This window comes from Changchengzhania lutea (assembly GCF_006974145.1).
Taxonomy (GTDB): domain Bacteria; phylum Bacteroidota; class Bacteroidia; order Flavobacteriales; family Flavobacteriaceae; genus Changchengzhania; species Changchengzhania lutea.
Map to the genome: position 1 here is coordinate 960,001 of NZ_CP039456.1, position 115,343 is coordinate 1,075,343.

104 protein-coding genes and 4 pseudogenes (2 of these 108 only partly in view) are annotated in these 115,343 nt (G+C 34.8%); 51 read left to right on the forward strand and 57 right to left on the reverse strand.

Annotated features, from left to right (window positions below):
* Positions 1–1,380: the 5' portion of a putative porin gene (locus FAF07_RS04495; protein ID WP_142783979.1), read on the reverse strand. It extends 591 nt beyond the left edge of the window; only the first 1,380 of its 1,971 coding nucleotides appear in the window; it begins with the start codon at positions 1,378–1,380; its stop codon lies off the left edge, out of view.
* A gap of 500 nt (positions 1,381–1,880) precedes the next feature.
* Here FAF07_RS04495 and FAF07_RS04500 point away from each other — a divergent pair, with 500 nt between their 5' ends.
* The 7 genes from FAF07_RS04500 to FAF07_RS04530 all read left to right on the forward strand — a co-directional run bounded on the left by FAF07_RS04500 (position 1,881) and on the right by FAF07_RS04530 (position 11,275).
* On the forward strand, positions 1,881–2,480 hold the full coding sequence (locus tag FAF07_RS04500) for a ribonuclease HII (protein ID WP_142783980.1): 600 nt from the start codon (positions 1,881–1,883) through the stop codon (positions 2,478–2,480).
* A gap of 31 nt (positions 2,481–2,511) precedes the next feature.
* Positions 2,512–4,944 (forward strand): ribonuclease HII, encoded by a 2,433-nt coding sequence (locus FAF07_RS04505; protein ID WP_142783981.1) that lies wholly within the window; start codon positions 2,512–2,514, stop codon positions 4,942–4,944.
* A 96-nt stretch (positions 4,945–5,040) separates the two neighbouring features.
* Positions 5,041–6,579 (forward strand): OmpA family protein, encoded by a 1,539-nt coding sequence (locus tag FAF07_RS04510; protein WP_142783982.1) that lies wholly within the window; start codon positions 5,041–5,043, stop codon positions 6,577–6,579.
* Positions 6,580–6,583: 4 nt separating this feature from the next.
* The gene (locus FAF07_RS04515; protein WP_142783983.1) at positions 6,584–7,264 is read left to right on the forward strand and encodes a TapB family protein; all 681 of its coding nucleotides are present in this window, start codon (positions 6,584–6,586) and stop codon (positions 7,262–7,264) included.
* A gap of 231 nt (positions 7,265–7,495) precedes the next feature.
* The gene (locus tag FAF07_RS04520) at positions 7,496–8,545 is read left to right on the forward strand and encodes a nucleoid-associated protein (protein WP_142783984.1); all 1,050 of its coding nucleotides are present in this window, start codon (positions 7,496–7,498) and stop codon (positions 8,543–8,545) included.
* A gap of 108 nt (positions 8,546–8,653) precedes the next feature.
* Entirely contained in the window at positions 8,654–9,427 is a 774-nt protein-coding gene (gene ppk2 / locus FAF07_RS04525) for a polyphosphate kinase 2 (protein ID WP_142783985.1), read from the forward strand.
* A 102-nt stretch (positions 9,428–9,529) separates the two neighbouring features.
* Positions 9,530–11,275 carry an FAD/NAD(P)-binding protein gene (locus tag FAF07_RS04530; protein ID WP_142783986.1) on the forward strand — a complete coding sequence of 582 codons (1,746 nt, stop codon included), beginning with the start codon at positions 9,530–9,532 and terminating at the stop codon, positions 11,273–11,275.
* A 19-nt stretch (positions 11,276–11,294) separates the two neighbouring features.
* On the opposite strand, the gene lipB is transcribed toward FAF07_RS04530, so the two are convergent.
* The 3 genes from lipB to FAF07_RS04545 form a co-directional block, all read right to left on the reverse strand.
* A complete protein-coding gene (gene lipB, locus FAF07_RS04535; RefSeq protein WP_142783987.1) occupies positions 11,295–11,993 on the reverse strand; it encodes a lipoyl(octanoyl) transferase LipB in 699 nt (232 codons plus the stop codon).
* Between the two features lie 140 nt (positions 11,994–12,133).
* Positions 12,134–12,292 (reverse strand): YqaE/Pmp3 family membrane protein, encoded by a 159-nt coding sequence (locus FAF07_RS04540; protein ID WP_142783988.1) that lies wholly within the window; start codon positions 12,290–12,292, stop codon positions 12,134–12,136.
* A gap of 319 nt (positions 12,293–12,611) precedes the next feature.
* On the reverse strand, positions 12,612–13,499 hold the full coding sequence (locus FAF07_RS04545) for a hypothetical protein (RefSeq protein ID WP_142783989.1): 888 nt from the start codon (positions 13,497–13,499) through the stop codon (positions 12,612–12,614).
* A gap of 222 nt (positions 13,500–13,721) precedes the next feature.
* On the opposite strand from FAF07_RS04545, the gene lysS reads away from it, so the two are divergent.
* Positions 13,722–15,413 (forward strand): lysine--tRNA ligase, encoded by a 1,692-nt coding sequence (lysS, locus tag FAF07_RS04550; protein WP_142783990.1) that lies wholly within the window; start codon positions 13,722–13,724, stop codon positions 15,411–15,413.
* 166 nt (positions 15,414–15,579) lie between these two features.
* On the opposite strand, the gene FAF07_RS04555 is transcribed toward lysS, so the two are convergent.
* From FAF07_RS04555 to FAF07_RS04570, 4 genes and pseudogenes are all read right to left on the reverse strand, one after another.
* A complete protein-coding gene (locus FAF07_RS04555) occupies positions 15,580–15,966 on the reverse strand; it encodes a hypothetical protein (RefSeq protein ID WP_142783991.1) in 387 nt (128 codons plus the stop codon).
* A gap of 146 nt (positions 15,967–16,112) precedes the next feature.
* Positions 16,113–16,862, reverse strand: coding sequence for an alpha/beta hydrolase (locus FAF07_RS04560; protein WP_246067770.1), 750 nt, complete (start codon positions 16,860–16,862; stop codon positions 16,113–16,115).
* 34 nt (positions 16,863–16,896) lie between these two features.
* Complete coding sequence (locus tag FAF07_RS04565) at positions 16,897–17,775, reverse strand: alpha/beta hydrolase (protein ID WP_142783993.1); 879 nt, start codon at positions 17,773–17,775, stop codon at positions 16,897–16,899.
* 97 nt (positions 17,776–17,872) lie between these two features.
* Positions 17,873–17,992: pseudogene (locus FAF07_RS04570) on the reverse strand (YiaA/YiaB family inner membrane protein); the annotation flags it as partial.
* 97 nt (positions 17,993–18,089) lie between these two features.
* On the opposite strand from FAF07_RS04570, the gene FAF07_RS04575 reads away from it, so the two are divergent.
* The 4 genes from FAF07_RS04575 to FAF07_RS04590 all read left to right on the forward strand — a co-directional run bounded on the left by FAF07_RS04575 (position 18,090) and on the right by FAF07_RS04590 (position 21,487).
* Complete coding sequence (locus FAF07_RS04575) at positions 18,090–19,397, forward strand: metal-dependent hydrolase family protein (protein ID WP_142783994.1); 1,308 nt, start codon at positions 18,090–18,092, stop codon at positions 19,395–19,397.
* A 61-nt stretch (positions 19,398–19,458) separates the two neighbouring features.
* The gene (locus FAF07_RS04580; protein WP_142783995.1) at positions 19,459–19,995 is read left to right on the forward strand and encodes a sigma-70 family RNA polymerase sigma factor; all 537 of its coding nucleotides are present in this window, start codon (positions 19,459–19,461) and stop codon (positions 19,993–19,995) included.
* 57 nt (positions 19,996–20,052) lie between these two features.
* Entirely contained in the window at positions 20,053–20,940 is an 888-nt protein-coding gene (locus FAF07_RS04585; RefSeq protein ID WP_142783996.1) for a PhzF family phenazine biosynthesis protein, read from the forward strand.
* Positions 20,941–21,034: 94 nt separating this feature from the next.
* Complete coding sequence (locus FAF07_RS04590; RefSeq protein ID WP_142783997.1) at positions 21,035–21,487, forward strand: hypothetical protein; 453 nt, start codon at positions 21,035–21,037, stop codon at positions 21,485–21,487.
* A 79-nt stretch (positions 21,488–21,566) separates the two neighbouring features.
* Here FAF07_RS04590 and hemL read toward each other — a convergent pair whose 3' ends face one another.
* Genes hemL through FAF07_RS04610 form a run of 4 tightly spaced genes read right to left on the reverse strand, consistent with a single transcriptional unit; the run spans position 21,567 to position 24,915 of the window.
* Positions 21,567–22,853, reverse strand: a complete 1,287-nt coding sequence (gene hemL, locus FAF07_RS04595) for a glutamate-1-semialdehyde 2,1-aminomutase (RefSeq protein WP_142783998.1) — start codon at positions 22,851–22,853, stop codon at positions 21,567–21,569.
* A 10-nt stretch (positions 22,854–22,863) separates the two neighbouring features.
* Entirely contained in the window at positions 22,864–23,670 is an 807-nt protein-coding gene (locus FAF07_RS04600) for a glucosaminidase domain-containing protein (RefSeq protein ID WP_142783999.1), read from the reverse strand.
* A 2-nt stretch (positions 23,671–23,672) separates the two neighbouring features.
* The gene (locus FAF07_RS04605; RefSeq protein ID WP_142784000.1) at positions 23,673–24,587 is read right to left on the reverse strand and encodes a 1-aminocyclopropane-1-carboxylate deaminase/D-cysteine desulfhydrase; all 915 of its coding nucleotides are present in this window, start codon (positions 24,585–24,587) and stop codon (positions 23,673–23,675) included.
* On the reverse strand, positions 24,577–24,915 hold the full coding sequence (locus FAF07_RS04610) for a hypothetical protein (RefSeq protein ID WP_142784001.1): 339 nt from the start codon (positions 24,913–24,915) through the stop codon (positions 24,577–24,579). The genes FAF07_RS04605 and FAF07_RS04610 overlap by 11 nt, the downstream gene beginning before the upstream one ends.
* A 50-nt stretch (positions 24,916–24,965) precedes the next feature.
* Between FAF07_RS04610 and FAF07_RS18465 the strand changes: the two genes are divergently transcribed.
* Together FAF07_RS18465 and FAF07_RS04615 are read left to right on the forward strand one after the other, a co-directional pair.
* Complete coding sequence (locus FAF07_RS18465; protein WP_185956517.1) at positions 24,966–25,130, forward strand: DUF5522 domain-containing protein; 165 nt, start codon at positions 24,966–24,968, stop codon at positions 25,128–25,130.
* 242 nt (positions 25,131–25,372) lie between these two features.
* Positions 25,373–25,936, forward strand: coding sequence for a DUF4136 domain-containing protein (locus tag FAF07_RS04615; protein ID WP_142784002.1), 564 nt, complete (start codon positions 25,373–25,375; stop codon positions 25,934–25,936).
* A 56-nt stretch (positions 25,937–25,992) separates the two neighbouring features.
* Here FAF07_RS04615 and FAF07_RS04620 read toward each other — a convergent pair whose 3' ends face one another.
* Entirely contained in the window at positions 25,993–27,054 is a 1,062-nt protein-coding gene (locus FAF07_RS04620) for a bestrophin family protein (protein WP_142784003.1), read from the reverse strand.
* Between the two features lie 309 nt (positions 27,055–27,363).
* On the opposite strand from FAF07_RS04620, the gene FAF07_RS04625 reads away from it, so the two are divergent.
* On the forward strand, positions 27,364–29,124 hold the full coding sequence (locus tag FAF07_RS04625; RefSeq protein WP_142784004.1) for an aromatic amino acid hydroxylase: 1,761 nt from the start codon (positions 27,364–27,366) through the stop codon (positions 29,122–29,124).
* Between the two features lies 1 nt (position 29,125).
* Here the strand turns inward: FAF07_RS04625 and FAF07_RS04630 are convergent, their stop codons facing one another.
* The gene (locus tag FAF07_RS04630) at positions 29,126–29,875 is read right to left on the reverse strand and encodes an enoyl-CoA hydratase/isomerase family protein (protein ID WP_142784005.1); all 750 of its coding nucleotides are present in this window, start codon (positions 29,873–29,875) and stop codon (positions 29,126–29,128) included.
* Positions 29,876–29,992: 117 nt separating this feature from the next.
* Here FAF07_RS04630 and FAF07_RS04635 point away from each other — a divergent pair, with 117 nt between their 5' ends.
* A complete protein-coding gene (locus FAF07_RS04635) occupies positions 29,993–30,298 on the forward strand; it encodes a rhodanese-like domain-containing protein (RefSeq protein WP_142784006.1) in 306 nt (101 codons plus the stop codon).
* Here FAF07_RS04635 and FAF07_RS04640 read toward each other — a convergent pair.
* From FAF07_RS04640 to alaS, 7 genes are all read right to left on the reverse strand, one after another.
* Complete coding sequence (locus tag FAF07_RS04640; protein ID WP_142784007.1) at positions 30,293–30,907, reverse strand: DUF4230 domain-containing protein; 615 nt, start codon at positions 30,905–30,907, stop codon at positions 30,293–30,295. The two genes, FAF07_RS04635 and FAF07_RS04640, sit on opposite strands and share 6 nt — an antisense overlap.
* 127 nt (positions 30,908–31,034) lie before the next feature.
* Positions 31,035–31,685 (reverse strand): response regulator, encoded by a 651-nt coding sequence (locus tag FAF07_RS04645; RefSeq protein ID WP_142784008.1) that lies wholly within the window; start codon positions 31,683–31,685, stop codon positions 31,035–31,037.
* Positions 31,682–33,616, reverse strand: a complete 1,935-nt coding sequence (locus FAF07_RS04650; RefSeq protein WP_246067771.1) for a tetratricopeptide repeat-containing sensor histidine kinase — start codon at positions 33,614–33,616, stop codon at positions 31,682–31,684. Before FAF07_RS04650 ends, FAF07_RS04645 begins: the two co-directional genes overlap by 4 nt.
* A gap of 510 nt (positions 33,617–34,126) precedes the next feature.
* Complete coding sequence (locus tag FAF07_RS04655) at positions 34,127–35,953, reverse strand: outer membrane protein assembly factor BamB family protein (RefSeq protein ID WP_246067772.1); 1,827 nt, start codon at positions 35,951–35,953, stop codon at positions 34,127–34,129.
* Between the two features lie 108 nt (positions 35,954–36,061).
* Entirely contained in the window at positions 36,062–36,583 is a 522-nt protein-coding gene (locus FAF07_RS04660) for a DUF6252 family protein (RefSeq protein ID WP_142784011.1), read from the reverse strand.
* 80 nt (positions 36,584–36,663) lie between these two features.
* Positions 36,664–37,620: a GSCFA domain-containing protein gene (locus FAF07_RS04665; RefSeq protein ID WP_142784012.1), complete on the reverse strand. Its 957-nt coding sequence runs from the start codon at positions 37,618–37,620 to the stop codon at positions 36,664–36,666.
* A 168-nt stretch (positions 37,621–37,788) separates the two neighbouring features.
* Positions 37,789–40,404, reverse strand: coding sequence for an alanine--tRNA ligase (gene alaS, locus FAF07_RS04670; RefSeq protein ID WP_142784013.1), 2,616 nt, complete (start codon positions 40,402–40,404; stop codon positions 37,789–37,791).
* A gap of 233 nt (positions 40,405–40,637) precedes the next feature.
* Between alaS and FAF07_RS04675 the strand changes: the two genes are divergently transcribed.
* The 5 genes from FAF07_RS04675 to FAF07_RS04695 are packed head-to-tail and all read left to right on the forward strand — an operon-like array spanning position 40,638 to position 43,857.
* On the forward strand, positions 40,638–41,609 hold the full coding sequence (locus tag FAF07_RS04675) for a M23 family metallopeptidase (RefSeq protein WP_142784014.1): 972 nt from the start codon (positions 40,638–40,640) through the stop codon (positions 41,607–41,609).
* A complete protein-coding gene (locus tag FAF07_RS04680) occupies positions 41,610–41,939 on the forward strand; it encodes a MerR family transcriptional regulator (RefSeq protein ID WP_142784015.1) in 330 nt (109 codons plus the stop codon). It begins immediately after the preceding gene.
* A gap of 11 nt (positions 41,940–41,950) precedes the next feature.
* Positions 41,951–42,550: a LemA family protein gene (locus FAF07_RS04685; protein ID WP_142784016.1), complete on the forward strand. Its 600-nt coding sequence runs from the start codon at positions 41,951–41,953 to the stop codon at positions 42,548–42,550.
* Positions 42,551–42,555: 5 nt separating this feature from the next.
* Entirely contained in the window at positions 42,556–42,993 is a 438-nt protein-coding gene (locus FAF07_RS04690) for a TPM domain-containing protein (RefSeq protein WP_142784017.1), read from the forward strand.
* Between the two features lie 54 nt (positions 42,994–43,047).
* A complete protein-coding gene (locus FAF07_RS04695) occupies positions 43,048–43,857 on the forward strand; it encodes a TPM domain-containing protein (RefSeq protein WP_142784018.1) in 810 nt (269 codons plus the stop codon).
* 1 nt (position 43,858) lies between these two features.
* On the opposite strand, the gene FAF07_RS04700 is transcribed toward FAF07_RS04695, so the two are convergent.
* Positions 43,859–46,504 (reverse strand): outer membrane beta-barrel protein, encoded by a 2,646-nt coding sequence (locus tag FAF07_RS04700; protein WP_317130333.1) that lies wholly within the window; start codon positions 46,502–46,504, stop codon positions 43,859–43,861.
* 253 nt (positions 46,505–46,757) lie between these two features.
* A complete protein-coding gene (gene der / locus FAF07_RS04705) occupies positions 46,758–48,062 on the reverse strand; it encodes a ribosome biogenesis GTPase Der (RefSeq protein WP_142784019.1) in 1,305 nt (434 codons plus the stop codon).
* Between the two features lie 174 nt (positions 48,063–48,236).
* Between der and FAF07_RS04710 the strand changes: the two genes are divergently transcribed.
* On the forward strand, positions 48,237–48,740 hold the full coding sequence (locus tag FAF07_RS04710) for an ABC transporter ATP-binding protein (RefSeq protein ID WP_142784020.1): 504 nt from the start codon (positions 48,237–48,239) through the stop codon (positions 48,738–48,740).
* Between the two features lie 40 nt (positions 48,741–48,780).
* On the opposite strand, the gene era is transcribed toward FAF07_RS04710, so the two are convergent.
* Positions 48,781–49,659: a GTPase Era gene (gene era, locus FAF07_RS04715; RefSeq protein WP_142784021.1), complete on the reverse strand. Its 879-nt coding sequence runs from the start codon at positions 49,657–49,659 to the stop codon at positions 48,781–48,783.
* Positions 49,660–49,831: 172 nt separating this feature from the next.
* Between era and FAF07_RS04720 the strand changes: the two genes are divergently transcribed.
* Positions 49,832–53,122 carry a S41 family peptidase gene (locus tag FAF07_RS04720; RefSeq protein ID WP_142784022.1) on the forward strand — a complete coding sequence of 1,097 codons (3,291 nt, stop codon included), beginning with the start codon at positions 49,832–49,834 and terminating at the stop codon, positions 53,120–53,122.
* Positions 53,123–53,525: 403 nt separating this feature from the next.
* Here FAF07_RS04720 and FAF07_RS04725 read toward each other — a convergent pair whose 3' ends face one another.
* The 14 genes and pseudogenes from FAF07_RS04725 to FAF07_RS04795 all read right to left on the reverse strand — a co-directional run bounded on the left by FAF07_RS04725 (position 53,526) and on the right by FAF07_RS04795 (position 71,791).
* Positions 53,526–54,254 (reverse strand): FKBP-type peptidyl-prolyl cis-trans isomerase, encoded by a 729-nt coding sequence (locus tag FAF07_RS04725; protein ID WP_142784023.1) that lies wholly within the window; start codon positions 54,252–54,254, stop codon positions 53,526–53,528.
* A 70-nt stretch (positions 54,255–54,324) separates the two neighbouring features.
* Positions 54,325–54,984: a ligase-associated DNA damage response endonuclease PdeM gene (gene pdeM / locus FAF07_RS04730; protein ID WP_142784024.1), complete on the reverse strand. Its 660-nt coding sequence runs from the start codon at positions 54,982–54,984 to the stop codon at positions 54,325–54,327.
* Positions 54,985–54,993: 9 nt separating this feature from the next.
* Positions 54,994–57,456, reverse strand: a complete 2,463-nt coding sequence (locus tag FAF07_RS04735) for a ligase-associated DNA damage response DEXH box helicase (protein ID WP_142784025.1) — start codon at positions 57,454–57,456, stop codon at positions 54,994–54,996.
* A complete protein-coding gene (locus FAF07_RS04740; RefSeq protein WP_142784026.1) occupies positions 57,453–59,060 on the reverse strand; it encodes an ATP-dependent DNA ligase in 1,608 nt (535 codons plus the stop codon). The genes FAF07_RS04735 and FAF07_RS04740 overlap by 4 nt, the downstream gene beginning before the upstream one ends.
* Positions 59,057–60,076 carry a ligase-associated DNA damage response exonuclease gene (locus FAF07_RS04745; RefSeq protein ID WP_142784027.1) on the reverse strand — a complete coding sequence of 340 codons (1,020 nt, stop codon included), beginning with the start codon at positions 60,074–60,076 and terminating at the stop codon, positions 59,057–59,059. The genes FAF07_RS04740 and FAF07_RS04745 overlap by 4 nt, the downstream gene beginning before the upstream one ends.
* Positions 60,077–60,355: 279 nt before the next feature.
* Positions 60,356–61,387 (reverse strand): IS630 family transposase, encoded by a 1,032-nt coding sequence (locus tag FAF07_RS04750; RefSeq protein WP_142784028.1) that lies wholly within the window; start codon positions 61,385–61,387, stop codon positions 60,356–60,358.
* Positions 61,388–61,621: 234 nt separating this feature from the next.
* A pseudogene (locus FAF07_RS04760) lies at positions 61,622–62,224 on the reverse strand (ATP-binding protein); the annotation flags it as partial.
* On the reverse strand, positions 62,202–62,627 hold the full coding sequence (locus FAF07_RS04765) for an HD domain-containing protein (protein WP_142784029.1): 426 nt from the start codon (positions 62,625–62,627) through the stop codon (positions 62,202–62,204). The pseudogene FAF07_RS04760 and the gene FAF07_RS04765, both read right to left, overlap by 23 nt.
* A 117-nt stretch (positions 62,628–62,744) precedes the next feature.
* Complete coding sequence (locus tag FAF07_RS04770; protein ID WP_142784030.1) at positions 62,745–63,233, reverse strand: hypothetical protein; 489 nt, start codon at positions 63,231–63,233, stop codon at positions 62,745–62,747.
* Between the two features lie 15 nt (positions 63,234–63,248).
* Entirely contained in the window at positions 63,249–63,962 is a 714-nt protein-coding gene (locus tag FAF07_RS04775) for a VIT1/CCC1 transporter family protein (protein WP_142784031.1), read from the reverse strand.
* Positions 63,963–65,129, reverse strand: a complete 1,167-nt coding sequence (locus FAF07_RS04780) for an efflux RND transporter periplasmic adaptor subunit (RefSeq protein ID WP_142784032.1) — start codon at positions 65,127–65,129, stop codon at positions 63,963–63,965.
* A 2-nt stretch (positions 65,130–65,131) separates the two neighbouring features.
* Positions 65,132–69,469, reverse strand: coding sequence for a CusA/CzcA family heavy metal efflux RND transporter (locus FAF07_RS04785; RefSeq protein ID WP_142784033.1), 4,338 nt, complete (start codon positions 69,467–69,469; stop codon positions 65,132–65,134).
* A gap of 283 nt (positions 69,470–69,752) precedes the next feature.
* Entirely contained in the window at positions 69,753–71,066 is a 1,314-nt protein-coding gene (locus tag FAF07_RS04790) for a sensor histidine kinase (RefSeq protein WP_246067773.1), read from the reverse strand.
* 56 nt (positions 71,067–71,122) lie between these two features.
* Positions 71,123–71,791, reverse strand: a complete 669-nt coding sequence (locus FAF07_RS04795; protein ID WP_142784035.1) for a response regulator transcription factor — start codon at positions 71,789–71,791, stop codon at positions 71,123–71,125.
* Between the two features lie 205 nt (positions 71,792–71,996).
* Here FAF07_RS04795 and FAF07_RS04800 point away from each other — a divergent pair, with 205 nt between their 5' ends.
* The 3 genes and pseudogenes from FAF07_RS04800 to FAF07_RS04810 all read left to right on the forward strand — a co-directional run bounded on the left by FAF07_RS04800 (position 71,997) and on the right by FAF07_RS04810 (position 73,949).
* Entirely contained in the window at positions 71,997–72,575 is a 579-nt protein-coding gene (locus tag FAF07_RS04800; protein ID WP_142786534.1) for a TetR/AcrR family transcriptional regulator, read from the forward strand.
* 18 nt (positions 72,576–72,593) lie between these two features.
* Positions 72,594–73,226, forward strand: coding sequence for a nitroreductase family protein (locus tag FAF07_RS04805; RefSeq protein WP_142784036.1), 633 nt, complete (start codon positions 72,594–72,596; stop codon positions 73,224–73,226).
* Positions 73,227–73,269: 43 nt separating this feature from the next.
* A pseudogene (locus FAF07_RS04810) lies at positions 73,270–73,949 on the forward strand (type 1 glutamine amidotransferase domain-containing protein).
* Between the two features lie 245 nt (positions 73,950–74,194).
* On the opposite strand, the gene FAF07_RS04815 reads toward FAF07_RS04810, so the two are convergent.
* The 11 genes from FAF07_RS04815 to FAF07_RS18470 form a co-directional block, all read right to left on the reverse strand.
* Positions 74,195–75,187: a phosphatase PAP2 family protein gene (locus FAF07_RS04815; RefSeq protein WP_142784037.1), complete on the reverse strand. Its 993-nt coding sequence runs from the start codon at positions 75,185–75,187 to the stop codon at positions 74,195–74,197.
* A 54-nt stretch (positions 75,188–75,241) separates the two neighbouring features.
* Entirely contained in the window at positions 75,242–75,841 is a 600-nt protein-coding gene (locus FAF07_RS04820; protein WP_142784038.1) for an HD domain-containing protein, read from the reverse strand.
* A gap of 6 nt (positions 75,842–75,847) precedes the next feature.
* Entirely contained in the window at positions 75,848–76,417 is a 570-nt protein-coding gene (locus tag FAF07_RS04825; RefSeq protein WP_142784039.1) for a phosphatase PAP2 family protein, read from the reverse strand.
* A gap of 17 nt (positions 76,418–76,434) precedes the next feature.
* Positions 76,435–77,010, reverse strand: a complete 576-nt coding sequence (locus FAF07_RS04830; protein ID WP_142786535.1) for a phosphatase PAP2 family protein — start codon at positions 77,008–77,010, stop codon at positions 76,435–76,437.
* 114 nt (positions 77,011–77,124) lie between these two features.
* The gene (locus tag FAF07_RS04835; RefSeq protein WP_142784040.1) at positions 77,125–78,006 is read right to left on the reverse strand and encodes a diacylglycerol/lipid kinase family protein; all 882 of its coding nucleotides are present in this window, start codon (positions 78,004–78,006) and stop codon (positions 77,125–77,127) included.
* Between the two features lies 1 nt (position 78,007).
* Entirely contained in the window at positions 78,008–79,984 is a 1,977-nt protein-coding gene (locus tag FAF07_RS04840) for an LTA synthase family protein (protein ID WP_142784041.1), read from the reverse strand.
* Positions 79,985–80,158: 174 nt separating this feature from the next.
* Positions 80,159–80,596 (reverse strand): PepSY-like domain-containing protein, encoded by a 438-nt coding sequence (locus FAF07_RS04845; RefSeq protein WP_246067774.1) that lies wholly within the window; start codon positions 80,594–80,596, stop codon positions 80,159–80,161.
* Between the two features lie 43 nt (positions 80,597–80,639).
* Positions 80,640–81,203, reverse strand: coding sequence for a carboxypeptidase-like regulatory domain-containing protein (locus FAF07_RS04850; protein WP_142784043.1), 564 nt, complete (start codon positions 81,201–81,203; stop codon positions 80,640–80,642).
* A 90-nt stretch (positions 81,204–81,293) separates the two neighbouring features.
* Positions 81,294–82,544, reverse strand: a complete 1,251-nt coding sequence (locus FAF07_RS04855) for a sensor histidine kinase (RefSeq protein WP_142784044.1) — start codon at positions 82,542–82,544, stop codon at positions 81,294–81,296.
* A 3-nt stretch (positions 82,545–82,547) separates the two neighbouring features.
* Positions 82,548–83,222 carry a response regulator transcription factor gene (locus FAF07_RS04860; RefSeq protein WP_142784045.1) on the reverse strand — a complete coding sequence of 225 codons (675 nt, stop codon included), beginning with the start codon at positions 83,220–83,222 and terminating at the stop codon, positions 82,548–82,550.
* A 69-nt stretch (positions 83,223–83,291) separates the two neighbouring features.
* A complete protein-coding gene (locus FAF07_RS18470) occupies positions 83,292–83,465 on the reverse strand; it encodes a hypothetical protein (protein WP_185956518.1) in 174 nt (57 codons plus the stop codon).
* A 468-nt stretch (positions 83,466–83,933) separates the two neighbouring features.
* Between FAF07_RS18470 and FAF07_RS04865 the strand changes: the two genes are divergently transcribed.
* The 3 genes from FAF07_RS04865 to FAF07_RS04875 all read left to right on the forward strand — a co-directional run bounded on the left by FAF07_RS04865 (position 83,934) and on the right by FAF07_RS04875 (position 87,076).
* The gene (locus FAF07_RS04865) at positions 83,934–84,344 is read left to right on the forward strand and encodes a hypothetical protein (RefSeq protein ID WP_142784046.1); all 411 of its coding nucleotides are present in this window, start codon (positions 83,934–83,936) and stop codon (positions 84,342–84,344) included.
* 92 nt (positions 84,345–84,436) lie between these two features.
* On the forward strand, positions 84,437–84,973 hold the full coding sequence (locus tag FAF07_RS04870; protein ID WP_142784047.1) for a hypothetical protein: 537 nt from the start codon (positions 84,437–84,439) through the stop codon (positions 84,971–84,973).
* Positions 84,974–85,345: 372 nt separating this feature from the next.
* Complete coding sequence (locus FAF07_RS04875; protein ID WP_142784048.1) at positions 85,346–87,076, forward strand: APC family permease; 1,731 nt, start codon at positions 85,346–85,348, stop codon at positions 87,074–87,076.
* Here the strand turns inward: FAF07_RS04875 and FAF07_RS04880 are convergent.
* From FAF07_RS04880 to FAF07_RS04900, 6 genes are all read right to left on the reverse strand, one after another.
* Positions 87,069–87,599 (reverse strand): patatin-like phospholipase family protein, encoded by a 531-nt coding sequence (locus tag FAF07_RS04880; protein ID WP_142784049.1) that lies wholly within the window; start codon positions 87,597–87,599, stop codon positions 87,069–87,071. The two genes, FAF07_RS04875 and FAF07_RS04880, sit on opposite strands and share 8 nt — an antisense overlap.
* Positions 87,600–87,665: 66 nt before the next feature.
* Positions 87,666–88,862, reverse strand: coding sequence for an IS4 family transposase (locus tag FAF07_RS04885; RefSeq protein WP_246067818.1), 1,197 nt, complete (start codon positions 88,860–88,862; stop codon positions 87,666–87,668).
* Between the two features lie 384 nt (positions 88,863–89,246).
* Complete coding sequence (locus FAF07_RS04890) at positions 89,247–89,921, reverse strand: response regulator (RefSeq protein WP_142784050.1); 675 nt, start codon at positions 89,919–89,921, stop codon at positions 89,247–89,249.
* 10 nt (positions 89,922–89,931) lie between these two features.
* Positions 89,932–91,953, reverse strand: a complete 2,022-nt coding sequence (locus FAF07_RS04895) for a tetratricopeptide repeat-containing sensor histidine kinase (protein ID WP_142784051.1) — start codon at positions 91,951–91,953, stop codon at positions 89,932–89,934.
* 122 nt (positions 91,954–92,075) lie between these two features.
* Entirely contained in the window at positions 92,076–92,225 is a 150-nt protein-coding gene (locus FAF07_RS18475) for a hypothetical protein (RefSeq protein ID WP_185956519.1), read from the reverse strand.
* A 335-nt stretch (positions 92,226–92,560) separates the two neighbouring features.
* The gene (locus tag FAF07_RS04900; RefSeq protein ID WP_142784052.1) at positions 92,561–93,565 is read right to left on the reverse strand and encodes a LacI family DNA-binding transcriptional regulator; all 1,005 of its coding nucleotides are present in this window, start codon (positions 93,563–93,565) and stop codon (positions 92,561–92,563) included.
* A 498-nt stretch (positions 93,566–94,063) separates the two neighbouring features.
* Here FAF07_RS04900 and FAF07_RS04905 point away from each other — a divergent pair, with 498 nt between their 5' ends.
* The 10 genes from FAF07_RS04905 (at position 94,064) to FAF07_RS04950 (ending at position 101,827) form a co-directional block, all read left to right on the forward strand.
* Positions 94,064–94,267: a CsbD family protein gene (locus FAF07_RS04905; RefSeq protein WP_142784053.1), complete on the forward strand. Its 204-nt coding sequence runs from the start codon at positions 94,064–94,066 to the stop codon at positions 94,265–94,267.
* A 738-nt stretch (positions 94,268–95,005) separates the two neighbouring features.
* A complete protein-coding gene (locus tag FAF07_RS04910; RefSeq protein WP_142784054.1) occupies positions 95,006–95,254 on the forward strand; it encodes a hypothetical protein in 249 nt (82 codons plus the stop codon).
* Between the two features lie 308 nt (positions 95,255–95,562).
* Entirely contained in the window at positions 95,563–96,366 is an 804-nt protein-coding gene (locus FAF07_RS04915; RefSeq protein WP_142784055.1) for a hypothetical protein, read from the forward strand.
* Between the two features lie 159 nt (positions 96,367–96,525).
* On the forward strand, positions 96,526–97,161 hold the full coding sequence (locus FAF07_RS04920; protein ID WP_142784056.1) for a hypothetical protein: 636 nt from the start codon (positions 96,526–96,528) through the stop codon (positions 97,159–97,161).
* Positions 97,162–97,323: 162 nt separating this feature from the next.
* On the forward strand, positions 97,324–97,728 hold the full coding sequence (locus FAF07_RS04925; RefSeq protein WP_142784057.1) for a hypothetical protein: 405 nt from the start codon (positions 97,324–97,326) through the stop codon (positions 97,726–97,728).
* A 2-nt stretch (positions 97,729–97,730) separates the two neighbouring features.
* The gene (locus FAF07_RS04930; protein WP_142784058.1) at positions 97,731–98,105 is read left to right on the forward strand and encodes a hypothetical protein; all 375 of its coding nucleotides are present in this window, start codon (positions 97,731–97,733) and stop codon (positions 98,103–98,105) included.
* A 136-nt stretch (positions 98,106–98,241) separates the two neighbouring features.
* On the forward strand, positions 98,242–99,438 hold the full coding sequence (locus FAF07_RS04935) for an alpha/beta fold hydrolase (protein ID WP_142784059.1): 1,197 nt from the start codon (positions 98,242–98,244) through the stop codon (positions 99,436–99,438).
* A 103-nt stretch (positions 99,439–99,541) separates the two neighbouring features.
* Positions 99,542–100,021 carry a nuclear transport factor 2 family protein gene (locus tag FAF07_RS04940; RefSeq protein ID WP_142784060.1) on the forward strand — a complete coding sequence of 160 codons (480 nt, stop codon included), beginning with the start codon at positions 99,542–99,544 and terminating at the stop codon, positions 100,019–100,021.
* A 115-nt stretch (positions 100,022–100,136) separates the two neighbouring features.
* Complete coding sequence (locus FAF07_RS04945) at positions 100,137–100,349, forward strand: hypothetical protein (RefSeq protein WP_142784061.1); 213 nt, start codon at positions 100,137–100,139, stop codon at positions 100,347–100,349.
* A 65-nt stretch (positions 100,350–100,414) separates the two neighbouring features.
* Positions 100,415–101,827: a T9SS type A sorting domain-containing protein gene (locus tag FAF07_RS04950; RefSeq protein ID WP_185956520.1), complete on the forward strand. Its 1,413-nt coding sequence runs from the start codon at positions 100,415–100,417 to the stop codon at positions 101,825–101,827.
* A gap of 172 nt (positions 101,828–101,999) precedes the next feature.
* On the opposite strand, the pseudogene FAF07_RS19140 reads toward FAF07_RS04950, so the two are convergent.
* Positions 102,000–102,336: pseudogene (locus FAF07_RS19140) on the reverse strand (transposase); the annotation flags it as partial.
* A 356-nt stretch (positions 102,337–102,692) separates the two neighbouring features.
* Between FAF07_RS19140 and FAF07_RS04960 the strand changes: the two are divergent.
* The 11 genes from FAF07_RS04960 to FAF07_RS05010 all read left to right on the forward strand — a co-directional run bounded on the left by FAF07_RS04960 (position 102,693) and on the right by FAF07_RS05010 (position 113,001).
* Positions 102,693–104,477 carry a glycoside hydrolase family 9 protein gene (locus FAF07_RS04960; protein WP_142784062.1) on the forward strand — a complete coding sequence of 595 codons (1,785 nt, stop codon included), beginning with the start codon at positions 102,693–102,695 and terminating at the stop codon, positions 104,475–104,477.
* Positions 104,464–105,189 carry a polysaccharide deacetylase family protein gene (locus tag FAF07_RS04965; protein ID WP_142784063.1) on the forward strand — a complete coding sequence of 242 codons (726 nt, stop codon included), beginning with the start codon at positions 104,464–104,466 and terminating at the stop codon, positions 105,187–105,189. The genes FAF07_RS04960 and FAF07_RS04965 overlap by 14 nt, the downstream gene beginning before the upstream one ends.
* A gap of 218 nt (positions 105,190–105,407) precedes the next feature.
* On the forward strand, positions 105,408–105,920 hold the full coding sequence (locus FAF07_RS04970; protein ID WP_142784064.1) for a GNAT family N-acetyltransferase: 513 nt from the start codon (positions 105,408–105,410) through the stop codon (positions 105,918–105,920).
* Positions 105,921–105,965: 45 nt separating this feature from the next.
* The gene (locus FAF07_RS04975) at positions 105,966–106,520 is read left to right on the forward strand and encodes a dihydrofolate reductase family protein (protein ID WP_142784065.1); all 555 of its coding nucleotides are present in this window, start codon (positions 105,966–105,968) and stop codon (positions 106,518–106,520) included.
* Between the two features lie 367 nt (positions 106,521–106,887).
* The gene (locus tag FAF07_RS04980; protein WP_142784059.1) at positions 106,888–108,084 is read left to right on the forward strand and encodes an alpha/beta fold hydrolase; all 1,197 of its coding nucleotides are present in this window, start codon (positions 106,888–106,890) and stop codon (positions 108,082–108,084) included.
* 103 nt (positions 108,085–108,187) lie between these two features.
* Positions 108,188–108,667 (forward strand): nuclear transport factor 2 family protein, encoded by a 480-nt coding sequence (locus FAF07_RS04985; protein ID WP_142784060.1) that lies wholly within the window; start codon positions 108,188–108,190, stop codon positions 108,665–108,667.
* 115 nt (positions 108,668–108,782) lie between these two features.
* Positions 108,783–109,802 carry an alpha/beta hydrolase gene (locus FAF07_RS04990; RefSeq protein ID WP_142784066.1) on the forward strand — a complete coding sequence of 340 codons (1,020 nt, stop codon included), beginning with the start codon at positions 108,783–108,785 and terminating at the stop codon, positions 109,800–109,802.
* A gap of 323 nt (positions 109,803–110,125) precedes the next feature.
* Positions 110,126–110,848 (forward strand): hypothetical protein, encoded by a 723-nt coding sequence (locus tag FAF07_RS04995; protein ID WP_142784067.1) that lies wholly within the window; start codon positions 110,126–110,128, stop codon positions 110,846–110,848.
* A gap of 39 nt (positions 110,849–110,887) precedes the next feature.
* Positions 110,888–111,919 (forward strand): IS630 family transposase, encoded by a 1,032-nt coding sequence (locus FAF07_RS05000; protein ID WP_142784028.1) that lies wholly within the window; start codon positions 110,888–110,890, stop codon positions 111,917–111,919.
* Between the two features lie 380 nt (positions 111,920–112,299).
* Entirely contained in the window at positions 112,300–112,518 is a 219-nt protein-coding gene (locus tag FAF07_RS05005) for a hypothetical protein (protein WP_142784068.1), read from the forward strand.
* Between the two features lie 246 nt (positions 112,519–112,764).
* The gene (locus tag FAF07_RS05010) at positions 112,765–113,001 is read left to right on the forward strand and encodes a hypothetical protein (RefSeq protein WP_142784069.1); all 237 of its coding nucleotides are present in this window, start codon (positions 112,765–112,767) and stop codon (positions 112,999–113,001) included.
* Here the strand turns inward: FAF07_RS05010 and FAF07_RS05015 are convergent.
* The gene (locus tag FAF07_RS05015; RefSeq protein ID WP_142784070.1) at positions 112,998–113,315 is read right to left on the reverse strand and encodes a hypothetical protein; all 318 of its coding nucleotides are present in this window, start codon (positions 113,313–113,315) and stop codon (positions 112,998–113,000) included. The genes FAF07_RS05010 and FAF07_RS05015 overlap by 4 nt on opposite strands.
* An 867-nt stretch (positions 113,316–114,182) precedes the next feature.
* Here FAF07_RS05015 and FAF07_RS05020 point away from each other — a divergent pair.
* Positions 114,183–115,343: the 5' portion of a SusC/RagA family TonB-linked outer membrane protein gene (locus FAF07_RS05020; RefSeq protein WP_142784071.1), read on the forward strand. Its footprint extends 1,884 nt past the window's final position; 1,161 of the gene's 3,045 nt are visible here — the first part of the coding sequence; it begins with the start codon at positions 114,183–114,185; its stop codon lies off the right edge, out of view.

The window sequence follows — 115,343 nt, forward strand, 5'->3', positions numbered from 1 at the left end:
TGTATTATTAAAATTCGTTCTCCAGTTATAATTAATATAATCACTTTGATAAAGTTGCACATTGTAATTGGGAACGGTTGAACTGTGGTTTAATGAGGCCGAGGCTGCAATATCATCATTTAAATTAAATGAAGCTTCTGCTTTTATAAAGTTGCCATCAAACTCTCCAGAGATGTTAATACCTAATTCTCCTTCTAACTCAAAGCCTTTATACTGCTTATGGTATTTACCTCCCGCCGCATAGACATCGCCTTTTAATCTATTGGTTATAGTTTCACCATTTAACACCACCAACTTATTATACCCGTAGTTATAATTGGTATTGCTGATATTAAACTGTACATCCCCTAATATATTATTACTATAATTTAATTGAAGTTGATTATATAAATTCTCAAGCGTAACGCGGTCCCTTAAGTTTGAGGTTTTAAATGACTCGCCAAAAAAAGTGGTTTCCGAAGCGGTTTGATTATATTGATAATACTTATCTTCAAAGGATATGACATGACCAAAGCTCAGTTTGTTTCGCCAAAGCGAATCTTTCTTCTTTATTATTTTATAATTGTGTTCTAAATGAAAACGCTTTCCCCTTAGGATATTTTCGGCATTATCAAAATTCACTTCAAGGATGGAGCGATCTAGAAACTCCTCGACGCCTGATTTAAAAAATTCGACATCATCCTCTGTAAGTCCTCCATTTTCTTCATTCCAAAGATCTTGCATCACGATATGTCCACGCATATTATACCGGTCATTCTTGGTTCGGTAATTGGTTGTAAATCTGAAATTCCCTGTACTGGTAATCAAATGCTGGTATTTACCTATAGAGCGCATCCCTTTATAAGCAATCGAAAAATTGAACTGTGGTGAGGTGTTTACCGTAAAAAAAGAATCGGCTAATTGCCCTTGCTCAAAAGCTGTTTTATAAAACAACTCTGTAAGTGGGGTTGGTACTCTGTAATAGTTAATGTCTTCAATTTCCATATAATTGAAGTGTCTTGCGGTTGCCCCAAAACGTGGTATTAGCTTCGTGTTTTCAAAATCGTATGTTAATCTGTTATAAGTTTGCCCTAGATTAGAAAACGGGATTAAACCGAAATTATCTCTTCTTAAGTAATTGAATTTATATTCCTTTTGAATGGTTAAAGTGGTGTCTACGAAGGTCGTATCGTTGGCATGGGAAATTATAAGATAGTCTTGAATTTTGGCCTTAGGATTTTTGAGGTTTTTAATACTAGTACTTTTTCTTGATGTCCTACTGAGGGTATCCTTTTCAGACCTAGACACCGATGGTAATTCCTTTCTAGGAATAGGTCGGTCTTGGGCGTTTAAAACAGTACAAAAACACAAAAGAAAACAACCTAATATAAATCTCTTCATCCTAATATTCTTATTTGCTCGATTGTGTTTAAAGCGTTTTTGGTATCAAAATTATCATGCACAGAAAATTTAATCTACAAATTGTCCGATTCCATCTTCTCGGAAACAAAAGTAATTATTTGAACGTTACTAGTTCGAAAATATTTTAAATAAACAAAGCCAGCAATATCTGCTGGCTTTGTTTTAAATATTTAATCATCTTTTCTCAAAAACGATCTGTGAATATTTATTTTGAGTTAGTCAATGGCAAACATCTACATATTATCTTAATTAAACAAAAAATAAGCGTTAAAAATAGTTTTGACTAAAAAATAAGCCGTTACACAATTACGAGATGTTTAAAAAAAGTACTTATTTAATGAAATAAGGACTTAGGAATTGTATTATTTTTGAATATTCAATAATGTATAGTAAATTTTTCTTATAAAATGACATAAATCTATTATGTATGCATAATAATAACGGCTTTAAATTTTAAATTTCGCAATATTTGCATACATATGCTACTAATAAATCATTCCAATGCAAACTTTGAATGTGGTACAGACGAGGCTGGACGCGGTTGTTTGGCAGGACCTGTTACTGCCGCGGCTGTTATTTTATCTGAAAATTTTACAAACACGCTTTTGAATGATTCCAAGCAACTGAGCGAAAAAAAACGTGATATTTTACAGCCTATTATTATCGAACAGGCCCTAACATTTGGTATTGCTCATGTTTTTCAAGACACCATAGACAAGATAAACATCTTAAACGCTTCCATATTGGCAATGCATAAATCGGTTAAACAATTGAAACCTCAACCCGAATTTATTATTGTAGATGGCAATAGGTTTAAGCCTTATGGCAATATTCCTTTTGAAACCATTATTAAAGGAGATGGCAAGTATCTAAGTATAGCTGCTGCTTCGGTGCTAGCCAAGACCTATAGGGATGCTTATATGAATACCATTCACGAAGAGTACCCCATGTACAATTGGAAACAAAACAAAGGCTATCCCACCAAGGAACATCGTGCAGCTATTAAAGAATTTGGCATTACAAAATATCATAGAAAATCTTTTAGATTATTACCCGAACAACTCAAGTTAGACATTTAAGTTTTTATATTTGTAAAAACGAATTCCTTACATGAGATTTTTCTGGGTTACCCTCATATTTTTTACAGTTCTAAGCTGCTCAAACACGAAAATAAATCATTCTAATCTTATTGACTTTGTGCCCAAAGACGCGACTGTTGTATTGCGAACTTCAAATCTTGAGGGCTTAAAAAGTGCGATATCTACAAATGAATTTTTACAGAACCTTTCTAAAACAGAGACTTACAAATCTTTAGAAAGCAGCCTTTTTAGCACCTCTTATTTTAAACCGTCACATGAAGCCTTAATCTGTATCTCAGGAACTACAAATGATAGTCTACATGTCACTTTTATTTCAAAAAATGAACACCAATTATTTAATACCGATTCATTAACCAATTACCAGGAAGAAACCCTTAAGTACAAAACAAAAAAAATTACAAAATCCATTCTTAACAGTAATATATTTTATAGTACAATTATTGACAGCACCTTTATTAGTTCCTCCTCAAAAACCATTATAGATAATATGTTCGAGGGCATTTCTGAGAATTCAGAATTAGAAAAACTGTACCATACAACCAGCTTAAACAAAGGGGTATCATTCATTATTTCCAATGAAAACCCATTACTAAACTCATTTTTTATTGAGGATTCCTTAAGTTGTAAAACCCTTGCTAAATATCTAGCTGTAGATGTAGACATACAACAGAATAACATTATCGTAAACGGTATTGCGACGGCTAACGATACCACTAAATATGTTATTAGTCTTTTTAAAGGTACTGTGCCTCAAGAAAATCAAATGCATCATATTACACCATCTAATAGTGATGGTTTTATGAGTTTTACATTTGATGATTTTAAAATTTTAAAAACTAATTTGAGTGCAAATAAAACTATTGATTCGTTAGGTATAACTACATCACTTTTTGATGATGTTAATGAAATTGGTGTTATTTATGAAGACGACAATTCTGCTATTGTTTTAAATTCCATTGATATTATTGCGACGAAAGATGCACTTATTGCTGAACAAACTGTTGTAGATAGCTATAGACAAGTAGACATTTATAGTTTCAGTAATAAGGTTTTATTTAAAACTACTTTTTCACCATTAATACAATTCACAAAAGCCACCAAGTATTGTGTTTTAGATGATTTTTTTGTTTTTGCAGACTCTGTCGAAATCCTTCAAAACATCATTGCAAGCTACCAAAACAAGACCACACTAAGTGTACAGCCGTATTATCAATCGATCATGGAACAGTTAAGCAATGCCTCGTCTTTATTGGTAGTTGCAAAACCTAATATGCTTCAGGGGATCTTTAAAAAAAATGGAATAGAAAGCTCAGGTTCGAACTTAAAAAATTACAATGCTTCTGCCATTCAATTTATTTATGATACCCATTTTGCTCATGTAAATGCCGTCATTAAAAAGAACAAAAGTAGAATTAGCAGAAATTCAGTTTCTGAAACATTCAACATACAACTGGAGAATGATTTACTTAGCGATCCACAGTTTGTTACGAATCACGTCACTAAACTAAAAGATATTGTTGTTCAAGACATTAACAATACCCTATATTTAATCTCGAATACTGGGAAAATCCGTTGGAAAAAACAATTGCACGGGCCTGTTTTGGGTGACGTCTTTCAAATTGACATGTATAAAAATGGTCGATTGCAAATGGCATTTGCGACACCTAACAGGGTTTATGTCCTCGATAGAAATGGTAATTCCGTAGCACCATTTCCTAAAAAATTTAATGATGATATTACCCAACCCTTAGCTGTTTTTGATTATGACAAAAAGAGAAACTATAGGTTTTTAGTTACTCAAGGTAGAAACCTAATCATGTATAATACCCAAGCCAAAGTGGTCAGTGGTTTTACATTTAAAAAGGCTAACAAAACTATTATAAGCCAGCCAAAGCATTTTAGAATTGGTAGCAAAGACTATATCACTATTAAAACAAGTAATAAACTTTATATTTTAGATAGGCTAGGAAGAACACGAGTAAGCCCAAATAAAACAGCTTTATTTTCAACTGAGGCAGTGTTTCTCTATAGGAATAAATTCACCACAACATCTAAGGACGGGAATCTTTTCTCTGTTGACACTAAAGGGAATGTTGCTGTGCAAAATTTAAATATTTCTGAGAACCATCATCTTAAAACCACAAGCAAAACGCTAGTGATTCTCAGTGATAATACTTTAAATATTAGAGCAAAGAACGTGGAGTTAGATTATGGCAACTATGCCGAACCAAAATTATTTTATATTAAGAACAAAATATATGTTTCTATAACCGACTTACAAACTCACAAAGTCTTTCTGTACGATAGTCAAGGGCAACTACTTTCAAATTTCCCTGTATATGGTAATTCACCAATAAGTCTTGATAATATTGATAAGGATAATGCTTTGGAATTTGTTACAAAAGGAGAGCGTAATTCTATTATTCTTTATCAAGTCAACTAATTACTCCTAAATTTTTGTAAGTTGATTTTCGCAATACGCTTTTATAAGTAAAAACTAATTATTATATTTAGGCTGTTGTTAATCAAACATTTATCAATGGAATTTCCTAGAAACACCCCTAGCATACTTTTCTTTTGTGTGGTTGCATTCATGGTAATACCATCTCTTCAAGCGCAAACCAAACAACTAAAGAGACCAAAAAACAAGGTAGGCATATCTAGTGTAGACCGTTTCGTGACTGAAACTTTTGATTTATATGATAAAGTATATAGATATGATGGTTACGCAGCTGCTGGAAAACCCTTAGAAGATGAGGATATTGATGTGTTGGAAGACGCTCTAGAAGATTTATCTGGTTTAAGTGAAAGCGCTCCAGATATATTAGGCGACATAGATGGTGCTGGTGTTTTAAAACAAGGTAAAGCGACTTTACAAATTAATCGCGCCAAAAAAGCATTAAATTATAGCATAAAAACGGCTAAACAGTTGTTGCTCGGGCAAAGAGAGCATGATAAGGAAGATGATGACAAAGATGACAGTTCAACTAATGAAAACGACAATACTTCGAACAACAATAGTGAAACTGATGACATAGAAGACGATTCAAATGTTTCAGATAACCTTGAGGTGTACAGCAAATTTGATTATGTTCCTGGAGATAAGCTGTTATTTTTTGACGATTTTTCGCAAGATTTTATAGGCGATTTTCCATCTAAATGGAATACAAATGCCTCTGGAGAAGTAGTGAAAATTGGAGATAAAGGCAATTGGTTTGAACTAAAATCTGGTTATGGCGTTTATTTCATTCCCGATGTAAAAGACCTTCCAGAAGATTACACCATAGAATTTGATATCTTAACAAAAGGGATTGGAAAACAAACCTCATCAACCGCTAGACTCCACATTATTTTAAGTGATGATGCTAAATTTAAGGACGGCACTGCGCATTATGCGTTTGTTTCAATCCCAGTTGGTCAATATGGTGCATTCTCTTTAAGAGCCAAAAATTTCTTTAACCGCGGAGGGGGCGATATTAATACAGATATAAAAGCAGATATTAGAGATGAAGTGCTCAACCAGCCACATATATCAATTTCTGTAACAAAAAACAGATATCGCTTATGGATCAATGAAGTTAAGTATGTGGATATTCCTAGATTTATTGAAGAATTAAATGTGTTAAAATTTCTCAAGTTTCATATTAATAATTTTAAAGATGGCGTGGAGCACCTGTACATTACTAACCTAAAGGTGGCTAAAGGTGGTGTAGATTTAAGACGAAAGCTTTTAACTGAAGGGAAAATATCTACCAATGGTATTTTATTCGATCCAGGATCTGCTACCATAAAGGCGCAATCTTATGGTGTCATTCGCCAAATTTCGCAGGTATTGATGCAAGATGAAAGTATTAAATTAAACATTATTGGTCATACGGACGCTGATGGGAACGATGATACTAACTTAAAATTATCAAAAAGCAGAGCCCAAGCGGTTAAACAGGCTTTAATAAAAGTCTATAAAATTTCTGCAAACCGTTTACAGACTGATGGTAAAGGTGAAAACGAACCTATTTCAGATAATACTACAACCAATGGAAAAGCACAAAATAGACGTGTCGAATTTATTAAAATATAACCTCATGAAAACAAAAACTGTAATTTTAATTTGTTCCCTTTTAATAAGCTTTTCTGCAATTTCCCAAAATGGGTGTAACACCTATTATCCTTTTAAAGAAGGTGCTCAATTTGAAATAACAAGTTTTAACAAAAAAGGTAAAAAAGAAAGTGTTGTAAATTATGAGGTAACAGAAATTAATGATGGTGTAGCTACTATAAATACTATAATTTCTGATGAGAAGGGTAAAGAAATTACAACGGCCAATTATCAAGTTACTTGTGACGGTAATACGGTGTCTATAGATTTTAAATCTTTAATGAATCCTGATTTATTCAAGCAGTACAAAGATATGGAAATAGACATGTCGGGCACCAATTTAGAATTTCCAAACCATTTAGAAATTAGGCAAGCCTTAAAAGACGCTAGCCTCAAAATGGCTATTAATATGGGTGGCATGAAAATGAATATGAGCATCGATATGATTAACAGAATGGTTAATGCTAAAGAATCTATAACTACTGCCGCAGGAACTTTCGATTGTTTTGCTTTAAGTTATAATACCGAAATGAAAATGGGTTTGAAATCAACATTTAAAATTAAAGAATGGATTGCCGAAGGTGTTGGGCTAGTAAAAAATGAAACCTACAATAAAAATGATAAACTAATAGGCTATTCAGAATTAACACGTATTAGCAATAATTAAAATATAACGACAACCAAATCTCAAGTCCTCGAGTCTTAGGAGCGTCAAAGTGTAATGCTTTGGCGTTCTTTTTTTTAAATTTATGCCTGTTTAAGTCATTCTGATTTTATTTAGAATCGAAAACAAGTGCTTATATTTTTAAAAGCATTCACTTCTCGATGAAATTTTTCCTTAGAAAATCACGCGAAGTGACTTAAGATTTAATAGTATTGCAAACTCAATTATACACTTATGATTTCACGTAAAAACGCTTCCATTTCAAAATTTATAATTCATAAAGTAGGTAACAAATCCAATGATACCAAAAATGTGTTTTCAGAAAAGTTAGTCGATTTTGATGAAGCCAGTTACGATTTAATGCTACCCTTTCTTTTAAGACCATTTGGGAACGTCGTTCAAAGCTATCGGTTTAATCATCATGCTGATATTACTTTGAATGAAATCAACAGCTATTCCGCTCAAATGTTTAACGATGACGATGCCTTTATTGAGGTTTCGAAACATATGGTTACGCACTTATACGAGCAATCCACTTCGGCACAAATAAAAACGGGCGATGTGCTGGTTGTTATGTTCGAAGGCATAGAATTTAGAGATATGAGCACGAACGCCATTGGTATTTTTAAAATTGAAAGTAAAGTTAACTTCTTTCAAACCTATTTAGAAAACAATAGTTATGATGTGTTGGTCCAGAAAGGAATCAGTTCTAAAAAAGTAGATAAAGGCTGTTTAATTTTGAATCAAAGCGATGGCGAAGGCAACATTATTTTGAGTGTGGATAATAATAGTTATGATGCCCAATATTGGATTAATAAATTTCTGAATATTAAATATGCTGATGATGCCAACAATCATACCCAACAGTATATCGAATTATGTAAGGACTTCTCAACCGAAATTTTAAAAACCAGTTATGGTGCCCAAGAGCGGAATACCTTTTTGGCAAAAAGCATTGATTTTTTTAGGGAGAACGAAGTCGTAAATATAGAACGCTTTAAGGAAGACGTTTTTGAAGAAGAAAAGCATAGCCGTTTGTTTGATGATTACAAAAAGGAATTTGAAGGCGAGCAAAATATAGTCATTAGAAATCAATTTGATATTGCCGAAGCGGTTGTTACCAAGGAAAAACGAAAAATCAAGACCGACATTAAACTAGACACCAACATACAAATCAAGCTAGATATTGATGCGCCCGAGGCTTCCAGCGAATATTTAGAACGTGGTTATGATGATGAAAAGAAAATGCACTACTACAAAGTATTCTTTAATGCAGAAAATTAATTAGTCCCGGGCCTTTTCTTTTATAAAGAATCAATCAAAAAAATAAAATTATACGGGTTGTTTTTTTAGTTTTTCTTAACTTGACCTTGTTACTATAAAAGCCCGAGTATGTCTCATAAATACGATTACGATAAGGAACTTGCAAAATTACACACAGAACTCGTTCATCTTCAAGAGCACGTTAAAAAAAATGGTCTAAAAGTGGTTATTGTTTTCGAAGGTAGAGATGCCTCTGGAAAAGGGGGCACCATCAAACGTTTTACAGAGCCTTTAAACCCACGGGTTTGTAAAGTGGTGGCGTTGGGAGTTCCCACCGAAAAAGAAAAAACGCAATGGTATTTCCAAAGGTTTGCATATCATTTACCATCAGCCGGTCATATCGTGCTTTTCGACCGTAGTTGGTATAATAGAGCTGGCGTAGAAAAAGTGATGGGCTTTTGCACCGATGATGAATATCGTGAATTTTTACGCTCCTGTCCAGAATTTGAGCGTATGCTGGTACGCTCAGGTATTATTCTTTTAAAATATTGGTTTTCAGTAAGTGATGAAGAACAAGAAAAACGTTTTAAAAATCGTATTAGTAATCCATTAAAACGCTGGAAATTTAGTCCGATGGATTTAGAATCACGCTCTAGATGGTTAGAATATTCTAAAGCCAAAGATGATATGTTTGCCCATACCGACACGAAGCAAGTACCGTGGTTTGTTGTTAATTCAGATAATAAGAAAAAGGCGCGTTTAAACTGTATTAGCCATGTTCTAAGCCAGATCCCCTATGAAAAAATGGATATTAAACCTGTTGAACTCCCCGATTTACCAGATTACAACAGTTATGTGCGTCCGCCAATGAATTATCAAACCTTTATACCTGAAAAGTATTAAAGCCAATCTCAATTAACCCATATTTCAAAACTATTATTACAGTTCTGGCCTATGAATAACATCATAACTGGGATTATTATTATCATAAAGAATAAAAAATAAATGAAAGATACCAGAACTTTGGCTATTGTTGGCGCTGGACCCCGAGGCCATTATGCCTTAGAATGTTTCTTACTTGAACTGTCAAAACAAAGCATGTCAGTTCCAATGAACATTTTAATGTTCGAAGAGACCCCTCATTTAGGCTATGGCCCCGTTTACAATCTCGATCAACCAGACACCAATTGGGTAAATATTTCAGAACGGATCCTGTTTTTAGAACCACGACAGGAAATGATTTTGGACGATATCACTATCCCTGCATTTCCATCATATCACGACTGGTATCATATTAATCCTAATGAGATTTCAGAGGGTATTCCAGACAACTTCCCTCCTAGATCTAAAATTGGCACCTATTTAAAAACACGGTTCCAATCCATGCTGCAAGTGCTCTTGCAATCTAGATTGCTCACAGTCATTCAAGAAAGTCTGGAGGATATCGATATAAAATCGGGAAAACTATACCTCAGCACGAATACTGACCACACCTATCAAGTGGATGAAGTGCTATTAACCATAGGCCATCAACCCTCCAAATTATCAAAGCAAATTAAAGCGTGGCAACAACATGCTCAGAAGAGTAATAATATTGTTTATAGCTCACCTTATCCTATTCAACAGTTTTTTGAAAATGATACTATAAATAATGAAAGCGTTATTGGCATTCGTGGCTTTGGTTTAGCAATGATAGATGTTGTTAGAGGTATCTCAGAAGAATTAGGCGGAACATTTAAAGTAATAAATAAAAGTACAGCAGCTGTAGAATATCAAGCAAGCACAAAAACACCTAAATGCTTTGTGCCTTTTTCATTAGACGGTTTACCGATGTCTCCAAAACCAATAAACGCATCCATTGATGCCTGGTTTAAACCCACGACAAAGCAGCTAGACACCTTTTCAAAATGTATAAAAGATAAAGAAACGCAGAAGAGTGCTAATAGCAATGCTTTTTTAATTCAAGCTGTATCACCAATCATTGCAGACATCTACATTAATTTGGAGTTATCAATGAAGATGACTCAAAATGAACTAAAAAGTATTGTAGAACACTGGCTGCAGGATGCCAGTTTCGAACATACGTCTATAGTATCAAAAAACAAGACGCCATTAAGTACCATGAAAAATTATGTAGAGATGGCAACGGGCAATGCACCATCCTCTTTAGATTTTTGTATTGGGCAACTGTGGCGCCATTGCCAACCTATCATGTATGATGCCTTGTCTTATAACGCCTGCAAAGATGACGTTATAGCAGATATTATTGATTTGGACGAACGTTTAAAACGCTACTCTTATGGGCCACCCGTTGAAAGCCTGCAACAACTACTCGCATTAATTGAAGCAAAAGCCATGACTTTGGATGTTGTTGACGACCCCAAGATTTCTTCGGTTTCAAATGGTTGGGAATTACGAAAAGATAATAAATCTATTACCGTTAGTATTATGGTTAATTCGGTTTTAGATCCTCCAAAATTAGTAGCGGTTGATACCCCTATAATCACCAATATGCTACAACATAAATTGATTCAGCCTATTCATGATGATTTAGGAATCCTTACGGATGACAATGCTTATGTGATATCTGATAAAACACAAGACCCACTCCCTATTGCGGTATTAGGTCGTCTAGCAAAAGGGACTATTATAGGCGTTGATGCTATATTGGAATGTTTTGGCGACCGACCCAAACAATGGGCAAAAGCAGCTCTAACACGCCATTTGGAATGTGTTTCTGAGAATGAATAAAACAGTCATATTACATATCTCAGAAAAACTCAGCCTCAAAAAGAGAACCAAAATGTCTTAGTAACTTTTCTTTCACCCCCGCTTCATCAACTGTTTTTTGAGCAAGCTCAACATTTAAGGATGTCACGGCTTTGCCACGAATACCGCACGGTATAATATGATCAAAATACCCCAAATTGGCATTCACGTTAAGGGCAAAACCGTGCATGGTCACCCAACGGCTGGCACGGACGCCCATGGCACAGATTTTTCGGGCAAATGGTGTTCCTACATCCAGCCAAACCCCCGTTTCACCGGGACTTCTCTCTGCTTTTAAACCATACTCGCCAAGTGTTAAAATAATCATTTCCTCTAATAAGCGTAAGTATTTATGAATATCAGTAAAAAAAAATTCTAAGTCTAAAATAGGATAACCAACAATTTGTCCTGGACCGTGATACGTAATATCACCGCCTCGGTTAATTTTATAAAACGTCGCTCCTTTTTCGGTGAGCTGTTGTTCGTTTAAAAGCAGATTTGACAAATCGCCACTTTTACCTAAGGTATACACATGTGGATGCTCTACAAACAAAAAATAGTTTTTCGTTTCCAGTCCCGCATCTTCCCGCCTATTTTTAATCTTAGTATCTACAATGCCTTTAAATAATCGCTCTTGATAATCCCAAGTTTGTTTATAGTCTTTACAGCCTAAATCCTGCAGTTCTATTTTTTTATTCATAGGCTACAAAATTACGATATTTTAGGACATGGTTTCATGCAAAAAAATAGGAAAAAAAGTGAATGAATATATTTAGTCGAAAACCGAGACTGGCAACTGTGACCATATACTGTGACTGAGACTGCCAACTGATACTAAAACTAGCTTTTAGGATTATTAAGTATAATTAATGCCGCAATAACCCCTGGTACCCAGCCACAAAGCCATAATAAAAAGACAATAATAATAGAGCCGCAACCTTTGTCTAAAACAGCTAAAGGTGGACAAATAATAGACAGCAAAACTCTCCAGAAACCCATGTTTGATTGATTTTAATTGATGATACTAATTTGACGTAATTTTATGGGTTTTGTTACAAATAAAAAAATTCTTGAAAACAACTATCCTCATAGCAGAGCCATAGAGGTATTTCGCCGTCCCGATAATTATCGGGATCATTTTGCCTTTGAGCCCAAAAATCGAAATTTTGTATTTTACCTCACCAAGAACTGCCGAAAATGTCAGTTCTGACCTTGTACATTCCTCTCGCTACATTCGTCGGATGCAAGAGGAGAGGTAAAAAGGAAACCCCGATCCAAGGGTCGGAGAATCTTTAGATTGAATACTTTATTAAAGCACTTATTGACAAATTACTTCTAAAGTATCTTCAATATCTCCCGGCGTACTCATAATTTTCATAAAAGTACCCATTGTTAAATCTGGCCAATGCAATGCAAGTCTATATTTACCATGAAGCATGGTAGCAACTTTATCTTGCAATATTATTTCATAAGGCAAAGCAGCAACATGATCTTCACCAATAATTGGTAAAAAATAGGATTCGCCATCCTCTTTATTTAGTAATCCAACACCAAAAACGGCTACTTTAGCATTATTATAAACTAGCTTATAAACTAGTTTCGTATTTCCTTCTTTAGAATTTAAAGCATTTTCAATAGTTTTTACTCCTTCAGCAAATGTGGTAAATTCATTTAACACAACAGGATCTGTAAAATAAGGCATCGTAATTTTATAATGGTACTTTTTTAATTTATCAGCTTGTACCGTTCCTCCAAATGACACAAACTCATTTCCAACAGCAGAAAACACAGTCTTCAAATCTGCACTAAATGTTTTAAAAGCGCCACTGTATGTACTATAGCTATCCCTTAAATAGGCTCTTAAAATATAATCCGGATTTGTATAGGACATAATTACTTTATCATTTTTTTTAACTAAACCTACTTTAAAAACTGCGGCCAATGCACCCCTATCTTTAACTTTAATTGAAACATCACTTAAATCTCTTCTTGTAAATGCAATAACCTTTAAAGAACTTTTGTTTGAAGGATTATAAGTTCCTAAAACAGTAAATGAATTATCCTTTAATACAGAAATAATTTTTTCTGATAATTCCTGAATACTTTCTGTTGACTCCCCTATTTTAATATATGGAGACAATTCCTGAGCTAACACGGTAAAACTAACGGTAAAAAAAACAAGCGAACTTAATATTACATTTTTCATCTGAATGAAGTTTAAATTATATGAGTTGTATCAATTCAATAACATACTCATTATAAAAAGTAAAAATAAAAACTACATCACCTATCAACCTATGATTAATGTCATAAACGAAAACTATTTTTGCCAAATTTTTATCAGTAAATCAATAAAAACAAAGAATAATTAAAAAGAAGCTTTTCGTTTTTTTAAATAGTTTAATTTTGCGATTCAAAAAATCATCAGATGCAGCTTTCAGAGCAAGAATTAGTAAGAAGAGAAAAACTAAAAAAATTACGCGAGTTAGGAATTAACCCTTACCCTGCAGATTTATATCCAGTCACCCACAACTCTAAACAGGTGAAAACCGACTTTAAAGAGGGCAAACAGGTGGTTATTGCAGGAAGGTTGATGATGATTAAAGTGCAAGGGAAAGCAAGTTTTGCACAACTACAGGATGCTGAAGGAAAAATTCAAGTGTATTTTAATCGTGATGAAATTTGCCCAGATGAAGACAAAACCAAATACAATGACATCTTTAAGAAGTTATTGGATTTTGGTGACTTTGTAGGGATTGAAGGCGAATTGTTCACTACTCAAGTAGGTGAAAAAACGGTAAAGGTTAAAGATTTCACGCTTTTAAGCAAGGCCTTGAAACCATTACCGCTACCAAAAGAAAAAGACGGTGTCATTTATGATGCTTTCACAGACCCTGAACAACGTTACAGACAGCGTTATGCAGATTTAGTAGTAAACCCTAAGGTAAAAGATGTCTTTGTAAAGCGTACTAAATTATTTAATGCGATGCGTCAGTTTTTTAATGATGCTGGATATTTTGAAGTAGAAACTCCCGTTTTACAACCCATTCCTGGAGGTGCCGCTGCACGCCCATTTGTAACCCATCACAATGCATTAGACATTCCGTTGTATATGCGGATTGCCAACGAACTCTATTTAAAACGCTTAATTGTAGGCGGTTTTGATGGGGTTTATGAATTCTCAAAAAACTTCCGTAACGAAGGGATGGACAGAACCCACAACCCAGAGTTTACGGCTATGGAAATTTATGTAGCTTATAAAGATTACAACTGGATGATGGACTTCTGTGAGCGTCTTTTAGAGCATTGCGCTATGGCTGTAAACGGAACCACAAAAGCTACTTTTGGAATCCATGAAATAGATTTTAAAGCACCTTATGCCCGGGTAACCATGGCAGATTCCATTAAGCATTTTACTGGATTTGATATTAATGGAAAAAGTGAATTGGAAATAAGAGAAGCTGCTAAAAATATGGGTATTGAAGTTGATGATACCATGGGTAAAGGCAAACTTATCGATGAGATATTTGGCGAGAAATGTGAGGGCCATTATATTCAGCCAACCTACATTACAGATTACCCAAAAGAAATGAGTCCGCTATGTAAAGAGCACCGTGAAAATCCAGAGTTAACAGAGCGATTTGAATTGATGGTCTGTGGTAAGGAAATTGCCAATGCGTATTCTGAATTAAACGATCCAATTGATCAACGAGAACGTTTTGAACATCAAATGGAATTGGCTAAAAAAGGTGATGATGAAGCTACCGGCGTTATAGATTACGACTTTTTACGTGCTTTGGAGTATGGGATGCCGCCAACCTCTGGTATGGGGATTGGTATGGACCGATTGATTATGTTTTTAACCAACAATCAATCTATTCAAGAGGTGTTATTCTTTCCGCAAATGCGTCCAGAGAAAAAAGCGATTGCTGTGAGTGATGATGCTAAAGCCGTTTTTGAGATTATAAAAAAAGCAGACAAACTAGAACTTAATGAGTTAAAGACCGCTTCTGGTTTATCGAACAAAAAATGGGATAAGACTATTAAGGAATTGACTAAAAACAACCTTGCTAAAGTTGAAAAAACGGATGATGGTTTATTTGTCCATCTAGTTGAATAGCCATAGTGATGAGGCTGTCTAAAAAGTAATTAATTCTTGTCAAACTGTCACATTGAGCGCAGTCGAAGTTTTAATGTTTTAAAAACTAAAGCATTTCGACTGCGCTCAATGTGACATTTAAACTAAAAACTCACTTTGTTAGACAGCCTCATCATTTTACATCCGCCTATAGACTTTGATGAGAATCAAAATTTTCTGGTAAATAACATTGTGTATTAAAATTGATAGTCACCGGTTCTTCTAGTTCAACCAGTTCAATTTTACTCCAATCTAGATCGTGTTTTCCTTTTAAGGGATTAAAGTTTACGGGAAGATACTTTTTAGTATCAAAATTAATGATAACTGCCTCTTCCAATTCATAGAGTTCAATGGTGTCCCAATCTAAGTCTGTGGGCTCCGTTTGAGGGTTGGTTTCAAATAAAGATGCTCGCAATTGTACTTCTTCGTTAGTGGGTTCTTTGCAATCATTATCCAAACAGGATGATGTGTTGTTACTAAGTGTCGGTGAGCTCAAGCTGAGCAAGGTGCTAAAAATGATTGATGAATAAAGCATGATTTTAAAGTTTTATTGGTTCATATATAAATTGACGTAAATAAAACCAAACTGTTACACACCTTTAGAAATGTTTAACACTACAAATCAGTATTTTACATATATTTTAAGACATCAACATGGCTACTGTTAATTTTTTAAGACCGCTAGAGCAAGATCTCATTAATTCGGGTATGATACAAATCAAATTCTATAAGGTTATTATGATCGCCATTTTGAATGGTTACAAAAGTAGTTTTCGATAAAGATGCTGCCGTAAATAATTTTCTACCCGAAGCATAAGGGACGATGCCATCATCTGTTCCATGAAATATCGTGATGGGGCATTCCACGTCTTTTATAAACTTATACGAAGGAAACTTATATTGCAATAGTTTTTCAATGGGGAGCATTGGAAACCTATGTTTTGCAACATCGAGTATGCTATAATAAGGTGTTTCTAAAATAAGTTGTTTGGGATTGTTTTTACCCGCCACATAGGTTGCGATGCCTGTACCAAGAGAGCGCCCGTACAATGTGATGTCACTTTCATTATAATCACCTTTCAAATACTCGTAAAACAATTGGGCATCACTATAAAAGACCGCTTCACTTAGTTTACCCGAACTCTTCCCATAAGTTCTATAATCCATAATTAATAGATCATAGTTCTTTTCTACAAAATACTCCCCTATTGTACCCCATCGTTGTAAATCTCCTGCATTTCCATGAAAATATAAGATGACTCCTTTTGGGTTTTCAACTTTAAAATGGACGGCATTAAGTTTTGCTCCATCTGAAGCTATTAAATTTAATTCTTCAAAACCATAATTAAATTCATAGACATAATTTTCCTCTAAAACGGTTGGGAAAAAAAATAATTTTTCTTGTAGAAAATATAATGAAGTCCCAATCATAATATATAAACTTAGTAGAATGATACCAATTTTTTTAAGCCTTTGTTTTATTCGGTTTCGAGGTATGTTTAACATGAATACTTGTGGTTGTTAAATCTATAGGATGTGACTTGTTATGGAGTATCTCAAAAATCATTTTATGGTAGGATTCAAAATTGTTTAAATTTTTATGACCTCCACCAATAACCGTGTGCAATGTGGTTCTTTTTGGATTTACCTGAGATAATTTCACACTGGTTTTATAAGGAATCAAATTGTCATGCGTGCCATGAATGATATGAATGGGACATTGCACATATTTTAGCCACTTGTATGTTGGGAGTGGATATTTAATTAAAAGCGACAAGGGCATAAAGGGTGCGTAGCGTGCTGTAACTTTGGTTAAACTATAATATGGCGCATCTAAAACCAGCATTTTAGGATTATTCATGGAAGCCAATTTTGCCGCAAACCCTGATCCTAAAGACCGTCCGTACAAGATGATTCTGTTTTCACTTGTTCTTTCTTTTATTTTATTATAGATTTCCTGCAGATCTCTTTTTATGGCTTTTTGAGAGCGCCTACCTGTACTTTTTCCAAAGCCTCGGTAGTCTACCATTAATACGTTATAGCCATGTCGTGTAAAATCAACTGCAAATTTACCCCAACCTTTGATGCTTTTTGAATTGCCTTTAAGATATAAAACTATCCCTTTTGATTCCACTTTTGGTTTAAAAAGAAGCCCATTGATAACAGCTCCATCTCTAGTCTCTAAATTGTATTCTTTAATGTTTTGATTTTCGTAGTAAAACTGAAAATCCTTTGAAAGTTTTTCAGGCTTAAATAACATATAATCCTGCAAATAATATAGAGCAATACTAGCTGATACGTAAATTACAAGTACTATTATTGAAATATATAACCAATAAGGCATAGGTGAACATCGTTAGAATACTAATATACAATAAAAAGATTAGCGGTTTAAAAGCCAATAAGATAATGCTTTATGCTGTTTTATTAAGTGAACTATTTTATTGTTCCTCGTCCTTTAGCTCTCTATCGATATACTGGACATCCCTTATGTTTTTTTGAACAGCAATGGCAGCAAACAGGCTTAAAGAGAATGACATGCCATAAAATCCTTTTTTACTCTAAAGACAAACCATTACAGCATCCTTAAATTAATTGAATATAAATAAAATAACTATATTAGGAGGTAGTTATTTGTCCATCAATAAATTCACTCATATGATTACACGTCTTATTACTTTCTCTATCCTCATTTTCACATCTTTTACTTCTTTCAGCCAAAACACGACCATAATACATGCCGGAAAATTACTGGCTATTCCTGGTGAACCCTATCTCAATAATAAGAGTATCATTATTCAAAATGGCAAAATTACTGGTGTAAAGGATGGTTTTGTAACTGTCGAGGATATAAAAGACAAGGCTACCGATTCGGTAATTTTTATCGATTTAAAAGATAAATTCGTTATGCCTGGGTTTATCGATTTACACACCCATATTACCCACGAACGCGATCCAGGTGCAAATCCGCATGAATGGACCACATTAAATGATGAAGATTTCGCATTTAATTCTATCAAGTATTTAAACAGAACACTTATGGCTGGATTTACAACCGTTAGAAATCTAGGTTCCGATTACAACTTAATAAATGCCACAAAAAGAGCCATTGCAAAAGGTGATATTCCTGGTCCTCGCATTATTGCTGCTACCGGTGCTGTTTCTGCCACTGGTGGTCATGGCGATTTTCATGGCTACAGAACGGAGGTAATGAATGCCGTTGAAAAAAGAGTGGGTATCTGTGATGGTCCAGATGACTGCAAAAGAGCCGTAAGAGCTTTGGTAAAACAAGGTGCAGATATTATAAAAATCACAGCTACCGGAGGTGTTCTTAGCAATACCAATGCGGGTGTTGGGCAACAATTGTCTGATGCTGAATTAAAGGCCATTGTAGAAACCGCTCACAGTCTGGGACGCAAAGTGGCTGCGCATGCACATGAAGTAGATGGCATTAATGCTGCACTAAGAGCTGGTGTAAACTCTATAGAACACGGATCTTATTTAAACGACGAATCGGTAAGATTATTTAAAGAACACGATGCCTATTTAGTGCCCACATTGTTGGCAGGAGTTTCTGTATCAGAAGAACTTAAAACGAATAAAAATATTCCGCCAGCAATAGCTGAAAAAATCAGTCAAGTAGCGCCTGTAGTGGAAGCTTCTTTTAAAAGAGCTCTAAAAGGCGGTGTAAAAATTGCTTTTGGAACCGATTCTGGAGTTAGTAAACATGGCACTAATGCTAGAGAATTTGAACTGATGGTGAAATACGGCATGAGTGAAAACGAAGCCATAAAATCTGCCACTGTGACAGCGTCTGAAGTTTTAGGAATGCCTGAAACACTAGGAACTATTGAATTGAATAAATTTGCTGATATGGTTGCTGTTGACGGCAATCCACTATCAGACATCAGTATTTTAAATGCTATCCAATTCGTTATGAAAGAGGGTGTTGTTTATAAGCAATAAAAAAATGCTTTGCATCTTAATAGTCATTCAGCTATATAAGGATAAGCTAAAATCAAAAATTATGAAAAACGAGATAAATACAATCTGGATTGATTTAAATGAAGAGCTTTATAAATTCATTTTAGTCAAAATCAAGGATGAACAAATTTCAAAAGACATTCATCAAGAAGTATTCTTAAAAATGCACGCTAAAATCCATCAGTTAAAGCATACTTCGAAGCTTACTTCTTGGACTTATCAAATAACTAGAAATACCATTTTTGACTATTTCAGAAAGGTAAATTCAAAATACAAACCAATTGACAATCTTGATATCCCAGAGATAGAAAGTGAAAGTTTTCATTACTCAAACCTTACCAATTGTATTAACCAAAAAATAGAACAACTTTCTACTCAGCATAAAGAAGCCATTATCCTAACTTCATTTAAAAACTATTCACAAAAAGAACTAGCAGAACATTTAAAAATATCTTATTCTGGCACGAAATCTAGAGTTCAAAAAGCTCGAGAAATTCTGAAAGAAACCATTTTAGATTGCCCTAATGTTGAATCTGATAGCTCAGGAAAATTACTAGACTTCGAAAATAATCAAATTTAATTACGTCTTTTCGCAAACAGTTTCGTCCATTATATATAACAAACAAAAATGATTAAAATGGACAATAAAAAAAATGTTACCGTACAAATTCTTAATGCTTTTGCAGAACATGGCAAAGGGGGCAATCCAGCTGGGGTTGTTTTAAATGCAGATGATTTATCAGACAAAAATAAGCTTGATATCGCTAAAAAAGTAGGTCTATCAGAAACTGCTTTTGTTTCCAAATCTAACACCGAAGACTTTAAATTAGATTTTTTTACGCCTAATAAGCAAATAGCGCATTGCGGTCATGCAACAGTGGCAACGTTTTCATATTTAAAACAAATTGGTGCCTTGAAAAATGATTCCTCTTCTAAAGAAACCATTGATGGAAAACGAAATATAAAGTTAACAGGTGATTTAGCGTTTATGGAACAATTAGCACCAAAATACGAGGACGTAAGCCATCAGGAAGACCTAATTCTAAAATCTCTAGGATTAAATAAAAATGACTTAGCACCAAACACTCCAATACAATTAGTAAATACTGGAAATTCGTTTATTCTAGTTCCAGTTAATAACACAGCAATCTTAAAAAATATAATTCCAGATTTTAAATTGATAAGTGAAGTTAGTGAAGCGTTCGATTTAATTGGTTATTACGTATTTTCTACCGACACAGGTGACACTGAATATGACGCTACGTCAAGAATGTTTGGTCCACGTTACGGCATATTGGAAGAGTCTGGAACAGGAATGGCAGCTGGACCTCTTGCTTGTTATTTATTTGATATTTTAAAATGGAATAAAAAAAGATTTCATATTCAACAAGGCAAGTATATGGCAGAACCTTCACCAAGTGTAATAGTTGTTGATTTGCTAACGGAAAACAACCAAATAAAAGGCCTAATGGCCGGTGGCAAAGGACTACTAAAAGCACAATTAGAAATTGAAATAAACAACTAGTTTGAATGTTAATGTCGCGTTAAAAACATAAAGGACTTTAAACTATTCTAAATTTTTAAAGTCCTACATGCAAATAATCTTAACAATATTACACATGAAAAAATTAATAATGATCGCCATAGCCTTTGTAGGATTACAAACTATAGCACAACAACGACCAGAGCGCCCAAATAGAGAACGGGCTGAAAAAATGAGTAATATGTCTGCCGAAGATGCTGCAACGCTGAAGACAAAGAAGATGACTTTGCATTTGGACCTAAATGAGTCACAGCAGTCTAAAATATATAAACTCAATCTAGAAAACGTAAAAAAGCGGAAGACTTTTATGGCAGCGCGTAAAGCTAGAAAAGAAAGTGACAATGCTACAAAACCAACACAGGAGGAACGTTTGCAAATGATGAATGCTAAGTTGGATCATCAAATTGCCACAAAGCAACAAATGAAAACTATTTTAAATGAAGCTCAATATGAAAAATGGGAACGTGCACAAATGAAAATGTCACAAAAGAAAAAAGGCAAAAGACATGAAGGTCATAAAAAATCTTAATTTCAATAACTTTTTAGTTTGGTTGATTTAGTTTGATTGAAGAAAGCGCATTTCTGAATTTTAGAAATGCGCTTTTAGATTATAATTCCATCGCTACTTTATCAATAGCAGCAATCGTGAAATCTAAATCTTCATATGTCAAAGCGTCTGTAATAAACCAAGTTTCAAAAGCACTTGGAGCGATATAAACGCCTTCATCTAACAAACCGTGAAAGAATTTTTTAAAAATTTCATTATTACCTTTAGCAGCAGTTTCAATATCTACAACAGGTTCCTTATCAAAATGAACGGAAATCATAGAACCCACACGATTAATGGTGTGTGTTACACCATGACTTTCTAATGCTTTAGAAATTCCTTGGTGTAAATATTTAGTTTTATCTTCTAAACGACTAAAAATTTCTGAATTTTCATCTAATGCCTTTAACATAGCTAATCCTGCAGCCATCGCCAAGGGATTACCACTTAAAGTACCTGCCTGATAAACTGGTCCTAAAGGTGCCAAATGATCCATAATGTCATGGCGTGCGGCAAATGCCCCTACAGGCAATCCACCACCAATAACTTTACCAAAACAAACAATGTCCGCATTAACATTATAGAGCTCTTGAACCCCACCTTTTGCCAAGCGAAACCCGGTCATGACTTCATCAAAAATCAACAAAATTTCATTGGCGTAACACAATTTTCTCAGCGCTTGTAGAAATCCTTCTTTTGGTGGAATGCATCCCATATTTCCTGCAACGGGCTCGATGATAATACAAGCGATTTTATTTTTATTGGCTTCTATTAAATCTGCCACTTGATGGATATCATTATATCTTGCTAACAAGGTATCCTTAGCTGTGCCTTTGGTAACCCCGGGACTGTTTGGCGACCCGAAGGTTACTGCACCACTACCCGCTTGAATTAGAAACGAATCGCTATGCCCATGATAGCATCCAGCAAATTTTATAATTTTATCCTTCCCAGTAAAACCTCTTGCCAAACGCACCGCGCTCATACAGGCTTCTGTTCCTGAATTCACAAATCGTATTTTATCAATATTGGGAACCATTGAAACTGCCAATTCTGCAATTTGCGTTTCAATTTCGGTTGGCATTCCGAAAGAAGTGCCTTTTTTAGCTTTCTCTACCACCGCATCAACAACAGGTTGGTAAGCATGGCCCAAAATCATGGGACCCCATGAATTTATATAATCAACAAAACGATTTCCATCTTCATCATATAAATAAGCCCCTTTTGCTTCTTTTACAAAAATAGGCGTTCCACCCACGGCTTTAAACGCTCTTACAGGAGAATTAACGCCGCCAGGAATAACGCGCTCAGCTTGTGCAAATAAGGTACTACTACGTTTATAATTCATATTAAATCTATTAGTTTTTTGATGCTGGTTTTACAATTAAAGTTTGCCCAATACTTAGTGAAGAATCTCTTAAACCATTTATGTTTTGAAGTTCTTTAACGGTCATGTTGTATTTTCTGGAAATAGAATACAAGGTATCCCCCTTAACAACCGCATATGTTTCAGCGTGATTTGTTACTGGCATTTCAAATTTTGTATAGGTATCGCCAAGCACCTCTTCATCTAATTGATATAACTTATAGCGCTCAATTAATCCAATTAATTTTTGAGGATACTTTTTATCTGTAGCATAACCAGCGGCTCTTAGTCCTTTGGCCCATCCTTTATAATCTTCTTTTTTAAGTTTAAAAAGTTTTGCGTAGCGTTTTCTTTCTGATAAGAATAACGAATGATCCCTAAACGAATATTTGGCATCTTTGTATTTTCTGAAACATTCCTGTTTTGCATCATCATCATGATAGATTTTTGCACCAATCCATCCGTGACATTTAATCCCAAAATGATTGTTCGCTTTAACCGATAGCCTTCCTCTACCAGATCCAGATTCTAAAATACCTTGGGCTAAGGTGATGCTTGCCGGAATGTTATATAAAACCATTTCGCTTTGTGCAATGGCCTTATAAGTATCAATGTACTCTTCTGTTTTACTACCGTAGATTTTTTTAAGAGGTATTTTTTCTTCTTCTGAAGCGAGCTGTTTGTCTCTTTCTTCTGCTTGTTCAGTTCGTTCTTTTTCCTGTTTTGCAATCACCGCTTTTTTAGAGCGACAACTAAACAACACACAAGACAAACAAATTATAAATGCTACTCTTTTCATTTTTATATCTTAATTATTGGCAAATTTTTCTTTTTCAATTTTAAATTCATACCGGCAACACCTTGCAATCCTCCCGTATGAATGGCCAAAATGTTCGATCCCTTTGGAAAATAGCCCTTTTTAATCAAATCAAAAATCCCAAACATCATTTTACCGGTATATATAGGATCTAGTAAAATATTTTGACTTGCTTTAAACTGATTAATAAAACTGATTAATTCAGAATTTATTTTTGCATAACCACCAAAATGGTAATCTGTAATTAATTTCCAATTGTCGGTTACTGCAAATTTACTAATATCTTGTTGTAAAAAATCACCTTTTAGAGCAGGAAAACCTAAAACTTGTTGACTGGGTTTTGAACAATTAATAAGTCCCGCAATCGTTCCTCCAGTGCCAACGGCGCAACATATATAATCAAAATGCTTATCTGCTTCATTTAAAATTTCTTCACAGCCCTTTATAGCTAATTTATTTGTGCCCCCTTCTGGAATGAGGTAGAAATTACCATGGCATACTTTTAACTGATTTATAAAGTCAGCTGTCGATTTCTTCCTGTAATCAGCCCGTGATATAAACTGCAATTGCATCCCACAAGCATGAGCAAAATTTAAAGTGGGATTACTACTTATACTGGCATGTAACTCTTCTCCCCGAATATAACCTATAGTATTAAATCCGAGTTGCTTACCAGCAGATGCCACAGCCGCAACATGATTAGAATAGGCGCCACCAAAAGTCACCAGCGTTTTTAACCCCTGTTTTTCAGCTTCAATAAGGTTGTACTTAAGTTTCCTGTATTTGTTTCCTGAGACGAAAAGATGTATAGCATCTTCCCGCTTAATAAATAAATTCAAGCCGTTTGCTTCAACTAATTTTAGTTGTTGATTTATGCTATTTTGAAGACTAAAAATCATGCCTGCGAAGATACTCCAAAAAGTCCCAATTCTGTCGATGCTTTAAATAATCCAAATCATTTTCATGAGTATAAGCTTCCCTTTCAAAAGAAATATTTATGTAAGCCATATGCCAATTTTTGTATAGAGCCCATCGATATAAAAACTCTATACCATAAAAGATATAAAAAGGAAGTACTAGGAGTTCTAATTGTTGCCTTAAATGAATTTTTTCATGATTAATTAAAAATGTATTCGATTTTAAATCTTTAGATCTTAAAACAATAAATGGAAAAAGAGTGAGCCCACGATAGCCTTTTGGAATAAGAAAATTAGAGATTAAAATCATGCTCTTAGTGGTTCAAAAATCAATCCAAATTACATTATCTTTGTGATATAATGAAGAAAATAATCCCCATTGAAGCAGGTGATTTCTACCTAACACCAGAAGGATATCGTTGTTTTACCGAGCAATACCATTTAAAGCGTGGATATTGTTGCGAAAGTGGATGCAGACATTGCCCTTACGGCTATGACAAAAACACCAATTCAATAAAACGATAATTTATTTATAACGGCTTATAATTGACTGGAATACCATAATAAACAGTGAAATTGGTATGATTCTTGATGCTAATAATAACGCCAAAAGGTGTTTAGAATCAATGATATAATTTGGTTTCTAGAAGCTAGTTATAAAAACAGACCTTCTATGATTATTGAATCATTCTTAAATTTATTCACCTATAATAGTATTGACGATTAATTGAATTCAATTTTTAGTATAAAAAAACGCAATGAAAAAGATGAAAAAAATTTTACGCATTATGCCACTGTTTGCCATTCTTATTGTGGCAACCTCATGCAGTTCTGTAAGAGTTGCTGCAGATTACGACAAAAACGCTGATTTTAACACCTACAAGACCTTTGCATTCTTTAAAACAGGAATTGACAAAGCCGAAATTAGCGATCTAGATAAACGCCGTATTTTACGTGCCATTGAAGCTGAACTATTATCGAAAGGTTTCTCCAAATCTGAAGACCCCGATTTACTCATCAGCTTATTTACAAAATCGCAGCAGCGCGTAGACGTGTACAACAATGCTTGGGGCATGGGTGCCTGGGGTTGGGGAGGCTGGGGCTGGGGAGGCTTTGGTCCTGGTTGGGGCTGGGGCTGGAATCAACCTTCTGTTTCAACAAGTACACAAGGTACGCTTTATATAGACCTTATTGATGCCGATAAAAAAGAACTGGTTTGGCAAGGTATGGGCACAGGGTATTTATCTCGGAATATGGAGAAAAAAGAAGCACGGATTAAGGAATTTGTGAATGAAATTATGGCTAAATATCCGCCTGAGATGCAACAATAAAACTAATTCATTGATTTAGAAAAGCAACTTTAAGGGTTGCTTTTTTTTTAAATATGTCACATCTGCGCATGATGGCTCTCCGGAAACTGCTTTGGAATCTCATCATCATTTTCATCTAGCATTTGGCGCAAATCTATTTCAATACCACGCGAAATAGTAGAGATTGGAACATCATTCACAGTGCCTTCAAAAGGGTTTTCCCCTACTCTTGCCATACGTTCCATAATGTGAAATGCCCACGACACAATACCACAAAACGGGATTCCCAACCATATAAAATTTTGTCCTATATAAAAGAAATCATCAACCATCGTTTTACCAATGTCCGCGAATTCTGGTATGATTCCAAAAGGCAATAGAATGGCAAATACGCGTGTTAAATAGAAGGCCAAACTTGCATATTGTCTGGGATAAGGGAAGTTTTTAATCCGTTCCGATTTTCCTTGATGCGTAAATAATTCTTCCAAAACATTTTCTAACTCCAAAAAAGCAAACTCCCATATAAGTCCTTGTTCTTTGAGTGATCGAATATGCTTTGATTGTAAATATAAAATAGCCGTCTGCTTATTATTTTTAGATAACACATACTGCGTTTCATCTTTAGACAAGTATGCAATTAAATTATCTTCTAAATCTGAAACCTTTTCTGGGATATGTATCAGTTTAGACCATTCTCTATTCGTTCTGGCTTTATGTTGTGCTTCCCATGATTTGCGCATTCTCATAGCATATCGCAATGCCGTTAACCAAGCAATGTGTCTATAGACCAAAATACGTTTTTGTGCTTTTATTTCAACATCAGTAGTTTCGCCTATAATATGTTCCGCTGTTACCATATCTTGAACTTTCATGCCCCACGTGCGAGACGTATTCACAATAGCACCCCAAATTTTTCGTGCTTCCCATATTCTCCCATATGCAGAATTGTTTTGAAAACCTACCATAAATGCTACGGCTGTTCCAATAAGGGCCACAGGTGTCCACGGAACGGTTAAAAATGTAAAACCTAATACTTCATAACATATAACTATAATTGTAGCATAGAGCAAATAGACTAATGTTTCCCATCGGGACCATAAAGCAATGTCCTTAACTGTATAGCGTTTTTTAGTTAGCATATATTTTACGTTTTTAAATCCTTATAAATGAACTCGTTTAAACTTTTTGGATTGAGCGAAAATTAGTCATTTTGTGACCAGTTGAAGGTTCTTTTTGAGTTGCATAGCATCGCTACGGAATGAAAGAAAAACAAAACATGGGTGCAAGAGGACAATTTTTTAGCGAATTAAAAAAGTTTAAACGAGTTCAATATACAGAAAATTAATTATCAGCAAATCCCCTTTCAGAAACTATATTATGATTGAAACAAATAAAAATGTAATCGATAATTCGTAATTTTACAAAACCGACAACTCTTGAAATAGACTATGGATAATTCAATTGAATCTAACGAGATTTTAAACCGACTTCCTAAACATTTGAGGCAATTTATCAAACCTCAAAATTACGATGACTACTCAGCCATAAACCAAGCTGTGTGGCGCTATGTGATGCGAAAAAATGTCGATTTTCTTAAAAGCGTCGCGCACAAATCATATTTAGAAGGCTTGAAGCAAACCGGGATTTCTGTGGATAGCATCCCGAATATGTATGGTATGAACCGAATTTTAAAGGATATTGGATGGGCAGCGGTGGCGGTTGACGGTTTTATTCCACCCAATGCGTTTATGGAATTTCAAGCCTATAACGTCCTGGTAATTGCCAGTGATATTAGGCAATTGGAACATATCGAATACACGCCCGCACCAGATATTATCCACGAAGGTGCTGGACATGCGCCCATAATTGCAAATCCTGAATATGCTGAGTATTTAAGGCGTTTTGGCGAAGTTGGATGCAAGGCCATTTCCTCGGCTAAAGATTTTGAACTATACGAAGCGGTGAGGCATTTATCTATAATTAAGGAAGCTCCAAATTCGATTGAGGACGATATCGCTTCCGCAGAAAAACATGTCGCCCATTTACAAAAAAACATGGGAGACCCCAGCGAAATGGCTCTCATTAGGAATTTACACTGGTGGACCGTTGAATATGGATTAATTGGCACTTTAGAGAATCCTAAAATTTATGGTGCCGGCCTATTATCCTCTATTGGAGAAAGTGCCTGGTGCATGACAGATGCTGTAAAAAAATTACCTTACACTATTAGTGCCACTTATCAGGATTTTGATATCACGAAACCACAGCCACAACTGTACGTCACTCCAGATTTTGCACATTTAAGTTTAGTTTTGGAAGAATTTGCAAATACGATGGCCCTAAGAAGAGGTGGCTTAAGCGGCATTAATAAGCTAATTGCCTCTAAGGCTTTGGGTACTATTGAATTAAGCACGGGACTTCAAATCTCGGGAGTATTCACTCATGTTATTGAAAATAACGGACAGCCCATTTATATACAAACTGATGGCGAAACGGCCTTGGCATATCGGGAAAAAGAACTTGTTGGTCACGGCATAGCAACTCATAAAAGGGGGTTTGGTTCTCCCATTGGTAAACTAAAAGGGATCAATCTTGCTATTGAAGACATGAGCCCACGTGATTTAAGTGCCTATGATATTTATGAAGAACAGCAAATTACCTTAGAGTTCGAAGGCGGTGTGAAAGTTTCAGGGGAAATCATTACTGGGAAACGCAATCTGCAAGGAAAAATAATACTTATTAGTTTTAAAAACTGTACCGTCACCCACAAAGACGCCGTACTTTTTAAGCCAGAATGGGGTATTTATGATATGGCTATTGGCAAGGAAGTAGTTTCTGCCTTTGCTGGCCCTGCAGATTTGAATAGTTTTGATCTGATTACACATGTTCCTTCTTCTCAAACCATTCATATGAATAAGTCTGAAAAACAATTAGGATTAGAAGCATTCTATCAACAAGTTAGAGATTATAGAGATGGTAAAAACCGAACTATTTCCAGGACTAAGGTTTTGGAAGAACTTATTGAAAAACATCCCAACGACTGGTTATTGCCTATAGAGCTATATGAATTGGCCTATTTGGGGAATGAACCTAAATTGTGTGATCGTATTTTAAATCATTTAGAAACCATAAAACAAAATAGACCTAAGGTTGGAAAATTAATTGATGATGGATTGGCCATTATTAATCAGAAAAGTGTCATAAACTAATTTATCTGAATCCCTTCAATTTGTTTTTGGTGAATTCACTTAAAACCAATTCACCACTAGTTTTAGCGCGGTTCAGCAATAAGGATTCCCAGTGGTCTGTGTTTTCCCAGAACGTGGCTTTTATTTGCTTCAAAGCTTCGGGATTATAGGTCGCTAAGGTTTCTGCTAAAGTTTTTACTGCGACGTCTAAAGCTGCTGTGGTCTCATAAACATTACTGTACAATCCTTTTTCTTGAGCATATTCTGCCGAATAAAAGACTTCAGCATTTATGGTCATTTGCGACATGGCAGACAGCCCCATTTTTCTGGTTACTGCTGGTTCTATAACAAAAGGGCCAATACCAATGCTCAACTCACTCAATTTTATGGAAGCATATTTTGTAGCCAAACAATAATCTGTAGCTGCCGCTAATCCTACACCACCTCCAACCGCTTTACCCTGTACACGACCAATGATTAACTTAGGATTTATGCGCATGGTATTAATTAAGTTGGCAAAGCCAGAAAAAAAACGCGCTCCGGTTTCAGAATCTTCAATAGCAATGAGTTCCTTAAAACTGGCACCTGCACAAAATGTGCGCTCACCACCACTTTTTAAAACAATCACATGAATAGCGTCATTGTGCCCTGCATCATTAAGCGTTTTATTTAATTGCTCTAGAACATCCGTTGGAAGCGCATTGTGATCTGGATGAAAAAACTCAACATAACCTACCTTATTTTCAATAGTTAATGTGACGTATGACTGCATGATTGGTTTATTTTTAAAGGTTGAATATACGCAAAAAAATAGCTTAGACATTATTTTTTTGAACCCCATCTAGGCTCAATAAAAAAGAAAATAGTAATTTGTGCGAAAATAGATATTATGGGAATTTTAGATATATTTTTTGGTAATAAAAACGACAAGATTAACGATTTTTTGTCGCGCGATGCCATTATTATAGATGTTAGAAGTGAACGGGAATATAAGAGTGGTGCCATAGTCGGTTCCAAAAACGTCCCTTTACATCATTTAAACGATAATATTGATGTTCTTAAAAAATTAAACAAACCAGTAATTACGTGTTGTGCCAGTGGTATGCGCTCTAATAAAGCGGCCAAGGTTTTAATAATTCACAATATTGAAGCTATTAACGGGGGTGGTTGGGCTCGTTTAAAAGAGAAATTATAGCTTAATATTTTGCAACCCATTCACATCTGTTATGGTTTCATCATTGTACTGAAGCGTCCATCCTAAGGAACTGGTGAGAATATAGAATTTGGACAGTTCGCTGATGAGTCTGTTTTTTGCATTCGATTTTAAATCAGAATTTTCTATTTTTTTTGACAAGGATTTATTTACTGTATTTTTAATATCATTATAGTCCTTCGCTTCAAATGGATTTAAATAATCTGCTTGAACATCATAATATTCAAAATCGGGATTGATTTTAATTTCTTCTTTTGGAATGCTTGTAATTTGCAAGGTTTTGTTCTCTTTGTTTATAGTGTATTCAATTTTACTCAAATCATAAGCTACCGTAACCTCAGCATTCACAACCACTAGTGCTTTTTTTTCAAAAGAGAGATAGGCTCCAAAAATCTCTTTTGAGTTTTTATAGCTAAACACTTCACTAAAATATCCTTCGGTCACGATAAGCTTACCAACATTATTAATCTGTTCTTGTATAAGTGCCGAATTTTCCTGAAGCACTATGTTATCATCCCGCTTATCGCCGCAATATTTAAAAGCAAACAGAATAATTAGAGTAATGATGACACCAAATAGAATTTTTCGCATGTACTAATGTAAACAAAAAACATGAGTTCTTTAAGCCAAAAGACATTCATGAAATAGATTTAATAGAATAAAAAAATCACTCAAAGCCAGATCCATTTCAACTTAAATTTTAATCCAGTCTTCACTTTTAAATTAAGTTGTTCCGTTGCGCTTTCTGTACGGCTTCCAACTTATTATGCACCTGAAGTTTTTTGTATATGTTTTCAATATGTTTGCGTACCGTTCCTGTAGATAAGATAAGATTGTCTGCAGTAAGATGATAACTTAGGCCTTTACTTAGCTGTTCCAATACTTCTGTTTCTCTAGGAGTAAGTAGGATAGATTCTTTTTCGGATACATTTTCAATATCTATAGGGTTTCTTAATAATTTAAGCGTCTTCATAGCGATTGACGGCGTCATGGCAGCACCACCATTTACAGTTTCTTGAATCCCATTATATAAGTCTTGCGCATTGACTTCCTTAAGTAAATAACCGTCTGCACCTGCTTTTATCGCATTAAAAATATGTTCATCATTATCAAATACGGTGAGCATGATGATTTTAATATGAGGATATTTCTGTTTTACTTTTTCGGTTGTAACAATACCGTCTAAAATCGGCATTTCTATATCCATTAAAATAAGATCCAAATTATGATTATCATCAAGTTTATCCAATAAATCCTCACCATTCATGGCAATAATTTTGACATTTAAATCTGGAAAAAATGATAGTTTTTCTTGTATCATTCTTATTAAGAATGAATTATCATCGGCTATGGCAATTTTAATTTTCATGTCTCTTCGACTTCTAATTTTAAAATGACAGCTGTTCCTTGATTTGGTACACTTTCAATATGGTAATCTGCATGAATGTCTTGGGCTCGCTTACGCATATTGGATAAGCCATTACCATGTTCCACACTATTGATATCAAACCCTTTACCATTGTCTTTAATAGTGATTTCTATCCCATTAATGATTTGGTTTATTTGTATTTCTAATTGTGATGCCTCAGCATATTTAATGGTATTATTTACAGCTTCTTGAATGATTCTATACATATTCATACCTTTAATAGAACTGAAGGTTACATTGTCTGGAATAGTCTCATCTACATTAAATTCAAATTTCACATTACTAGTAGATTCTTTCGCCTTATCTATAAAATTCGTAATGCGTGCTTGTAAATCTTCCAAAGAAATTTCACTTTTATTCATAGCCCAAATCGTGTCACGCAGGTCGTAAATAGTATCTTTCGCAAAGGCACTAATGTACTTTAGTTTATCATTTAATTCGCTATTTTCAATTTTATATCCAAACTTTAAATTTTCAATGGACGAAATTATAAAAGTGAGTTGCGCCCCTATATTATCATGCAAATCCCTGGAAATTCTAAAGCGCTGTTCTTGCAGTCTATTTTGGGTTTCAATTTTTACTAAGGCCGCTTTTAACTCATTTTCTTTTTGGAGTTGACGATTTTTTAATTTTTGCTGGTTGTACAACAAATAGCCCAAGAGCGCTAGCATAAAAACTAAAACACCTAGACCAATGAGTTGTGTATTCTTTTTAGTTAAGTTCAGTTCCTTTTCAGCCAAATCTGCACGCTGTAACAGAATTTGTTTTTCCTTTTTCTCGGTCTGGTATTTGGTTTCAATCTCACTGGTAATATTTTGCATTTTCTCTTGCAAACTAATATCTCTACTCTTTACATATAAATCGGTGTAATAGGCTACACTATCGGGCTTCGCTTGATAAGCATATGCGGGGATGAGTTGCAAATAAGATGATAATAATTTGTCTGTGATGCCTTCGTTTTTAAAAACTTCAAGATTTTCTAATAGCAATGGCTTCGCCTTATCAAACTCTCCAAGCGCATTATAAATGCCCGCAAGTGTTAACTCTGAACTTGCCAATTCTGTGCTCAAATTCGTTTTTTTTCGAATCTCGATAGATTTTAAAATGTATGTTTTCGCAAGTTTATAATCACCTTTGTCACTATATATAGTTCCTAGGTTATTATACGCAGAACCTAATGTTGGATAAGCATTAATTTTTTCTGAAGTTAGAATTCCTCTTTTTAAAGTTTTAATGGCTTCTATGGTATCTTGTTTATATAAATAGACCGTTGCAAGATTTACCAATGCATTACCCAATAGCTCATGTTCTTTATTTTTTTCAAAATAATTAATGTTACTTTTGAGGTAATCCAGGGCTTTATCATAGTTTTTTAAAGACATGTAAATACTGGCAATGTTACTCTTTAAAGAATTTGCTATGACATCAATATGATGACTTTCATAATATTCCAATGCCCTAACATAATACACCATAGCGCTATCTAAACTCGTGGTTTTATAGAAGATATTTCCTATTTTGAAATTCAAGGAAGCGATACCAGCAGAATCTGAAAGGCTGGTTCTTACTTTTAAGGATTTTTTAAATAATGCTTTGGCAACTTTGTAATCGCCTTTTAAGTAATATACAACAGCATTATCACTTATGGTTTGTGCCAAAAAGGCTGAGTCATTTAGTTTTTGTGCTAGAACCATGGCTTTTTTACCATAGACTAAGGCCGAATCTGTAGAAATTTGACTGTAATACCAAGTAAGGTCGCCGTAGATTTTGGCTCTATGTTCTTCTCTGGAAGTTTTTGATAATTCTGTCTTTAAGCTATCAACGATTTTTAAGTTATTTTGTGCTACACCTGTGTAACTGAGAGCTAACAAAAATCCAAGTAATAGTCTTAAAACCATAAAATATCAAATACGCTTTTCAATTATAAACTTTTGTAATAGGATAAGCTCGTTATTTATTTTAAACAGACTGTCTAAAAGTTTTCTGTTTAGCTTCTCAAACACTATCCCTTTTTTAAGATTTATATTACAGACTTTTTCTGCTGTTATAATATTAGTTCTTAAGTCTGCAAGTATCTGTTCAAACTGTTTTTTGGAATTCAGCGATATAATAAAAACCCGAATAGAAATTATAAAAATGAGTATTGTTGACATAACAATTAGCACATCTAAAACAGAAACGGCATCTAAAAAAAAACACCAATCGTCAACCAGATTACTGATTATAACAATTGATGTTTTTTTATATGAACTGATTAATAGCATTTTAAAGCTAATATATATATTGAAAGGAAGGTTAATTTTTCGATTAACTGTTATTTAAAAAGATTAAGCGCAATAATTACATTATTACGCCCAATCAACAAATGGCAACAACAAGATTTATTTGTTAAGATCATAGGCATAAATATGACTGCCATTAGCTAGGTAATACAAGTAGCCTCCGAACTCGTCTACTTCATAGGTTGGTTTTTTGTCTTTTAACAAAATTTCCTTATCAACTGTTCCAGAATCCTTGTTTACTTTAACCAATCCTACCCCATTATCTAACTTGGTTAAAATAAACTGGGCATCTTTGGTAGCGGCGGTAGCATTAAAACGTTTTGACATTTCGCTAAAAGATGCCGAACCAATATCAGAAAACATATCTTGGGCGCGTTTCATATCAGCGCCATAACTGTTATATTGTCCTAAACTGTTGGAATTTGCACCTGCTCTATAAGCAGCAGAACTCGCCATAGCCGTAGACGCTACCGCCAAAACCGCCATTAAACCTGCACCAAATGCGCTCTTTCCTGGTGAACGATAGTACTCATGAAATTTCTCCGCCCCATCAAAATCTAACATCATAATATTTTGATCTGAAGTTAATAACAAGCCACTATCTCTCACTTCTAATTTTGTTGGGTTTTCCTTTTCGTCAAAATCATATTTTGAAAAACCACTGATTGCTCCAGAATTCTCATCAATAGCAATCATCTCTTCACCCGTACTTATTAAATAGCGCCCGTGAGCTTCATCATAAGTACTGGTAACCGCTTTGGCTTTTTTATACTTAATAGGTTTGTTCCAGATAGATTCTCCCGTTTCAAGGTTTATAATATCTGCATCACTGTCTGTGATATAAATCATGCCTTGTTTGGTTATAGCCATAGTGTGAATATTTTCACCTGTTTTTAAAGGTTTTTTAAACAGTGGCTTTCCATCAAACGAAATTTTATTTATGCCTCCGCTACCAATTCCGAACAAAATACCATCATCCATAATATAGAAATGTTGCACATAACCCTTAGTTTTTGGAGCTTTATCCCATAAATCTTCACCTGTAGCTGCCGATAAAAAACTAATGTTACTCTGTGCTTTTCCAGAACCGAGTGCTGCTAAACCAGATTTACCAGAATCGGCCACATCACTTACAATAGCTAGTCCTTTTTGTGTGATTTGAAAGTTGGACACGATCCCTTTTAATTTATTGCCGTCAGGCCATGCCAAAGCGCCAGAAGCACTCACTTTAAAAACTTCTTGGTTTTTTCCATTATTGGAGGTGATAAAAGCATAGATGGATTTACCATCTTCGGCAGGCTCAACAAAAGCCACGCCCTTTAGTTTGGTTGTCCAACTTTCATTCCCCGTTGCTAAATCTATTCGAGTTAACCCTTTTGCTGTGGGAATAATTAATCCGCCATCTATAATATTAGGCCGTCCAACCATGGCATCAAAGCCTTTTAACGTAAACAATTTTTCTTCTTGTCCTGTGGCCATATCATATATACCAACGGCACTTGCATATTTCTCTTTAGCTGTACGCTGCCCAGATACAATAAGTTTGTTTTCTGGTAGCAGTAGAGTCGGCTGCCCCGCAGCTTTCCAACCATTGGCCTTGGTATCAAATAAACGTTTTCCTGAAACCACATCAATAACACTTTGTTTTGCAGAAATTCCAGCAAAACCTGTTTGACCAACCATAACATATGGTGTATTTGGTATAATGCTTATTTCCTCTTCTTTTACTTTTCCATAATCGTCAAAATTAAACGCTAAACCCTCATGCCCTGGTTTAATACCGGCCAAACCTTTACTGTGAGTTACTAAGAGCACGCCAGAACTAGTTACTGTCATTTTTTCAATTTTGCCACCAACATCATAACTGTAATCTGGCGATTCTGCTTTTTGCGCAAATCCTATTTGTGACATCACAAGGCACGCCATAAAAAATATATTTTTGTATAAAGTTCTCATTGTTGAATTTGTTTGTTTTTATTAGGTAAAAATGATATCATGACAACATTGTTGCTGCACGATATCATCTTAAATATATTAGGAAGTTTTCTTTGTAAGATTGAATGCCCCTTCGGTAACAGCTTTGGTGCTTCCGTCATCATTATTCTTTCCTGTGAAAGAAAAAGTGCCCTTTATATTAGTATCTGTCTCCTCAGAAATTTTAATTTCCCCAATAACACCTGAATTTTGATAAGGCGCACTCCATATTTTAGAATTTAGAGGGTCGTTAGTATTAGGTTCTACATAAGAAGCAACTATAAATACGCTATCATCTGATATCTCATAGGTACCCAATCCATCATATCCATTCATTGTAATACTAATAACCTGAGATGAGGTGTTTCCTTGCAAAGCTAAAGTAGTTTGTCCGCCCCCAGATGTAAGTTGGGCAAAAGATGTTTGATTTAAGGATGTGAATTGAGTCCCATCAATTTTTGCAGTAATTGTTCCAGAGCCTGCTGCTCCTCCACTTCCACCGTCATCATCTTTTGAACATGATGTAAATATTACTAATGATCCCATCATTACTAATAGCATAAATTTTTTTAAATGTCTCATTGTTGATTTGTTTTATTGTTAATAATGAAACAAAGCTGCAACTTATTGACACCGTAATCAATACGATGAATTACGTATATTTAAAATACGATATTTGGAAATTTTGAATGAAGCGCTGCTTTTTTGGCTTCTAAACTCTGAAGAAATTGCTGGTGCGCTTGAGATTGTGCATGGAATGGTTTATGCCGAATACCTTTTTGAATAACATCAACTTCATCCATAGTATTTGATATGCTTTCTGAAATCCAAACGGTTTTAAAGGTTTCCCAAATATAATTGATAGCTGTTTGATTTGGGTGAATCATATCCTCGTTATAAAAACGATAATCACGAAGTTCGTCCATCATGATTTCATAAGAAGGAAAATAATGACAGTTTAAAAACTCTTTTCTTGCCAATAGCCTATGAACAGCTGTAAGTAAATGGGCTTTACTTTGTGTGTTTTCTACAAAGCCATCCTTAATGTGTCTTATTGGTGATACTGTAAATATGATTGAAGCGTTCGAGTTGATTCCTTTAATTGATTGTACAATATTCTGAAGGGATTCATATATATCTTCAACAGATAATAACACTTTTTCAAATTGCTTCTGAGGCACTTTATGACAATTGGCGACAATGGTGTTGCTCTCTAGAAAACGATAAACCCAAGCCGTTCCTAAAGTAATAACGATGTGAGTTGATTTGTTTATTTGTTGATGCGTTAATTTCAAATTTAAATTCAACATATTAATCAAATCGTCTTTTGAAATACTACTTAGTTTCGAGTGTGCATCAAAACAATGCCACTGCTCATTCATCACAAAAATATCATCGCTAGTATACACCTTAGCATTTAGGGCGTGGCTTATCAAAGCTTCTATAGCTTTTGGGTGAAATAAAATTCCAAAAGGGTTTTGAAGATTTTGAAACTTGAAATAATCTAATTTTTCACCAATATTCTCAACAAAACACGAGCCTAACAATAATAAATCAGAGGCATAGTCTATACGACTATCAGCCCTTTTTATTATCGGTAGCTGGGTTCTAAAATTCATTTAGTCAATTATTCTAGTAACATTTTCTTCTTTTCACCGTCTAACTTATTATATAAGCCATCATGAAAGAAAATAACAACACCAAGTTAAGCCGCTTTAAAAGCAAATTTTTAAAATTTTATAAATGTGAATTGAAAACATTTAATAAGATTTTAGGGATCAAATAGTTTAATCTAAATAAGCCTTAGCTTTCTCCAAAGCCTTATCAATACCAGCAGGATTTTTTCCTCCTGCAGTTGCGAAAAATGGTTGTCCGCCGCCGCCACCTTGAATATACTTCCCAAGTTCGCGTACCACTAAACCTGCATTCAAGCCTCTACTGGCTACTAGTTCTTTTGAAATATAGCATGACAAGAGGGCCTTTCCATTTTGCTCGGTACCGAACAGTAAAAACAGATTATCAAATTGACTTCCTAGTTCGAAAGCGACATCTTTAATTCCGCTAGCATCTAAATCAAGTTTCTTAGCTAAAAAATATACACCATTAATTTCGGTGAGTTCATTTTTAAGTTCGCCTTTAATGTTTTTCGCTTTATCTTTCAATAAAGACTCGATTTCTTTTTTAAGATTAGTGTTTTCTTCCTTTAAATTTTGGAGTGCTTTTACAGGCTCTTTAGAATTATTGAGCAACTCCTTCATTTCAAAATACAGGCTATTGTTTTCTTGGTAGAAATCTTTAACAGCATCATTGGTTATCGCTTCAATACGACGAATCCCAGACGCTACAGCGCCTTCAGAAATAATTTTAAAATACCAAATATCTGATGTGTTGTTAACATGGATACCGCCACAAAGCTCTATAGAATTACCAAAACGAATCGTTCTAACCGTATCTCCATATTTTTCGCCAAAAAGCGCCATGGCCCCTTCGTCAATGGCTTGTTGCATTGGGATATTTCTTTTTTCATCCAATGGTAATTTACCCTCTATACGACGGTTTACAAAATGCTCTACATCACGTAATTCCTCTGGAGTAAGTTTTGAAAAATGCGAGAAATCAAATCTTAAATATTTAGAATGTACCGCACTTCCTTTTTGCTCGACATGCGCTCCTAGCACTTCGCGGAGTGCTTGGTGCAATAAGTGGGTTGCTGTATGATTACAGGCTGTTCGATGCCGCTGTTTTGCATCAACTACTGCTTTAAAGCGCTCGTTAATATGCTTTGGTAGATTTTTTGTAAAATGAATAATAACGTTATTCTCTTTTTTGGTATCCAAAATATAAACCACATCGCCATGGGTATCTTCCAAATAGCCTTTATCGCCTACTTGTCCGCCACCTTCTGGATAAAAAGGGGTCAAATTAAATACTAACTGATACATATCCCCATCTTTTTTGGAGACCACTTTTCTGTATCTTGTTAGATTAACAGTGGCTTCTGTAGTGTCGTATCCAATAAATTCTTCTTCTGCATCATCTATTAAAATAGTCCAATCATCTGTAGACATCTCACTTGCTGCTCGCGACCTGTTTTTCTGCTTTTCTAGTTCCTCATTGAAGCCATCTTCATCCAATTTTAAGTTTTTTTCGCTTAAAATAAGTGCGGTCAAATCAATAGGAAAACCATAGGTGTCGAATAATTCAAAAGCTTTTTTGCCAGAAATAGTATCTCCTTTAGATTCTTCAACAATTCTATTTAATAGCAGCAAGCCTTGATCTAAGGTTCGTAAAAAAGATTGCTCTTCTTCCTTAATGACATTTTCTATAAGTTGCTTTTGAGCTTTTAATTCTGGGAATGCACCGCCCATTCCTTTACTTAACACATCAATCAACCTATAAATAAAAGGTTCCTTTTTGTTTAAAAACGTAAACCCATATCGAACAGCACGACGTAAAATACGTCTGATAACATATCCTGCACCTGTGTTGCTAGGCAATTGCCCATCTGCAATTGAAAAGGCCACAGCACGAACATGATCTGAAATGACCCGGATGGCTACATCTGCTTTTTCGTCCTTGCCATAACTTTTATTGGTGATGGTCTCTATTTCTTTAATGATTGGTATAAAAACATCGGTATCATAATTGGACTGAACACCTTGCAATACCATACATAAACGTTCAAAACCCATGCCCGTATCGATATGCTTATCGGGCAAGTTTTCTAAATTACCGCTAGCTTTTCGGTTGTATTGCATGAATACCAAATTCCATATTTCTACAACTTGCGGATGATCTTGATTCACCAATTCTTTACCAGAAACTTTTGCTTTCTCCTCTTTGGAGCGAATATCTACATGTATTTCACTACATGGGCCACAGGGACCTTGATCTCCCATTTCCCAAAAGTTATCTTTCTTATTTCCTTTTAAAATACGATCTTCACTTATAAACTGTTTCCAATAATCGTAAGCCTCCGTATCCATAGGAAGCTTATCTGCATCGTCGCTACCTTCAAAAATTGTAACGTATAAAATATCCTTATCTATCCCGTAAACTTCAGTCAATAATTCCCATGCCCAGGCAATAGCTTCTTTCTTAAAGTAATCACCAAAACTCCAGTTTCCTAACATTTCAAATAAGGTATGGTGATAGGTATCGTAACCTACCTCTTCCAAATCATTGTGCTTCCCTGAAACACGTAAGCATTTTTGGGAATCTGCCAGTCTACTGTTTTTGGGTTGCGCATTGCCTAAAAAGTATTCTTTAAAAGGTGCCATTCCAGAATTTACAAACATAAGTGTTGGGTCATCCTTGACCACCATAGGTGCGGATGGCACAATGCTATGCTGCTTTCCTTCAAAAAAATTTAAAAATGTTGAGCGTATATCTTTTGACTTCATTTAGTACTATTAAAAACGGTATTTATAAAAGGGTTTGCCTAAACCAAACCTTTTTTTATATTTAAACACAAATCTATTTCAAAATTTACATGTACCTGCAAATCCAAACCTTTTTTATCATTTAGTTTTACTAAATTTACAATGAAAATATTTCGTAGGTTTGTTTTTTTTGGTTATAAATTAAAAGGCATAACTTTGTTGATATTTTCAGCAAAAATAGTATAAATTACGCAATGAGTAAGGTAAAATATTATTACGATTCTGAATCGCTTTCTTATAGGAAAATAGAGCGAAAAAAAAGAACCACTTTTAAATATGGATTCATGTTTATTTTGGCGACTTCTCTTTTTGCGTTTATTTTTGTTTTCATAGCTGGTCAATACTTGGAATCTCCTAAAGAAAAAGCCTTAAAGCGTGAACTGCACAATGCTCAACTTCAATTTGAACTACTTAATAAAAAAATGGATGCTGCCGCTGCAGTTTTAGCGAATGTAGCAGAGCGGGACAATAATATCTATCGCCTTTATTTTGAAGCTAACCCCATTCCTGATGAGCAACGTAAAGCAGGTTTTGGAGGTATTAACAGATACAAAAATCTGGAAGGTTTTGATAATTCAAAATTAATTATAGAGAGCCATAAGCGTTTGGATATTTTACAAAAGCAAATAGTCGTTCAATCGAAATCACTCGATGAAATTGCGATACTTGCTAAAGAAAAAGAAAAACTATTAGCGGCTATACCAGCCATTCAACCTGTTAGTAATGAGGAATTATCACGTATGGCTTCGGGTTACGGTATGCGCTCGGATCCCTTCACTAAAGTACGGAAAATGCATTGGGGCATGGATTTTACAGCCCCTAGAGGCACGCCTATATATGCCAGTGGTGATGGTGTGGTAGTTAGAGCAGATGCGGGGTCAACGGGTTATGGCAAACATATTAGAATTGATCACGGTTACGGCTATACAAGCCTATACGCACATTTATACAAATACAATGTGAGAAAAAATCAAAAGGTGAAACGAGGCGACTTAATTGGATTTGTGGGTAGTACAGGACGTTCTCAAGCACCACATTTACATTATGAGATTTTCAAGGATGGTGATCGTATCAACCCTATAAATTTTTACTATGGAAGTTTAACCGCAGAAGAATTTAATGACCTTTTAAAACGTGCTACTCTTGAAAACCAATCGTTAGATTAAATGTATATAGATTTACCAGAAAAAAGATATTACAGTATTGGTGAAGTGGCTAAAGCATTTGGCGTAAACACGTCCCTTATTCGTTTTTGGGAAAAAGAATTCGATGTTTTAAAACCTAAAAAAAACGCCAAAGGCAATCGAAAATTCACACCAGAAGATATAAAAAATCTTAAGTTCATCTATCATTTGGTAAAAGAACGTGGATTTACACTTGAGGGGGCAAAAATTCATTTGAAAGAAGACAAACAAGCAGCCCTCAATAATTTCGAAATTATCAGTAAACTAGAAGACGTTAAAAATCAACTTATTAAAATAAAACAACACCTTTAAACAACACTATTATGAAAAAATGGCTTATTCCAGTTATTGTTATTGCAGTAATCATTTTCGGACTCTATTCATGGGGAAAGAATTTTAATAACACTGCGGTTAATTTAAATGAAAACGTAAAAGAAGCTTGGGGAAATGTTCAAACATCGTATCAAAGGCGAAATGATTTAATTGGTAATTTGGTAAATACAGTAAAAGGTGCTGCCGATTTTGAAAAAAGCACTTTAGAGGCTGTGATAAAAGCAAGAAGTCAAGCCACCCAAACCACTATTGACCCTTCCAATATTACACCAGAACAACTGCAACAATTTAATGAGGCTCAAGGCGGTTTAAGTAGCGCCTTGTCAAGATTATTGGTAACCGTTGAACGGTATCCTGAATTGAAGGCCAATCAGAATTTCCTGAAACTTCAAGATGAATTAACAAGTACTGAGAATACGATTCAAACAGCCAGAACAAGGTATAATGAAGCCATTAAGCCTTACAACGTACATGTTAATACGTTTCCTAATACCATTCTTGCTGGCATTTTAAACTTTGATGAAAAACCTTATTTTGATGCTGAAGCGGGTGCAGAAAAACCTGTAGAAGTTGAGTTTGATTTTAAATAGAACCTATGTCTAAAATAGAAGATTTTCTTTCCGTTGAAGAGGAACAGGAAATTATAGAAGCTATTAGAGTAGCCGAAAAAAACACCTCTGGTGAAATTCGAGTGCATATTGAAAAATCATCGACACTGGATGCTTTTGACCGCGCCATGGAATTATTTCATGTGCTTAAAATGGACAACACAAAACTATCTAACGGTGTTTTAATTTATGTAGCCGTAGAAGATAAGACCTTCGTTATTTATGGCGATAAGGGCATCAATGATGTGGTAAGTCCAGATTTCTGGGATAGCACTAAAGATGTGATGCAAAACCATTTTAAATCCGGTCACTTTAAACAAGGGTTATTAGAAGGCATCTTAAAGGCTGGCGAACAATTACAAAAATACTTTCCTTGGCAGCACGATGATGTGAATGAGCTACCAAATGATATTTCTAAAGGGTAAAGGTTTAATATGAGCTATTCATTTTTTAATATTTCGAATAACAACACCATGAAAATGAAGCCTTTATTTTTGGGTATATTGTTTACGATCTTTTCAGTATCCATAGGATTTGCGCAATACGATATTCCAGAAATCCCCAAAGAACAGACCAGTGTTTATGATTACATCAATCTCCTAACACCATCGCAAGCAACTAGTCTTGAACAAAAACTTATTCGATATTCCGATACCACTTCTACTCAAATAGTTGTTGCCATCATCAGTACTTCTAAAGGTGAAAATATCGGTTTACTCGCCCCAAGATGGGCCCAAAAATGGGGAATAGGACAAGCTAAGGAAGACAACGGTGTTTTTATTTTACTAGCAAAAGAAGATCGAAAAATATGGATTTCTCCAGGCTATGGTGTTGAAGACAGATTAACTGCTGGTATTGTGGGACAGCTTACAAGGGATGTTATTATTCCTGAGTTTAAACGTGATGACTATTATAGTGGCCTTGATAAAGGTTCTGATGCCATATTTGAAGTGCTGACGGGCGCTTATCAGGGGACTAGAAAAGTTTCCAACAACGACGGACCACCTATTGGTTTTGGAGTTTTATTGTTCATCGTATTTATCATCATAATCCTATCAATTTCCAAGAACAGACGTGGTGGTGGAAAGGGTGGCAATAGAGGTAACCGTTCTAAAGGGATCAGTATTTTAGAAGCCATTATACTAAGCAATATGGGCCGAGGCAACTATCGTGGCGGAAGCTCTGGCGGTTTTGGCGGAAGTTCTGGTGGTGGCTTTGGAGGTGGTGGTTTCGGTGGCGGCTTTGGCGGCGGCGGCTTTTCCGGTGGTGGCGCTGGTGGAAGTTGGTAAACTAAAATCTATAGAAATGCCCGCCATCATTAGTTTCACCCTTTTTCCCTAAGCTATTAAATTTCCAGCTAAAACTCAGCATAAAATACTGTTGTAATACTGTACTTTGGGAATCTTGAATATAATTCTCGGTAGCTGTACGTCTCGCATTTGTATTTTGATTTAGTACATCGTATGCTTTTAATGTTAGGGTGGCTTGATCTTTTAATAAAGAGTATGCTAAAGTAGAATTCCAAAACCAGGCACTCTTTTGAAAACCATCTGCAATATTTGGATTGTAATTATATTGAATTTCATTACGCCATTCAAAATGCTTTGGAAAAAATGTAGCTGTACCTAAGTTTAAGGAATGATACAGGAATTCTCTATCTTCAAAAGATGGAATGTCATACGTGTTTTTTGTGAAATTTATGGAGTAGCGTGGTCTAAATTCCATGATATCCTTCCATGTAAACAAAACATTTATGTTTGGTGATAATGACTGCACATTGCTAGCATATTGGACACCATTATTAAAATTCACGTTTCTGTTAATATTCGTATAAATACCAGCACCATATTTAATGGTCCTTAAGGTGTCCATTTTAACACTTTTGGTATAATTCACACCACCGCCAATACGGTAATTGCCATCAACATTCGTATAGGTGGTGCGTCTCACAAAATTCTCATCGATCGTGGTATTTGATACGACTTGATTATCTGTAATCTGGCCATTAAACCAGCTATAAAATCCCGTGCCTTTTTGAAAATCGTAATTATTATACCCAGCATACATCCTGTGATTGTTTACCGGTTTCAAATTTGGATTCCCCACCACAGTATTTAAAGGGTCTGAAACATTTTGAAAGGCCTGCAACTGATTAAGTTGTGGCGGATTGTTATTTAGACGATAACTAGCATAAACAGAAGATTTAGGACTAAAACGATAATTAAACCGTGCCCTAAGTTCCACAGCCTCGAAATCGCGCTTTAAATTAGATTCTGGTCTTAGGAAATCTGTGTTTTCTAAAGTTCTAAAAACATAGCTCGTTTTAAATCGTGCAGACCACTTTTTATTTCTATAATTAATTGATATGGCTGGTTTTTGCACGGCATCAACATATTCAAAATCTGTACTTAAATCGATATTAAAAACATTGTAATCACCGTTAATATCTTTATCAAAAGTACTTTGCTTATCACTACGTTTATCTCTATTATACCTATATTCAAAATTTAAAAACAATTCTTTAGCAATAAGGGGAAGATTATAATTTATTTCGGTTCCGAACGTGTTGGTCTTATTTTCACCGTCTGTATATTGGTCCCTTAATGTATTATTAGGGGTGTCACCGTAAACATTGGTTTCAGAATTTAAAAAATCATCAGTATCCCTACTGTTGATTTCATTCTCTATACTAAACTCTAAATAGGCGCCTTTAGAACCAAACTTTTTAGTAATATCGATATCATTACTAAAATTTCTCCCTGAGGTTTCCACAACAGATTCAGTTTCAGAATCATTATTCAGCACATTATCAGCATCACGTGATGTTTCTGAACGTGAAAATTCATTCCGGTTTTTTGAATAGCGTAAAGACGGCTCAATATTTATTAATAACGTTGAATCAATTTCAATATCAAACTCTAAATTAGCACTATGATTATCGCTACGGTTAAAAGACCTCGACTCTGAAGTTGTAAAATATCTGGCATCCGGTAAGATATTTTCGCGTTCTGTGGTGGTTACATTATCAGAATCGCTGCCAGAATAAAAATAATCTGCTGATACATCAACCCCTTCACTTAGCACATCTGCATAATTAACACCCGAATTCTTAGAAGCGGTAATACCTTGTCCTCCTCCAAAAGAACGCCCATCTATATTAAAAGAGCCATTACTATTGAAGCTTACGGCATTACCGCGACCAAACATTTTACTGATTTCCCCAAAACTAAAACCAGGCGAATTGGTATTATTCCCTCCAACTAATACGCTAATACGTTGATCGTTATCAAATCGATTAAACATGCCCGCAAACTCATAAGTTTCTTCTGTACCGGCACCTGCCGAAACACGCCCAAAAACCCCTTTATTGTTTTCTTCCTTAATGGTTAAATTAATGGTTTTACTCTCATCATCGCCATCCTCTCCAGAAAAAGCCTGTGCCTTGGTTTTAGTATCTACAACCTGAATTTTTTCTATAATTTCTTTGGTTAAATTTCGCGTGGTTATGGTCGGGTCGTTTCCAAAAAAGGGTTTCCCATTCACCAAAATTTTACTAACCTCTTTACCATTAACCGTTATCTTTCCATTTTCATCAACCTCAACTCCAGGGAGCAATTTTAATAAATCCTCAACATTGGCATCCTTTTTTGTTTTAAAGGATTTTACATTGAATTCTAAAGTGTCCTGCTTTATCGTAATAGGCGCCCTACTCTTAATGACAACCTCGTCTAGCGCATTAGCGTCAACCATCATGCGTATGGTTTCAAGTTTAATATCTGAAGTATTTATATCAATAACCTTTGCAAAGGTCTTGTAGCCTACATAGGATACAAATAGTTGCAGCTTCACATCAGACGTTTTGTCTTCTAAAAAAAACACCCCGTTCTTATCTGTAATCGTGTAGCTTACCAAAGAACTATCTTGTAATCGCTCCAAATAAACCGTAGCAGATTCAAGCGGTTTTTAATCATCTTCTGAAATTAATTCGCCTGTAATTGAAAATGATTTAGTTTGTGAAAATGATAGCGATGCCCATAGCAGAGCTATACCTAAAAGAAAGAATCTCATATAGATTTGATGATTGATGATTAGCGTTTTTTGTTGTCACAATTTTCGTACCAAAACGCTAATTTAAATCAAATGCTATAGGAAAGTCTTAAAGAAATCCTAAAATCAATAAAAAAAGATCTTACTTCTTCCGCATATAAACACTAATAGGCACACCATTAAAATCGAAATGATCACGAATTTTATTCTCAAGAAAACGCTTATAGGCATCTTTAACATATTGCGGTAAATTACAGAAAAAAGCAAATTGAGGCTGCGGCGTTGGCAACTGCATCACGTATTTAATCTTAACGTATTTTGCCTTGTATGCTGGTGGTGGATAATTCTCAATGATAGGAAGTAAGATCTCATTTAACTTACTCGTCTTAATTTTTTTGGTACGGTTTTTATAAACCTCTACCGCTGTTTCAATCGCTTTAAAAATACGTTGTTTTGTAAGCGCAGATATAAAGATGATTGGTACATCGGTAAAAGGCTCCATTTGTTGTCTGATGGCTTTTTCAAACTCTTTAACAGACTTATGATCCTTCTCTACTAAATCCCATTTATTCACTAAAACAACAATACCTTTTCGGTTGCGCTCTGCCAACCAAAATATATTTTGAACTTGTCCATCGAACCCACGAGTGGCATCTAAAACAATTAAACACACATCACTATGCTCAATGGCCCGCACACTTCGCATTACGGAGTAAAATTCTAAATCTTCCTTGACCTTAGACTTTCTACGGATACCTGCTGTATCTACTAAATTAAATTCAAATCCGAAGCGATTGTATTTCGTATCAATAGAGTCTCTGGTAGTTCCTGCAATATCCGTTACAATATATCGGTCTTCACCAATTAAGGCATTGATAAAAGATGATTTCCCTGCATTAGGACGACCAACAACCGCAAAACGTGGTAAGGCCTCCTCAACAACATCTTCTTTCTCTGGTAAAGCTTCCACCAGCGCATCCAAAAGCTCCCCTGTACCGCTCCCGTTTATACTGGCAACAGTGTAATATTCACCTAATCCTAAGGAATAAAATTCTACAGCATCTTCTGCACGCTTACCATTATCTACTTTATTAACGACAAGAAATACCGGTTTATTCACTTTTCGAAGCAACTTTGCCACGTCTTCATCCATTCCAGTCACGCCAGATTCAACATCTACCATGAAAATTATCGCATCAGCTTCATCAATAGCCAGTTCCACTTGCTTATCAATTTCAGCTTCAAAAATATCATCACTTCCTTTTACATAACCACCTGTGTCAATAAGCGAAAATTCTTTTCCGTTCCAATCACTTTTGCCATAATGTCTATCTCTAGTTACGCCGCTTACAGCATCAACAATGGCTTCTCGCCTCTGGATTAACCGATTAAAAAACGTTGATTTCCCAACATTGGGACGACCTACTATAGCTACTATATTACTCATAATCCTTAAATTTTCTGTAACAGCCTAAGGCTAATTTATTTATTCAACAGCATCTTCTTAATATTTTGCAAAAATAGTAAATATACACCACGCAAAACCCTTTTTTATTAAAGATTAAATTGAATTCAGTTTTAAAGAAAATTTAGTAATTTACTTTTTCTAAATTGAACTAAAATGCAGCTATCTAATGAGGTCGTTTTGAGACCGCGGTTTCAAATTAAAATCCCCAAAAACAATGCCTCTGTGTTGAAGGATTTTGATAGCGTGAAAATGGATCAATCTGATTTTGTAATTACAAGAATAGATGACCATGTTTTTATAAAATTTCCAAAAAAGAAACAGCACTTTTGGTCCCCGAAATTACATTTAGAAATTAATGAAGTTGATGAAGAAACAAGTTTACTTTATGGTTTATTTGGCCCCAGTCCAACCGTTTGGACACTTTTTATGTTTCTTCATTTTATGGTGGCAGGTTTGTTTATTGCCGCAGGCATTTGGGCATATACCAATTGGAGGTTAGAACATAGTTATGCTATCCAAGTTAGTCTCATGTTATTTATGATTATTATTTGGTTCGCATTATATTTTGGAGGACGCATAGGGAAAGCTTCAAGCAAGCACGAGATGCATGAATTGAATAATTTTATGAATACGGTTTTAAATAAATCCACTCATTAAAGTAACAGGTATGTACCTTTCTTAAGATGAGTTCCATTAATTATTTATTGTAACCAAAACGTTTCAGCTGGTTTTGATTACTTCTCCAATTCTTATTTACTTTTACATACAATTCAAGGTGAATTTGTTTTCCAAAGAATGCCTCTAAATCTTTTCGAGCTTCTACACCTACACGTTTCAAGGCGCTTCCTTTATGCCCAATGATGATCCCTTTTTGAGTTTCGCGTTCTACCATAATTACCGAACGGATTCTGATAATATGCTCTTCTTCAAAAAACTCCTCCGTTTCAATTTCAACGGCATAAGGAATTTCTTTTTTATAATGAATTAGAATTTTTTCCCGGATGGTTTCATTTATAAAGAAACGCTCTGGCTTATCCGTTAACTGATCTTTAGGATAAAATGCGGGCGACTCTGGTAATAACTCTATAATTCTATTAAACACCTCAGTCACATTAAACCCTTCTAAAGCTGAAATAGGGAATATTTCGGCATTTGGAACTTTCTCAGACCATAAGGCTACTTGAGATTCTAACTGTTCTTGATTCGACTTATCAATTTTATTCAACAATAATAAAACGGGGATTTTAGAGGCCTTTATTTTTTTAAAAAATGCTTCGTCTTTTAAGTTTTGCTCACCAATTTCAACCATGTAAAGGAGGATGTCTGCATCTTCAAAAGCAGATTTTACAAAACCCATCATAGATTCCTGCAATTCATAGGCAGGTTTTATAATTCCGGGTGTATCACTAAACAAAACTTGAAAATCTTCACCGTTTACAATACCCAAAATTCTATGGCGAGTCGTTTGCGCTTTAGAGGTAATAATGGATAATTTCTCCCCAATAAAGGCATTCATTAAAGTAGACTTTCCAACGTTTGGATTCCCAATAATATTTACAAAACCAGCTTTGTGCATTCTAAAAGTATTTAACTGCAAAGATACTGTTTCTGTTTGGCAACAAAAAAAGCAATAAAATGAAAAAAAATACGGATATAAAATTTAAACTTTTAACCCTCTAAGAACCAATTATATATTATTAATACTGTAAATTAGTGACTACATTTTTTAATCAATCAAAATCAATCTTATGAAAAGACTACGCTTGTCTCTCTTAGCAACTATTTGTATAACGTTTCTAAATGCACAAATCGATGCCAAACTCATGCAGTTTCCAGACATATCTGGAACCCACATCACATTCACCTACGGCGATGATGTTTGGATCGTAAAAAAATCGGGAGGTATTGCCAACAGATTAAGTTCTCCAGATGGGACTGAAAGTTTTCCTCGCTTTTCTCCAGACGGGAGTATGGTGGCTTATACAGCCAATTATCATGGTAATAGTGATGTTTATGTGATCGATATAAACGGTGGCATCCCAAAAAGATTAACCTATCACGGCATGTTCGATCGCGTTTTAGGATGGGCACCCGATGGGAAATCTGTACTATTTGCTTCTTCTCGCGAAAGCGGAAGACAACGTTACAACCAGTTTTATACCGTATCGCTTGATGGTGGAACGCCTAAAAAATTACCCGTCCCTTATGGAGAATATGGTTCATTCTCACAGGATGGAAAAAAATTCGCTTACACAGATCGGTCCAGAGTGCATCGCAATTGGAAACGATACCGCGGCGGTACCGCTCCTGATATCACGATATTCGACTTAAAAACGTTTCAATCTGAAAATATTACAAACAATACGGCCAATGATGAGTTACCCATGTGGATTGATAATGACATTTATTATATGTCTGATAACGGATCTAACCAAAGAAACAATCTTTGGAAATATAATGTAAACAAAAAGTCACATGCCCAACTCACGCGTTTCAGCGATTTTGATATCACCTATCCTGAAAGCAGCAAGAACGATATCATTTTTGAAGCTGGCGGTAAATTATATGTGTACAATATTGAATCAGATGTCACATCCGAAGTTGCTATTCAAATTATTTCAGACCAAACCAATCTTATTGCCGAACAGAAAAGTGTGGAATCTTTTATGAACGCTGCTACAGTCTCGCCAGATGGTAACCGCGTAGTGGTAGAGGCGCGAGGAGAATTATTCAATTTGCCTGCTACTGAAGGTTTTGTATCTAATCTTTCGGCCACTTCCACGTATGCAGAACGCAGGCCTTCATGGTCCCCAGACGGTAAATATGTAGCCTGTTGGAGTGACGTAAATGGCGAATATCAACTGGTTTTATACGATATGTTAGACTTAAAAAAACCTAGAGTTGTTACCAATTTTAAGAACGGATTTTATTACGATATTTATTGGTCGCCCGATAGTAAAAAAATTGCGTATATAGATCAAGCTATGAGCATTAGCTTCTTAGATATTGCTAGTGGAAAGGTTACTAAGGCAGATAAAGGCAGGTATATGTTTCATGGGAATCTAAACAATTTCTCAGTGAGTTGGTCTCCAGATAGCCAATGGTTTGCTTACTCTAGAGGCACTGAAAACACAGCAACCTCTGCTATTTTCGTTTACAACACCAACACCAATACCCTGTCGCAACTCACCTCTGGATACTATTCAGACCGTTCACCAGTGTTTGGTGAAGATGGTAAATACCTGTTTTTTGTGACGAACAGAACCTTCAACCCCGTGTATTCGTCTCTAGATAATACGTTTATATATCCCAATTCGAGTAATATTGCTGTTGGAACATTGAACAATTCCGTAGCCTCCATCCTAGAGGTGAAGAATGATGCCTATGAACCAGAAAAAGAAGATACTGAAGATGAAGCCGACAGTGACGACAAAGATTCAAAAAACAAAAAAGACAAAGACAAAGACAAAGACAAGAAAGATAAAAAAAGTGAAGTTACTAAAACCTTTATAGAAATTGCAGGTTTTGAGAACAGGGTAGAACATTTAGATATCGAACCCGGAAATATAGGCAGTTTAACTGCTATAAAGGACAAACTATTATTTGTAAGATATCCAAATTCGGGATCGGTGGAAGATGCATCGGCGGCTCTACATTATTATGATTTTGAAGAACGCGACGTTAAAACCATCATGTCTGAAGTATCCAGCTACTCGGTAACCTCAGATGGGGAAAAAATTCTTCTTTATAAGGGTGGTAAATTAGCAGTTGTAGAAGCTAAAGAAAAGCAAAAAATCGATAAAACCGTACCGATATCTAAAATGCAAATGGAAGTCATTCCAAAAGAAGAATGGAAGCAAATATTTAATGATGTCTGGCGATTTGAGCGTGACTATTTTTATGACCCACAAATGCATGGTGTCGATTGGGGTGCTATGAGAACGCGTTATGGAAATCTAGTTGAACAGGCCAGTACAAGAAATGATGTAAACATTATTATTGGTGATTTAATTGCAGAACTTAATGCATCGCATACATACACAGGTGGCGGTGATATTAAATCGTCAAAACAAATGAATGTTGGTTATTTGGGCGCCGATATAATCCTAGAAAACGGCTTTTTCAAAATAAAAGAAATTTTAACAGGAGCACCGTGGGATACAGAGGTAAGGTCGCCTCTTAGCAAACCTGGTAAAAATATTAAAGCAGGCGATTACATTTTAGCAGTTAATGGTATTTCTGTGGATACCACCAAACCTATCTCTGCAGCTTTTCAAGGTTTGGCAGATAACCCCGTTCAGTTAACAATAAGCAAATCAACTTCAGCTAAAGATTCAAAGGAGGTTATTGTTAAATTGTTACCATCAGAATCCCGTTTACGTCATCTGGCGTGGATAGAAAATAATCGACAACAAGTAGACAAGGCGACTAATGGTAAGGTGGGGTATATTTACGTAAGAAGCACAGGTATTGATGGCCAAAATGAATTGGTAAGACAATTTTACGGGCAAATGAATAAGGAAGGGTTAATTATTGACGAACGCTTTAATAGCGGCGGACAAATTCCAGACCGCTTTATTGAATTACTAGACAGAGATCCTTTGGCGTATTGGGCGGTTAGAGATGGAAAAGATTGGGCGTGGCCACCCTCTGGAAGTTTTGCTGCAAAAGTGATGCTCATTAATGGGTTTAGTGGTTCAGGCGGCGATGCTTTTCCTGATTACTTTAGAAAAAGAGGTCTTGGGCCTTTAATAGGAACGCGCACGTGGGGCGGTCTTATAGGAATTTCAGGTGCACCAAGTCTAATAGATGGCGGACGTGTGACTGTGCCCACTTTCAGGATGTATGACCCTAATGGGGAATGGTTTAAGGAAGGACACGGCGTAGACCCAGATATTGAGGTGGTAGAAGATTTTCAAAGTTTAGCACATGGGAATGATGCACAACTTGAAACTGGTATTCAAGAGGTGCTGAAATTAATTAAAACTAATAAGAAGTTTAAAAAACCTGCTCGACCAGCATTCGAAAACAGGAATTAGCTCCGTATTAGACATATAAAAAGAGGTCGTCTAAAAATTAATTAACTCTTGTCAAACTGAGCGCAGTCGAAGTTTCAATGTTTTGAAAACCAAAGCATTTCACTGCGCTACCATTGACATCTATTTTATGTATTTGATTTCCAATTATTTAAATTTCAATCAAAATCTTTAAAACACCCCTAATGAGCTGCGCTCGCAACCTTCAAAACAAAATATATTTTGTTTCTCGCCTATCCTCTAGGGGACAATCCATAATTTGAAATTTTCAGTTTCAAATTCAAGTTCGGTTTCATTGTCAACATTACCGCTTGATAAAATTTTTTGGCTCGGGTCTCAATGTGACATTTAAGCTAAAAATCGACTTTTTAGACGACCTCCTTTAATTATAACCTTTTATTATAAACTACTTAACAATCTCTAGCAACTCAACTTCAAAGATTAAAGCTGAGAATGGTTTTATTGGCCCTCCTTGTCTAGGAAAAGCACCGTAAGCTAAATCTTGAGGAATAAAGAATTTATATTTTGAACCTACTGGCATAAGTTGTAAACCTTCAGTCCATCCTTTAATAACTTGACCTACTCCAAATTCAGACGGCTCACCTCTATCTACAGAACTATCAAACACAGTCCCATCAATTAAAGTACCATGATAATGTACTTTTACTTTTGAAGCTGCAGTTGGTTTTTCACCTGTACCTTCTTTTAAAACTACATATTGCAACCCGCTTTCTGTAACTTTAACGCCCTCTTTTGCTTTGTTTTCTTCTAAAAACTTAACACCTTCAGCTTTCACTTCTCCAAATTGTTCTTCAGCTTTTTTTGCAGCTTCTTCTTGTTGCTTTTCTCTTCTTTCCTGTTGCGTTTTCTGGAAATAAGATCTTACCAAAGCTTGTGCTGCTGTTTCATCTATTAAAACATTAGTAGAATCGATAGTACTGTTATACCCTTGAATAAATAAATCATTGTCAAATTCTGTAAAATTAGTTTTTACATTTCTAGCTACATCCATTCCGATAGCATAACTCACAGAATCTAATTCTGTTTTCAACGATTTGTTCGAAGCCCCTTTTTCATTGCAAGAAAATGCCAATGAAACTATTGTTAGAATACTTAAAAATTTAATTACTTTCATTTTATTAAATTATTTTTATTTGACGCCAAATGTAATAAAATAATGTATGTATTAAAAGAATTTATAATACCTATTTATGCGCTTGTTTATTTAAATCCAGTTGAATGACTTCAGATGTTGTATTGATAAAAATAGCATCGTCAACATTAGGTTTCATTATATATTTACCGGTAAAATTCCCAAACGCTGGTAATATCATCTGACTATTCGTTTTATAAAAACAGGGTACATTTAAAAATTGTTTTCCTAAACCCTTCAGTCTTATACCTGGATGGATATGTCCAGCGATATTAAATAATTCGGAATCGGTTTGCGGATGATGCGTTAGTGATATATTATGAATCCGAAGCTCATCGTAAATTTTAAATTCTAAATTCTCATATTCAATAGGTGAAATAACATCATGATTACCTGTTATTAATAACTTGTTATAGGTCGTTTTTAAAGCCCAATCTTTAAATGGAATCCACTCGTTATTCCAGTTACTATGAAAAAGGTCTCCTAAAAAACATACTGTTTTAGGGCTGAAACAATCACAAACGTATGTGAGTTGATCAAAATTTTTATCAATGGCCTCTCTAGGAACTGCGCTACCGTGTTTCCTGAAATGCATGATTTTTCCAAAATGTATATCTGCAATCAATAGCATAGACCGTTCTACCCAAAACAATGCACCAGTGGGGTGCATGATGAATGTCTGTTCGTTAATTACAATAGATTTCGTTTGCATAATGGAATTTTATTTGCTCAAAACTGCAGTCATTCGTTTAATACGTTCTGCTAATTTTTCAGAGGATAATTTCTCCCTTAGCCTATCGGTTATAATTGGAAAAGAAAATGGCGTAGCCTTTTCGCAATCCTTCCAAATAATGGTTTGCTTATTTATACGCTCCATTGCTAATTGAAGCCTACCCTCTTCGAGCTGATGTTCAAAGGTTTCTGTATAAGCTTGTTGGTATAATAGATTATCTGGCTCATAATCTTTAAAAACCTCGAAGAGCAATTGCGAACTGGACTGTAAGTGTTTGCTCTTTACTAATTTATTTGGATAGCCAGTAAAGACCAATCCTGAAATAACCGCGATATCTCTAAATTTTCGTCGTGCCATTTCCGTGGCATTTAAACTCTTTTCCAAATCACTTTTTAGAAAATCTGTAGAGAACAAGTTGTTATCAAGCACTTGTTCCATGTCTATTTTTTGATCTGATAACAATTCAAAACCATAATCGTTAAAAGCAATGGAGAACGTTATGGGTGATAGCAAACTGATTCTATAAGCCAACAGGCTCCCAATAGCTTCATGCACGAAACGGCCTTCGAAAGGATAAAATACATTATGATAGCCTTCTCGTGTTTTAAAGGTCTCTATTAAAAATTGATTGTTGCTAGGAATAATGCTCTCCAATTTCTGACGTTCGAAAATAGGCGCTAGTGCTTTCATTTCGGGTGATTGCTTGTTACTTTCCGTGCTCAACTCATATAACTCATCACGTAGCATATCGCTCATTTCTGAAGAAAAAGTCATTCGCCCTCCCATCCAACTTGGTATTTTTGAAGTTTTCTGCTTCGATTTCCTAACCAATACCTGCATGTCTTTAATTTTGAAAAGCTCTAAATTTTTTCCTGCAAAAGTAAATACATCACCCGGTTTTAACTTGGAAACAAACCACTCTTCAACAGACCCTAAAAATCCGCCTTTCAAATATTTCACAGTAAGCATCGCATCACTTACAATAGTCCCAATTTGCAATCTGTGGCGCATCGCTACTGCCCTACTATTTACTTTTAAAAGACCGTCTGTTTCTATATCTACTTTTTTGTATTCATCATAGGCGTGTAAACTTTGACTGCCCATAGTAATAAAATTGATGAGCCATCGGTAGCGATCCTCGCTTAGTGCTTGAAAACAAAATGTAGATTTTACTTCTGAATAAATGGCATCGGGATAAAATCCATTGGAAACTGCTAATGTTACTAGATATTGGATAAGCACATCATAGCTATTAATATAAGGCATTCTATCTTCTACAATATCCTCTTTTATAGCCTTTTTTAATGCCGAAGCTTCTATCAATTCTATGGCATGCGTTGGTAAAAAATAAATGACACTTTTCTTTCCGGGTTGATGACCACTACGACCGGCGCGTTGCATAAAACGGGCAACCCCTTTTGGTCCACCTACTTGTATGATAGTTTCAACGGGCGCAAAATCGACACCTAAATCTAAACTCGAGGTACAAACTACGGCTTTCAGTTGACCCAATCTAATCGCTTGTTCTACCCACAACCTTGTTTCTTTGTTAATACTCCCGTGATGCATAGCAAGCTCACCAGCAAATTCAGGATGTGCCAAAATAATTTTTTGAAACCAAATTTCACATTGCGCCCTCGTGTTTGTAAAAATTAAAGTCGTCTTACTTTTGTTTATAATAGGAATGATTTGTTCGAGCAAATGAAGTCCTAAATGACCGCGCCAAGGGAAGGTCTCCATTTTTTTAGGAATAATGGGCTTAACTTCTATTTGTTTATTAAGCGTCGCCCTTACCAAAATGGAATTATTAAAGGCCTTTGATTGCGGGCCCAAAAGTACCTCGCGGGCTTGATCTAAATTACCAATTGTGGCCGATATTCCCCAAATACGCATTTTTGGCGAGACAGTTTTTAATCGCGACAAGGCCAATTCCATTTGTACGCCACGTTTGCTTCCTAGAAGCTCGTGCCATTCATCAACCACAATCGCAGACACCTCTGAAAATACTTTATCATATCCTTTTGATGCCAATAATAATTGCAAACTCTCTGGTGTCGTAATCAATAGATCTGGCATAGACCGTTTTTGTTGCGCCCGTTCCTTTTGAGAGGTATCGCCACTTCTAATGCCAACAGTAAGTGGTAATTCTAAATCGGTAACGAAACGTTCTGCCGACTGCTTTATTTCTACAGACAAGGCTCTTAATGGGGTTACCCAAATAGCTTTGAGTCCTTTGGGGTGCTTTGTTTTATAGTTTGGATTGTTTTTTATATAATTCAACACAATCGGAATCCACAACGCATAGGTTTTTCCACTACCCGTTGGAGCATTGAGCAATCCGTTATTTCCTTGAAAAAAGGCATCCCATACTTTCTTTTGGAAAGGAAATGGTTTCCATCCGTTTGAAAGAAACCAATCTGTAGCTATATCTTTGAGTTCTTTACGCGTCATGCAGGTTCTTGAATAGGAATCATCGCTTTTAAATCGTCTAGAGTATTGGCTTCATCTATCGTTTTATCTTGCCGCCATCTTAGAATTCTTGGAAACCGAGTAGCAATACCACTTTTATGTCTTTTGGACAATGCAATACCTTCAAAAGCAATTTCAAAGACTAAATGAGGTGTGACACTCCTTACTGGACCAAAACGTTCCAAGGTATTTTTTTTAATCCAATTGTCCACTTTTCTAAATTCGGCATCGGTAAGACCCGAATAGGCTTTTGCGAACGTGACCAATTGTTTACTCTCTGTATCCCATAAACCAAAAGTATAATCGGTAAACAAATTGGAGCGCCTGCCGTGACCGCGCATCGCATAGGTTAGTACAGCATCAATAGTTAATGGATCTACTTTCCATTTCCACCAATCGCCTTTTTTACGACCTACTTTATAGGTTGAATCCCATTGTTTTATCATTAAGCCTTCGCTGCGCATCTCGCGAGATTTCGCTCGTTCTTCGGCCATAGCTTCCCAACTATCGAATTGTATAGTTTCCGATAACTGTAAAGGCAATTCTTCGTAATTAACAGATTTTATTAGATTTTCTAAAATACCGCGTCGTTCTCTAAAAGATTTTTCTCTTAAATCTTCACCTTCCCATTCTAGAATATCGTAAGCTTTAAGAATCACAGGGGTTTTCTCAAGCAGTGCTTTGGACACATTTTTTCGACCTATTCTGGTTTGAAGCGCATTAAAATTATCTATTTCACCATTAACATATGGCAGAATTTCGCCGTCTAAGACCGTTCCATTTGGAATAACCTCTACCAAGTTTTGAAATTCCGGATATTTATCGGTCACCAACTCTTCTCCTCTACTCCAAACAAACAGCTGTTCGTTTCTTATAATGACTTGTGATCGAATACCATCCCATTTATGTTCTGCACTCCATAACTTTACGTCGCCCAAATTAGCTAACTCACCTTCTATCGCGTATGCCAGATAAAATGGATAGGGTTTTGAGAGAAAGTCGGATTCTTTTTCTTCCAAAATAAGATCATGAAACGATATGAGATTGGGATCCCAATTACCCATGAGCTTATAAGCCAAAATATCTTCATCAATTTCGGTGGCTTTTGACAGTGCTCTAGTCATCAGTTTTTGACTAACGCCAATTCTGAAACTTCCGGTTATTAGTTTTGTAAATACAAAGCGTTCGTAATAATTGAGGCTTTTCCAATTGTTAAAGAGATATGCTTTTTTGTCTTCTTCGGATTTTTTCTTTAAGGCAATGATTTCCTGTAAAAATGTCGTGAGACTTTTATCGGAGTTTTCTTTAGAAGATGGAATGACGAGCGCAATCGTTTCGGCTAAATCGCCCACAATATGATACGACTCTTCAAACAGCCACAGTGGGATATTAGATAATTCTGAAGCCCAATGCCTAAGTAGCGTTGTATTGACAGGTCTTGGTGGACGCCGATGGGATAATATGGCGATAGTCCATACTTTATCTTCATCACTAGCATTTTGGAAATACTGAGTTAAAGCTTGCACCTTTTCATTTGTTTTGTTGGTGCTATCTAACTGCTTAATCAAATGGGCGAAGTTTTTCATACGGTTTCTTCCTCTGTTTTAACCAGTTCTCCCAATTCCCCTTCATATTGTGTTTTCTCTGTTCTGGCATCATAGCCCTGCTCTCTTAAATATTTTGCAAAAATATCTGTATAACCATGCGTGGTAATTATTTTTTCGGCACCAGTAGCTTGAATAGCTGTCAATAACCCTTCCCAGTCACAGTGGTCTGACAACACAAAACCCTTGTCTATGGCACGTCGTCTTCGTGCTCCTCTAAAAGTCATCCAACCGCTCGCCGACGCGGTGACGTAGGGCACCATCTTTCTAATCCATGAGCCGCCATGAGCACTTGGCGGTGCTAAAATAATATTACCTTTAAAAGCATCTTTTGGCGTTTCTTTGGTAATACGTATCGTTTTAGGAAATTCTACGAAAGGTCTAAGCACATCAGTCATATTTTCAATGGCCGCATGCGTATAAATTTCTCCAATGGATGGGTCTAAATACTTCAATAGCCGTTGGGCTTTTCCTAGGGAATAGCCAAATAAGATTGATGATTTTCCTTCAGACTTGTTAGCTGCCCACCAGTTATTTATATCTGAAAAAACCTGACCTTGAGGAATCCACTTAAATGCAGGTAAGCCAAAAGTGCATTCTGTAATAAACGTGTCGCATTTAACAGGCTCGAAGGGTACTGAAATGCCATCATCTTCGGTTTTATAATCGCCAGTAAATACCCAAACCTCTCCCTTGTGTTCGACACGTACTTGAGAACTGCCAATTATATGACCCGCTGGATGAAGGGAAAACTTGACGTTATTAATGATAAAAACTTCATTATAATCTTTACCGCTTACCGATATTTTACCCAATCGATGTGATATTATTGGAACATTGGTATGGTGCGTAATATATTGCTTATGGCCATATCTACTATGATCTGCATGCCCATGTGTGATTATGGCTTTATCCACCGGTCGCCATGGATCTAAGTAGACATTTGCCTGCTCACAATAAATACCTTTATCATTAAATACCAGCAATGGGGTTTTCATAACAATGTTATTTTCTTTTCAAAAATTCATGAATCAACAAGATAAACTTCTGTAAAAAAATTGAGCCACTTCTAATGCTATTAATTTTAACTCAATTGCAAAAAAGGAATTTATTATCAACCAAACAGATTTTAGACATCTCTATAACTTCATAAGTGGATTATGCTTTCTATTTTGATAGGCATGAACTGCCGTGTTCATAATTAAAAGAATGGCGCTTCCTAAGGCAACATAATAAATAGTTATTAATCGTTAGGTTATTTAGTTCTTATAAGATTGTCAGGCAGCATATCTGGCGTGTCTGTGATGAAAATATTTTTTCACTTGTGGTTTGTCCTTTTTTCTTTTGTTCATAAAATCATTGATATTTTCCTTTAGCTGTTCCTTGTTGATCGCCCTTTTCTTGCCGATAATATTGGTCTTCAGATCTTGGTTGACGTATTCCTGGGGATTCAGTTCCGGGGAATAGGGCGGGATGAACAATACTTCGATCTTATCATTGTTCTCCTCTAGCCATTGGTCAAGTTTGATGGTCTTGTGGGCGGGATGGTTATCGGTAATGAAAAATATCTTTTTATTGCTATACTTTATCATCAGTAGCAAGAACATCTTAAAGACCTCGCTGTTGAAGCCCTTCTCCATCAACATGAACTGCAGATGCCCCCTGTTGCTTATTGCGGAGATCATATTGACCGTGTATCTTTTCCCCGTTGCCTTTATTATAGGCGTTTTTCCTTTAGGGGCATAGCTCTTGCCTGCCTGGTGGTCGCTCCTGCAGCCCGTCTCGTCCCCAAAGTATATTATCGCTCTTTCTGCCTTTGCCCTTTTTTCTATCGCCGGATATTCTTCCTCCAGCCATTTCCGTACGTTTTCCGGCTTTTGCTCGAACGCCTTTCTTATGGGCTTTTGGGGAGTGTACCCCCATTTTTTCAGGTAGCGCCCTACCTGCCAGCGCGACAGCTCGACGCCGAACTTCTGCGATATCAGCTGCTGTACGGCTTCCCTTGTCCAAAGTCCGAAGGGGAGCTTCAACTGCTCGGGAAGTTTTTCCCTGATAAGTTCCCGCACCTTATGGGCCTGGTCCTTCTTGAGTTTCATGCCGCCCTGCACACCACGTTTCCTGCTGCACAGCGCGCGCTTGCCGCCGGCCCTGTACCGCGCCCATATCTTGTTTACCGAACGCTCGGTGATACCGAAAATCTCGGCGGCCTGTCTCTGGGTGCCCAATTTCTTGCGGAGATAATCGGCCACACGCAACCGTGTTTCCTCTTGGGCATCTTGGTTCTTACGCTTCTTCACCTTTGTTTTCATACAATAAAGATACGTAAAATTTTCAGAATAAGAACTAATTTATGCTCTTATTAATAAATTAATATTTGAGTTAGCAACAGCAATTGCGACTAAAGCCCAAACACCCACCAGTGCAAACTCACGCATGTTTCGTATCCATATTATTGTTAAGTTAATTACAGCGGCAATAATTATCATAATTATGGTCCAAACACTAGGAGACAGCCCAAACCCATGCCACTCCACTTTAACTAATTAAGACGCGACATTTGCAATACTAGCTACCGTTACCCAACCGCTATAAACCACAAAGGGGAATCTATGGCCAGAGTGTACAATTCTATCCAAAATGGCATCAGCAATAGTTTGCCCTCCAATGATTTGATGCCATGCTTCCACAGGTAATTGTGAAGCAATTATAGTGGCTTTCTTTCCATGTCTATCTTCAATAATTTCCATAAAAAAGCATCTGTTAACACTGCCTAGTGCTCTAAATCCAAAATCATCGAGTATCAATAAATCTTGTTTTTCCAACTTACTAATTTCTTTCATATAAGAGCCATCAGCTTTTGATGTTTTTAATTTAGTAAACAGTTTATGGGTATTAAAATACATAACTTTATAGCCCAGGGAACAAGCTTGATAGCCTAGAGCTAAAGCCATATAGCTTTTACCAACACCTGTACTTCCTGTAATAAGTATACTTTCATTGTTTTTTATAAAATCATACTCTGAGAAGCGTTTTAGTGGATTTTTATTGATATTTCTATTGTCACCATAATCAATATCCTCAACAACAGTTTTGTATCTAAACTTAGCTACTTTGGTTAAACGTTCAATTTTCCTGTTTACTTTGTTCCAGAACCTTTATGCTATAAGCGGTTCTAAAATGGTGCTTCTTTAAAAATTCTAAATTAAGCTTGTGCCAATCCAAATCTACTAACTTGTTATCACAGAACACTTCCCATTCCCTGCGTAGTAATGGCTTTCTGTAAAAGAAATGCGAGTTACTTATATGGAATATATCTGCACCACCAAGTACTTCGGCTAATGCATTTGTTGGGCATTGTGGTATTTTTGTAGCGTCAATACAATTACAGACCTTATCAATAAAGTCATTATTGACTTCTAGTTCATTCAAAAATCTATTTGCAATCACTTTGCTTTCGTCTTCGTGGTCTTTGTATGTTTTAGAAAAACCAGTATCGTGAAACCAAGCAGCAGTAAGCAAAACCTCAGTGTCCTCGTGATTGATATCCATTGCCGCACATAAGTGCTTTACGTTTTGTACTACTTCTTTTAGTATGTTTAAGATTAAAATGGTACCTCTTTACCTTTTGAAGTCGTAAGCAAGTCTGTGCAATATTTAGAAACGTTGTTAATCATCGTCGTGGTCATCTTGTGCATCTAATTGAATCACATTAGCATCACTTCTAATTTCAATATGTGTTATCTCACCACCACTTGTTCCTACATATTTAGAAATCCCTATTGAGGTAATTGAAAGCAATAAAACCGCAACAAAGCCATATTTAGAGAATGGAAGCTTTTTATATTCTAAAAACAAAGTTGTTAGCGATACTCCTGCTAAAATCAACATTATAGTCAAAAACAATTCTGCGTACTCTTCGTGCTTATGAATTAATGTTTCGCTAATTCCAGGTAAGTTCTCAACGATTTCTTCAGCTCCTTCACCTGTTAAAAAAGCTGCTGCTGCTGTGAAGGCACTAAATATAAAAATGCCTAGTGCTGTGTTTTTAATTTGAGGTTTTTTAATAATATAACCTACAAGTAATACCAAAAAACCAATCAATACTCCCACAATAGGAAGATGATTTACTACTAAATGAAAATGTGCGTCGTTCATAATTTTATGTTTTGTTTAAATGTTTACTCCAAATAGATATCCAACTATGGCAGTCAGACCCATTGCGACAGTTCCCCAAAATGTGATACGGACAATTGCTTTTACAATACTTGAACCACCAGTTTTAGCTGCTAATGCTCCTAAAACAATAAGGAAAAATAGCGCAAAACCGTAGATAGAATATACCATACGTTGCAAAGGCAGAAAAAGCGTTACTAAAAAAGGAAGTAATCCTCCTATTGTAAATGCTGCTCCAGATGCAAAAGCCGCTTGAATAGGTTGAGCTTGACTTATTTCATTGATTCCTAATTCATCTCTAATATGTGCGCCTAAAGCATCGTGCTCTGTTAATTCTTTAGTTACAGTTAATGCCGTTGTTTTTTTTAGTCCTCTTTTTTCATAAATTTCTGCTAATCGCTGTAATTCGATTTCTGGCATTTCATCTAGTTCTTGCTTTTCACGTTCAATATCAGCTTTTTCGATATCTGTTTGTGAACTTACAGAAACATACTCGCCAGCTGCCATTGATATAGCACCAGCAACAAGTCCTGCCAATGTTGCTAAAATGATAGGCTCTCGTATCGCACTCGCAGCTGCAACACCTATTGCAAGACTGGCTGTAGATAAAATACCATCATTAGCTCCAAGTACTGCTGCTCTTAACCAATTACTTCTGTGAATGTAATGGCTGTCTAAATAATTGTCTAGTTCTTCTGTTTTTTCTGTCATCTATTCAGTAATTAGATTAAATGCTCCTTTAGTCAAAAATTCTGTGTTTGGATCAAAATCATTGGCATTTACTATTTGTATAAAACCATTATTTGTAGTCCCAACTTTCACTAATACCCTTTTAAAATTTGTCCCGTTTTCTTTAACCAAAACAAAATAATCATTATCAATATTGGCAACAGCTTCAACTGGTAACGCAAAATATTCTGTCGTTGTGGTTAAAATCTCTCCTTCTATATACATTCCTGGGGCAAATAACTTTGCGTCACTTTTATTAACCAAATCTCCGTGAATATTTATGGTTCTGTCTTGAATATTAATTGCTTTGTTTACTAAATGCACTTTTCCTTTATAAACATTGCTCATATCGTTTTGCAATCGCACATTAATAGGTAATCCTTCTTTTACCATTGGAAGGTCTTTTTCAAAAATCTTCAACTCTATGTGTAAATCGTCTGTATTTGTAACTGTAATAGCAACATCTGAAGGGTTTAAATACATTCCCTTAGTAGCATTAATTGTTGTTGCATAACCCGACAAAGGGGAAGGCACGCTGATGACCGAACGAATGTTTTCTCCAGACAAGGTGTTTGGATTAATGTTCATCAGGCTTAACTTCTTTTTCAGCGACTGGTATTGTGCTAAAGTCACAGTATATTCTGATTCTGCTTTTAGGAAATTCTTTTTGGATGTAACGTTATCTGCCATCAATTCTTTTTGGCGCTCATAGTCTGACTTTAAATAGTTCAAGCGTCCTTTGGCTTCTAAAAAATCTTGTTGTGCTTGTACATATTCAGGATTTTCAATCGTGAATAATGTCTGGCCTTTTTTGACTGCATCTCCAGGCAATAAGCTAATATTTTTTACGTATCCCGCAAAATAGGCACTTACGTCTGCTTGATTTTCTGGTGGAACGGCAAACATACCGTTCGCTTTTACTACAGTATTAAATGGTTGAGTTGTTATTTTTCCAACCTCCATATTGCCTGATATAAACTGATTTTCTGTTATGACAATTACATCTGTATCCTCTGCTGTTTCAGTTGCCTCACTATTTGCAGTTTCAGATTTCTCTTTTGAATTACAAGAAGCTAAAACCATTATTGCTACCAATAAAAGCCCCTTGAGGTATATAGAATTAGATATTTTTTTGTTTGTGTTTTTCATTGTTAATTGGTTAAGTAGTTTAATTCTAAAACTGTATTGTTATACTTGTTTAGGTTTTGTAAATAATTGATTTCAATATTTTTTGCACTTTCCAAAAGTTGCACATATTGCAAGAAATCTATCTCGCCATTTTGAAACGCTTTTGAAGCAGTTGTTGTTAATTCTTTTGAAAGGTTTCTTCCCGTATTTTCATAATAATCAACAGTTTCTTGAAACTTTTTCAGATTAGAAAGTAAGCCATCGTATTTTGATTGTAACTGGATTTTATAGTTTTCAAATTCATTAGCTATAATCAATGTTTCTGTCTTTGCCGCATTGATTTTTGATTTATGTGCTCCAAACCATAATGGTACAGCAATACCTACTTGAAAACCATTATAGTTTCTTGCATTAGCACCATTGTTAGTCCCCTGAAATGCGGATAAGTGCAAATCAGGTAATAGCTTTTGTCGCTCTAATGAAAGTGAAGATTTAGCCAAACTTTCTGCCGAATTATAATACATCAGACCTGGATGATCTGCTAGACTAAATTCCTTTAACTCTAATCTTGGTAGCACATCTTCTATAACCTTAAATAATGAATCACTTTGCACCCATTGATTAAGCATTGTATAGGCTTTAGAGACGTCTTCTCGTGCTTGAGCAAGTGCGATAGATATTTCTTTTTGTTTTGTTTCTGCAGTTAGCTTTTCTAATAAATTAGTTTCGCCGACATCATATCTTTTCTTTGCTGCTCTAGCAAACTGACTATATAAACTATTTAAATACATATACTGTTTGACCAGATTATTACTGTAGACTACGTTGTAATATGCCGTACTAACTTCTTTAGTCAATATTCTTTCGTTTATCCGATACTGCTGAGTTGTTAACGCTACTTTTTGTTTTTCTACTTTGCGTTGTGCACCATAAATAGTTGGAAATTGAAGTGATTGACTAATGCCCAAAACCTTTAAAGGCAAACCGTTTTCTGCAATGTTATTTTGATCATAACTATAGTAAACTTGTGTTCTATCTAAATTGAAAGCACTTCCTACTAATTGTTCAGATTGGTTAATTTTTTTCGCGTAAGCTTGAAGCCCTTTATTATTCTCAATTGCTATTTTTACAGTCTGTTCTGCATTTACAGGATTTTGTTGAGCTCTTCCGAAAAATGGTAAAAACAGTAAAAGCATAATGCTTAGAGCCTTTAGATTTACTTTAGTTTTCTTTTTAGGATGATGCCCTTTTCTATCAAACATTGCATATAAAATTGGTAATACCACAAGCGTTAATGCTGTAGCAGTTATTAACCCACCAACAACTACTGTCGCTAAGGGTCTTTGAACCTCTGCACCTGCGGAAGTTGAAATTGCCATCGGTAAAAACCCTAAAGCTGCTGCTGCTGCTGTCAATAATACTGGACGCAATCTGTTTTTTGTTCCCATTAAAATTCGCTTATTAATATTGCTAACTCCGTGTGCTTTTAGTTCCTTGAATTCTTCAATCAGTACAATACCATTTAGTACTGCAATACCAAAAAGTGCAATAAACCCAACACCTGCCGAAATACTAAAAGGAAGATCCCTCATATAAAGTAGCATAACACCACCAATAGCGGATAATGGAATGGCACTATAAATCATTAAGGCTTCTTTTACAGAATCGAAAGCAAAATACAACAGGACAAAAATCAATATTAATGCAATTGGTACAGCTACTTTTAATCGTGCCGATGCGGTTCTTAGGTTTTCGAATTGACCTCCATAGCTTATAGAATATCCGGTTGGAATCTTAACATCTCTTTCAATTATTGCTTGAACATCTTTTACAACAGATTCCAAATCTCGGTTTCTAACATTTACACCTACAACGATACGACGCTTGGTATTATCACGGGAAATTTTTGCTGGTCCTTTAGTGTAGGTAATATTAGCAAATTCACTAAGTGGTAATTTTGTACCGTTGGGTAATGAAACTGATGCTGTCTCTAAGTTTTCAATATCTTTTCTGTGACCAGTATCAAAACGTAATACCAAATCAAACTGTTTTTCTCCTTCAAACACTGTTCCTGCTGGCATTCCTGCAAAGCCCATTGTGATGACTTTATTTAAGTCTTCAATATTCAATCCATATTTAGCGATTTTCTGACGATTATACTTTACTGACATTTGAGGTAGTCCTGCTGTTTTTTCTACGGAAATATCCGCAGCTCCTTCTACATTTTGAATAGCCTTTTCTATTTCTAATGCTTTTCTGTATAAAACATCTAAATCTTCTCCAAAAACTTTAATAGCTAAATCGGCTCTTACTCCCGTAATCAATTCATTAAATCGCATTTCGATAGGTTGGGTAAATTCAAAATCCACACCTGCTATTTCATTGGATAAGGCTTCTTTAAATTTATCTGCTAATTCGTCTTTAGACTCGGCAGATGTCCATTCGCCTTTTGGTTTCAATTTTATAATAACATCACTTTCTTCCATAGACATTGGGTCTGTTGGTACTTCGGCAGCTCCAATTCTACTTACTACTTGTTCTACTTCTGGAAATTGTTTTAATATTTTTTCTATTTGAGTAGTGGCTTCAATGGTTTTGCTCAAGGACATTCCCGTTTTTAATACAGGCTGGATTACAAAATCGCCTTCATCTAGCGTTGGAACAAACTCGCCGCCCATTCTGGAATATAAAAATGCTGTAAAAACCAATAAACCTATAGCCATACTTAACACCAATGTCTTTTTGCGCAAAGCCCAAGCAATAGTAGGCTGGTATTTATCTTCTAACAAAGCAATGAGTCTGGACGATATGGTTTTCTTTTCTGTGTTCGATGGTTTAATGAACATAGAAGCCATTACAGGTATGTAGGTAAAACATAACAGCATTGCGCCAATGAGGGCAAAACAGAATACCAATGCCATAGGACGAAACATTTTTCCTTCTACGCCGACTAGAGATAGAATAGGGATAAAAACAATGATGATGATTAATTGGCCGAATACTGCGGAATTCATCATTTTTGTGGCACCTTGATAGGTTATTTTATCAATTAATCCCTGTCTTTCTTCTTTTGGAAGTGCTAAAAGTTTAGAACGCTGACTCGTGATTTTAAAAGCGATAAATTCTACAATAATTACAGCGCCATCTATGATAATACCAAAATCGATAGCTCCTAAACTCATCAAGTTGGCATCGACTCCAAAAATGTACATTAGAGAAAGTGCAAACAATAAACATAATGGAATAACCGAAGCCACAACTAAGCCTGAGCGCAGGTTTCCTAAAAGTAAAACCACAACAAAAATTACGATTAAACATCCTAAAATTAGGTTTTCGGCAATTGTGAATGTTGTTTTGGCAATAAGCTCACTTCGTTCTAAAAATGGGTTAATTGAGATACCTGTAGGTAATGATGATTGTATCTCTGCCACACGTTGTTTTACTGCCTCGATTACGGCATTGGAATTAGCATCTTTAAGCATCATTACTTGCCCCAGTACTTTTTCACCTTCACCATTTCCTGTGATTGCTCCGAAACGATTGGCGTGTCCGAAGCCTACAGTAGCAACATCTCTAACATAAACAGGAACATCTCCCTTATTAGTAACAACAATATCTTCAATATCCTCTATTGAAGACACTAAGCCTTCACCTCTTATAAAATAACTTTCATTAATTTTTTCAATATAACCACCTCCAGCAACGCTATTGTTTTTTTCAAGAGCGTTAAAAACATCGAAAATAGAAACATCCATTGAACGTAGACGTTCTGGATTAACAGCCACTTCATAGGTTTTTAAGTAACCTCCCCAAGTATTTACTTCTACAACACCTGGTATTCCAGAAAGCTGCCGTTTTACAACCCAATCCTGAATAGTACGCACATCAGATAATGAATATTGATCTTTATAGTTGGGATCTACATCGATTACATATTGGTAAATTTCACCAAGACCTGTAGAAACAGGGCCCATAAAGGGTTTGCCAAAACCTTCTGGAATTTTTTCTTCGGCACTTTTAATTTTTTCAGCGATAAGTTGACGAGGTAGGTAAGTACCCATTTCATCATCGAATACAACAGTAACTACTGATAGTCCAAACTTGGAGATAGAACGGATTTCTTTTACTCCTGGTAAATTTGCCATTTCTAACTCTACAGGATACGTCAAAAACTTCTCAACATCTTCGGTCGATAAAGTTCTTGAAGTCGTAATGACCTGAACTTGATTATTGGTTACATCTGGAACTGCTCCAATAGGAATATTGGAGAGGGAATACAAGCCGAATCCAACGATTCCTGCGGTAAATAACAGTACAATTAGTTTGTGATGAATACTGTATTGGATAATACGTTCTAACATTTTCTGGTGGTTTATTAAAAAGAATAGAACAAATGTAGACGTGATATCTAAGTGTATTCTAAACTGTTTCTTAAGATTGACTTAAGATTGTTTTTCCTCTTAATAACAAAAAGCAAAAGCCTTGAGAGTTCCCAAAGCTTTTGCAACCACTAACCAATAAAAACCAACCAAAAAAACCAAAAATTTAAAGAGAGAATCTATTTTTTTTCAATAATGTGGCTAATTCTTTTGTAAATGTAATTCTGTAGTTTAAAGAGTATCTAAGGAAAGTCTTAAGATTGGCTTAAAAATGAACAGAAAAAATAGTTCCGATGCCCAATTTACTTTCTACTTCAATACTTGCACCAATAGCATCAGCAGCCTTTTTTGCAATCGACAGCCCTAATCCATTACCAGAGATATTTTTATGATTTAAAGCATCTGATCTGAAGAAATGATTGAATAAATTGTTCAAATCTTCTTTTTTAATTCCTATTCCTTCATCTTGAACCTTACAAACAGTTTTAGAGTCCAATTGTGTAATTGAAATATAAATCTTGGTAGCATCCTTGGTATATTTTATCGCGTTGCTAATAATATTTTCCAATATTAAATTGCTAAAATATTGAGGTACTAACGTCTCTTTTTCAATATCATTTTTAAAATTTACAGAAAGCTTCTTTTCTGATATCTGTTTTTTGTGTCTTGAAAGAATTTCGTCGATTAAAGCCGCTAAGGGAATTAAAGCCTTATTGGTAGTTTGTGAATTTGTGTCCAATCTTGCCAAAAGTAAAAGTTGCTCTAATGTAGCAGTCATTCGGTCTATTTCTGAAAGACTGAACTTGATTTTCTCTTCATATTCTGCTCGTTCCCTTGGCTTGCGAATTAAAACCTCTAATGTGCCTTTTAAGGTTGCTAAAGGTGTACGTAATTCGTGAGAAGCATCTGATGTAAACTGACGTTCTCTTTCCATCGCATTCTCAATACGCTGCAATAAATCATTTATTCCAGAAGACAAATCAAAAAGTTCATCTTTATTTTGGGGAAGTGCAACGCGCTCGTTTAAGTTGTTTCTTGTAATTCTATTGGTTGTTTCTGTTACGTTCTTAACAGGTATGATGCTTCTACCAGCTATGTATTTGGAAATAAAATAGAGGCTCGCTAAAAGAAGTAAGTAGACAAAAAGTAGAATATTTCTTAAATTAAGTAATACCATTTGTGAAGCTTCCAATGACATAGCCGCTACGATAAAACCTTTTATCTTACCATCTTCTTCTATTGGTAATTGAATCTGTCTAATGGGTTTATTATTGAGAATCTCATTATAGCTTCCGCCAAAATTCGCTTTAGTATTGTAATCGAGTTGGTTTTCTTTAAGGTTTGGGGATTTATCCATAAATGTCCCGTTCTTATCCAAAATTTGAATAAAAACAGGGTTTACCTGAACTTCTCTATGTTCTCTTTCTTCCCACTCTTTTTTGTTTTTTATTTTGATACTGTCCCCAACTATTTTCATTTCTTCTGTATGCTTTTCTGCTTCAAAAGACAGGTCGCTATCCAAATTTTGATACACAACACCTTTAACAACAAAGTAAACAGATGTAAAGGCTACTGCCATTATTATAGCAGTCGCAATCATATAATGTAGCGCTATTCTATTTTTAAAACTTAAATTCATATTTCCTTAGCAATGTAACCAACGCCTCTAACAGTCTGGATATAGTTTTCGTCCTTTCCTAATTTCAATTTCTTGCGAAGTGCATTTATAAACACATCTATAACACCTGTATTATAGTCAAAATGGATATCCCAAACGCTTTCAATTATTCGAGACCTTCTACAAACCATACCTTTATTACGTAATAAGTATTCCAGTAAAGCAAATTCTTTCTGTGTTAAACTTACTTCTTCAGTTCCCTTAAGCACTTGATATGTTGAAGTGTTGAGAGTGATATTTCCAATTTTGAAAATGGAATGTTCACCAGATTTCGGTCGTAATTGCACTTTTATGCGTTCCAGTAGTTCTTCAAAATGAAAGGGTTTTTTAATATAATCATTAGCACCAGCCTGAAGTCCAAAAACCGTCTCGTCTAATGTGTCCCTTGCGGTTAAAAATATAATAGGTGTTTCCTTAAATTGCTTTCTAAATTGACGGCATACTTCAATTCCACTCAACCCAGGAATCATCCAATCTAATAGTAACAAGTCATATTCACCAGAAAGTGCTAATTCCAGTCCTTTTTTCCCATCTTCTGCAATGTCTATGGCATAGGATTCTTCTTCTAGGCCTTGCTTTAGAAAGCTAAATATTCCAGGCTCGTCTTCTACTATTAGTATTCGCATACTACAAAAATGATTTCTTAAATTTAAAGTATTATTAGTTGTTTCTTAAGATTTGCTTAAAATTTAATTTATCATACATTCTTTTTGCAAAAATATATTGATGAGAACGGAATACTTACATATTCTCACCTTTAAATTCTTAAGCTTATCACAAAAAAGAATGAACATTCATTTTTATCCGTATTTTTGTATGAGAATTTATCAGATGACTGAATTATCGAAAAGTGAAATAAAGAGAAGGGCATTAGTTGATGCAACTATCTCATTGGTTAATAATAATGGTTTTCACGCTACACCAATTTCAAAAATCGCAAAAATGGCAGATGTATCTCCAGCTACTATTTACTTATATTTTGAAAACAAACAAGACCTTGTAAATAAAGTATATATAGAGGTTAAAGAAGCATTTACGGCTTATGCATTTGAATCTTACTCAGAGCGTATGCCTGTTGTAAAAGGTTTTGAAGTTGTTTGGAAACAAATTGCAAAGTTCAAGACTAAACAATTAGAAAACGCTATGTTTTTAGCCCAATGTGACCATACGCCCATCATTGACCAAGCAAGTAGACAAGAAGGAATTAAACATCTGCAACCATTACTTGATTTATGGCAACGCGGTAAGGATGAGCAGATCATCAAACCTATATCAGATTATTTACTTTATGCTTATACCATTAATCCATTATCATTTTTAATAGTAATGCAGCAACAAGGAGCATTTAAAATAGAAGAAAACCATATTGAAGAGGCTTATCAAGCAGCTTGGAACAGTATTAAATTATAAAAAAGAAACTACATAAAAATGGAATTATTAGACAAATTAAAATGGCGATACGCTGCTAAAGCAATGAATGGCGAAGAAGTAGCGCAAGAAAAAATAGATAGAATTATTGAAGCTGCACGTTTAGCACCAACTTCAAGTGGATTGCAACCTTTTGAAATATTTGTTATTACAAATCAAGAAATTAAAGAACAGATTAAACCAATCGCTTGGAATCAATCTGTAATCACAGACTGTTCTCATCTTTTGGTATTTGCGGCTTGGGATACGTACACAGCAGATAGAATTAACTATATGTTTGACCTTACTAATGAGGTACGTGGATTTAAAAACGAAGGATGGGAAAATTACAGACAAATGTTGTTAGACTCTTATCCTCAAAAAGACGCAGAAGAAAACTTTAACCACGCAGCAAAACAAGCCTATATCGCTTTTGCTTTAGCTCTAACAGCTGCTGCTTACGAAGGAGTTGATGCAACACCTCTAGAAGGTTTTGATCCTTCTGCTGTAGATAAAATATTAGAACTAAGAGAAAAAGGATTACGCAGTGCTGTCCTCTTACCAATAGGAAAGAGAGCTCCAAAAGAAGATTGGTTAGTAAATCTTGTTAAAGTGAGAAAGAGTACCGAGGATTTAGTAACTGTAGTAGATTAAATAATAATCATTCTGAACTATTCCAGAAGTAAAAATAATAATTATGAAAAAAGTTTTATTCGTGCTTACACGTCACGACCAATGAGGAAACACAGGAGAGAAAACAGGATTTTGGATTGAAGAGTTTGCAAGCCCATACTAATTATTAAAAGATAAAGGCGTTGCTGTTACTTTAGCTTCACCTAAGGGTGGACAACCACCAATAGACCTAAAAGTGCTACTGAAGATTTTAGTACACCAGCTACAGAACGTTTCAATAAGGATCAAGAAGCACAAGCGGTATTAAGTAAGACATTGAAACTTGACACCATAAATCAAGCAAATTATGATGCTGTTTTTTATCCAGTAGGACACGGGCCATTATGGGATCTTGCAGAAGATAAAAACTCTATTGCGTTAATTGAAAGTTTTTACAACAACAATAAACCTGTAGGAGCCGTATGTCACGCACCTGCTGTCTTCAAACATACTAAAGACGCTAACGGAAATCCTTTAGTCAAAGGAAAAAAAGTAACTGGCTTTACTAATACTGAAGAAACTGGCGTACAATTAACAGATGTAGTGCCTTTCTTAGTAGAAGATATGTTGAAAGAAAATAGGGGAATTTATTCTAAGGGAGATGATTGGAATCCATATTCGGTTCAAGAAGGTAATTTAATAACTGGACAGAACCCAGCTTCATCTGAGTTAGTTGCTGAGGGATTACTGGAAATGCTAGGATAAATAATAGCCTATTTATTTAAAAAGATAAACAGCCTAAGCAAATTGCTTAGGCTGTTTTTTTGTTTAATTAATATCTATCATCACATAGTTAGAACAATCAATTTCGATAATTCATAAGCATTGCTTTAGTGATTATGCAATTCTTAGATGTTTTAGAAAAGGCTTTATACGTTAATTGTATCAAAGAAATAATCCTCATAATCAATGAAATTTCAAAATTCAATATATTTATGAATTGAGCCAAATCAAAACGTAATCCTAACACCTGCCATTTTATGTTCAGAAGTAGACGTAAAAGTGAAATCGGTCTTAAATCGTGGTTCGATTATTTCGCCAGTAACATCACGTTTAACTTCTTTTTTAATTCTACGGTTAGCTGCATTTTTCCCAATAATATATCCCATCAAAATAGAAAATGGATAATCTGATGCCCAGTGCACCCTTGTACTCATCATTTGAAAAGCCATTATACCTGCTAAAGAATAGCCTACTGGTTTAATCCATTTTACTTCTGGATAGTTAGTGGCTATTACAGTAAGAGTTGCTATATAGGTTGTCATGTGTCCTGATGGCATGGCATCGTAATTTGGTGTATTGGTTTGGTAGGCTTTAAAACTTGGAAAAGGCCTCCAATGTCCTCCTGGGTTTCCACTTTCAATTGCTGCACTTGGGCTTTGTCTTCCTGTGATTCTTTTTAGTATTTGCGTACTTACTCCAGAGGAAATTAACACCTCTATTAATTCACTCGACACATTCAATGCGCGATAATCGTTATTAATTTTTCCAGCAATATAAAAACCACCACTTAGCAGTATTGGCGTTAGACCATTTCCTAAATAATAAATTGTTCCATTAATATCCTTTGGAAGGAATTCTATACCAAGAACTCTTATATAGCTAACATCTTCCTCCAATCCTAAAGGTTCTCCTAGTTCTTGTGCATTATCCAATAGTTTTTGGTCAAAAGGCAATAAAGCTAACGTGCCACCAACTGCCATTCCTGTCCATAACAGATTTTCTTTCTGGACTGTGAATTTACCAAATTCATAAATATCACTTGGCACATACCTAAACACATCAAAAAACTTAGGCTTATTATAAGTGTAAGTTACACCATTACTAATTTCGAACGTTTGGGATACTTCAATTTGTTGTGCGTGATTTGTGTTTGAGATTATGAAACAACTAATGAATATTGATGCTCTAAACAAATTTTTATAATTGTAATTCTGCTTCATAAATAAATGTAATGTTAATTATCAATAACCATTGTTAATCTCTTTTTTAATGGTTTAAGCCATAACGCCCGCTTTTAATTTTTCCATTAACATGATATTCTTCTGCTTCTTTTCTCGAAGCACATTCTTGCCATAATCTGTGTAATATTTATGATTTACAAGAAATTCCAAATTCAATTGATACCATTCTTCATCGGTAAATATTAAATCCATATAGGTTTTCCACTCTTCCCGTAATAATTCGTTTTTAAAAATGTAGTTACTACTAGCCAAATGAAATAAATCAGCATCACATATAATACATTCGAGTAGTGTTTCAGGATTTTGGGGCATTTTAGTTGCCATAATACAATTCAATATTTGAACTTTAGCACTATTTGAATAATCCAACTCACTTAAATAATCATGGGCATAATTAGCACCAATACTTTCGTGACCCACATAATCTTGGGAAATACCCGTATCATGAAATAATGCAGCGATTTTTAATATTTCAATTTCTTCGCCATTTATACCTTCATAATTCCCTATAGTTTCTACATTTTCAAAAACTTCTAGCGTGTGTTTATTGCTATGAAATGGTAACACCTTACATCTGCTATGTGTCAATAAATCGAGACAATGTTTTTTAATATTATTTACTTGTGCATTCATGTCTGTTTAAAATTTATATGTAAGCCCAACTAAATATTCACCATTACCACTTTTAAACGATAACTCATAATGTTCTTTTTTATATGGTGTGGTAAATAAATATGTACTTCCAACTCCTACGACCATTCCTCCTAAAACATCCCATACATCATGCCTATCATCAATACCTTCTATTCGGGTATAAGCTACTAAACCTGCTACTGCGTATGCAGGGATTCCATATTCCCAACCATAACGCCTTTGTAAAAAGGATGCTCCAGAGAAGGCAACAGCTGTATGTCCTGATGGAAACGCTTTGCCATCTGTTCTACCATCTGGTCTTGGTTTATCTATCGCATATTTTAGTACATAGGCTACACCTAATGTCGTGCCATAAGATTTAGCAAACTGCCAAAATCCCTTTTTGTCTTTTTTTGCAACAATCATGATTAGTGACGTCAATGCAGGCGCATGTTGTGCATAATCCCCAAATAACTGATAGCCTGTTTCCCTTCTTATTTCTGAAGGTGTATCGACTTCTTGCGCTAACATACAAAACGGTAGTACACCTATTAATAAGTAAACTATTTGTTTCATTAAAATTTCAGAGTTAGTCAGAATTTATATTTAAAACCTAGCATATAGTCTCCATCACTACTATTAAAAGTGAGCTCCATGTGTTCCTGCTGGTATTGTGTGGTGAATAGTAAATTACTACCAAGACCAATAGCTGCTCCAGCCAATACATCAAGGATATCGTGCTTTTTTGAATCAATCCTACTTGCTGCTGTAAAGCCTGCAAGTACGTAGGCTGGAATACTATATTTAAACCCATACCGTCTATGTATATATCCCGCACTATGAAACGTCGTGGATGTGTGACCGGATGGGAAAGCATTGTCATTACTCATATCTGGTCGCTGTTTGTTTATACTATACTTTAAACCATAGGTAACAGCTTCGGTTAGCATAAGCCCCTTTGTAAATTGCCAAGCGCCTTTTTCATCTCCAATAATAAAGGATGTTCCTACTGTGGCTATGGGTAGTGCAAAGAGGATAACATCGCCTATTTTTTGAGTTGTTCCAACCTGTGGTTTCGTCTCATTGGTGTCTTGTGCTTGTAGTGGAATAGATGTAAAAAACAAAACAGCACATAAAAGCGATAAAATTTTTATATTCTTTAATATCATCAAATTAGGGGTATTGATTAAAGTAGCTTTTTTTATATGCAGATTATTTTATATTAAAAGTAAATGGGAAATCTTAAGAAAATTTAAAGCTATAATTCTGATAAATTAGCCGGCTTATATTAAAACACTTAAAGATTCTTTTTTAATGGATATTGAAAGTGTAACATCATTAATTTTTGATATTTCGCCATCAATCTGTGACTCAAAATAAGCACCTTGTTTTCGAGATAATTTCATTTTTTTTGTTTGATAGCATTTGACTTCTTTAAGTATTTCTGGTTTTTTTATGAACATACAAAATCCAAAAAACAACATCTTTAACTTGCTGATTCTTGGCACTATGATAACATCTAAAAGACCATCTTTCAAAGACGCCTTGGGTGTAAGGCTCATGTTATAACCCATAACGTTTGAGTTTGAAACGAAAATTAAAAACGGGTTAACCACCTCTATATTATCATCGATAGAAATGATGATTTCTTCTTTGTTTGAAAATTGCTGAAATGATTTTAAGGTTGCTTTTATATAGCACACTAATGTTCTTTTTTGCAACGCTTCATAGTTTTCTATAACATTGGCGGTAAAACCAAAACCAAGATTACTAAAAAAGTAACGTTGATTCACACCACCGACATCTATCGTTGTGGAATGATTGTTTTTAATAATATAAAGTGCTTTTTTTATATTTTTCGGAATCTTCAAGTTACAAGCCAATCCATTTCCCGAACCAACTGGGATGATACCTAAAGGGATATTTGTCCCCACCAAAGCAGAAGCGACTTCGTTTATAGTACCATCTCCACCACAGGCGACAATAATATGAGCTTGCTGACGGATGGACTCCATTGTTAAATCAATGGCGTGTCCTTTATATCCAGAAGATTTAATGGTTATGTTGTACTTATCTGCTTCAAAGTAATCTTGAAGAAATGGTTCAGAAAAACTATGATGTCCGGAGCCTGCAATTGGGTTTACAATGAAATGGATATCTATCACTTTATTTACTCTTAATTTTTAGACCTTCATTTCTATACAGATCATCTGCAACCTCATAAAATGAGATGCTTCTCTTTTCAAATCTCACTTCGGAAGGAATTGCGCTCAAACTATTATCCGTAGGATTCCAAGAATAGAAATGTGCGTTTTTCTGTTCATCCAATATCAATATCTTATCGTCCTTTAGATAGCCTAATTTTCTGTAGTTTCCTATAAATGCTCTTTCGTCATCAGGTTGCATGGATAGGATATCCCTTCCGAAGAGATTAGATTTATAATCCCAATGTAAAGTCGAAAACAGGGTGGGAAATATATCAATTTGTGAAGCTAGTTTGTTTACTTTTTTAGGTTGTTGATTTGGCAAGTTGAAAATTAATGCAGGAATGTGATAGTTCTTCACATCCAACTCCCACCGTCCAGCACTACTGGCACAATGGTCGCTCATGATTACAAGAACAGTATTTTTAAACCACGGTTTATGTTGCGCTTTTTTTATAAATTCGTTAATAGCGTAATCGGTATATTTTACTGCTCCATGTCTGCCTGTACCTGACGGAATATCAATTTTGCCTTCTGGATACGTATAGGGTTTGTGGTTGGAAGTGGTCATTACGAAGTCGAAAAATGGTTTCCCAGATTCGTGGGCTTTGTCTGCTTCTTTGAGTACTTTGTTGTAAATATCAGTATCACAAACTCCCCAAGCATTCTCAAAAGTCACTTCGTCATCTTCAATATTCGTGCGAGTTGTGGTAATGCTTTTATCTAATAAAAATCCTCGCCCTCTATCGACAATACTAAATCCGTTGCCCCCGAAATACGTATTCATATTATCAAAATAGCCATCGCCACCATAAAAGAAATTACGCTCGTAACCTTGTTGCTTAAACACCTGGCCAATGGTAAACAGACCTTGATTGTTTTTTCGTTTTACAATACTACGACCAGGTGTTGGTGGAATGGATAGGGTTATGGCTTCCATACCTCTAACGGTTCGTGTTCCTGTGGCATATAGGTTTTCAAAAAACAGGCTGTTATTTGCTAGGGAATCTAACGTTGGTGTGATATTATTTTTATTCCCAAATGCCTTTAAAAAATCGGCACTTAAACTTTCTATACAAATAAAAATGACATTGGGTTTCATTGGTTGCGAAATGCTATCTGAATTCACAATTGACCTGTAAATAGCATCTTCATCTGGATTTACAAGTATATTTTTTGAATCCAAATAACTAGCTTTAACCGTTTGAAAAGCTTCTTCTTCCGGAATGGTTTTGTAGAATTCGTTATAAGACAATTCATTATTTCTGAAAGCGGCGAAAAATGAGTAAATACCAGATTTTGCGAGTTCGTTATTATAGCGGTTTCCAGAAAAATCAGCTTGCTTGTTTGTTACAAAAAATACACTTATTGTTACAATAAACAACCAGGGAATGAATGCTATCAATTTAGGTTTAAATGTAGTTTCACTTATAAAGGTCTTACGAAAATATCCTAATTTATATATAATAAAAATACTTGTAAGCACTAATAAAAGCATACTAGCAATAAGCACAGGTAATGGATAGGACTCGTTGATGTTCTTTACAACCTCATAAGTATAAATCAAATAATCAACCGCAATGAAATTATAACGTCTTTGAAATTCATCCCAAAATGTAAACTCTCCAAAAAAGGAAAAGAATAGAATAAGTACTCCAATTGAGAATCCAAAATAGGTAATCGCTTTATCTATAATGGAACCGTAGATCCGTTTCGGGAAAATGAGTAAATAAATAAGATACGGAATTGCAAAAAATGAAATCGTCGCAATATCGAACAAAAATCCAATTAGAAAGGTGTTCCCCAATGTGAAAAAGTTTTTGTCTACTTCGGAAAAATTCCAAATCAAGAAACTTAATCTTACTATAAACGATAAAATTAAAAACAAGCCTATATAGGCTTTAAGTAACGCAAATCGCTTCGGGAAAATTTCAAGCATTAACTAATGGGTTCTATATTAATTTATGCCGAAAGTACTATGTGATTCTAAAGAAAATTTAAAGTCTAAGAAGTGCCTATTCTAAAAAAGAAAAAGCCCAAAGCTAACACAGCCCTGGGCTTTTTCAACCAATCAACCAATCAACCAATCATCTATGAAAAACTTAATTAAACACTAATCATTATCTTCTTTACCATCACCCTTTATTACTTCTTGTTTTACAACTTTACCGCTAGAATTTATTACTACTTCCATCTCATCTTCTCCCTTTTCTATTTCAAATTCATAGACTGTTCCAGTTGCAGTTTCAGAAAGCTCCATGTCTTCAATATTATAACCTTCAAAGTTAGCATTAAGTGGATCCATAACAACTTGTGGGACTTCAGATTCGGCAACTTCATATTCCGTCTCTACCCAAGTACCATTTTGCATAAAATTTGAAGTATGCTCTTTTCCGTCGAGCTTAAATTCTGCTTCCCATTCGGTGTCCGATTCTTTTTCCCATTCTACATCTGTTGCATTAGGAAATCTTGTAGTAAATGCATCTTTTACTTTTTGAGGCGTAGAAGCATCTTTGTCACAGGCAATAAAGCTTAATAATATACCAGCCAAAGCTAGTAATGTAATTTTTTTCATTAGAGTTTAATTTTAAGAATTATAACACAAATATATTTCCTAATTCTAAAGATGATTTAAAGAAAATCTCGCTACCACGCAACACCACTTTTCCGTCTTGGTCACAAGCAACTCCAGGCATTATTTTCATTGCATCGACCACAGAACCACCAGATTGTGCCACATTATCGTCAAGACTAAAGGTTTTTTTATCTAGTGCCGAATTTACGGTTGTTCTTTTTGCTTGAATAGTCACTTCGTCCAACGCTTCCGCAGATGGCTTGAGTTCTATTTTTCCTAAATCGAAAATTGGGTTCAATCCGCCAAAAGCAATTTTTCGCTGTACAGCTTCAAAACCCAAATAGGTAATATTTACGGTATACTTTCCTGTTTTTAAATCCTTAATTTCAAACCGACCATTGTCATCAGTTATTGTTCCCATGACTATAGCATTGGTAGTTTCATCATTTACAGAAACACTAACAAAAGGCAATATTTGCTGGGTTTCTTGGTCTATAATTTGACCGGTAATAGTTATTGTTTCTTGAGCGTTTACAAGAAATAAAAAAAAGAGTAGAATAATTGTAGACGTGTATTTTATCACTAGATTTTCAATTTAAATAGGGCAAAATAGTAATGAAATCTAAAGAGATATTAAAGGAATCAACTTTTTAGTATTAAAACTGAAAAGCTATTATTTTGAAAAATCTATTGAAAACACATGATGGTCAATCTCAAATTGATATGAGATTTTAAACCCATATAAATCGCATATTTTCTTAACGATTGCCAATCCAAGTCCTGTGGATTGGTAACCGTTGGACTCTCTATAAAAGCGTAAAAACAAATTCTCGGGATGTACTAAAGCTTTTTCTCCAAAATTTGAAATGATAAGAAAGTTATCTTTTGTTTTAATTGTAATATCTTCTTCCTTTTTACTGTGTTTGATAGCGTTTGAAATCAGATTATTAATCAAAATATCTGCAAGATACCCATCCATAGAAACGGATAATTCTTTTTTTGATGTATGAACTAGGTTTACAAATTGAAGCTCTTTAAAGCTTTCAATCTTTTCATTTATCAAATCTGTTAAATTAATATTTTCAATATTTACAAATTGACTGTTATCAATTTTAGTTAACGTCGTGATGCGTTTATTAAGTTGTTTTAAGCGTTGTATATCCTTTTGGATAGAGGTTATTTGCTCAAATTGCTTATCGCTAATTTCATGTTCGTTAATGATATTGTCAATTTTTGCTTGAATGATTGCTAATGGTGTTTGCATTTCATGAGAGACATCTTCTGTAAATTGTTTTAAACTCTCATAATCTGTCCTCACTTTATTTGTGAGTAAAGAAATTTCATTTTTTAATTCTGAAAACTCTAGCACATCACTATCTATAAGTTCAATGGGTACTTTTGAAGTTAAAGAGAAACGTTTCATCTGCTCCAAATTTTTAAAAAATGGGCTCCATAATTTAAGATTTCTGGTTGTATTAAAATAAAAAAGAAAAATAAATGCCAAAACGAATATAGCTATATTGGAAATAACTATGGCCAATAAAAAGTCTTCAGACTCTACCACCATATTTCTTATAGTTATTTGGTAGTTTGTTCCATTTATTACTTTGTAGGTTGAAAGTTCCCGGAACAATTCCATTTCATCCTCGGAAGGATCGTAAATAATAGTGTCTTTTAATATCTCTTTGCCTAAACGCTCTACTTTTTTGACTTCCATAACAGGCGGCAAAGAGTAAAGGGTATGGTTCTTTTCTAAAGCATCTACAATTCTGACTTCGGTTGAATATAGTACTTCTTCAACTTCACTTTCTAAAAGGGTTTTAGTATAAACATATAACGCAATTGAACTCAATAACGCTAAGAACAAACCTGTTAGAAGGAAAGTTTTAGAAGTTTTTTTTATGAGTTTCGTTTTTTTAGTCACGTACTAATCTTCTATAAATTTATAACCACTTCCATAAGCAGTTTTAATATATTTTGCACCTTCAGCAGTTAACTTTTTGCGTAAATTATTGATGTGGACATAAATAAAATCAAAATTATCGAGTAAATCACTATCATCGCCCCAAAGATGCTCTGCAATAATTTCTTTTGAGAGTACGCGTCCTTTATTGGATATAAAAAATACGAGCAAATCGTATTCCTTTCGTGTTAACGGCATTGCTTTACCATCTATATACGCTGTTCTTGATTTGGTGTCTATCCTTATTTCATTGAACTCCATAATCTCGTCGCCACCGTATTTACCACGACGAAGCACTGCATTGATACGAGAGTTTAGTTCTGCTAAATGGAAGGGTTTGGTGATGTAATCATCTGCTCCTAAATCTAGCCCTTCTAACTTATCTGTCAACGAATTATTCGCTGAAATGATAATAACTCCAGATCTTTTCTTTTCTTTTTTAATGGTTTTAAGCACATCAAGACCGCTTCCAGAAATTAAGTTGATATCAAGAATAATAATGTCATAATCGTAAATAGCTGCTTTTTCTAAAGCCTCACCAAAATCTGAAGCAACTTCACAAATATTGCCATCACGTTGTAGATACGTAACTATGGATTGTTGTAAATCGAGTTCGTCTTCAGCTATTAGATATTTCATCTCTATAAATTTAAGACAATAAAATTACTATTCGATTCTAAATTTATTCTAAAGATGAAATACCCTAATTTATTCTATGTTATCAGAATTTATAATATGTAGAAATCGATGAACTATAGGAGCCATAACCACTACGATGATACTAAAAAAAGCAGTCCCACTAAATAAGGCATAAAAAGAGGCAAATAACTTAGCCAAATCATTTGCCATAGTTGCTACTGGCCCTACTCCTGCTAGAATCATACAGGCTTTATAGAATGCGTCAATCAACGATAATAATCCAAAATACAGATATTACCATCATAACTAATGCATAGATCATATAACGTAATACTCTAATTACAAAGTTTTTCTTTTAATAAATGGACTTTTCTTTTGTTCAAATCTTAAAAACGACAGGCTCGTATTGACTTTTTAATTCTTTAAATTCACTTAAGATTTCTTTATTAAATTTGAAGTGTGGCAAAAAATTCAATCAACTTGTATAAGCTATATGATATGCTTGGATTTCTTTATTATGAGTAGCTCTAGATTTTTTTTTTGCGTTTTGTAGATAAGTAATTTTAAAGGCATGTAAAACATTAATTTAAAAGCATAAAATAAAATGTTTTCTAATATAAATTTAGATAAATTTAACATAATTATAAATACACCTTCAATTTTTAGTACTTACTTTGTTAAATAAGTTTAGTGATATTAATTTTAATAATTATGATTGCGAACTTAAAATCGAGCCATTATTTCTTCATGAAAATGTTTAAATACATCATAGGTTTTCTTTTTCTTTCTGTGCTGTTCAAAGTATCAGTTAGTACAGAAAACGTGTCGTTTTCAGAAATCCCTATTCATAATTCGGTTGAAAAAAGTCATGGAGTACAGTCCTTATCCACTATGGGAATGTATCTTTACATTGATACTGAAGCAGAATCTTTAGTGAGCATATCACACCCTGATAATCTACCTCTATCATGTGATGATGAGATATCGAAAACTGATGGTCTCCTTCATAGAAGCCGCAAGTTATCTTTAGCCTATGGCAATACCCTTCAAAATTACAACCGAGATTTTTTTAATAAATCCTTCAATAAAGAAATTATCTTTCCCTTTCATTCCTTCTGGTAATTAATAGTGTTTCATCTTACGATTAAAATATGCATAGTTTCGAACGGGACTATGCAAATTCAATATAAATTATATCACAAAAATTAAACATTATGGAAACAGGAATGATTGTTATTACAACAACCCTAATAGTAATATGTATATTGCCATTTATACTTCTTTATGGTAGTACTAAGAAAAAAATAAAACAGCTTAAAAAAGCTTTGGAAAATGGCATTTCACGGCATAATGGTACACTAACAGATTATGTAATAAACAACGATTTTGCGATTGGATTAGACAGTGCTGCCAAACAAATATACTACTACAAAAAGACTCCAGAAGGAGGGTATCTTCAAAAAGTAGATCTTAATAAGATAAAATCTTGTGAAGTAAAAAAAGAGACTAGACGCTTAAGAAACAGTAAATCAAATCATGAGACCATACAAAGAATTGCATTAGAGTTCACCTCTATAGCAAATAATGTAATTGAACAATTTGAGTTTTATGATTATAATGATAGTTCACAACCAAATGGCGAACTAGCTCAAGCAGATAGTTGGATGAAAAAAGTGAATGATTTGTTAACCAAAGACTCTACAAATTTAAAAAAACCTAAAACTAAAAAGACTTCTCTTAAATTTGCTTAAATAGCTATAAAAAGAAGTCTTTTTTTCATTGTGGTTATGTTAGAAAAGGTTGAAATCGTTCAACCTTTTCTATTTTAAACTTGAAAATTTGTATCCTGCTTATTTTTTCCTTCTGGTGGAATACAACATTTCAATACTGCTATTTTATTATTATAATAAAAAATTTCTTGAAACCGACTATCCCCGAGGCAAGCCGTAGGGGTGTTTTGCCGGTTTCATTTTGGCCTTAGGGCCAAAAACCGAAATTTTGTATTTTACCTCACCCAGAACTGCTGAAAATGGCAGTTCTGACCTCTCCCAAGGAGAGGTAAACAGGAAACCCCGACCCAAGGGTCAGAGAATCTTTAGATTAAAATTTAATTATTATTGTTAATGCAAAAAAAACTTAACCAAATCGAAGCTACTGCCATTTGTGGAAACGATATAAGTTCATCCTGTTTATACGTCTCGGCACTTGCTATTGTATATGCTGGTCAGTATGCTTGGATATCACTACTTATAGTGGCAACTGTATTATTCTTTTTTAGAAAAATATATGGGGAGGTTGTTGGTGCACTTCCGTTAAATGGTGGTGCATATAATGCGCTTTTAAACACCACAAAAAAATCTACAGCATCATTGGCAGCCTCACTAACGGTATTGTCTTATATGGCAACTGCGGTAATATCAGCGAGTGAAGCAGTAAAATATATGCACAGTATCTGGTCTGTAGTTCCTATTATTCCGTCAACTATTGTTTTGATGTTGCTATTTATGGGATTGGTAATCATTGGAATAGGAGAATCATCAAAAGTTGCTATTGCCATTTTCCTTTTTCATCTCTTATCTCTAACACTCCTCTGCGGATTTTGTCTTTACTTTTTCTGGCAGAATGGGACGTCAACATTGTTTGCAAATTTTAATACTCCTGTTAAAGGTGGTATTGTGAGTGCTCTATTTTTAGGCTTTTCAGCTGCTATGCTAGGTATTAGTGGATTTGAAAGTTCTGCCAATTATGTTGAAGAACAAGAAAAAGGAGTATTTCCGAAAACCTTAAGAAATATGTGGATTGTTGTTACCATTTTCAATCCATTAATCGCTTTTCTGGCTTTGGCCATATTACCGATGGATAATGTTATAGCTAACCAAGATGCTTTACTTTCTGTTTTAGGTAATACCGCTTCTGGCAATTGGCTCTCATTACTAATTGGTATTGATGCTGCTTTAGTTTTGAGCGGAGCTGTATTAACGTCTTTTGTAGGTGTAGGTGGGTTAATGCAGCGTATGACTCTGGATCGCATACTACCAAAAGTATTATTGAAAAAAAATAATCGTGGAAGTTTTTATTTGATATTCATTCTCTTCTTCATTTTGTGTGCTTCAATTCTTTTAGTCACTAAGGGAGACCTTGCGAAATTGGCCGGTGTTTATACTATTGCCTTTCTCTCGGTAATGGTGCTGTTTGGTATTGGTAATTTATTACTTAAGGTAAATCGTTCAAGGTTACCTAGACCAGAGCGGTCAAGTTGGCTTGGTTTGTTTATTGCTATAGCTGCTGTAATAGCGGCTATTATTGGTAATATTGTTTTAAACCCACAATATCTCGCTATTTTCATTGAATATTTGCTGCCCACTTTAGCTGTTGTTTATTTTATGCTATACAGAACACATATCTACAAACTATTCTTAAAAATTATTGCGTATCTATTTCCTGATAAAGGCACTTTATTTCAAATGTTGAACAAAAAAACAAAGCAACTTTTAGCAGAAATAAATAACCAACAGTTTGTATATTTTACCAATCATGATGATATTGCAACTCTCAATAAAGTAATGCTTTATATAAAAAATAATGAGCCTACGCGAAAAATTAAAATTGTGGCGGTACTTGATAAAAATAAAAGCATAGCAAAAAATTTAATTAATGATGTAAAAGTTCTTGATAGAGCCTATCCCGAAATCAATATAGAATTTATTGAAGAACCTGGAACTTTCGGTCCCGAAAAAATTAATGAGCTTTCAGAGCGCTGGCATATTCCTAGCAATTTTATGTTTATTGGCTCACCTGGATATAAGTTTCCCTATAAGATTCAAGAATTGGGAGAAGTTCGACTAATCATTTAATGTAAAGTTTTTGTTTTATTTCATCTATACTTTCCATCGTAGCTTCATAGCCTATATCAAAAAGTTCGTTGGATCTTTTTACGTCGAACATCCCATATTTAAAAGACTTTTTGATTTCGATTGCAATATTACATTGGTGCAGGCGATGTTGCATTGTTCCCCAAATAGCAAGCTGTAAACATCGCTCGGCAATATTTCTGAATCCTCTTATTTCATCTCTAGTTTCGTGAGGACAAACACTAATTCCTATTACTTTCTCGCAATGTTTTAATAATGGCTCTACTGGAAGATTATTTAATAATCCACCATCTACGTATGTGTTTCCATTAATTATGACCGCCTTAAACAATAGAGGCAACGCACAAGATGCCGCTAAAACCTCAAACAACTCACCTTGTGAGGTTATCTCGAATTTCCCCGAGTTGATATTAGAAACACAAATGTGTAAAGGCAGTTTTAATTCTTCAAACTTATTATTAGCTATATGGTTTTTCAAAAAATCTTTTAGATAGGTCACTAGCATCCGAAAGTTTTTAGAGAAAAGCAGAAATCATAGGTCTATCCCAATGTTTTCGTTTAAAATATTAGATTATCCAGAAAATAAGTCTGCGTCAAACACCCATTCCTTTTGTGTAGTAAACGTGACCTTACGCACGCCTTCTCTTACGTGATTGCATACATAATCCAGTGATAGATAATGATACAGGCAGAATCTTATTTTTTCTGATAAATTGGAAAAAGCAACTGCTTTTTTGGAGATAGTTCGTTTTATGAGCTCTAAGAGCAGATAATTTATCAGGGCTACATATATTTGGGACTTTACTGCATTTTCACTGGTTCCCCAAAAGGTCTTTACCTGTAGGTTTTGTTTTAAGGCTTTAAAAAACAGTTCTATGTCCCAACGTTTCTTGTACAGTTCCGCAATGGTATTGTATTCCCGGTCAAGTTGGTTTGTAACAATGGCTATCACTTTGTTTTCATCTTCTTTACAGACGTGTGCCAATCTTAGTTTTTGTCCTGAAATCCCTGTTTCCATTGCCTTGTTTGAAGTCAGTTGGATTATTTCATCTTTCAGTATATTTTGGTCAACGTTATCCGGTAATTCTAGTTCTTCTATCGTTTGGTACAACGTATTGGACTTGATCCTGGTAACAAATACATTTTCTGCCTTTATCCTGTTGAGCATCAGTTCAAAATCAAAATAAGCCCTATCTTCAACTATAATGGTGTCTTTAGGATAAATCAATTGCTTTAACCCATATCTGTCGTGCACCTTTGCTTCTGTAATATTTACCACATCCGGTATCATTAAATTGTAATCCCAACTTGTATGTAATTTAATGCCCCCTTTTGCTGTCCGAAACTCTGCCCAATCAAACATGGCCAAGCATAAGGATATCGTTGAGCTATCTATTAGTTTAACAACCTTGCCCTTGATCTCTTTTATGATGTGGGTATTGTGATGTTCTTTCAGCACTGATTTATAATGGCTCAATAAACGATAATACAAACTCTCAAACACGCGCCAGTCCCTGATTTTATTGCCATCACTCATTGTGGAACGCGCAGGGCTTTGGCGCAGGCCCAAGTCGTTTATGAAAATTTCGCTTACTCCGATCCCTGCCGATATATCATTCAAGCTCTGGCACTTATTGAGCTGTCCGAAAGTTAGAGCTACAAACTGATCGTATGTTCTGTATTTATGAACACCTTTGTCCGTTTTGTAAGTATTTGTGCAACTTTTAATTAACCAAGGTGGTACTAAATCTAATAGTTGCCGAATTATTGGTTTATTGGTATTTTTGTTTCACCTGAAGAGTCCCATATTTGAAAAGTTTTTCGTAGAACCCTAAAATAAGAGATTCTGAGGGCTTTTTAAAATAGCGACTTTCGGATGCTACTGAATTTTTTTATAAGACGAAGAAACCCTATGGGTCTCTCAGGTCCATAGGGTAATGTAAATTGCTATTATCAACAAAAAAATTGAGGGATTATCAAATTTTGAAGTGTTGATATTCAAATATAAGTATTAGCTTCATCTTCGAACTGCGGAAAACCCGTAACACCTTTACGGGTAAGCTGGAAAACCCAAATATACTTTGAGTTTTTAGGGGTAAAAAAAAGCCATAAAATTAAAACATTAACATAATTTGAAGGAAGGTTTCTACAACTAAACAAAGCCTTTTTTTCTGGCTTCACCAATAAGCGTTTCGTCCTGGCCATCCTGAACATCAAAGATGTCCCGTAATTGCTTTTTTCGCTTTTCAATAGCGCTTAATGAAATGTCTAAATGAGAAGATAAATTTTTTGTTTTCACACCCTGAGAAAGTAAATGCAGAATTTTCCTGTTTTTCTCGTCAATGACAATATCTGTGGTAATGGCCTTTCTTATATGGCTATTCACAGTACCGCTATAAAAGGGTGGGTTATTGAGCACGGCTTGAAATGCACTTGCCAGCTCACTTGAGGTTAAATCACTTTTTATTAAAAAGCCTTCTGGATCTATGGTTTTTATTATGTTATGAATTCTAAACGATTCATTAAACATGGTTAAAATAATAATTTTAGCATTTGGTAAAATAGACCTTGCATAGACTGCTAAGTCTTCTCCTGATGTCATCACGCCATCTGTTGAAGGTGGCAGACTGATATCGACAAACAACACATCATACAAGGTATTGGACTCTAAGGATTTATTCATCAATAATACCGCCTCATCGCAGTTATTGGCGATATCAATATCCAATTCTTGATTGTCTCTTTTGGTAAATAACAAGGTGTTTTGATACCCTTCTATAATCATAGGATGGTCATCAATCATCAATATTTTAATCATTTCAGTCATGCAATATATTTTAGGTTAGGGGAATTTCTATTGTAACTGTAGTGCCTTCGTTTTTTTCTGAAGTAATATGTATTTTTCCGTTGATTTCATTTATTCTGGAATTCATATTTTTTAAACCAATTCCAGATTTAGCCTTATTAACATCAAATCCTGAGCCGTCATCAGTGATAGTAAAGCAAATTACATCATTTTTAAGTTTAAAACTAATATTAACATGTTTAGCATCGGCATGCTTATAGATATTGTGAAGCGATTCTTGCACAATTCTATAAATGTGAATTTTATTTTTATTGGATACTTGATCCCAATTAATAGTCTCGTCATGCTCTAGGTTATATGACAACTTGTAGACATTCGTTTGGGTTTCAACTAAAGTTTTTATGATATCTATAAATCCAGATCCAGAAACAAAATCAGTATTTAATTCATGTGATACCTTTCTTATATCTTCCTCAATGGTTTTAAGTTCAGCGATGTATTGCTCACGTGTTTGTATGGCCTCTTTAGTTGAACCCATATTTAAACTATCTAAATTTAAACGCGTACCAAATAAACGTCCGAGTACGCCGTCATGCAATTCTTGAGAAATTCTTTTTTTCTCTAAAGCCCGGGCCTCTTCAATACTTTCGTTCTGGGAAAGCATTAAATTATAAATTTCTTCGTTGGTCTCCTGTTGCTTCTGAATAAACTTAAGCTCTTTATTTTTATTTCTTTGAGTGATTATAATATAAACCATTAAGGACGCAATAACCAGTATTATAGATATTACGGTAAGCCACATTCGTTGTTTTGTTATTTTTACATTCTTTGCTTCAATTTGTTGTGTCTCAAAACGGATTCTCGCGTATTTATTCCGTAATTTTCTTTCATTTTTTTGTAGGCTGTCGTTTAAAGTGATGTATTCATTAAAATGTTTCACTGCCAAACTATCCTCTTCAATCTTTGATAGAAGTAAAAGTGACTTTAATAAGTCGTCATTGTGATATTCCTTAGATATATCTTTCGCTCTATAAGCATAATATTTAGCAGAATCCTGGTTCTCTATATTATTATAGAATTCTGCTAAATGTTGGTTTATAATTATAGAATTGTAACTTCTATCCTCAATACTATCTGCTATTTTAAGTGCCTTTAAATAGAGCTTCGGTAGCCGCTCTCTATTGTTTGATAAATATAAGGTATGGGCATAATTGTCTAAAACCAGTGCATAAAAATCTGGACGTTCATTAATAAGGTTTTTATTGTCGAGTATTTGATTATAATACATTAATGCCAAGTCAAATTTATGGGCATTTTTATAGGTATTGGCTAAGTTGTTTTTTGAATTGTCTATGGTAGCCATATTATTGCCATCCAGCTTGTTTTTTAATTCTAGAGCCTTTTGGTGATACGATATAGATTCATCAAATTGTTCGAGCTGATTAAAAACCATACCAAGGCTGTTAAAAATAAATGATTTAAGTTTTATAACATCATCATTTTCATCCAACGATTCTAATAAACTCAATGCATTTATTGAAGTAACTTCGCTACCTCCAAAATCTTTTTCGTCTTTCTGGATCAATGCTATTCTCAGTAGTACAAAAGCTGCATGAAATCTCTCATCTAGTCCTTTATAAAGTTTTTCCGCTTTGAAATAATAGTGATAGGCACTGTCTGATTTTGCTTCTACTCTATAATAACGTCCTAGGTTAGCATAAGTTTCGGCTAAGGAGAGTGAATCATTTAATTTTTGCGAAAGAAGGCTGTTTTCAAAATTAACCTGTTTATAAAGTCCAAATTGATTAGTGTCCCAAAAGAGAGCGGATAAATTTTTATTAGATTTTAAAATAAGTGAGTCGATACCTAATTTGAAAGACAGATGCTTAGATCGATTAGCATTTTTCAATCTATCCTCCATAGATAATTCGCTTCGGTCTCTCAAAGATTGATTGTAAATAATAATGGAATCTACAATTGATTTTTCACCAGATTGTGAAAATGTTACTTTAGAGATAACTATGAATACAATCTGTAATAATCTTAATTTCAACTTGTAAAATAATAATGGATTCCTTCAAATGTATTTATAATTTTTCAATTTATATAAAAGAAAATACCCTTTATAAATTTATAAAGGGTATTTAAATTTTTTAATAAACTTTTTATATTGGCTTATTCGCCTTCATTAACACCACCACCAGTATAAGTTGTTTCTGTTGGTTCAGCAACTAACATTTCATCTTCATTTAAATCTTGTTTTACACAAGAGGTTAGAGATGCAAATAATACAGTAACAATTAAAATAATTTTTAGGGATTTCATATCTATTCAATTTTAAGGTTATACAGTTTTTCTCTTTGTTAAAAAATAATTGACCAGACTTTCAAAATTCAAAATCTTGGTTGAGGGAAAAAATGGATAATTAACTTTAAAATCGAATACACAATAATGCGCACAGATTTATCAAAACTATGAGGGAATATGACTAAAAGTCAAAAATTGAATGGATTAATGTATCTTAAATTACTGAGGGGAAATACTTATTGTCGTAATTAAGAACAGCTAAAATAGATATGCCTATCGATAAATCATTATTTTATCGACAAAATACATATTTCATAGATTAAATGCGTTATTTGCCTAAAAATAACATACTATTATCGCGTGGAATCCCCTTTTAACAAACTTGTTTTCACTATTTTGGTCTTAAAATCTTCACGCGCAGAAGTGTTTTGTAGCCTGTTTACCAGTAATTGTGTGGCATTCGCTCCTATAACTTTTGCATGTTGCCTTATAGTGGTGAGCCGTGGTATGGAATGTATCGAGGTGGCCTTACTTGCAAACCCCACGACCGACATGTCTTTTGGTATTTTAAGCCCATAATTTATCGCTACATTTATAGCAATAATTCCAGAGGAACTATCTGCAGCAATAACACCATCAATAGATTTATTCTTCTTTAAAAATGATTTTATTTTCTTCTGTGAATCCTCTTTTCTTTTTATTTTTAGAATAATAGCCTCATAGTTATCAGATTCCAATATAGCCTTCCTATAGCCTCTTTCTCGTAATTTACCAACACTTAGATCATCAATGTTGCTTATAAATGCAATATGTTTTCGGTTTTCAGCCATTAACTGCTTCGTGACATTATAAGTCGAATCAAAATCATCCACAATCACCTTGTCACACATCACGTCGTGCGCCACCCTATCGAACATAACGATAGGTAAACCTTGCGCCATCGTATCTTTAAAATGATTGACTTCGTTTTTAATCTGCGTTTCTTCTGCTACACATAATATAAATCCATCAACACTGCCGTTCGCTAATAACTGTAAACTTTGCTTTTCTTTTAATAACGATTCATTCGAAATGCAGGTGATGATATTATAACCCAGTAACGTGGCTTCTCTTTCTATACCAAAAAGGACTTTTGCCAAAAAGTGATTTAATATATTAGGAATAATAACCCCTATAGTTTTTGTTTTATTCTGCTTTAAACTAAGCGCGACCTTATTGGGCTTGTAGTTGTACAACTTAGCCAGCTCTTTAACGCGTTTAACAGTTTCCTTGCCAATTTCTTCGCTGTTATTCAAAGCCTTAGACACGGTAGAAATCGAGACATTTAATTCTTTAGCTAGCTGTTTTAATGTAACCATATAATTGGACTCCTTAGTTGGATGATGCAATTTACAAAAATAGACGCAGTATCAAATCAATGCTAAAATAAGTTATGAGTAATTTCGGTTTTATCTCAATTTTAAAAAGATGTAATTTCTATAATTATTATAAGAACTGTAAACAATGCAATGGCGACTTAGCCAAAATTATAATCACACATGCCAGAACCCAAAAGACTAACGCTACTAAATTAAAATGTATATGTAGTTTAGTCATATGGTTAACACGTCACCCTGAATTCACTTCAGGGTCTCACATTATTATGTTGATTTACAACATTATGAGATTCTGAAACAAGTTCAGATTGACGTACATTATAATTTTATGACCCCTTTACGGATAATCATAAATTAAATATTAAAAAAACTCGTATTAAGACAAATTTATTTTGGATAGAGACAAAAAAGCCAATGATTGATTATTATTTTTAAAAAGTAAGTCATATTGGCTTATATAATTCTTAAAATAACATTATTATGAGCAGTCCATTATCAGATAAGACAAGAGGCAATTGGAATATTGCCAAAGGAAAACTAAAGCAAAAATGGGGAGACCTCACAGATGACGATCTCGATTACCAAGAAGGGAAAGAAGATGAAATGTTGGGCAGAATCCAAAAAAAAACAGGGGAGTCCAAACAGCGCATAAACGAGTTTCTTGAAAATCTTAAGTATGATTAGTTCATTAACAACCTTCTGCTAAAAAAATCCCGAGCCCTACGGGATTTTTTCATTCATACAAGTGCCATAAATTTTAAATAAGATATGCCTTAAAACAAAAAAGCATCCCAATCTTCTTATTCAGAAAAAAGGAAAGCTTTCCATTGGTTTAACTACTTAAACCTTTAGCAAACACTGGGTGTTTACTAACAACACAACGTCATGATTATTGCCAAAAAAAGTCCTAATTTCTCAGAGCTCTTTAGCAATACTTGCGGTCTGGACGGGACTGTAACCTTGCTCTATCAGCCCAACCATAGCAGTACAACTGCCAAATATCTTCATTAATGTTGACGATTTGTGACCTATTTACAATATTCAATAGTTCATTTTGATTTCGTCTGCCGCAAAAATAGTAATTTGAATCAATTAAATATATTTTATATGAATAAAAATTAAATAATTATAACTCAATTAATCAGTTGGTCATAATCAAGCTAACTTTATAAATCAAGAAGCTGATGATGCTTTAGAAGAAGTAATTAACTTTTAAAATTCGACCGCATCCATAACGACATCAAATCGATTTTTAACTAGGAAGCCGAAAAAGGGAAATCAAAATGGAGTGATTACAGTTGTCTATAAGGGATGGAATATTGTCTATAAAGGATTAAACTCAACTTGATATATGTATAATCTTAAATTTATCTCAATTGTAAATTAATTCATACTAAGTTTGTTGCCAGACATACCACACCTATGGACCATTCTGAAATCACCTATATTCTATCTGCCAATAAGGCAGCCATGGATCTCTATAAGGAATCCAAGGAAACACTTATAAAATCGGCCAGTTATGATTTTATGGTGTTTAAGTGTTCTGATTGGGATGACATTTTGGAAGACATGCAAGAATGGGAAGATTATATGACTATAGATGAATCTACATATCATACGCTATATAGTAACCTGTGCATTAAGTTTAGAGCGCTTATAAAATTCTTCTAAGGATAGCTTGTGAATAACGTAATTTTTATTCGATAGGCACTTATTTAAAAACATGCCAGTGCATCAATTTTGATAATACTTTTTTTTATTAAAATGGTAAAAATAATTCATCAAAGATTTGGCAGTAAAATACCATGTTGCCGAATCTTTGGTTTTTTAACGCTACATACCAAATAGCAAAAACCATGACTCAATTTACAACATCTAGTGGCAATTTGAAAATTTTACGTTAGTCAGAATTGAAAAAAATTGCAACGCACAAATAAAAATACAGTCTTTTATCAAAACACATTGAAAATATTCTAATTATGAAGAAAGTACTCTTGTTATTGTGTTTGACAATTTTATTTACTAATTGTCAAAATAAGGAAAGAAAAGAACAAAAAATTAATTACGTTTCCGATAGCATTTGGACTTATTCAGACAGGAAAGTGTATTCTATGAGAAATATAGACTCAACAGATTGGGATATGGAAATGCTTTTAGCGGATATTGAGTCTGTTAAACAAAATAAATGGCCAACAAAACCTGCCCTATCAAATTTTCCATCAGCTGTGGCTAAATATGGCACAAAAGTAGGCGCTACTGGAGTGGGAACTTTTCTTGGAGGGCTTGAGTTAGAAATGGAAGGAAAGTTATTGAAAGGTGTTATCGTTGGTTATCAAAGAGATAAATACAGAGAAGTTATTGACCAAAATGATTTGTATGGGATTAAATTCAATCTATTGTGGGTAACCGTAGACCTAAACTATGAAAACGGAAGTAATAGCGTAGTATCGAGAAATTATCCTCATTATCTATCAACAGGAAAACAAAAAACCAATCAAGGTAATATTGATTGGGTTCAAATGACTTTAGCAGACGGAAGTAACTTTGCAATAATCAATCAACGCTACTTTGATTTAGAGTTTGGAAAAACTATAATAATTATGCCATTAAAAGATGGTTCATTGAGGTTTTATCAAACTAATGAATCTATTGGTTCATTGGGAAAATATAACGAACAAATTTTTTCTAAAAAGGCAAAACAATATTATGATAAACTAAAATCAAATAAAGATTTAATTCTATTACTCAAAAACAACAACATTGTTGAACAGGAAATAAACTGAAAATAACTATAGCTAAGCCGTGCATAAGCCATTGCTTGGTCAACGCTTATCTGGAAAATCCTATGGGATTTCCCAGCGGAGTTTTGTACCTTTAATGGTTAGTGCCGAGACACGCCACTAATCATAAACACGTTGGCATTCATTTACAAAACAAATAATATGAAAAAAGAGATTTTGATATTTACAACAAGTTTTATGATCTTAACCCTAATGGGATGTTCAAGTAAAATAATCCACTTAGCAAATGATAATTTAGATGTTAGAAATAGGGACATTATATCAATTAATAGTACCACCAACACTTTGGTATTGAATAGCAAAATAGGAGATGGAATTGCAATAATCAAAGGCTTGGAATTCGATGATGGGATTATTGAATTAGAGTTAAAAGGAGAGAATAATCCAGGAAAAAGTTTTGTGGGTATTGCATTTAATATTCAAAATGACACTACATACGAAGCGATTTACTTCAGACCATTTAATTTTAAATCTGATGAAAAAATAAGAAGAGAACATTCTGTTCAGTATATCTATCATCCTAAATATAGTTGGCGATTTTTGAGAACCAACTTTGAAGGGCAATTCGAGGCTGAATACCCACGCCAACCATCACCTGAATATTGGTTTGGAATACAGGTTAAAATTGATGATAAAAAAGTTTACGTTTATGATAAAAAAACAAACACGGAATTATTATCAATAAAGCGATTAACACATCAAGTATCTAATAGAATAGGACTCTGGACAGGTTATAACTCGAAAGGTGAGTTTAGAAATTTAAAAATAAGGAAATAGAAAACGAAATGTCAACAACGTATCCTATTAATTCATTGCTACGGATTTTCCTTCGGAAAATCCTCTCATTTTTGCTATCTTCGTTTCTCAGCGGAAAGAATCCTGCGGATTTTTCCGTAACGAAATCATAGCCCAAACGTTGTGTGATTTAAGAACAACCTAATGGAAAATTTTGATGTAAAAAATAATGTCAATCCCTTTTTAGTTAAGGGAGCATTAATTGTAATTGAAAATGAAATCTGTAAAATAGTAGATATGGATTCAGAGAGTATTTTCGCATTGGATAAAAATGGTGAAAATAAAACTATATCAAATAAAGAATGGGAACCAATTGAATTAAATGAAAGTTGGTTGAAAAAGTTTGGTTTTGAAAAAGGTTCAAAAATAAAAAACACTTCAACTAACGTAGATTGGGTAATAAAAACTACAGGAAATATATATTATATTACTATTCACAACGACAATGCTTATGGAGACAATCCTGTAATCGGACTTAAATACGTTCACGACCTACAGGAATGGTTTTTTAGATTAACAAAGGAGAACTTAAATTACATTGAAATTTAAAAATGGCCTTTTTTGGCTTTCTTAAAAAAAAGAAAATGCCGATTAACTTTTCAGAAGAAAACATTTCGGAATTGACTCTGAAATCGGATTTACTTGGACAAACTCTAATTGACAATGGACTTGGATTTTATGTCGACCATTTGTCTCAAATCCGACTTTCGGCTGACAAAAAAAATGAATCGGAATTTAGGAAATTGGTAATTAGTCGAGAATTATTCGGAGGAGCTGGAGCACTTTGGGAAATCTATATTGAGAATCTGGCTGAATATCAAAAATATAATAAACAATTTTCGGAATATGTTGACTTACTTACTCAAATGGGAATTAAAAACGGACGAGTTAAACAGATTCAGAAAACAATGCGAAAACTGAATTAAAAAATAAAAAACCACACCGTATCCTATGAAAAATTGCTGGTGTTGTGCTAAAACAAACGTGCAACTTTCCATATAAACACGTTGTAACACATTCTGAGAGTCCTTGTGCGTTTAGAGTTTATATTAATAAAACTATATGAGACCCAAAACTAAATATACTAAAAGCGGTGATTTTAATATTGCGTATCAAGTGGTAGGTCAAGGATCAATTGACATTTTATATATTCCTGGTTGGGTTTCAAACATTGATATGATGTGGTCCGAACCAAGGCTTGCTACCTTTTTAACTAGGCTTTCCTTATTCTCTAGACTGATTATTTTCGATAAAAGAGGCACAGGACTTTCAGATCGTTCAGATGAGTATTCCACTATGGATGAGCGAATGGACGATATCAATGCAGTATTGGATGCTACAAATTCAGAAAAAGCATTTTTATTTAGTCATTCAGAAGGAGGATCGGTTAGTCTTTTGTTTTCTTTAAAGTATCCTCAAATAACTTTAGGAGTAATTGGTTTCGGAATATTTGCAAAACGGAGGTATTCAAAAGATTACCCTTGGGCTCCTAAAGTTGAAGAACGTGAAGTTTCTAATAAATTAATTGAAGACAATTGGGCACATGGAAATCTTGATGGGCTTAGGTCTTTAGTTCCATCATTAGCGCATGATAATGGATTTATGGATTGGTTGGCTAGTTATTTACGCTCTGGCGCAAGCCCTAAAGCTGCATTAATTTTACATAAGCAGTGTGCACAAATCGATATAACTGATATTTTGGGCTCAATCAAAGTTCCAACGCTTCTTCTGTTTAGAAAAGATGACATAGAAATTCTTGTTGAAGAAGGTAGATATCTAGGAGAACGCATTCCTAATTCTAAACTTGTTGAATATCGCGGCAAAGATCATCTTTTCTGGACAGGTGACACTTATCCGATTTTAGCAGAAATAGAAGAATTTGTTACCGGAATTCGTCCAAACAAATCAGAATTTCAAAGTGCAAAGCAAAAAAGTAGCAAAACAGGAATAGATCTAGCAACTGTAATGTCTGAAAATTTCTTATATAATTTGAAAGTTGAAGAATTCGCCAAATTATGTGGCCGAAGTTTATCCGCGTTTAAAAGAGATTTTAAAAACACATTTAATACGACACCATCTAAATGGATAAAGTCTAAACGACTTGAGTATGCGAGAGCACTTCTTATAGAAAGTAATTTAAACATAAACCAAATCTGTTATGATTGCGGTTATATAAACGCATCACATTTTATAAAATCTTTTAAAGAAAAATATAACATTCCTCCTCAAAAATACAGATCTGATAACATTAGAACATAATTTGTTGTTTGGACGTTTTAGAATGTTTTTTGAACTTTTTTGAAAGCTCTATGTACTTGTTTTTAGTGAACTTTACAGTATTCATTTAAACAAATACTACATTATGAAAACTAGATTAGCACTTATATTAATTTTGATTTTAGGATTAGCACTTACTAGCTGTAAAGCACAAGTTGACCTAATCAATGACGAATTTCCTGAAGCGAAGCAAGAAGTTATGGAAACTTTTGGAGCAATTGCACAAAGCATTAAAGATGGCGATTTAGATAAACTAATTTCATTTCATGCCTACAGTCCAAAGTTTACAGAATTTAAAAACGGAGCACCACGAAATGGTGGTGAAGCTAACGAAGTTCACGAACGCAATGTTTTTGGTTCGGTAACCGAAGTTGTGAAATTTGATGCTAAAGATTTACAAATAGCTGTATATGGTGATGTTGCCAACCTAACTTTTCACTCAGATTTTCATTTAAAATTTGGTGAAGATTTAATAATCGTAAATGATCAAATTACTTTATTGTTTGTAAAAACTAAAGATGGTTGGAAAATGGTACATGAACACCATTCGCCTCTTCAGAAATAAAAAAACAAGTATTCAATTTTTTTAGACCTCCATATAAAAGCTAGAGTTGCTTTAAGTAGACTCTAGCATTTATAGCATAAGTTTAAAAATTTACAAAATATAAATATTGAAAGTAATGGGCGAAATAATTAAAACTCTAGCAGTCGTTTTTTTAGCAAACTTAATGGCTTGTAACAATAACCAAAATCCCAAGCTAAATCCTGAGTCTAATTCAACTGGAATTATTTCGTTTAAAAATATTGAGTTTAAATCTCAAGGAGCAATGCTTAGAGGAAGGCTATATTTACCTGAAAACAATTTGAAAAAAAACCCTTTTGGGAACTTTTAATACCTGCACTATTGTAATAAATATTGATTAAAAACTTTGTATTTATGAACTAAAACAAAAAAAGCATGAAACAAATCCTCACAACAACAATCGCAATAATTGCTTTGGCAGTTACAACTTTTGCACAAACCGGCTCCATTGACACCACCTTTGACCCGGGTACAGGAACGAACAGTTCTGTCTATACCTCTTCCATTCAAAGCGATGGAAAAATAATTATTGGAGGTTTTTTCGTTACTTACAATGGAACTGCGAGCAATCGGATTGCCCGCCTGAATGTTGACGGAACGCTGGATGCCAACTTTAACCTGGGAACAGGAGCGAACTCTTTTGTCTTGACAAATTCCATTCAAAACGATGGAAAAATTATTATTGGAGGCCTTTTCACTTCTTACAATGGAACTGCGATAAATCGGATTGCCCGCCTGAATGCTGACGGAACCCTTGACGGCTCTTTTGCCCCGGGAACAGGAGCGAACAATACTGTCGAAACTAGTTCCCTTCAAAGCGATGGGAAAATTATTATTGGAGGCGATTTTACTTCTTACAATGGAACTGCGATAAATCGGATTGCCCGCCTGAATGCTGACGGAACCCTTGACGGCTCTTTTGCCCCGGGAACAGGAGTGGACGATACTGTCAGGGCTTTTTCAATTCAAGGCGATGGGAAAATTATTATTGGAGGCGATTTTACTACTTACAATGGAACTGCTAGAAATCGGATTGCCCGCTTGAATGCTGACGGAACCCTTGACGGCTCTTTTAACCCGGGAACAGGAGCGGACAGTTTTCTCTGGGCTACTTCCCTTCAAAGCGATGGGAAAATTATTATTGGAGGCTTTTTCACTACCTACAATGGCACTGCGATAAATCAGATTGCCCGCCTGAATGTTGACGGAACGCTGGATACGACTTTTAACCCGGGAACAGGAACGGACTTCGAGGTCCAAACTATTTCCCTTCAAAGCGATGGGAAAATTTTTATTGGAGGTGCTTTCACTACTTACAATGGAACTACGAGAAATCGGATTGCCCGCCTGAATGTTGACGGAACCCTTGACGGATCATTTAATCCGGGAACGGGAACGAACAATAATGTCTTGACTATTTCTATTCAAAGCGATGGAAATATTATTATTGGAGGCAGTTTCAATTTTTACAATGGAACGGGAAGAAACATGATAGCGAGAATTTTAGGGGGATCGACAATGGGGTTAACATTAATTGGCAATTCCACGAGCATTACGGTTTATCCAAATCCTTTTTCCCTACAGACAACTTTACAGTCAGACCGTTTTTTAAAGAATGTGACTATGACAGTTTACAATATACAAGGACAGGTGGTAAAAGAAATTAAAAACATTTCGGGGCAGACAGTTACTTTATTCCGTGACAATCTTCCAAGCGGACTGTACTTCATTCAGATGACAGAAGCAAATAAGATCATCACGGCAGCCAAATTAGTAATTACGGACTGACACGAATGGCTAACAACGGTAATCGTTGCACAACCATAAGCATTCCTGCTCCACTTTTCACTCTTTTTTGGGTGAATTTCAGATACTTTTTCAGGTTATAAGCAATGGCGGATAGATGCATTACTTTGTTTGCCTGTTTTATTCCCAATGTATTTATTTTTCGAAGCCCCAGAAACTGGGTGAGCGTTCTGCTTATCGTGGAATGCCAGGGTAGTTCCTCATCAATATCATAGCCTAAAAAGTATAAGATATCTAGGCATAAACTACAATGACTTATTAAATCTCTATCACTAATAATATTCTCCAAATAACCCACCAAACAGAGTTTAAAGAAAACAACTGAGTCAATACTTTTTTGACCACTTTCCCCGTAATACGGTCTGGTCAGACCATAAAGGAAATCCAATTCTAGAACCGCTTTTAAGCGTCTGTAAAAATTGTGCTTTGGAATCCGCTCGCTCAGTTGAAATTGCGAACAATTTTTCTTGGTAATCTTTCTTGCCTTGCATAACTAAAGTTAAGAAATAACAAAGCTACTTTTATTTTGGAATGCTATCTTTATCAACAAACTTGTGCAACAGGCACAACGTGTATAATTAATTGCTTGGTTCTAGACTACTTACGAAAATCCTCGCGGATTTCTATTCGGTTTTTATTTGCTAACTTTAGTGTTTAAAACACGCAACTTCACAGTATGATACGGAGTGAAAAGTAGTACTTTAAGGTACTGAACACGGAGGTAATCTGTTTGTTTTCCGTGTGGCTGGCGTCATTCAGATGGCATGATCTTTATGTAGGCTTATTTATGGAACTCGGCATTTAAAAATGGAGTGATGAAATTAAATAGTAAAAAAAGCAATGATTTATGAGTATTGTTCGAGCATTATATATTCTGTTATTTGGGGCTTTTGCCGTTAGTTCTCAGGCACAATCTGCAGTAGAGATTAGGGTCAATTTAGAAGGCTACCCAAGCAATATGCCCAAAAAAGCACTTATTCTTAGTAAAGGCGCATTGGACAATCCAATATTGATATTAAAAAATGATAAAGGAGTAACACTAAAAGAGTACAAGTGCCCACCTCATGAAAAGTCTTGGCATCCATTTTCTCATTATTATATAGCCGATTTTTCAGATTTTCAAAAAGCAGGAAAGTATTACTTTGAACTAGAAGAAGGCGAAATTGTAAGTCAATTTTTTAATATTGGCGCTTATCCTAAATGGCAAGAAGATGTCATTGGTTTTATAAGAACACAACGTTGTGGTTTTAATCCGTATACCAAGGAGTTCTGCCATCAAAGAGACGGGTTAAGTTTCTTCGGTAAAAGATTGGATTCCACCAGAATTGATGCTACGGGTGGTTGGCACGATGCCGGTGACCAGTTAAAATATCTTATTACAAGTAGCAACACTACTGCCAGATTGCTTATGGCGTATCAAATGAAACCAAGCAGTTTCAATAATGAATTTGATGCTAGAGGTTTACAGGGTGCAAATGAATTACCTGACGTACTTGATGAAGCAATGTGGGGGCTGGAATGGATATTGAAGCTTCACCCAAGTCCCGATGAACTGTACCACCAAGTGGCAGATGATAGAGACCATAGAGGCTTTAAACTACCCCATGAAGAAAATGCTGATTATGGATGGGGACCAAATAGTTTCAGACCTGTTTATTACGCTACAGGTAAGCCACAAGGCCTTTCTAAATACAAAAGCCAAGCAACAGGAATCGCTAATTTAGCTGGTCGTTCGTCTGCTACGCTAGCATTAGGGTATCAAGTCTTTAGCCAGTTCAAGGAATATGAAGTATTTGCCCAAGCATGCCTAAAGGCTGCGCAGGAACTTTACAACATGGGAAAACAGCAAGAAGGATACCAACAAGGTAACAGCTATGGTTCTCCTTATCGTTATGAGGAAAATACTTGGGCGGATGATATGGAATGGGCTGCTGCTTGTTTGTACAAAATTTCTAAAGAGGAGAAATTTCTTAAAGATGCCAGAGCTTATTCAAAAATCATTGGCACCTGGTCTTGGATGGAACGAGACTCTACCAGCCATTATGAAATGTACCCCTTTGTAAATATGGGGCATTATGCTCTGTGGCAAGTTGGTGATTCGACGGATAAAAAAGAGATGAGCAGGTATTATGAACACAATTTAGAAAATGTAAAAAAGAGAGCGGAGGAAAACCCGTATGGAGTAGGTCATCTGTTTATTTGGTGTTCTAATAATCTGGCTGCTGCAGTCGCTACACAAGCGATGTTATATGAAGAAATGACGGGTTCAACGAAATATCGCTTTCTCATGCAAAATCATGTGAATTGGTTATTAGGTTTAAACCCATGGAGTTCGAGTATGATTACAGAAATTCCTGAGAATGCTGATACGCCAGTAGATGTGCATATGCCATTTTGGAAAATTTTTAAAAAACCAATCAAGGGAAGCCTTGTTGATGGTCCGCTTTGGTCCTCCATTCATGATAAAATGTTAGGAATTACGCTGTCTGAACCTGACGAATACGCTCATTTGCAGCCTAAAAATATCAAGTACATGGATGACTGGGCAGATTATAGTACTAATGAGCCAACGCTAGATGGTTCGGCAGAATTACTTCTTATTTTAACCCATTTGAGTAGTGAACAAAATTAATTTAAGTTGTCTGTTTTTTATAATCACTATATCGTTTTATGCACAACGTATAGTTGATAAGGAAGGTGCAATTGTTAGGTCTGATACCTTGAAGAAGAATATTTACCTATGTTTTACAGGTCATGACCATGCTGAAGGATTTGAAAATGTAATAAGTGTTCTAAATAAACAAAAAGTGAAAGGGTCTTTCTTTCTTACTGGTGATTTTGTGAGGAGCAATGAGAATTTAGTAAAAGAGCTTTCAAAAAGTGGACACTTTGTGGGAGCTCATTCTGATAAACATCTCCTGTATTGCGACTGGATTAAAAGAGACAGCCTTTTACATTCAGAAAAACGTATAAAAGAGGATATTTTGCAGAATCTTAATGCCTTGAAAAAGCTAGAGATTTGTCCCAAACATTTTATGCCACCATATGAATGGTATAATAAAAAGGTGGTGGAAATAGCCTTGCAATTAAACCAAATAACGGTCAATTTTTCTAGTGGCACTCGTTCGAATGCCGACTATACAACCCCTGAAATGCCCAACTATATCTCAAGTAATGATATTTTAAAAAGCATATATAGCTATCTATCATTAAACAGTATGAATGGTTTTCATTTACTAATCCATCCTGGAACCAGCCCAAAAAGAAAGGATAAATTCTATTTACGACTAGATGAACTAATTAATAAATTAAAGAAGGAAGGCTATCAATTTTCTAAGTTTTAACTTTGAGTAAAGTGGAGCAAGATTTACGAAACATCAAATATTTTTAATAAAAAGGGAAATAATGACGGCACATCAATAAATATAGGCATTAGACGGATAGTGGTAAGTGTGAACATGAGTAAATTTAACAAAATATATAACCGTTTGATAAGGAAGTGCTTTGAAATGCTCAACAAACCATATCCCTTAACGAACATTTACGAAGTCGCTTAGAAGAAATGATTGAAACAAAGAAATATTCTGAATTATCTGAACAAGTTAGAGATCAACTGAATTTATATATAGAAGGTGAATTTGGACAAATTCCAATTGTAAATGAAACGGAATGGGCGGTCCCAAATTGGACTGTAATATATTATGATACAACTCAAATAGCCACTTTCTATAATATTGTCGAAAGGGAAATTACCATTGACGATAAAATATTTAGAGTTGGTGGAATAAATAACGTAATCACACCAAAAGAATTTCGTGGGATGGGTTACGCATCAAAAACTTTAAGGGAAACAGAAGATCTGATCTTTGAGGACTTGAATTGTGAAATGGGAGTTTTACTTTGCGCAGATGATTTGATTCCTTTCTATGAAAGATTAAATTGGTATAAAATAGATTGTTCCGTTTATTTTGAACAGTCAAGCGGAAAAAAATTGTGGGGAGCAAATATTATGCTATTGACTAGGAATGAAAAAATAAGTCCTTATAAAATTGAATTGAACGGTTTGCCCTGGTAAAAAAACGACACCACAATAACGGTAACCGTTGCACAACACTTAAAAATGAAAACCGAAACATCAAAAGTGACAATACATATGGTTTCCAGTCTTGATGGATTTATCGCCAAAAAGGACGGAACTGTATCGTGGATGCAATCGACCGACAACTACCAAAAAGGAATTACACTTACCGATGAATATATTGCGGAATATCTAAAATCTATAGATTGCTATATAATGGGTTCAAAAACATATGAACGTGCTCTTGAACTTGGATGGCCATATGGCAATAAACCAGTTTTCGTTCTGACCCAAAACAAACTCAAAACCGATAAGGAAAATGTGCAATTCTCTTCGGGAGAACTTGAAAAGATTATAAATGAAAAATTGAAACCGAATTACAAAAATATTTGGATGGTCGGAGGCTCAAAACTGACAAAGGAATTTATGCGATTGGGTTTGGCCGACAAAATTGTTCTGACCATTACACCAATAATTCTTGGAGACGGAATACTGTTTTTTGATTACATTGGTAAAGAATATTTATTGCATTTAGAAGATGTTATGGCATTTAAGGATGGAATGGTGGAATTATGCTACGAAATTAGAAAGGAATAAAAAAACGTGTGCAATACCGTATCCTAAAAAATTGTTATTTTTAGCTTAACCAATGTGAGTTGCTCGTTTGCAAGCTTCTAATTTTCCTGCGGAAAATCCTCGCATACAAAACCGCACTATTATCATAAATGTTAACTGCAACCGACTGCATACTTAAAAGAAATGAAGAACATAAAAACAAAAAAAGTAACAATAAACGATATTGGTTATTTACAAAAAATAGTAAAATTAACTTTTTTTGAAACGTATTCTTTCGAAAACAGTAAAGAAAACATGAATGCTTATTTACACGCAACTTTCCATATAAACACGTTGTAACACATTCTGAGAGTCCTTGTGCGTTTAGAGTTTATATTAATAAAACTATATGAGACCCAAAACTAAATATACTAAAAGCGGTGATTTTAATATTGCGTATCAAGTGGTAGGTCAAGGATCAATTGACATTTTATATATTCCTGGTTGGGTTTCAAACATTGATATGATGTGGTCCGAACCAAGGCTTGCTACCTTTTTAACTAGGCTTTCCTTATTCTCTAGACTGATTATTTTCGATAAAAGAGGCACAGGACTTTCAGATCGTTCAGATGAGTATTCCACTATGGATGAGCGAATGGACGATATCAATGCAGTATTGGATGCTACAAATTCAGAAAAAGCATTTTTATTTAGTCATTCAGAAGGAGGATCGGTTAGTCTTTTGTTTTCTTTAAAGTATCCTCAAATAACTTTAGGAGTAATTGGTTTCGGAATATTTGCAAAACGGAGGTATTCAAAAGATTACCCTTGGGCTCCTAAAGTTGAAGAACGTGAAGTTTCTAATAAATTAATTGAAGACAATTGGGCACATGGAAATCTTGATGGGCTTAGGTCTTTAGTTCCATCATTAGCGCATGATAATGGATTTATGGATTGGTTGGCTAGTTATTTACGCTCTGGCGCAAGCCCTAAAGCTGCATTAATTTTACATAAGCAGTGTGCACAAATCGATATAACTGATATTTTGGGCTCAATCAAAGTTCCAACGCTTCTTCTGTTTAGAAAAGATGACATAGAAATTCTTGTTGAAGAAGGTAGATATCTAGGAGAACGCATTCCTAATTCTAAACTTGTTGAATATCGCGGCAAAGATCATCTTTTCTGGACAGGTGACACTTATCCGATTTTAGCAGAAATAGAAGAATTTGTTACCGGAATTCGTCCAAACAAATCAGAATTTCAAAGTGCAAAGCAAAAAAGTAGCAAAACAGGAATAGATCTAGCAACTGTAATGTCTGAAAATTTCTTATATAATTTGAAAGTTGAAGAATTCGCCAAATTATGTGGCCGAAGTTTATCCGCGTTTAAAAGAGATTTTAAAAACACATTTAATACGACACCATCTAAATGGATAAAGTCTAAACGACTTGAGTATGCGAGAGCACTTCTTATAGAAAGTAATTTAAACATAAACCAAATCTGTTATGATTGCGGTTATATAAACGCATCACATTTTATAAAATCTTTTAAAGAAAAATATAACATTCCTCCTCAAAAATACAGATCTGATAACATTAGAACATAATTTGTTGTTTGGACGTTTTAGAATGTTTTTTGAACTTTTTTGAAAGCTCTATGTACTTGTTTTTAGTGAACTTTACAGTATTCATTTAAACAAATACTACATTATGAAAACTAGATTAGCACTTATATTAATTTTGATTTTAGGATTAGCACTTACTAGCTGTAAAGCACAAGTTGACCTAATCAATGACGAATTTCCTGAAGCGAAGCAAGAAGTTATGGAAACTTTTGGAGCAATTGCACAAAGCATTAAAGATGGCGATTTAGATAAACTAATTTCATTTCATGCCTACAGTCCAAAGTTTACAGAATTTAAAAACGGAGCACCACGAAATGGTGGTGAAGCTAACGAAGTTCACGAACGCAATGTTTTTGGTTCGGTAACCGAAGTTGTGAAATTTGATGCTAAAGATTTACAAATAGCTGTATATGGTGATGTTGCCAACCTAACTTTTCACTCAGATTTTCATTTAAAATTTGGTGAAGATTTAATAATCGTAAATGATCAAATTACTTTATTGTTTGTAAAAACTAAAGATGGTTGGAAAATGGTACATGAACACCATTCGCCTCTTCAGAAATAAAAAAACAAGTATTCAATTTTTTTAGACCTCCATATAAAAGCTAGAGTTGCTTTAAGTAGACTCTAGCATTTATAGCATAAGTTTAAAAATTTACAAAATATAAATATTGAAAGTAATGGGCGAAATAATTAAAACTCTAGCAGTCGTTTTTTTAGCAAACTTAATGGCTTGTAACAATAACCAAAATCCCAAGCTAAATCCTGAGTCTAATTCAACTGGAATTATTTCGTTTAAAAATATTGAGTTTAAATCTCAAGGAGCAATGCTTAGAGGAAGGCTATATTTACCTGAAAACAATTTGAAAAAAAATCCTGTTGTTATAATGGCACACGGATTTACAACTACCATCAACGGGATGACAGCCGATAAATATGCTGAGAAATTTAGTGAAGCAGGATTTGCTGCACTGTTATATGATCACCAAAATTTTGGCATTAGTGATGGTGAACCGCGCCAAGAAATTAATTTTTGGGTTCAATCCAGAGGTTATATTGATGGTATCGATTTTGTAATTACTCAACCGGAAATTGATACAACAAAAATAGCTGTTTGGGGAGCTAGTTTAAGTGCACGAGAAGCATTTCTTGTTGGTTCGGTAGATAAAAGAGTAAAAGCAATAATAAATCAGATTCCAGCTTATGGAAGTAATTTTCCTATAGAAGACAAGGACGGTCAGTTATATTCGTTTGCTAAAGAAACAATTCTAACTGAGAGAATAAAGGATTTGCCTCATACAGTAACTGTACAAATGCCAATCGTTTCATCAGACCAATTAGGCACACCTTCTGCTCTTTCAAAAATAACTGCGTATCGTTGGTTTATTGAATATGGTGGGCGTTATGGTACAAATTGGAAGAATATAGTTTCATTTTCCAATATAGAAATTCCAGACCTATTTCACATTGGTCAATGTGCACAATATTTAAAAGGCCCGATTCTTATGGTTGTAGCCACTAACGATGAAATGGAAGGTGCTAGCAATGAAGTTACAAACGAAGTATTTAAAATGATTGAAAAGCCAAAAGAATTATTTGAAATTGATGGTGGACATTTTGGATTATTGCATTACCCAAGTTCAATATTTGATAAATCGAGTCAAGCACAAATCGATTTTCTAAACAAATATTTTAATTAAGAATAACGTGTCACAGTCGAGTAGGTAAAGGGGGATTTCATCCCTAAACCTCTCACAGAACCGTACGTGAACCTCTCGATTCATACGGCTCTTGTTATACAGTCGATAAAACCTAAATTGTATTTAAACCAGTTTGTATCCCGGCCCCCAATGATTGAACAGATTTGGATATAGTTTATGGCGGTTGAAGTGCTAAATATGAGTATTTTAGCATTAAATAAACATCGGTGTAAGTTGAAACTTTTGTGTTTCAAAACCGCCACAAAACCATATACTCAACGTTGCCTACAATTTCCTGTCGAACCTGCATAAAATCAAAAAAAATGAGTTTAAAAAAAGTAGTTATTTTAATTTTGTTCTCAAATGTGATAAATACCTATTCACAGAACTGGCATTTTAAATCAGGAAAAGATGCTTTTGACGGAAATTATAGAACTTCTTACGTAATCGGAAAAGGTGAATTTCCTTATAATACACCTGAATTATACATAAACGTGTTTAATGAAAACGATTTGAATTTTTATATTTCGTCATCTGGTTATTACCCAACAGAGAGTGATATAAAAGTAATGTTAAAATTCAATAATGATCCAAACATTATATACACTTCAAATTTTGTAAGTTTATCAAAAGACAAGGAAACCATTTTCCTTTTCTCTTTTAAAAATAAATTAGATTCTACATTCAATAAGCACGAAATCATTAAAAAACTAAAAAAAGGAAGTTCTTTAAATGTGAGAATTGCAACTGATTTTGGAGATAAAAACCTTTATTTCAGTTTAACAAACAGTTCTAAATCAATAGATTTCATTTACTCTGACAAATATTTAAACTACTTGAAACAACAAGAAAATGAACAAATGCTAATAGCCAAAGACAGAAAAAAAATTTCAGATTCGATTAATAATATATTTGAGCAAAGAAAAATTGAAAATCAAAATAGAGAAAATTTACTCTTGGAAATATTGACTAAAGCTGGTATTGTAAAATTAGAAATAAACAAGGCGATGGATATTTTAAAATATCATTTATTAATAAGAGCATAAATTAGTTCTTATTCTGAAAATTTTACGTATCTTTATTGTATGAAAACAAAGGTGAAGAAGCGTAAGAACCAAGATGCCCAAGAGGAAACACGGTTGCGTGTGGCCGATTATCTCCGCAAGAAATTGGGCACCCAGAGACAGGCCGCCGAGATTTTCGGTATCACCGAGCGTTCGGTAAACAAGATATGGGCGCGGTACAGGGCCGGCGGCAAGCGCGCGCTGTGCAGCAGGAAACGTGGTGTGCAGGGCGGCATGAAACTCAAGAAGGACCAGGCCCATAAGGTGCGGGAACTTATCAGGGAAAAACTTCCCGAGCAGTTGAAGCTCCCCTTCGGACTTTGGACAAGGGAAGCCGTACAGCAGCTGATATCGCAGAAGTTCGGCGTCGAGCTGTCGCGCTGGCAGGTAGGGCGCTACCTGAAAAAATGGGGGTACACTCCCCAAAAGCCCATAAGAAAGGCGTTCGAGCAAAAGCCGGAAAACGTACGGAAATGGCTGGAGGAAGAATATCCGGCGATAGAAAAAAGGGCAAAGGCAGAAAGAGCGATAATATACTTTGGGGACGAGACGGGCTGCAGGAGCGACCACCAGGCAGGCAAGAGCTATGCCCCTAAAGGAAAAACGCCTATAATAAAGGCAACGGGGAAAAGATACACGGTCAATATGATCTCCGCAATAAGCAACAGGGGGCATCTGCAGTTCATGTTGATGGAGAAGGGCTTCAACAGCGAGGTCTTTAAGATGTTCTTGCTACTGATGATAAAGTATAGCAATAAAAAGATATTTTTCATTACCGATAACCATCCCGCCCACAAGACCATCAAACTTGACCAATGGCTAGAGGAGAACAATGATAAGATCGAAGTATTGTTCATCCCGCCCTATTCCCCGGAACTGAATCCCCAGGAATACGTCAACCAAGATCTGAAGACCAATATTATCGGCAAGAAAAGGGCGATCAACAAGGAACAGCTAAAGGAAAATATCAATGATTTTATGAACAAAAGAAAAAAGGACAAACCACAAGTGAAAAAATATTTTCATCACAGACACGCCAGATATGCTGCCTGACAATCTTATAAGAACTAAATAACCTAACGATTAATAAACTACAATCATCTCTATATTTATGAAATAAGACAAATAAATCTCTACATCAATACCTTTGGTGTTTTAGCTTTTAAAATGTACAACTCAGAGAAAAAATTAATAGACTCAATTTCTGTGCAATTACCAGAAACATACAGAAAAGTAAGGGATAAATAAAAACTGTAGGCAATACCATATCAAAAATTGCTGGTGTTGGGCTAAAACAAAGGTCGTTGCACGTTTGCTACATCTGATTTTCCTTCGGAAAATCCTCGCACGCAAACACGCAACTTTCCATATACAAACACGCTGTAAAGACAAAAAGGATATTTTTCGTAAATTTGCTTATTAAAGATTTTAAAATGGACATTCAAACTACAAAACTGGAATTACTTAAAATTATTTTGGAAAATGAAAATTCTGAATTTATCCAACGTGTCTCTGATTTTGTAAAAAAAGAAAAAACTGACTTTTGGAATGAATTAAATTTGTCTGAACAGAAAGAAATAAAAAAAGGAATTGAGGATTTAGATAACGGAAAAAGAGTTTCTTATGAATCTTTTTTAAAGAAAATTTCATAGGAAATGAAAGTGTTCTTATCTGAACTTGCCGAATCAAAACTTTTAAAACTGTCGGAATACTTATTAGAAAATTGGAATTTAAAAATCTTTATAAATGTGTCGTAACTAAACAAACGACATTTGAGTGTGCCTCTCACACCACCGTACATACGGATGGTATTATTCGAGATATGGAAAGGTTGTAATTCTTATTGTTGTTATTAGTATTACTATATTAATAATCTTAGAAAAATTAGGTATTCAATTATGACATTGTATGAGTTTAATGGACTTCTTAAGCATGATAAACATAATCATGTTTTTACTAAAGGAGACTTTATTGATTTCAGATTTGAAAATGAAAAGCGATTTGCTCTTTATGCAATAAATATGTTTTTTGTTGAGATTGAATATAATAATTTAGAAAATAAACTTCAAATCATTAGAAGTTTTAAATGTGGTGAAATGTTGAGTAAATATTCTTTTATTCGTAAAGATGATTAATTATTCTTTTTAAAATTTTCTATATCAATTTCAGTAAGTGAGTCGTATATCTTCGCAAAGTCTACTAATTTAAATCCCATTGACTCAATAATTAAAATTACCGTTGTATAGTTTGGACCTGATTTAGATTTTGCGTTAAAAGTATCAGAAACCGTAGCTTTTCGAATGTCGGCTTCTAATGCTATTTCATTATAACTAATTGCAATTTCTTCCTTAGTATTTTTATATGGCTTGAATTTTTTACTTAATTCTAAAAGTCTAATTAAGCTTATTGAAATTTTAATATTTATATATGAAATTGAATCTTTTTTCATTTATGCAAGTAACTATTTCATAAAATAAATATCGGTACGCTTTGACGTACCGATATTTATTTTTATATTTGACTTTGTATCGGTTATTTATGATACTTTTTAAATAAATTTGCGAAAGCATTTCTAATAAAAATTAGAAGCATTCGCTTAGAATCTCGCCTTAGAAAACTGGTAATTTTTGCAACGAGATGATAAGTAAGATGCTCACGTCTTAGGGCGTGGGCTCACTTATTGTTGCACGGTATACCAGTACCTCTAGGGCAGTAAGCTGAGTTCCACGCCTTTTTTGTATCTATCATTTTAGGTTTACTTAGTTATTCTTAGCGTTGTTTTATTTTTTTGAATGGCAAAGGGTCACTTTTAAACTAAAAGCAGCATGCAGCACAGGTTTTGTATGGTAAAACAAGGCGTTTCTTCTCAACATCATTTGTTGTTTGAAGTTACTGTATTCGACATCCTCTTTAAGAAAAAGCCTAAAAACCCAATATAAAATACCCGTGGTGTGGGATTGACGTTATACAATCATTTCGGATTTTCACCTTTCATTTTTATCCCATCACTAATCCATCCATCCTTTTATTGTATCCGAACAAACGACGATTTAGAAAGCGTAAAGCCCTTATACTTTCTAAGGTCCTTAAGTCTAATCTATCTGAGTTAGTCATTTCATACCATAAAACTTTAGATATGAAATAAATGGATTTACTAAAGGGCCGATGAAAGCTACATATAGATTTAAACCATTAAAACCATATAACTGCCTATGAATAGACACTAAACACAAAAAAAAACCTCCCAACAAACTTTTGTAGGGTCGATGGGAGATTAAGATTTAACAAGATTATTTAAAACCTCTAATTCAAAATTATGAAAATTAATTCTATTACAAGAGGTAGGTGGATACTATTGTGTATGGCCTACCTCATTATTTCCCCATTTTGTACATATGCCTTAGACTATAGTTGTGTTTTGCATACGCCTATTTCAGACCATCTAAATGTCCAACAGTCCAAAATTAGCGGGATCATAACAGACAACCTTGGCAACCCTTTAGTAGGTATTCATGTTATGGTACAAGCCCAAAAGCAAGGTGTCGTAACAAATTTTGATGGTACGTATACCGTTACAGCCAATCCAAAGGATACCTTGGTAGTTTCGGGGCTTGGGTTTAAAACACAGACCATTGCTATTAATAATCGGCAGGTTATCAATATTCAGTTACAGGAGGACATCACACAGTTGGATACGGTGACACTTAATGCAGGGTATTATACCGTAAAGGACAAAGAGCGTACAGGTAATATTTCCAGAATTTCCTCAAAGGATATTGAAAAACAGCCTGTAAGCAATCCTTTGGCAGCGCTTCAAGGGCGTGTTTCTGGTGTTGAAATCACGCAAACCTCAGGCGTTCCAGGTGCTGGCTTCAATATTAAAATTAGAGGACAAAATAGCATCCGTGCTAATGGAAACGATCCTTTATATGTTATTGATGGTGTCCCCTATGCCTCCGAAACTTTAGGAGATAGACAAACATCGGGTTCTATTATCCCCCTATCTGGTGTAAGCCCTTTAAATAATATCAACCCAACAGATATTGAGAGTATAGAAATCTTAAAAGATGCTGATGCCACAGCTATTTATGGTTCTAGAGGTGCCAATGGGGTCGTGCTTATTACGACCAAAAAAGGCAAAGTAGGAACTTCTTCTTTTAAATTGAATGTGTCCACTGGTTTTGGAAATGTGGCTCGCAGATTAGATGTACTCAGTACACAAGACTATATAAACATGAGGGAGGAAGCTTATGCTAATGATGGGATAGCTACGTTACCCTTTAATGCGTATGACATTAACGGCACTTGGGACACAAACCGAAATACCGATTGGCAAAAAGAACTCTTTGGAAAGACCGCTTATTTAACCAATGTACAAGGAACGTTTTCTGGAGGGAGTGAACAGACACAGTTTTTACTAAGTGGTAATTATAATAAACAAACCACGGTATTACCAGGAGATTCTGATAATGATAAA

Bases quoted from the DNA above. Each gene is read 5' to 3' on its own strand.
- FAF07_RS04500 (WP_142783980.1), top strand. From the start codon at position 1,881: ATGCTACTAATAAATCATTCCAATGCAAACTTTGAATGTGGTACAGAC.
- FAF07_RS04505 (WP_142783981.1), top strand. From the start codon at position 2,512: ATGAGATTTTTCTGGGTTACCCTCATATTTTTTACAGTTCTAAGCTGC.
- FAF07_RS04510 (WP_142783982.1), top strand. From the start codon at position 5,041: ATGGAATTTCCTAGAAACACCCCTAGCATACTTTTCTTTTGTGTGGTT.
- FAF07_RS04515 (WP_142783983.1), top strand. From the start codon at position 6,584: ATGAAAACAAAAACTGTAATTTTAATTTGTTCCCTTTTAATAAGCTTT.
- FAF07_RS04520 (WP_142783984.1), top strand. From the start codon at position 7,496: ATGATTTCACGTAAAAACGCTTCCATTTCAAAATTTATAATTCATAAA.
- ppk2 (WP_142783985.1), top strand. From the start codon at position 8,654: ATGTCTCATAAATACGATTACGATAAGGAACTTGCAAAATTACACACA.
- FAF07_RS04530 (WP_142783986.1), top strand. From the start codon at position 9,530: ATGAAAGATACCAGAACTTTGGCTATTGTTGGCGCTGGACCCCGAGGC.
- lipB (WP_142783987.1), bottom strand. From the start codon at position 11,993: ATGAATAAAAAAATAGAACTGCAGGATTTAGGCTGTAAAGACTATAAA.
- FAF07_RS04540 (WP_142783988.1), bottom strand. From the start codon at position 12,292: ATGGGTTTCTGGAGAGTTTTGCTGTCTATTATTTGTCCACCTTTAGCT.
- FAF07_RS04545 (WP_142783989.1), bottom strand. From the start codon at position 13,499: ATGAAAAATGTAATATTAAGTTCGCTTGTTTTTTTTACCGTTAGTTTT.
- lysS (WP_142783990.1), top strand. From the start codon at position 13,722: ATGCAGCTTTCAGAGCAAGAATTAGTAAGAAGAGAAAAACTAAAAAAA.
- FAF07_RS04555 (WP_142783991.1), bottom strand. From the start codon at position 15,966: ATGCTTTATTCATCAATCATTTTTAGCACCTTGCTCAGCTTGAGCTCA.
- FAF07_RS04560 (WP_246067770.1), bottom strand. From the start codon at position 16,862: ATGATTGGGACTTCATTATATTTTCTACAAGAAAAATTATTTTTTTTC.
- FAF07_RS04565 (WP_142783993.1), bottom strand. From the start codon at position 17,775: ATGCCTTATTGGTTATATATTTCAATAATAGTACTTGTAATTTACGTA.
- FAF07_RS04575 (WP_142783994.1), top strand. From the start codon at position 18,090: ATGATTACACGTCTTATTACTTTCTCTATCCTCATTTTCACATCTTTT.
- FAF07_RS04580 (WP_142783995.1), top strand. From the start codon at position 19,459: ATGAAAAACGAGATAAATACAATCTGGATTGATTTAAATGAAGAGCTT.
- FAF07_RS04585 (WP_142783996.1), top strand. From the start codon at position 20,053: ATGGACAATAAAAAAAATGTTACCGTACAAATTCTTAATGCTTTTGCA.
- FAF07_RS04590 (WP_142783997.1), top strand. From the start codon at position 21,035: ATGAAAAAATTAATAATGATCGCCATAGCCTTTGTAGGATTACAAACT.
- hemL (WP_142783998.1), bottom strand. From the start codon at position 22,853: ATGAATTATAAACGTAGTAGTACCTTATTTGCACAAGCTGAGCGCGTT.
- FAF07_RS04600 (WP_142783999.1), bottom strand. From the start codon at position 23,670: ATGAAAAGAGTAGCATTTATAATTTGTTTGTCTTGTGTGTTGTTTAGT.
- FAF07_RS04605 (WP_142784000.1), bottom strand. From the start codon at position 24,587: ATGATTTTTAGTCTTCAAAATAGCATAAATCAACAACTAAAATTAGTT.
- FAF07_RS04610 (WP_142784001.1), bottom strand. From the start codon at position 24,915: ATGATTTTAATCTCTAATTTTCTTATTCCAAAAGGCTATCGTGGGCTC.
- FAF07_RS18465 (WP_185956517.1), top strand. From the start codon at position 24,966: ATGAAGAAAATAATCCCCATTGAAGCAGGTGATTTCTACCTAACACCA.
- FAF07_RS04615 (WP_142784002.1), top strand. From the start codon at position 25,373: ATGAAAAAAATTTTACGCATTATGCCACTGTTTGCCATTCTTATTGTG.
- FAF07_RS04620 (WP_142784003.1), bottom strand. From the start codon at position 27,054: ATGCTAACTAAAAAACGCTATACAGTTAAGGACATTGCTTTATGGTCC.
- FAF07_RS04625 (WP_142784004.1), top strand. From the start codon at position 27,364: ATGGATAATTCAATTGAATCTAACGAGATTTTAAACCGACTTCCTAAA.
- FAF07_RS04630 (WP_142784005.1), bottom strand. From the start codon at position 29,875: ATGCAGTCATACGTCACATTAACTATTGAAAATAAGGTAGGTTATGTT.
- FAF07_RS04635 (WP_142784006.1), top strand. From the start codon at position 29,993: ATGGGAATTTTAGATATATTTTTTGGTAATAAAAACGACAAGATTAAC.
- FAF07_RS04640 (WP_142784007.1), bottom strand. From the start codon at position 30,907: ATGCGAAAAATTCTATTTGGTGTCATCATTACTCTAATTATTCTGTTT.
- FAF07_RS04645 (WP_142784008.1), bottom strand. From the start codon at position 31,685: ATGAAAATTAAAATTGCCATAGCCGATGATAATTCATTCTTAATAAGA.
- FAF07_RS04655 (WP_246067772.1), bottom strand. From the start codon at position 35,953: ATGGCGTGCCTTGTGATGTCACAAATAGGATTTGCGCAAAAAGCAGAA.
- FAF07_RS04660 (WP_142784011.1), bottom strand. From the start codon at position 36,583: ATGAGACATTTAAAAAAATTTATGCTATTAGTAATGATGGGATCATTA.
- FAF07_RS04665 (WP_142784012.1), bottom strand. From the start codon at position 37,620: ATGAATTTTAGAACCCAGCTACCGATAATAAAAAGGGCTGATAGTCGT.
- alaS (WP_142784013.1), bottom strand. From the start codon at position 40,404: ATGAAGTCAAAAGATATACGCTCAACATTTTTAAATTTTTTTGAAGGA.
- FAF07_RS04675 (WP_142784014.1), top strand. From the start codon at position 40,638: ATGAGTAAGGTAAAATATTATTACGATTCTGAATCGCTTTCTTATAGG.
- FAF07_RS04680 (WP_142784015.1), top strand. From the start codon at position 41,610: ATGTATATAGATTTACCAGAAAAAAGATATTACAGTATTGGTGAAGTG.
- FAF07_RS04685 (WP_142784016.1), top strand. From the start codon at position 41,951: ATGAAAAAATGGCTTATTCCAGTTATTGTTATTGCAGTAATCATTTTC.
- FAF07_RS04690 (WP_142784017.1), top strand. From the start codon at position 42,556: ATGTCTAAAATAGAAGATTTTCTTTCCGTTGAAGAGGAACAGGAAATT.
- FAF07_RS04695 (WP_142784018.1), top strand. From the start codon at position 43,048: ATGAAGCCTTTATTTTTGGGTATATTGTTTACGATCTTTTCAGTATCC.
- der (WP_142784019.1), bottom strand. From the start codon at position 48,062: ATGAGTAATATAGTAGCTATAGTAGGTCGTCCCAATGTTGGGAAATCA.
- FAF07_RS04710 (WP_142784020.1), top strand. From the start codon at position 48,237: ATGCAGCTATCTAATGAGGTCGTTTTGAGACCGCGGTTTCAAATTAAA.
- era (WP_142784021.1), bottom strand. From the start codon at position 49,659: ATGCACAAAGCTGGTTTTGTAAATATTATTGGGAATCCAAACGTTGGA.
- FAF07_RS04720 (WP_142784022.1), top strand. From the start codon at position 49,832: ATGAAAAGACTACGCTTGTCTCTCTTAGCAACTATTTGTATAACGTTT.
- FAF07_RS04725 (WP_142784023.1), bottom strand. From the start codon at position 54,254: ATGAAAGTAATTAAATTTTTAAGTATTCTAACAATAGTTTCATTGGCA.
- pdeM (WP_142784024.1), bottom strand. From the start codon at position 54,984: ATGCAAACGAAATCTATTGTAATTAACGAACAGACATTCATCATGCAC.
- FAF07_RS04735 (WP_142784025.1), bottom strand. From the start codon at position 57,456: ATGACGCGTAAAGAACTCAAAGATATAGCTACAGATTGGTTTCTTTCA.
- FAF07_RS04740 (WP_142784026.1), bottom strand. From the start codon at position 59,060: ATGAAAAACTTCGCCCATTTGATTAAGCAGTTAGATAGCACCAACAAA.
- FAF07_RS04745 (WP_142784027.1), bottom strand. From the start codon at position 60,076: ATGAAAACCCCATTGCTGGTATTTAATGATAAAGGTATTTATTGTGAG.
- FAF07_RS04750 (WP_142784028.1), bottom strand. From the start codon at position 61,387: ATGAAAACAAAGGTGAAGAAGCGTAAGAACCAAGATGCCCAAGAGGAA.
- FAF07_RS04765 (WP_142784029.1), bottom strand. From the start codon at position 62,627: ATGGATATCAATCACGAGGACACTGAGGTTTTGCTTACTGCTGCTTGG.
- FAF07_RS04770 (WP_142784030.1), bottom strand. From the start codon at position 63,233: ATGAACGACGCACATTTTCATTTAGTAGTAAATCATCTTCCTATTGTG.
- FAF07_RS04775 (WP_142784031.1), bottom strand. From the start codon at position 63,962: ATGACAGAAAAAACAGAAGAACTAGACAATTATTTAGACAGCCATTAC.
- FAF07_RS04780 (WP_142784032.1), bottom strand. From the start codon at position 65,129: ATGAAAAACACAAACAAAAAAATATCTAATTCTATATACCTCAAGGGG.
- FAF07_RS04785 (WP_142784033.1), bottom strand. From the start codon at position 69,469: ATGTTAGAACGTATTATCCAATACAGTATTCATCACAAACTAATTGTA.
- FAF07_RS04790 (WP_246067773.1), bottom strand. From the start codon at position 71,066: ATGGCAGTAGCCTTTACATCTGTTTACTTTGTTGTTAAAGGTGTTGTG.
- FAF07_RS04795 (WP_142784035.1), bottom strand. From the start codon at position 71,791: ATGCGAATACTAATAGTAGAAGACGAGCCTGGAATATTTAGCTTTCTA.
- FAF07_RS04800 (WP_142786534.1), top strand. From the start codon at position 71,997: ATGACTGAATTATCGAAAAGTGAAATAAAGAGAAGGGCATTAGTTGAT.
- FAF07_RS04805 (WP_142784036.1), top strand. From the start codon at position 72,594: ATGGAATTATTAGACAAATTAAAATGGCGATACGCTGCTAAAGCAATG.
- FAF07_RS04815 (WP_142784037.1), bottom strand. From the start codon at position 75,187: ATGAAGCAGAATTACAATTATAAAAATTTGTTTAGAGCATCAATATTC.
- FAF07_RS04820 (WP_142784038.1), bottom strand. From the start codon at position 75,841: ATGAATGCACAAGTAAATAATATTAAAAAACATTGTCTCGATTTATTG.
- FAF07_RS04825 (WP_142784039.1), bottom strand. From the start codon at position 76,417: ATGAAACAAATAGTTTACTTATTAATAGGTGTACTACCGTTTTGTATG.
- FAF07_RS04830 (WP_142786535.1), bottom strand. From the start codon at position 77,010: ATGATATTAAAGAATATAAAAATTTTATCGCTTTTATGTGCTGTTTTG.
- FAF07_RS04840 (WP_142784041.1), bottom strand. From the start codon at position 79,984: ATGCTTGAAATTTTCCCGAAGCGATTTGCGTTACTTAAAGCCTATATA.
- FAF07_RS04860 (WP_142784045.1), bottom strand. From the start codon at position 83,222: ATGAAATATCTAATAGCTGAAGACGAACTCGATTTACAACAATCCATA.
- FAF07_RS18470 (WP_185956518.1), bottom strand. From the start codon at position 83,465: ATGATTCTAGCAGGAGTAGGGCCAGTAGCAACTATGGCAAATGATTTG.
- FAF07_RS04865 (WP_142784046.1), top strand. From the start codon at position 83,934: ATGATTGCGAACTTAAAATCGAGCCATTATTTCTTCATGAAAATGTTT.
- FAF07_RS04870 (WP_142784047.1), top strand. From the start codon at position 84,437: ATGGAAACAGGAATGATTGTTATTACAACAACCCTAATAGTAATATGT.
- FAF07_RS04875 (WP_142784048.1), top strand. From the start codon at position 85,346: ATGCAAAAAAAACTTAACCAAATCGAAGCTACTGCCATTTGTGGAAAC.
- FAF07_RS04880 (WP_142784049.1), bottom strand. From the start codon at position 87,599: ATGCTAGTGACCTATCTAAAAGATTTTTTGAAAAACCATATAGCTAAT.
- FAF07_RS04890 (WP_142784050.1), bottom strand. From the start codon at position 89,921: ATGACTGAAATGATTAAAATATTGATGATTGATGACCATCCTATGATT.
- FAF07_RS18475 (WP_185956519.1), bottom strand. From the start codon at position 92,225: ATGAAATCCCTAAAAATTATTTTAATTGTTACTGTATTATTTGCATCT.
- FAF07_RS04900 (WP_142784052.1), bottom strand. From the start codon at position 93,565: ATGGTTACATTAAAACAGCTAGCTAAAGAATTAAATGTCTCGATTTCT.
- FAF07_RS04905 (WP_142784053.1), top strand. From the start codon at position 94,064: ATGAGCAGTCCATTATCAGATAAGACAAGAGGCAATTGGAATATTGCC.
- FAF07_RS04910 (WP_142784054.1), top strand. From the start codon at position 95,006: ATGGACCATTCTGAAATCACCTATATTCTATCTGCCAATAAGGCAGCC.
- FAF07_RS04915 (WP_142784055.1), top strand. From the start codon at position 95,563: ATGAAGAAAGTACTCTTGTTATTGTGTTTGACAATTTTATTTACTAAT.
- FAF07_RS04920 (WP_142784056.1), top strand. From the start codon at position 96,526: ATGAAAAAAGAGATTTTGATATTTACAACAAGTTTTATGATCTTAACC.
- FAF07_RS04925 (WP_142784057.1), top strand. From the start codon at position 97,324: ATGGAAAATTTTGATGTAAAAAATAATGTCAATCCCTTTTTAGTTAAG.
- FAF07_RS04930 (WP_142784058.1), top strand. From the start codon at position 97,731: ATGGCCTTTTTTGGCTTTCTTAAAAAAAAGAAAATGCCGATTAACTTT.
- FAF07_RS04935 (WP_142784059.1), top strand. From the start codon at position 98,242: ATGAGACCCAAAACTAAATATACTAAAAGCGGTGATTTTAATATTGCG.
- FAF07_RS04940 (WP_142784060.1), top strand. From the start codon at position 99,542: ATGAAAACTAGATTAGCACTTATATTAATTTTGATTTTAGGATTAGCA.
- FAF07_RS04945 (WP_142784061.1), top strand. From the start codon at position 100,137: ATGGGCGAAATAATTAAAACTCTAGCAGTCGTTTTTTTAGCAAACTTA.
- FAF07_RS04950 (WP_185956520.1), top strand. From the start codon at position 100,415: ATGAAACAAATCCTCACAACAACAATCGCAATAATTGCTTTGGCAGTT.
- FAF07_RS04960 (WP_142784062.1), top strand. From the start codon at position 102,693: ATGAGTATTGTTCGAGCATTATATATTCTGTTATTTGGGGCTTTTGCC.
- FAF07_RS04970 (WP_142784064.1), top strand. From the start codon at position 105,408: ATGATTGAAACAAAGAAATATTCTGAATTATCTGAACAAGTTAGAGAT.
- FAF07_RS04975 (WP_142784065.1), top strand. From the start codon at position 105,966: ATGAAAACCGAAACATCAAAAGTGACAATACATATGGTTTCCAGTCTT.
- FAF07_RS04980 (WP_142784059.1), top strand. From the start codon at position 106,888: ATGAGACCCAAAACTAAATATACTAAAAGCGGTGATTTTAATATTGCG.
- FAF07_RS04985 (WP_142784060.1), top strand. From the start codon at position 108,188: ATGAAAACTAGATTAGCACTTATATTAATTTTGATTTTAGGATTAGCA.
- FAF07_RS04990 (WP_142784066.1), top strand. From the start codon at position 108,783: ATGGGCGAAATAATTAAAACTCTAGCAGTCGTTTTTTTAGCAAACTTA.
- FAF07_RS04995 (WP_142784067.1), top strand. From the start codon at position 110,126: ATGAGTTTAAAAAAAGTAGTTATTTTAATTTTGTTCTCAAATGTGATA.
- FAF07_RS05000 (WP_142784028.1), top strand. From the start codon at position 110,888: ATGAAAACAAAGGTGAAGAAGCGTAAGAACCAAGATGCCCAAGAGGAA.
- FAF07_RS05005 (WP_142784068.1), top strand. From the start codon at position 112,300: ATGGACATTCAAACTACAAAACTGGAATTACTTAAAATTATTTTGGAA.
- FAF07_RS05010 (WP_142784069.1), top strand. From the start codon at position 112,765: ATGACATTGTATGAGTTTAATGGACTTCTTAAGCATGATAAACATAAT.
- FAF07_RS05015 (WP_142784070.1), bottom strand. From the start codon at position 113,315: ATGAAAAAAGATTCAATTTCATATATAAATATTAAAATTTCAATAAGC.